Source organism: Klebsiella sp. 141162 (assembly GCF_050600755.1).
In the GTDB taxonomy this organism is placed as follows: domain Bacteria; phylum Pseudomonadota; class Gammaproteobacteria; order Enterobacterales; family Enterobacteriaceae; genus Klebsiella; species Klebsiella aerogenes.
This window is the reverse complement of record NZ_JAQIRI010000007.1, coordinates 115343-205464: the sequence shown is the minus strand read 5'-3', so window position 1 is coordinate 205464 and position 90122 is coordinate 115343. Positions and strand designations below refer to the sequence as shown.

General features: G+C 56.3%; 73 protein-coding genes and 1 pseudogene (1 of these 74 cut by a window edge). 42 read left to right on the top strand and 32 right to left on the bottom strand.

Features of this window, described 5'->3' with window-relative positions; all coding sequences use genetic code 11:
- From PGR23_RS18855 to citS, 3 genes and pseudogenes are all read right to left on the bottom strand, one after another.
- Window positions 1–200: pseudogene (locus PGR23_RS18855) on the bottom strand (sodium-extruding oxaloacetate decarboxylase subunit alpha); the annotation flags it as partial.
- A 15-nt stretch (window positions 201–215) separates the two neighbouring features.
- On the bottom strand, window positions 216–464 hold the full coding sequence (locus PGR23_RS18850; RefSeq protein WP_063413966.1) for an oxaloacetate decarboxylase subunit gamma: 249 nt from the start codon (window positions 462–464) through the stop codon (window positions 216–218).
- 157 nt (window positions 465–621) lie between these two features.
- A complete protein-coding gene (citS, locus tag PGR23_RS18845) occupies window positions 622–1962 on the bottom strand; it encodes a citrate/sodium symporter CitS (RefSeq protein ID WP_045397262.1) in 1341 nt (446 codons plus the stop codon).
- Between the two features lie 255 nt (window positions 1963–2217).
- Here citS and citC point away from each other — a divergent pair, with 255 nt between their 5' ends.
- From citC to PGR23_RS18800, 9 genes are all read left to right on the top strand, one after another.
- Entirely contained in the window at window positions 2218–3246 is a 1029-nt protein-coding gene (citC, locus tag PGR23_RS18840) for a [citrate (pro-3S)-lyase] ligase (RefSeq protein WP_396279929.1), read from the top strand.
- A gap of 30 nt (window positions 3247–3276) precedes the next feature.
- Window positions 3277–3570, top strand: coding sequence for a citrate lyase acyl carrier protein (gene citD / locus PGR23_RS18835; protein WP_045397268.1), 294 nt, complete (start codon window positions 3277–3279; stop codon window positions 3568–3570).
- Window positions 3567–4436 carry a citrate (pro-3S)-lyase subunit beta gene (gene citE / locus PGR23_RS18830; protein WP_015368307.1) on the top strand — a complete coding sequence of 290 codons (870 nt, stop codon included), beginning with the start codon at window positions 3567–3569 and terminating at the stop codon, window positions 4434–4436. Before citD ends, citE begins: the two co-directional genes overlap by 4 nt.
- Window positions 4437–4446: 10 nt before the next feature.
- Complete coding sequence (gene citF, locus PGR23_RS18825) at window positions 4447–5973, top strand: citrate lyase subunit alpha (protein ID WP_045411537.1); 1527 nt, start codon at window positions 4447–4449, stop codon at window positions 5971–5973.
- Window positions 5974–5992: 19 nt separating this feature from the next.
- The gene (citG, locus tag PGR23_RS18820) at window positions 5993–6901 is read left to right on the top strand and encodes a triphosphoribosyl-dephospho-CoA synthase CitG (protein ID WP_396279928.1); all 909 of its coding nucleotides are present in this window, start codon (window positions 5993–5995) and stop codon (window positions 6899–6901) included.
- A 226-nt stretch (window positions 6902–7127) separates the two neighbouring features.
- Window positions 7128–7949: a 4-hydroxy-tetrahydrodipicolinate reductase gene (dapB, locus tag PGR23_RS18815; protein ID WP_396279927.1), complete on the top strand. Its 822-nt coding sequence runs from the start codon at window positions 7128–7130 to the stop codon at window positions 7947–7949.
- Window positions 7950–8404: 455 nt separating this feature from the next.
- Window positions 8405–9553: a glutamine-hydrolyzing carbamoyl-phosphate synthase small subunit gene (carA, locus tag PGR23_RS18810; RefSeq protein WP_015368301.1), complete on the top strand. Its 1149-nt coding sequence runs from the start codon at window positions 8405–8407 to the stop codon at window positions 9551–9553.
- A gap of 17 nt (window positions 9554–9570) precedes the next feature.
- Complete coding sequence (gene carB, locus PGR23_RS18805) at window positions 9571–12795, top strand: carbamoyl-phosphate synthase large subunit (RefSeq protein ID WP_045397278.1); 3225 nt, start codon at window positions 9571–9573, stop codon at window positions 12793–12795.
- Between the two features lie 167 nt (window positions 12796–12962).
- Window positions 12963–13196 carry a YgdI/YgdR family lipoprotein gene (locus PGR23_RS18800; protein WP_015704368.1) on the top strand — a complete coding sequence of 78 codons (234 nt, stop codon included), beginning with the start codon at window positions 12963–12965 and terminating at the stop codon, window positions 13194–13196.
- 50 nt (window positions 13197–13246) lie between these two features.
- Here the strand turns inward: PGR23_RS18800 and PGR23_RS18795 are convergent, their stop codons facing one another.
- Window positions 13247–16135, bottom strand: a complete 2889-nt coding sequence (locus tag PGR23_RS18795; protein ID WP_396279926.1) for an autotransporter outer membrane beta-barrel domain-containing protein — start codon at window positions 16133–16135, stop codon at window positions 13247–13249.
- A gap of 374 nt (window positions 16136–16509) precedes the next feature.
- Between PGR23_RS18795 and kefF the strand changes: the two genes are divergently transcribed.
- The 3 genes from kefF to folA all read left to right on the top strand — a co-directional run bounded on the left by kefF (window position 16510) and on the right by folA (window position 19578).
- Window positions 16510–17043, top strand: a complete 534-nt coding sequence (gene kefF, locus PGR23_RS18790; protein WP_015704370.1) for a glutathione-regulated potassium-efflux system oxidoreductase KefF — start codon at window positions 16510–16512, stop codon at window positions 17041–17043.
- Window positions 17036–18901, top strand: coding sequence for a glutathione-regulated potassium-efflux system protein KefC (kefC, locus tag PGR23_RS18785; protein WP_032715999.1), 1866 nt, complete (start codon window positions 17036–17038; stop codon window positions 18899–18901). Before kefF ends, kefC begins: the two co-directional genes overlap by 8 nt.
- A gap of 197 nt (window positions 18902–19098) precedes the next feature.
- Window positions 19099–19578 (top strand): type 3 dihydrofolate reductase, encoded by a 480-nt coding sequence (folA, locus tag PGR23_RS18780; RefSeq protein ID WP_015368294.1) that lies wholly within the window; start codon window positions 19099–19101, stop codon window positions 19576–19578.
- Between the two features lie 125 nt (window positions 19579–19703).
- On the opposite strand, the gene apaH is transcribed toward folA, so the two are convergent.
- The 6 genes from apaH to lptD form a co-directional block, all read right to left on the bottom strand.
- Window positions 19704–20552 (bottom strand): bis(5'-nucleosyl)-tetraphosphatase (symmetrical) ApaH, encoded by an 849-nt coding sequence (gene apaH, locus PGR23_RS18775; protein ID WP_045397283.1) that lies wholly within the window; start codon window positions 20550–20552, stop codon window positions 19704–19706.
- A 5-nt stretch (window positions 20553–20557) separates the two neighbouring features.
- Window positions 20558–20935, bottom strand: coding sequence for a Co2+/Mg2+ efflux protein ApaG (gene apaG, locus PGR23_RS18770; RefSeq protein ID WP_045397284.1), 378 nt, complete (start codon window positions 20933–20935; stop codon window positions 20558–20560).
- 2 nt (window positions 20936–20937) lie between these two features.
- Window positions 20938–21759: a 16S rRNA (adenine(1518)-N(6)/adenine(1519)-N(6))-dimethyltransferase RsmA gene (gene rsmA, locus PGR23_RS18765; RefSeq protein WP_015368291.1), complete on the bottom strand. Its 822-nt coding sequence runs from the start codon at window positions 21757–21759 to the stop codon at window positions 20938–20940.
- A complete protein-coding gene (pdxA, locus tag PGR23_RS18760; protein ID WP_049061338.1) occupies window positions 21756–22736 on the bottom strand; it encodes a 4-hydroxythreonine-4-phosphate dehydrogenase PdxA in 981 nt (326 codons plus the stop codon). Before pdxA ends, rsmA begins: the two co-directional genes overlap by 4 nt.
- Before the next feature lie 112 nt (window positions 22737–22848).
- Entirely contained in the window at window positions 22849–24135 is a 1287-nt protein-coding gene (gene surA / locus PGR23_RS18755) for a peptidylprolyl isomerase SurA (protein ID WP_045397288.1), read from the bottom strand.
- Window positions 24136–24189: 54 nt separating this feature from the next.
- The gene (lptD, locus tag PGR23_RS18750) at window positions 24190–26535 is read right to left on the bottom strand and encodes an LPS assembly protein LptD (RefSeq protein WP_032713339.1); all 2346 of its coding nucleotides are present in this window, start codon (window positions 26533–26535) and stop codon (window positions 24190–24192) included.
- Between the two features lie 241 nt (window positions 26536–26776).
- Here lptD and djlA point away from each other — a divergent pair, with 241 nt between their 5' ends.
- Window positions 26777–27604, top strand: coding sequence for a co-chaperone DjlA (djlA, locus tag PGR23_RS18745; RefSeq protein ID WP_047047451.1), 828 nt, complete (start codon window positions 26777–26779; stop codon window positions 27602–27604).
- Between the two features lie 32 nt (window positions 27605–27636).
- On the opposite strand, the gene PGR23_RS18740 is transcribed toward djlA, so the two are convergent.
- Together PGR23_RS18740 and PGR23_RS18735 are read right to left on the bottom strand one after the other, a co-directional pair.
- Window positions 27637–28335, bottom strand: coding sequence for a response regulator (locus tag PGR23_RS18740; RefSeq protein ID WP_045397296.1), 699 nt, complete (start codon window positions 28333–28335; stop codon window positions 27637–27639).
- A complete protein-coding gene (locus PGR23_RS18735) occupies window positions 28325–29950 on the bottom strand; it encodes an ATP-binding protein (protein ID WP_045397299.1) in 1626 nt (541 codons plus the stop codon). The genes PGR23_RS18740 and PGR23_RS18735 overlap by 11 nt, the downstream gene beginning before the upstream one ends.
- A 474-nt stretch (window positions 29951–30424) precedes the next feature.
- On the opposite strand from PGR23_RS18735, the gene PGR23_RS18730 reads away from it, so the two are divergent.
- On the top strand, window positions 30425–31789 hold the full coding sequence (locus tag PGR23_RS18730) for a 2-hydroxycarboxylate transporter family protein (RefSeq protein ID WP_430915646.1): 1365 nt from the start codon (window positions 30425–30427) through the stop codon (window positions 31787–31789).
- 169 nt (window positions 31790–31958) lie between these two features.
- Window positions 31959–32498, top strand: coding sequence for a citrate lyase holo-[acyl-carrier protein] synthase (gene citX, locus PGR23_RS18725; RefSeq protein WP_015368283.1), 540 nt, complete (start codon window positions 31959–31961; stop codon window positions 32496–32498).
- Between the two features lie 61 nt (window positions 32499–32559).
- On the opposite strand, the gene rluA is transcribed toward citX, so the two are convergent.
- The 6 genes from rluA to araB form a co-directional block, all read right to left on the bottom strand.
- Window positions 32560–33219, bottom strand: a complete 660-nt coding sequence (gene rluA / locus PGR23_RS18720) for a bifunctional tRNA pseudouridine(32) synthase/23S rRNA pseudouridine(746) synthase RluA (protein WP_063413970.1) — start codon at window positions 33217–33219, stop codon at window positions 32560–32562.
- A 12-nt stretch (window positions 33220–33231) separates the two neighbouring features.
- Entirely contained in the window at window positions 33232–36138 is a 2907-nt protein-coding gene (gene rapA, locus PGR23_RS18715; RefSeq protein ID WP_045376408.1) for an RNA polymerase-associated protein RapA, read from the bottom strand.
- Between the two features lie 131 nt (window positions 36139–36269).
- Entirely contained in the window at window positions 36270–38627 is a 2358-nt protein-coding gene (gene polB / locus PGR23_RS18710; RefSeq protein WP_396279923.1) for a DNA polymerase II, read from the bottom strand.
- A gap of 537 nt (window positions 38628–39164) precedes the next feature.
- Window positions 39165–39860 carry an L-ribulose-5-phosphate 4-epimerase gene (gene araD, locus PGR23_RS18705; protein ID WP_045389962.1) on the bottom strand — a complete coding sequence of 232 codons (696 nt, stop codon included), beginning with the start codon at window positions 39858–39860 and terminating at the stop codon, window positions 39165–39167.
- Between the two features lie 314 nt (window positions 39861–40174).
- On the bottom strand, window positions 40175–41677 hold the full coding sequence (gene araA / locus PGR23_RS18700) for an L-arabinose isomerase (protein ID WP_015368279.1): 1503 nt from the start codon (window positions 41675–41677) through the stop codon (window positions 40175–40177).
- A gap of 10 nt (window positions 41678–41687) precedes the next feature.
- Entirely contained in the window at window positions 41688–43397 is a 1710-nt protein-coding gene (gene araB, locus PGR23_RS18695) for a ribulokinase (protein WP_063447206.1), read from the bottom strand.
- Between the two features lie 336 nt (window positions 43398–43733).
- On the opposite strand from araB, the gene araC reads away from it, so the two are divergent.
- Together araC and PGR23_RS18685 are read left to right on the top strand one after the other, a co-directional pair.
- Window positions 43734–44579 carry an arabinose operon transcriptional regulator AraC gene (gene araC, locus PGR23_RS18690; protein ID WP_045389966.1) on the top strand — a complete coding sequence of 282 codons (846 nt, stop codon included), beginning with the start codon at window positions 43734–43736 and terminating at the stop codon, window positions 44577–44579.
- Between the two features lie 128 nt (window positions 44580–44707).
- The gene (locus PGR23_RS18685; protein WP_047042724.1) at window positions 44708–45475 is read left to right on the top strand and encodes a DedA family protein; all 768 of its coding nucleotides are present in this window, start codon (window positions 44708–44710) and stop codon (window positions 45473–45475) included.
- On the opposite strand, the gene thiQ is transcribed toward PGR23_RS18685, so the two are convergent.
- From thiQ to sgrR, 4 genes are all read right to left on the bottom strand, one after another.
- Window positions 45462–46163, bottom strand: a complete 702-nt coding sequence (gene thiQ / locus PGR23_RS18680; RefSeq protein ID WP_047078145.1) for a thiamine ABC transporter ATP-binding protein ThiQ — start codon at window positions 46161–46163, stop codon at window positions 45462–45464. The genes PGR23_RS18685 and thiQ overlap by 14 nt on opposite strands.
- Window positions 46147–47757, bottom strand: a complete 1611-nt coding sequence (gene thiP / locus PGR23_RS18675; protein WP_396279922.1) for a thiamine/thiamine pyrophosphate ABC transporter permease ThiP — start codon at window positions 47755–47757, stop codon at window positions 46147–46149. Before thiP ends, thiQ begins: the two co-directional genes overlap by 17 nt.
- Window positions 47733–48716 carry a thiamine ABC transporter substrate binding subunit gene (thiB, locus tag PGR23_RS18670; RefSeq protein WP_045389973.1) on the bottom strand — a complete coding sequence of 328 codons (984 nt, stop codon included), beginning with the start codon at window positions 48714–48716 and terminating at the stop codon, window positions 47733–47735. Before thiB ends, thiP begins: the two co-directional genes overlap by 25 nt.
- 288 nt (window positions 48717–49004) lie before the next feature.
- Window positions 49005–50660: an HTH-type transcriptional regulator SgrR gene (sgrR, locus tag PGR23_RS18665; RefSeq protein ID WP_289576187.1), complete on the bottom strand. Its 1656-nt coding sequence runs from the start codon at window positions 50658–50660 to the stop codon at window positions 49005–49007.
- 87 nt (window positions 50661–50747) lie between these two features.
- Here sgrR and sgrT point away from each other — a divergent pair, with 87 nt between their 5' ends.
- Together sgrT and PGR23_RS18655 are read left to right on the top strand one after the other, a co-directional pair.
- Entirely contained in the window at window positions 50748–50900 is a 153-nt protein-coding gene (sgrT, locus tag PGR23_RS18660) for a glucose uptake inhibitor SgrT (protein ID WP_015704385.1), read from the top strand.
- Window positions 50901–51063: 163 nt separating this feature from the next.
- Entirely contained in the window at window positions 51064–52248 is a 1185-nt protein-coding gene (locus tag PGR23_RS18655) for a sugar efflux transporter (RefSeq protein WP_047042711.1), read from the top strand.
- A gap of 45 nt (window positions 52249–52293) precedes the next feature.
- On the opposite strand, the gene PGR23_RS18650 is transcribed toward PGR23_RS18655, so the two are convergent.
- Window positions 52294–53604, bottom strand: a complete 1311-nt coding sequence (locus PGR23_RS18650) for an MFS transporter (RefSeq protein WP_047042710.1) — start codon at window positions 53602–53604, stop codon at window positions 52294–52296.
- Between the two features lie 230 nt (window positions 53605–53834).
- On the opposite strand from PGR23_RS18650, the gene PGR23_RS18645 reads away from it, so the two are divergent.
- Window positions 53835–54731, top strand: coding sequence for a LysR family transcriptional regulator (locus PGR23_RS18645; protein WP_045389984.1), 897 nt, complete (start codon window positions 53835–53837; stop codon window positions 54729–54731).
- A gap of 37 nt (window positions 54732–54768) precedes the next feature.
- Here the strand turns inward: PGR23_RS18645 and aroD are convergent, their stop codons facing one another.
- From aroD to leuL, 9 genes are all read right to left on the bottom strand, one after another.
- The gene (gene aroD, locus PGR23_RS18640) at window positions 54769–55524 is read right to left on the bottom strand and encodes a type I 3-dehydroquinate dehydratase (RefSeq protein ID WP_047042706.1); all 756 of its coding nucleotides are present in this window, start codon (window positions 55522–55524) and stop codon (window positions 54769–54771) included.
- Between the two features lie 30 nt (window positions 55525–55554).
- On the bottom strand, window positions 55555–56769 hold the full coding sequence (locus PGR23_RS18635) for an MFS transporter (RefSeq protein WP_047042703.1): 1215 nt from the start codon (window positions 56767–56769) through the stop codon (window positions 55555–55557).
- 10 nt (window positions 56770–56779) lie between these two features.
- Window positions 56780–57643 carry a shikimate dehydrogenase gene (locus PGR23_RS18630; RefSeq protein ID WP_045376448.1) on the bottom strand — a complete coding sequence of 288 codons (864 nt, stop codon included), beginning with the start codon at window positions 57641–57643 and terminating at the stop codon, window positions 56780–56782.
- Window positions 57644–57654: 11 nt separating this feature from the next.
- Complete coding sequence (locus tag PGR23_RS18625; RefSeq protein ID WP_063413976.1) at window positions 57655–59688, bottom strand: FAD-dependent oxidoreductase; 2034 nt, start codon at window positions 59686–59688, stop codon at window positions 57655–57657.
- Window positions 59689–60057: 369 nt separating this feature from the next.
- Complete coding sequence (gene leuD / locus PGR23_RS18620; protein WP_045389996.1) at window positions 60058–60663, bottom strand: 3-isopropylmalate dehydratase small subunit; 606 nt, start codon at window positions 60661–60663, stop codon at window positions 60058–60060.
- Between the two features lie 10 nt (window positions 60664–60673).
- The gene (gene leuC / locus PGR23_RS18615; RefSeq protein ID WP_047065212.1) at window positions 60674–62074 is read right to left on the bottom strand and encodes a 3-isopropylmalate dehydratase large subunit; all 1401 of its coding nucleotides are present in this window, start codon (window positions 62072–62074) and stop codon (window positions 60674–60676) included.
- Between the two features lie 2 nt (window positions 62075–62076).
- Window positions 62077–63168, bottom strand: coding sequence for a 3-isopropylmalate dehydrogenase (gene leuB / locus PGR23_RS18610; RefSeq protein WP_015368262.1), 1092 nt, complete (start codon window positions 63166–63168; stop codon window positions 62077–62079).
- On the bottom strand, window positions 63168–64739 hold the full coding sequence (gene leuA, locus PGR23_RS18605; protein ID WP_015368261.1) for a 2-isopropylmalate synthase: 1572 nt from the start codon (window positions 64737–64739) through the stop codon (window positions 63168–63170). Before leuA ends, leuB begins: the two co-directional genes overlap by 1 nt.
- A 93-nt stretch (window positions 64740–64832) precedes the next feature.
- The gene (gene leuL / locus PGR23_RS18600) at window positions 64833–64919 is read right to left on the bottom strand and encodes a leu operon leader peptide (RefSeq protein WP_020079614.1); all 87 of its coding nucleotides are present in this window, start codon (window positions 64917–64919) and stop codon (window positions 64833–64835) included.
- A 603-nt stretch (window positions 64920–65522) separates the two neighbouring features.
- Here leuL and leuO point away from each other — a divergent pair.
- From leuO to secA, 22 genes are all read left to right on the top strand, one after another.
- Window positions 65523–66491 carry a transcriptional regulator LeuO gene (leuO, locus tag PGR23_RS18595; protein WP_015368259.1) on the top strand — a complete coding sequence of 323 codons (969 nt, stop codon included), beginning with the start codon at window positions 65523–65525 and terminating at the stop codon, window positions 66489–66491.
- 390 nt (window positions 66492–66881) lie between these two features.
- Entirely contained in the window at window positions 66882–68606 is a 1725-nt protein-coding gene (gene ilvI, locus PGR23_RS18590; protein ID WP_032706640.1) for an acetolactate synthase 3 large subunit, read from the top strand.
- A 2-nt stretch (window positions 68607–68608) separates the two neighbouring features.
- A complete protein-coding gene (gene ilvN, locus PGR23_RS18585; RefSeq protein WP_015368257.1) occupies window positions 68609–69100 on the top strand; it encodes an acetolactate synthase small subunit in 492 nt (163 codons plus the stop codon).
- Between the two features lie 197 nt (window positions 69101–69297).
- The gene (gene cra, locus PGR23_RS18580; protein WP_045390003.1) at window positions 69298–70302 is read left to right on the top strand and encodes a catabolite repressor/activator; all 1005 of its coding nucleotides are present in this window, start codon (window positions 69298–69300) and stop codon (window positions 70300–70302) included.
- 638 nt (window positions 70303–70940) lie between these two features.
- Complete coding sequence (mraZ, locus tag PGR23_RS18575) at window positions 70941–71399, top strand: division/cell wall cluster transcriptional repressor MraZ (RefSeq protein ID WP_015368255.1); 459 nt, start codon at window positions 70941–70943, stop codon at window positions 71397–71399.
- A gap of 1 nt (window position 71400) precedes the next feature.
- Complete coding sequence (gene rsmH / locus PGR23_RS18570; RefSeq protein ID WP_396279921.1) at window positions 71401–72342, top strand: 16S rRNA (cytosine(1402)-N(4))-methyltransferase RsmH; 942 nt, start codon at window positions 71401–71403, stop codon at window positions 72340–72342.
- The gene (ftsL, locus tag PGR23_RS18565; RefSeq protein WP_015704398.1) at window positions 72339–72704 is read left to right on the top strand and encodes a cell division protein FtsL; all 366 of its coding nucleotides are present in this window, start codon (window positions 72339–72341) and stop codon (window positions 72702–72704) included. The genes rsmH and ftsL overlap by 4 nt, the downstream gene beginning before the upstream one ends.
- 15 nt (window positions 72705–72719) lie before the next feature.
- A complete protein-coding gene (locus PGR23_RS18560) occupies window positions 72720–74486 on the top strand; it encodes a peptidoglycan glycosyltransferase FtsI (protein ID WP_045390005.1) in 1767 nt (588 codons plus the stop codon).
- On the top strand, window positions 74473–75960 hold the full coding sequence (gene murE / locus PGR23_RS18555) for a UDP-N-acetylmuramoyl-L-alanyl-D-glutamate--2,6-diaminopimelate ligase (protein WP_396279920.1): 1488 nt from the start codon (window positions 74473–74475) through the stop codon (window positions 75958–75960). Before PGR23_RS18560 ends, murE begins: the two co-directional genes overlap by 14 nt.
- On the top strand, window positions 75957–77315 hold the full coding sequence (murF, locus tag PGR23_RS18550; protein WP_396279919.1) for a UDP-N-acetylmuramoyl-tripeptide--D-alanyl-D-alanine ligase: 1359 nt from the start codon (window positions 75957–75959) through the stop codon (window positions 77313–77315). The genes murE and murF overlap by 4 nt, the downstream gene beginning before the upstream one ends.
- Complete coding sequence (gene mraY, locus PGR23_RS18545; RefSeq protein ID WP_004204335.1) at window positions 77309–78391, top strand: phospho-N-acetylmuramoyl-pentapeptide-transferase; 1083 nt, start codon at window positions 77309–77311, stop codon at window positions 78389–78391. The genes murF and mraY overlap by 7 nt, the downstream gene beginning before the upstream one ends.
- A 2-nt stretch (window positions 78392–78393) precedes the next feature.
- Complete coding sequence (murD, locus tag PGR23_RS18540; protein ID WP_047042687.1) at window positions 78394–79710, top strand: UDP-N-acetylmuramoyl-L-alanine--D-glutamate ligase; 1317 nt, start codon at window positions 78394–78396, stop codon at window positions 79708–79710.
- Complete coding sequence (gene ftsW / locus PGR23_RS18535) at window positions 79710–80984, top strand: cell division protein FtsW (protein ID WP_045390013.1); 1275 nt, start codon at window positions 79710–79712, stop codon at window positions 80982–80984. Before murD ends, ftsW begins: the two co-directional genes overlap by 1 nt.
- Complete coding sequence (gene murG / locus PGR23_RS18530) at window positions 80981–82051, top strand: undecaprenyldiphospho-muramoylpentapeptide beta-N-acetylglucosaminyltransferase (protein ID WP_047065207.1); 1071 nt, start codon at window positions 80981–80983, stop codon at window positions 82049–82051. Before ftsW ends, murG begins: the two co-directional genes overlap by 4 nt.
- Before the next feature lie 47 nt (window positions 82052–82098).
- Window positions 82099–83574 (top strand): UDP-N-acetylmuramate--L-alanine ligase, encoded by a 1476-nt coding sequence (gene murC / locus PGR23_RS18525; protein WP_020079611.1) that lies wholly within the window; start codon window positions 82099–82101, stop codon window positions 83572–83574.
- On the top strand, window positions 83567–84487 hold the full coding sequence (locus PGR23_RS18520) for a D-alanine--D-alanine ligase (protein WP_045390016.1): 921 nt from the start codon (window positions 83567–83569) through the stop codon (window positions 84485–84487). The genes murC and PGR23_RS18520 overlap by 8 nt, the downstream gene beginning before the upstream one ends.
- A 1-nt stretch (window position 84488) precedes the next feature.
- Window positions 84489–85322: a cell division protein FtsQ gene (gene ftsQ, locus PGR23_RS18515; protein WP_015368242.1), complete on the top strand. Its 834-nt coding sequence runs from the start codon at window positions 84489–84491 to the stop codon at window positions 85320–85322.
- Window positions 85319–86581 carry a cell division protein FtsA gene (gene ftsA, locus PGR23_RS18510; RefSeq protein ID WP_002888625.1) on the top strand — a complete coding sequence of 421 codons (1263 nt, stop codon included), beginning with the start codon at window positions 85319–85321 and terminating at the stop codon, window positions 86579–86581. Before ftsQ ends, ftsA begins: the two co-directional genes overlap by 4 nt.
- A 62-nt stretch (window positions 86582–86643) precedes the next feature.
- Complete coding sequence (gene ftsZ, locus PGR23_RS18505; protein WP_004857884.1) at window positions 86644–87795, top strand: cell division protein FtsZ; 1152 nt, start codon at window positions 86644–86646, stop codon at window positions 87793–87795.
- A gap of 100 nt (window positions 87796–87895) precedes the next feature.
- Window positions 87896–88813 (top strand): UDP-3-O-acyl-N-acetylglucosamine deacetylase, encoded by a 918-nt coding sequence (gene lpxC / locus PGR23_RS18500; RefSeq protein ID WP_015368241.1) that lies wholly within the window; start codon window positions 87896–87898, stop codon window positions 88811–88813.
- Window positions 88814–89135: 322 nt separating this feature from the next.
- The gene (gene secM / locus PGR23_RS18495) at window positions 89136–89633 is read left to right on the top strand and encodes a secA translation cis-regulator SecM (RefSeq protein ID WP_396279918.1); all 498 of its coding nucleotides are present in this window, start codon (window positions 89136–89138) and stop codon (window positions 89631–89633) included.
- A 60-nt stretch (window positions 89634–89693) separates the two neighbouring features.
- Window positions 89694–90122, top strand: the start of a protein-coding gene (gene secA, locus PGR23_RS18490) for a preprotein translocase subunit SecA (RefSeq protein ID WP_032709883.1). 2277 nt of this gene lie beyond the right edge of the window; 429 of the gene's 2706 nt are visible here — the first part of the coding sequence; it begins with the start codon at window positions 89694–89696; its stop codon lies off the right edge, out of view.

Below are 90122 nucleotides of genomic sequence, written 5' to 3'. Positions count from 1 at the left end.
TCGCGCAGGCGGACCCACGGGTCCTCGCCGAGGAAGCGGATGCAGGCGTCAAAGGTGGCGCCGCCCCAGCATTCCAGCGAGCGGTAGCCGACGTCGTCGAGCGCGGCCGCAACGGGCAGCATATCGTCGAGACGCAGGCGGGTGGCGAACAGGGACTGGTGGGCGTCGCGCAGGACGACATCGGTAATGGCAACGGTCATGAATTCCTCCGTGAATTAAGAATTAAGGCGGCGATGGTGGTGAATGGCGGCGACAATCGCCGGTTTTAAGCGGGCGAAGTCGTCGGCGGGCGCGACGGCCGCAGGCGCCGCTTTGGGCGCGGCAGGCGGCTCAGGGAACAGACGGGTAACGGCGAGAGACATTCCCCGGATGGCGAAAATGAGCAGCAGCAGAAACGCCAGCACGAAGCCCATGCCAAGAAACATCAGGGTGAAGCCCTCGCCTAACAGCGCAGCATCAGTCATACAAAATCTCGTATAAGGGCACGATGACGCGTTGGTTGGCGAGGTTGTCGACGCTTCCGGCTAAGGAGCAGGGTGGATTTCCCGCAGCCGCCCCCGGCGCTGGTCCCTGACTGGGTCAACTTCTTCGGCCGCTCAACGGCGCCATCGTGCGTGTGGGTTAAATCATCATGCCGAACACGATGCTGGCGATGACCAGCACAATACCGCCGCCCAAACGGGAGGAGATTTGTGCATAAGAGATAAGGCTCATACGGTTACAGGCGGAAAGGACTTCCAGGTCGCCGGAACCGCCGCGGTTAGCCATACACAGGCCTGCGGTGATCGCTGATTCAATCGGGAAGAAGCCCATCATCCAGCCGCCGATCGCCGCGCCGAGCACTGCGCCGATAACGATTACGGCGGCGATAACGACGTTATAGACAGTAATGGCATTGATGATTTCCTGCAGGTCGGTGTAGCAAACGCCGACGCCGACCATCAGTACCCACAGCAGCTGTTTAGAGAAGAAATCAGACAGACGCTTGGCGCCGGCTTTGATTTCCGGTGAGCACAGGCCGGAGGCGTTCAGCGCCGCAACGATCAGTACCATCCATGCGAAGTAGTGAATCGAAACGCCGCCAATGCTTGGCAGGATTTTCTTCGCGACGACGTATGCCAGCAGGAAACAGGTCGTGGAAAGCACCAGACCGACGGCGGTTTCACGATGCGTGATTTGTCCCGCTTTCTCGTCTTCTTCGACTTTGAACGAGGCTTTACGCACCAGTTCGCCTTCGCCGCTCAGCCAGGTGTATTTTTTGCCGATGATATCGAGGACTGCGGCGAAGACGATGGCGAAAATGTTAGCGATGGTCAGAATAGCGATGGCGGTTGAGTAGTACTCATCACGTGAACGACCGGTGACGGAGTGATAAATCTCCGACAGCGGAACCGCGCCCGCGCCGTTGCCGCCGCCCATGATCGGCAGGACGTACAGCATCATGATGCGATCTACCGGAATACCGAACACCAGGCCGATAGCGATGCCGAAAATCGACGCGCCGACAATGCCCATCAGGATGGTTGGAATATAGCCGAGCAGCGATTTCAGCAGCAGACGGCGGTTTACCGACAGAATCGCCCCGGTAATTAATACCGCGATGAATAAGTTAAGGAAGTTACTTTCATCCATAACGTTGCTGATAGCATCGATTTCTTTTTGCGTGAAAATACCGGCATAAACAAAATAAGCGGCGACCAGGAAAATCATTACCGGGGCGCCACCTATATATTTGTTGAATATTGGTAGACGTTTGCCAATTTCGCCGAATATGGCGCCGATAATAAACATGATGGCAAAGCCGCCAACGATGTCGGTGGGTAAAGCGTTATAAAAATGTGAAAGTAATAGCGTAATTAACGCAAACGCGTAAAGGGGGAGCGGCATGCCGAAGATTTTAAATCCCAGCAGGTCGCTAACGCCCTTTTTCTCCGTTGCGGGAGCCTGACTCATGTTGGTCATAAACGTTTTCCTGTTTATTGATGGAGTAGTAATACCGGCGCATAGTAATAAATAGACTTAGTGGTAAGGTGTGATTGCCTTCACTGAATACTCGTGTTTTTTATTAATTTAATTATTTTTATTATTCTGAATTAATTAACAACATAAAAACCATAAAGCTAATTAAGCCACGGGGAAAACTGTGACTTAAATACAAGTATCAATAGTCGAACGCTGGCGAAATACAGTTCGTTTTAGAATAACGAAGCGCTAAAAATGACTCTGATATTAAAACGCGTTCAGCTATTAAAGGATCAACCGCGGCGAGAGGCGATCGATCGGTTTCTTCATCAGCATCAGTTGTCGTTAGAAACCGATTGCGAGATGGCAATCGTTGCGGAGTATCGGCAACGGCTGGTCGGCTGCGGCGCCATTGCCGGTAATGTACTGAAATGCATCGCCGTCGATCCCTCGCTACAGGGGGAGGGGCTGAGCCTTAAATTACTGACCGAACTCCTGACGCTGGCCTATGAACTTGGGCGTAGCGAACTGTTTTTATTTACTAAGCCGAGCAATGCCGCGCTGTTCTCCGGCGCCGGCTTCTGGCCGATAGCCCAGGCGGGCGATCGCGCCGTATTGATGGAAAACAGCCGCGAACGTCTGACTCGTTACTGCCGTCAGCTGGCAATGTACCGTCAACCGGGAAAAAAAATCGGCGCTATTGTGATGAACGCCAATCCCTTCACTCTTGGTCACCGCTGGCTGGTGGAACAGGCGGCACGGCAGTGCGACTGGCTGCATCTGTTTGTGGTCAAGGAAGATGCATCCTGCTTTTCCTATCACGATCGCTTCAAGCTGATCGAACAGGGGATTACCGGCATCGACAAAGTGACGCTGCACCCCGGTTCGGCGTATCTGATTTCGCGGGCGACGTTCCCCGGCTATTTCCTGAAAGAGCAGGGCGTGGTCGATGACTGTCACAGCCAGATTGACCTGCAGCTCTTTCGCGAACGTCTGGCCCCGGCGCTGCAGATTACCCATCGTTTTGTCGGCACCGAGCCGCTATGTCCCCTGACTCGTAATTACAACCAACGCATGAAGTCACTGCTGGAAGCGCCAGGCGAGGCGCCGCCCATTGAAGTGGTTGAGCTGACGCGAATCGAAAAAAATGACGGGCCCGTGTCGGCCTCCCGAGTGCGCGAACTTTATCGGCAGCGCAACTGGCAGGCGGTCGCGGCGTTGGTGCCGCCGGGAACCCTCTCTTTTCTGATGAAACTGGCGGAAAGCGAACATCAAACCGCCTGATTTTTATGCCCTAACTAAGGATTTTCCCCTATGGAAATGAAGATTGACGCCCTGGCCGGCACGCTGGAATCCAGCGATGTAATGGTCAGGATTGGACCGGCGGCGCAGCCGGGCATTCAGCTGGAAATCGACAGCATTGTGAAACAACAGTTTGGCGCCGCGATTGAGCAGGTGGTCAGAGAAACGCTGGCGCAGCTTGGCGTGAACCAGGCCAACGTGGTGGTCGATGATAAAGGCGCGCTGGAATGCGTACTGCGGGCCCGCGTACAGGCCGCAGCGCTGCGGGCGGCGCAACAGTCCCAATTACAATGGAGCCAGCTATGAAACCACGTCGCAGTATGCTGTTCATCCCTGGCGCCAATGCCGCCATGTTAAGCACTTCATTTGTTTACGGCGCCGATGCGGTGATGTTCGACCTTGAAGATGCCGTTTCGCTACGCGAAAAAGATACCGCTCGCCTATTGGTGCATCAGGCGCTGCAGCATCCGCTGTATCAGGATATCGAAACCGTGGTGCGTATTAACCCGTTAAATACGCCATTCGGTCTTGCCGACCTTGAAGCGGTGGTCCGCGCGGGCGTGGATATGGTGCGTCTGCCGAAAACCGACAGTAAAGAAGATATCCATGAGCTGGAAGCGCATGTTGAACGGATTGAGCGCGAATGCGGCCGGGAAGTGGGCAGCACCAAACTAATGGCGGCTATTGAGTCGGCGCTGGGCGTGGTGAATGCGGTAGAGATTGCCCGCGCCAGCCCGCGTCTGGCGGCGATCGCGCTGGCAGCTTTCGACTACGTCATGGATATGGGCACCTCCCGTGGTGACGGTACTGAACTGTTCTATGCCCGCTGCGCCGTGCTGCATGCCGCGCGCGTTGCCGGCATCGCAGCCTATGACGTGGTGTGGTCGGATATCAACAACGAAGAGGGCTTCCTGGCGGAAGCGAATCTGGCCAAAAATCTCGGCTTTAACGGCAAATCGTTGGTTAACCCGCGACAAATTGAACTCCTGCATCAGGTCTATGCCCCGACGCGCAAAGAGGTCGATCACGCGCTGGAGGTGATTGCCGCGGCGGAAGAAGCCGAAACGCGCGGTCTTGGCGTGGTATCGCTGAACGGCAAGATGATCGATGGACCGATTATCGACCATGCTCGCAAAGTGGTGGCGCTCTCGGCTTCCGGTATTCGTGATTAAGGGGAATAAGATGAAAGAGACAGTAACAATGCTTAATCAGCAGTACGTGATGCCGGAAGGGTTAGCGCCTTATGCGGGCGTGACGGCGAAAAGCCCGTGGCTGGCGAGCGAAAGCGAAAAACGTCAGCGTAAAATCTGCGATTCGCTGGAAACGGCGATCCGTCGCTCCGGCTTGCAAAACGGCATGACCATTTCGTTCCACCACGCGTTTCGCGGCGGTGACAAAGTCGTCAATATGGTAGTGGCGAAGCTGGCGGAAATGGGCTTTCGCGATCTGACGCTGGCGTCCAGTTCGCTGATCGATGCCCACTGGCCGCTGATCGAGCATATTAAAAATGGTGTGATCCGCCAGATCTACACCTCCGGCCTGCGCGGCAAGCTGGGCGAGGAGATCTCCGCCGGTTTGATGGAAAACCCGGTACAGATCCACTCCCACGGCGGTCGCGTACAGCTGATTCAAAGCGGCGAGCTGTCGATTGATGTCGCGTTTCTCGGCGTTCCTTGCTGCGATGAGTTTGGCAACGCCAACGGCTTTAGCGGTAAATCACGGTGCGGTTCGCTGGGCTACGCGCGCGTTGATGCGGAACATGCCAAATGCGTAGTGCTGCTGACCGAAGAGTGGGTGGATTATCCTAACTATCCGGCCAGTATCGCCCAGGATCAGGTCGATCTGATAGTCCAGGTGGACGAAGTCGGCGATCCGGAAAAAATCACCGCTGGCGCGATCCGTCTGACCAGCAACCCGCGTGAGCTGCTGATCGCCCGCCAGGCGGCGAAAGTGGTTGAGCATTCCGGGTACTTTAAAGACGGTTTCTCGCTGCAGACCGGTACCGGCGGCGCCTCGCTGGCGGTGAGCCGCTTCCTCGAAGATAAAATGCGCCGTAACGGCATTACCGCCAGCTTCGGCCTTGGCGGCATCACCGGGACCATGGTTGACCTGCACGAAAAAGGGTTGATTAAAACGCTGCTCGATACCCAGTCGTTTGATGGCGACGCGGCGCGTTCATTGGCGCAGAACCCGAATCACGTAGAGATTTCCACCAACCAGTATGCCAGCCCGGGCTCTAAAGGCGCCTCCTGCGAGCGCTTAAACGTGGTGATGCTCAGCGCGCTGGAAATCGATACCGACTTTAACGTTAACGTGATGACCGGCTCTAACGGCGTGCTGCGCGGCGCGTCCGGCGGCCATAGCGATACCGCCGCCGGCGCGGATTTGACCATCATTACCGCGCCATTAGTTCGCGGCCGTATTCCCTGCGTCGTGGAAAAAGTGCTGACCCGCGTCACGCCGGGAGCCAGCGTAGATGTGCTGGTCACCGACCACGGCATAGCGGTAAACCCGGCGCGCCAGGATCTGATCGACAATTTGCGCAACGCGGGCATTCCGCTGATGACTATTGAGGAACTGCAGCAGCGTGCGGAACTGTTAACCGGCAAACCGCAGCCGATCGAGTTTACCGATCGCGTGGTGGCGGTGGTGCGCTATCGTGATGGCTCCGTTCTTGATGTCATTCGTCAGGTGAAAAACAGCGACTAAACGCAGAGGGGGAAGGGCAATGAGCGAAGTGTTAATCAATCCGCCGCGTTCTCTGCGCGTGACATCGCTGAACGCTGAAGAGGTGGTCAGCGCGGTAGAACGCGCGCTTTTAACCGAAGTTCGCCTGACCCCAAAGCCCGGGTTGGTGGACATTCGTAACACAGGCGCCCATCACGATATGGACCTGGCCTCTTTTGAGGCCAGCACCGCGGTCGTGGCGCCGTGGATGGAGAAATTTTTCATCATGGGCCACGATACCGCGGCTATCGTACCGGAACAGGTGTTAATGATGCTGCGTCCTGTGGGAATGGCCTGTGAGAACGATATGTTGGAGGTCACCGGCGGGGTGAATACCCATCGCGGGGCAATCTTCGCTTTCGGTTTGCTGAGCGCGGCGGCGGGAAGGCTGGTATCGAAAGGCGAACCGATTGAACAGCATCGGCTTTGCGATCAGGTGGCGCGATTCTGTCGCGGCATGGTTATGCAAGAACTCTCTTCCGCCAGCGGCGAACAGTTAAGCAAAGGCGAGGCCCATTTTTTACGTTATGGACTCTCCGGCGCCCGCGGCGAGGCCGAGAGCGGCTTTCGTACCGTGCGTACCCAGGCGCTGCCGGTGTTCAACCGCATGATGGAAGAGACTGGCGATAGCAACCTGGCGTTGCTGCAAACCTTGCTGCATCTGATGGCGTGGAATGATGACACCAATCTGGTCTCGCGCGGCGGGCTTGCGGGCCTGAACTATGTGCAGCAGGAGGCGCAGCGGCTGTTGTGGCAGGGCGGCGTCATGGCTGACGGCGGGCTGGAGGCGCTACGCCAACTCGACGACGAGCTGATTGCTCGCCATCTCAGCCCCGGCGGCAGCGCCGATTTACTGGCGGTAACCTGGTTTTTATCCGCTTTCCCCGCAGGTGCGCTTTTCCCCCTTTGATTGAGTACACAACGCCTTAGCCCGCGTCGCGCGGGCGGGGCGCTACCGTGTCCCCTCCCAATTTTCACTACTTAAACGCCGAATCGCGGCACAATCATATAGTTTTTACTGATATCGACCGCCGTTTGTCATAAATTTCTAATTATCGGCGTTTTTGAGTAGCGGCTATGCAATGGGCTGGTTACTCTGAAAACAATTCACGTGAAGTTAACAAAAGAGAATAGCTATGCAAGATGCACAAATCCGCGTGGCCATCGCCGGCGCGGGCGGCCGGATGGGACGCCAGTTAATTCAGGCTGCGCTGCAGATGGAAGGCGTGGCGCTTGGCGCGGCGCTGGAGCGCGAAGGTTCAAGCCTGGTGGGCAGCGATGCGGGCGAGTTGGCAGGCGCAGGCAAATCAGGCGTTACCGTCCAAAGCAGCCTGGCGGCGGTAAGCAATGATTTCGATGTTTTAATCGATTTTACCCGCCCGGAAGGCACGCTTAACCATCTGGCTTTCTGCCGTCAACACGGCAAAGGGATGGTGATCGGCACCACCGGTTTTGATGATGCCGGAAAGCAGGCGATTAGCGATGCCGCACAGGAAATCGCCATCGTCTTTGCCGCTAACTTTAGCGTTGGCGTCAACGTGTTGTTAAAGCTGCTGGAAAAGGCGGCAAAGGTAATGGGCGATTATACCGATATCGAAATCATCGAAGCGCACCATAGGCATAAAGTGGACGCGCCATCAGGTACCGCGTTGGCGATGGGCGAGGCGATCGCCGGGGCATTGAACAAAGATCTGAAGGACTGCGCCGTCTACAGTCGTGAAGGTTATACCGGCGAACGCGTTCCGGGTACCATTGGCTTTGCTACCGTTCGCGCGGGCGACATCGTCGGCGAACATACGGCGATGTTCGCCGATATCGGGGAACGTATCGAAATTACCCATAAGGCTTCCAGTCGGATGACTTTTGCCAATGGCGCCGTTCGTTCTGCTTTATGGTTGAAAGACAAAAAAAGTGGTCTCTTTGACATGAAAGATGTGCTTGATCTGAATGCTTTATAATGATTATTACCCATCGTGATGTGGTTATTGCATTCAATATGTGATTGATTGCAAAGGGCAATATTTTATTGCCCTTTTTTATTTTGACTGCTTTTGTGTTTTTTTCTTCTGAAGGCTTTAAAAAGCTATATCTTCCTGATGTTTTTGGTTATTGAATTGTAAATTTTGACCATCTGGTCCACTTTTTTACCCTCCGCTGGCTGATTTTACAGTTTTCCTCGCCCGCAAGCGTTTTCTCAACCAGGTTAGTTGATCTTTTTACCGTGAAAATAGCCCATTGCGCGCCAGTGACGTAAAATAAGGTTAAAAATATCCGCTTTAAGTTGACTTTTACCTGACATCTCTCCAGAATGCCGCCGTTTGCCAAAATTCTGCGGGCAAAAATTTGCATTGATTCAGATCTATGTCTGAATTAATATGCAAATAAAGTGAGTGAATATTCTCTGGAGGGTGTTTTGATTAAGTCAGCGCTTTTGGTTCTGGAAGACGGAACCCAGTTTCACGGTCGGGCCATCGGGGCAACCGGCACGGCGGTTGGGGAAGTCGTTTTCAATACTTCAATGACCGGTTATCAAGAAATCCTCACTGATCCTTCCTATTCCCGCCAAATCGTCACTCTTACTTATCCCCATATTGGAAATGTCGGCACCAACGCCGCCGATGAAGAATCTTCTCAGGTACATGCACAAGGCCTGGTCATTCGCGACCTGCCGCTGATTGCCAGCAACTTCCGCAATACCGAGGACCTTTCTTCTTACCTGAAGCGCCATAACATTGTGGCCATTGCCGATATCGATACCCGTAAGCTGACGCGTTTACTGCGTGAGAAAGGCGCGCAGAATGGCTGCATCATCGCCGGCGATAATCTTGATGCCCAGCTGGCGCTGGAAAAAGCCCAGGCGTTCCCTGGCCTGAACGGTATGGATCTGGCAAAAGAGGTCACTACTGCAGAAACTTACGCCTGGACGCAGGGGAGCTGGACACTGGCGGGCGACCTGCCGGAAGCGAAGGCGGAAAGCGAGCTGCCGTTCCACGTCGTGGCTTATGACTTCGGCGCCAAGCGCAACATCCTGCGGATGCTGGTCGATCGCGGTTGTCGCCTGACTATCGTACCGGCGCAAACGTCGGCAGAAGATGTGCTTAAGCTGAATCCGGACGGTATTTTCCTCTCCAACGGCCCTGGCGACCCGGCGCCGTGCGATTACGCCATCGCGGCAATAGAAAAATTCCTCACCACCGATATTCCGGTCTTTGGCATCTGTCTTGGCCATCAGCTGCTGGCGCTGGCGAGCGGCGCGAAGACCATTAAGATGAAATTTGGTCACCACGGCGGCAACCACCCGGTTAAAGATATCGATAACAATGTAGTGATGATTACCGCCCAGAACCACGGCTTTGCCGTTGACGAAGCGACGCTGCCTGCCAATCTGCGCGTGACCCACAAGTCACTGTTCGACGGGACCCTGCAGGGGATCCATCGTACCGACAAGCCGGCGTTTAGCTTCCAGGGTCACCCTGAAGCGAGCCCGGGCCCGCACGATGCCGCGCCGCTGTTCGACCACTTTATCGAGTTAATTGAGCAATACCGTCAGTCCGCGAAATAATCAGGAGTAAAAGAGCCATGCCAAAACGTACAGACATAAAAAGTATCCTGATTCTGGGCGCGGGCCCGATTGTTATCGGTCAGGCGTGTGAGTTTGACTACTCGGGCGCCCAGGCCTGTAAAGCCCTACGCGAAGAGGGTTACCGCGTTATTCTGGTGAACTCCAACCCAGCGACTATCATGACCGACCCGGAAATGGCCGATGCGACCTATATCGAGCCGATTCACTGGGAAGTGGTACGTAAAATTATCGAAAAAGAGCGCCCGGACGCGGTACTGCCGACTATGGGCGGCCAGACCGCGCTGAACTGCGCGCTGGAGCTGGAGCGTCAGGGCGTGCTGGCTGAGTTCGGCGTGACTATGATTGGCGCGACCGCCGATGCGATCGATAAAGCGGAAGACCGTCGTCGCTTCGATGTGGCGATGAAGAAAATCGGCCTCGACACCGCGCGTTCCGGCATTGCGCACACCATGGAAGAAGCGCTGGCGGTGGCCGCTGACGTTGGCTTCCCATGCATCATCCGTCCGTCCTTCACCATGGGCGGCACCGGCGGCGGTATCGCCTATAACCGCGAAGAGTTCGAAGAAATCTGCGAACGCGGCCTGGATCTCTCTCCGACCAACGAACTGCTGATTGATGAATCGCTGATCGGCTGGAAAGAGTACGAGATGGAAGTGGTGCGCGATAAGAACGATAACTGCATCATCGTCTGCTCGATTGAAAACTTCGATGCCATGGGGATTCACACCGGCGACTCCATCACCGTCGCCCCGGCGCAGACCCTGACCGACAAAGAATACCAAATCATGCGTAACGCCTCGATGGCGGTGCTGCGTGAAATCGGCGTGGAAACCGGCGGTTCTAACGTACAGTTCTCGGTGAACCCGAAAGATGGTCGCCTTATCGTTATCGAAATGAACCCGCGCGTATCCCGCTCTTCGGCGCTGGCTTCGAAAGCGACCGGCTTCCCGATTGCCAAAGTGGCGGCGAAGCTGGCGGTGGGCTACACCCTTGACGAGCTGATGAACGACATCACCGGCGGCCGTACTCCGGCCTCCTTCGAACCGTCCATCGACTATGTTGTGACCAAAATTCCACGCTTTAACTTTGAAAAATTCGCTGGCGCTAACGACCGTCTGACAACGCAGATGAAATCCGTCGGCGAAGTGATGGCGATTGGCCGCACGCAGCAGGAATCGCTGCAGAAAGCGCTGCGCGGCCTGGAAGTGGGCGCCACCGGCTTCGACCCGAAAGTCAGCCTCGACGATCCGGAAGCGCTGACCAAAATCCGTCGCGAGCTGAAAGACGCGGGCGCCGAGCGTATCTGGTACATCGCTGATGCCTTCCGCGCCGGTCTCTCCGTCGACGGCGTCTTCAACCTGACCAACATCGACCGCTGGTTCCTGGTACAAATCGAAGAGCTGGTGCGCCTGGAAGAGAAAGTGGCGGCAGTGGGCATCAACGGCCTCGACGCTGACTTCCTGCGCCACCTGAAGCGTAAAGGCTTTGCCGATGCGCGTCTGGCTAAGCTGGCGGGCGTGCGCGAAGCGGAAATCCGCAAGCTGCGCGACCAGTACAACCTGCACCCGGTCTACAAGCGCGTGGATACCTGCGCGGCGGAATTCGCCACCGATACCGCCTACATGTACTCCACCTATGAAGACGAGTGCGAATCCAACCCGTCCGTAGACCGCGATAAAATCATGGTTCTCGGCGGCGGCCCGAACCGTATCGGCCAGGGTATCGAGTTTGACTACTGCTGCGTACACGCCTCGCTGGCGCTGCGCGAAGACGGTTACGAAACCATTATGGTTAACTGTAACCCGGAAACCGTTTCGACCGACTACGACACCTCCGACCGTCTGTACTTCGAGCCGGTAACGCTTGAGGACGTACTGGAAATCGTGCGTATCGAGAAGCCAAAAGGCGTTATCGTGCAGTACGGCGGCCAGACCCCGCTGAAGCTGGCGCGTGAACTGGAAGCCGCGGGCGTACCGGTTATCGGCACCAGCCCGGACGCTATCGACCGCGCGGAAGACCGCGAGCGCTTCCAGCATGCGGTTGACCGTCTGAAGCTGAAGCAGCCGGCGAACGCCACCGTGACCGCGCTTGAGCAAGCGGTTGAGAAGGCAAAAGAGATCGGCTATCCGCTGGTGGTACGCCCGTCTTATGTGCTCGGCGGCCGGGCGATGGAAATCGTTTATGACGAAGCTGACCTGCGTCGCTACTTCCAGACCGCGGTGAGCGTTTCTAACGATGCGCCGGTGCTGCTCGATCGCTTCCTCGACGATGCGGTTGAAGTCGATGTTGACGCTATCTGCGACGGCGAAATGGTGCTGATTGGCGGCATCATGGAGCACATCGAACAAGCGGGCGTGCACTCCGGCGACTCCGCCTGTTCTCTGCCTGCCTACACCCTGAGCCAGGAAATTCAGGATGTGATGCGCGAGCAGGTACAGAAGCTGGCCTTCGAGCTGCAGGTTCGCGGCCTGATGAACGTACAGTTCGCGGTGAAGAACAACGAAGTGTACCTGATTGAAGTGAACCCGCGCGCGGCGCGTACCGTACCGTTCGTCTCGAAAGCCACCGGCGTACCGCTGGCGAAAGTGGCGGCGCGCGTAATGGCCGGTAAAACGCTGGCGCAGCAGGGCGTCACTAAAGAAATCATCCCGCCGTACTATTCGGTCAAAGAGGTGGTGCTGCCGTTCAACAAATTCCCGGGCGTTGACCCGCTGTTAGGGCCGGAAATGCGCTCTACCGGGGAAGTGATGGGCGTGGGCCGCACCTTCGCGGAAGCGTTCGCCAAAGCGCAGCTGGGCAGCAACTCCACGATGAAGAAACAGGGGCGCGCGCTGCTCTCCGTTCGCGAAGGCGACAAAGAGCGCGTTGTCGACCTGGCGGCAAAACTGCTGAAACAGGGCTTCGAGCTGGATGCAACCCACGGTACCGCGATTGTACTGGGTGAAGCCGGTATCAACCCGCGTCTGGTGAACAAGGTACATGAAGGTCGTCCGCACATTCAGGACCGTATCAAGAATGGCGAATATACCTACATCATCAATACCACCGCAGGTCGTCAGGCGATTGAGGATTCCAAGCTGATTCGCCGCAGCGCGCTGCAGTACAAGGTGCATTACGACACCACCCTGAACGGCGGTTTCGCCACCGCGATGGCGCTGAATGCCGATGCGACCGAGAAGGTCATTTCGGTGCAGGAAATGCACGCGCAAATCACCAAATAAGCGCACCGGCCGGGCCGGAAAGCGAAACAGAGGGGCTGACGATATCGTCAGCCCTTTTTTTTACGGCAACCATCTTCGGAGAGTTCTGCTTTTATCTGCCTGCCAGGTCAGGCTAACTATAGTTAGCACGATAACGATACCAATTGATGAAAAGACAGGAGGATACAATGCGGAACAAAATTCTGGTGGCATCCGCGCTGGCGGCAACGGCGATGGTATTTGTGGCAGGTTGCTCATCAAATCAGTCGCTCAAAACGACAGATGGCAAAACAATTGTGACCAGCGGTAAGCCGCAGGTTGATGATGATACTGGCCTGGTATCCTACAAAAATGCGGAAACCGGTCGCGTGGAGCAGATTAATCGCGACCAGGTGAAGTCAATGGACGAGCTGGATAACTAAAAAAAAGCAGTGGCTCCGGCCACTGCTTTTTACCTTTCATTGTACGGCGATTACCAGCGGTGATTCAGCAGAATGTGGCCGCCATAAGCGGCGTAGCTGTTTTCACCCCATTCGCCGCTGGCGCGCAGCGAGATTGTGGTCGTCTCGTTCACATTGCCGGTTACGCCCAGCTCTAACTGACCGCGGTCGTCCGGCGTATCGTTGCTGACTTTTTCGCCATTGAACGCCAAATCGTTTTGACCCGCGCCTTTCAGCCAGTTCACCGCGACATACGGCTGCCAGGCTTTAACATCTCGCTGCTCAAAGTAGCTGGTCTTCACGCCGAGACGGCCAAACAGGCTGTTGTTGTCCAGGGTTGATACCCGCACGCCATCCGGGTCGGTATGATTTTCCTGATCGAGATAGCTGTAGATCACCTGCGCCTGAGGTTCGATCTTCCACGTACGCGCGCTTTCTGAAGGGATCACCCACACATGGCCGACTTCAACAGAGGCGGCAAAACCTTTACTGTCATACTTTTCATTATTGCGATTGCTGGTGACGGTGTTGTTATACCAGCTGTAAGAGGCCCAGGTATCGATGTAGCTGCCGAGACGCAATTTCGGATCTTCCTGCCAGGTGGCGTACAGGCCAACGTTGAAACCGTCGACTTTACCCTGCGCGGTACGCACATTGTGTTTTGCATCTGAATCCGTTTTCGCCTGACCTGCGCCAAACATGCCGCCCGCACGCAATATCCCGTTGTCCATTGGCTTGCTGATGACATCACTGCCCACCTGGAGTACGGTGGTGGTGGTGTCGTAGCTGATTTTATCGCCGCCGGCGTCATTCTCATGATAACGGCCCTTTACGTACATCCAGGTGTTCAGGTCGTCTGTATTGCGGAAGGTGAGCTGGTCACGATCGTCACGTTTATGCAGGAACATACTCTGCGCCGCGAGATAGTTACCCAGATAAGCGCCAACTTCCGGGGCCATGACTTCTGGCAGGGGTTGACCGCCATTATCGGTGCCGCTACCGCCATCGGTACCGCTACCGCCATCGGTGCTGCTACCGCCATCGGTGCCGCTGCCGCCATCGGTGCCGCTGCCGCCATCGGTGCCGCTGCCGCCATCGGTACCGCTGCCACCATCGTCAGTATCATCCGACGGATCGTCTGACGGGGTCGCTTTGGATTCCAGATACCAGTTACCGTTGTCGTGTTGATACAGACCATACTCATAAGCCCCGGCGACAACCGGTTTGGATAAAGTTAACTGTGCTTCTGAACTGCCGCCGACGCTGACAACCTCCATACCATTAACGGTTTGCGCGCCCAGCCCGCCGATATTGGCGATGCTGACGCCAGACTGACCGTAGCTGCTGCCGGTGATGGACAGATGGTCGGTCGGCGAGCTGTCTTCGCCAAGTTGGCTGTTCATCACGATTTGGCTGCCGGCGGAGCCGGTATAGTCGCCGTTAATCGTAAAATTGTTGCCAACGCTATTATCGGCGGCGCTGAGTAACAGCGTGCCGCTGTTGCTTACATTGCCATTAATGGTGTCGACGCCGGATGTTCTTAGCGTTGAGTTACCGTCAACCGCATTCCACGCCGCGAGGATACCGCCGCTGAGGACATCAATGTTGTTATTGACTTCGCCTGCGCTGGCAAATTGCGCGCCATTTTCGATGGTGAGGGTGGCGTCGCTGCCGGCGACGCCGAGAGTAGCGCCTTCCGCGACCAGAGTGGTGCCGCTTTTCAGAAGCGTATTGCCGGTATAACTATTGGCGCCGGTTAAGGTCAGGGTATTGGCATCGACTTTTTCCACGTTGCCGCTACCGATGATACCGGTGGCAAAAGTAGAGTCGCTTCCCTGATTGAAGATCAGCGTGCCGTTATTGGTCAGGCTGCCGGTGAGGGTCGCGGTTTTCTGCCCGTTGCCTAACTGTAGCGTGGCCGCTTCCGCTACCAGCGTGTTGCCGCTATTAGCGACAGCGCCCGCCAGCGTCAACTGGCCGCTATTAACCTGGAGGGAATCGCCGCTGCCGATGATGTCGAGGTTGCCGGTGAGCGTCCAGTCTTCACCGTTCATTTTCACGGAGGCAAAACCGTCGCCATCGTTAAGGCCGACAAAGTTGCTGTCTTCCGTACCAGAACCGACCAGCGAGAGTGCGTTACCCGTTGAGCCCGTGGAGATGACATCGCCGATGAGGGAAGAGCCGGTATTGAGTACCAGGCTATTATTTTTGCTGCTGGCAAACATCACGGCCGCATCGCCGCCGCCGAGTAAACCGCTGTTGATGATATCGGCCTTCGCGTCATTAGCGACGTTGATACCGTTTTGGCTACCCTGCACGGTGCCGCTGTTGTTAATTTTGCTGTTGCCGTCGCTTAATGCAACACCATCGCCTGCGGTACCGGTGATGGCGCCGCTGTTATCTAACCCGAGGCCGATTTGCGAACTCAGGCCGTTTTTCCCGCTAATCACGCCGGTATCGGTATTGGTGATACTAATTGCCGATGACTCTTCGCTAACGAAAATACCGTTGTTGGCGCCAGTAATGATTCCGCTATTATTAAAATCACCCGCCATTGATTGCACGTTAACGGCATTATCAGTTGCAGATGAAATAATTGCATTTTCATTATTATTAATTTCTACTGGTTGCGCATCGATATTAATATTCAGACCGATTCCCGAACCGGAAATATTGCCTTCATTGGTAACTTTTTCGACTTTCATCCCGCTAACGGATACTGCTGGGGTGTTATCTGCGGAGGAGACGGTGACGTCTCTATTAATGACGTACTCGGTATCAGCCGAGAAGTCTTGTGGCACGGAGGTTGACTCGGCAATCGTGCCTGCGCTGACAACAATTGGCGTAAACATTAATAAGGCGGGAAATATTCTCGCCAGCGTTTTGGTTGTTCTGTTTAGTTCAAAATGTTTGTTGCTCATATACACGTCCATTTGCGTAAATAGCGCTTCCGGTTAACGCTATATATTAGAGTTTTGTTTTTGATTTAAAATTTTGGGGCTCAAAATGAAGAGCGTAAAATTATTGGTTGTACATTGTGGGGTGTATAGATTTATTTATTAAAGAATGATTTAATCTCGCCTTAAAATATCAAGTGACTGTATCATTTCTAATGATAAATTCGTATGGGGAATTAAATGGGGCGCCAATTGTGCTCTGGGACGCCTGCATTTTTGTTGTGATGGGAGGATTATCATTAGCTGCGATCGACTTTTCCTCAGGCATTCCCCCCTTTCAGTGAGCGAGTTAACTGTCTACACTCACTGCTACAAGAATACAAAAGACAGGCCCATTCATGATTCTGATAATTTACTCGCATCCTTATCCGCATCACTCCCATGCGAATAAGCGGATGCTTGAGCAGGCAGGGACGCTTGATGGCGTAGAGATACGCTCCCTCTACGAGCTATATCCCGACTTCAATATAGATATCGCTGCCGAGCAGGCGGCGCTGGCGCGCGCCGATCTGGTTATCTGGCAGCATCCAATGCAGTGGTACAGCGTGCCACCGCTGTTAAAACTGTGGATGGATAAAGTCCTGTCCCACGGCTGGGCGTACGGCCACAACGGTATTGCGTTACACGGTAAATCGTTAATGTGGGCGGTTACTACCGGCGGCGGCGAAAGCCACTTCGATATTGGTTCATTCCCCGGCTTTGACGTGCTGGCGCAGCCTCTGCAGGCAACGGCGCTGTACTGTGGTATGAAATGGCTGCCGCCGTTTGCCATGCACTGTACCTTTATCTGCGATGACGAAACGCTGCAGGCGCAGGCCCGTCATTATCGTCAACGCTTAATCGAATGGCAGGAGGCGCATAACAATGGATAGCCATACGCTAATACAGGCGCTGATTTACCTCGGTTCCGCTGCGCTTATCGTGCCGATCGCCGTGCGTCTTGGGCTGGGATCGGTGCTCGGATATCTGATTGCCGGCTGCGTTATCGGCCCGTGGGGACTGCGGCTGGTTACTGACGCTGAGGCGATTCTGCATTTTGCCGAAATCGGCGTGGTGCTGATGCTGTTTGTTATAGGTCTTGAGCTGGATCCGCAGCGCCTATGGAAACTGCGCGCCTCGGTATTTGGCGGCGGTGCGCTGCAAATGGTGGTGTGCGGCGCGTTTATCGGCCTGTTCTGCATGCTGCTTGGCTTGCGCTGGCAGGTTGCGGAGCTGATCGGGATGACGCTGGCGCTGTCGTCGACGGCGATTGCGATGCAGGCGATGAACGAACGTAACCTGACGGTGACGCAGCTGGGACGCAGCGCCTTCGCCGTGCTGTTGTTCCAGGATATCGCCGCTATCCCTCTGGTCGCGATGATTCCGCTGCTGGCGGCCAGCGGCGGTTCAACCACGCTGGCCGCGTTTGCGCTGTCGGCGTTAAAAGTGGCCGGCGCGCTGGCGCTGGTGGTGCTGTTAGGGCGCTATTTGACCCGGCCGGTGCTGCGCTTTGTTGCCCGTTCCGGCCTGCGCGAAGTGTTCAGCGCCGTGGCCCTGTTCCTGGTCTTCGGCTTCGGATTGCTGCTGGAGGAAGTCGGGCTGTCGATGGCGATGGGCGCGTTTCTTGCCGGGGTGCTTCTGGCTAGTTCTGAATACCGCCATGCGCTGGAGAGCGATATCGAACCGTTTAAAGGGTTGCTGTTGGGGCTGTTCTTTATCGGCGTCGGTATGTCTATCGACTTTGGGACCCTGGTCACCCATCCGCTACGTATCCTGATCCTGCTGGTGGGTTTCCTGGCGATTAAGGCCTTGATGCTATGGTTGATTGCTAAACCACTGGGTGTACCGCGCGCGCAGCGCCGCTGGTTTGCCGTATTATTGGGGCAGGGGAGTGAGTTCGCTTTCGTGGTCTTCGGCGCCGCGCAGATGGCCGATGTGCTGGATAGCGAGTGGGCGAAGGCGCTGACGCTGGCGGTGGCGCTATCGATGGCGGCAACGCCTATCCTGCTGGTGCTGCTGACGCGAATGGAGAAATCCGCCAGTAACCAGGAGCGCGAAGCGGACGAGATTGATGAAGAGCAGCCGCGGGTAATTATCGCCGGTTTTGGCCGCTATGGGCAGATAGCCGGCCGTGTGCTGCTTTCCAGCGGGGTGAAAATGGTTATCCTCGATCACGATCCGGACCACGTTGATACCCTTCGCAAGTTCGATATGAAGGTGTTTTACGGCGATGCCACGCGGGTGGATCTGCTGGAATCGGCGGGGGCGGCTAAGGCGGAAGTGCTGATTAACGCCATCGACGATCCGCAGGCCAGCCTGCAACTGGTGGAGCTGGCGAAAGAACATTTCCCGCATCTGCAGATCATTTCACGCGCCCGCGATGTCGATCACTACATTCAGCTGCGCCAGGCCGGGGTAGAAGCGCCGGAGCGCGAGACCTTCGAATCGGCGCTGAAAAGCGGCCGCATGACGCTGGAAGCCTTAGGTCTGGGCGCTTATGAGGCCCGCGAGCGCGCCGATCTGTTCCGCCGCTTTAACCAGCAGATGGTGGAAGAGATGGTGGCGATGGCGGAAAATGACGCTGCCTCGCGGGTGGCGGTGTTCAAGCGTACCAGCGATATGCTTACCGGCATCATTAATGAGGACCGTAATCATCTGTCGCTAGTGCAGCGTCACGGCTGGCAAGGTACTGAAGAAGGACGGCACACCGGAGACGTCCGCGATGAGCCGGAGAATAAGCCTTCAACCTAAGGTGGTAAGCAAATGTTGCGTTAACTTTACAGCTAACATTTTGTTTTCAATTTAGTTCCTGATCTGGCGGCTCATGAGGCTTACGTGGGCTCGCCAGCAAATCTAAAAATTTTCTTATTCTTTACTCTTCGTTCAGTCGACGAAGTATTACGCTTTCCGTATAGTGGCGGCAATTTTTTGCATTCGGGATATTTTCAATGATTAGTCTGATTGCGGCGTTAGCTGTAGATCGCGTAATTGGCATGGAGAACGCTATGCCATGGGACTTGCCTGCCGATCTCGCCTGGTTTAAACGTAACACCTTAAACAAGCCGGTGGTAATGGGGCGTTTGACCTGGGAATCCATCGGTCGCCCGTTGCCAGGACGTAAAAATATCGTTATCAGCAGCAAGCCAGGCAGCGACGATCGCGTGCAGTGGGTGAAGTCTGTTGATGAAGCGATTGCCGCCTGCGGCGATGCGGAAGAGATTATGGTGATCGGCGGTGGCCGCGTTTACGAGCAGTTCCTGCCAAAAGCGCACAAACTCTACCTGACCCATATTGATGCGGAAGTGGAAGGAGATACCCATTTCCCGGATTACGATCCGGACGAGTGGGAATCGGTGTTCAGTGAGTTCCACGATGCCGACGCGCAAAACTCCCACAGCTACTGCTTCGAGATCCTCGAGCGTCGTTAAGCTAACATAGCGTGGATTGAAAAACCCCGGTCGCGTCAGGCGTGACCGGGGTTTTATTTTATCAGGAATCTCCCGTACCGGAGGTAGCCCGGATAAGGCGCAGCGCGCCGCCATCCGGGATCGACTCAGGAGGCGACCGCTTCGCCTTCGTCGAGGCTTTTCTGGCGGTTGGAACGCTGGGTGAAATACGTTTTATCTTCCCAGCGCAGGCAGGTCAGGTCGCCGCCCCAGCAGCAGCCGGTATCCAGCGCATAGATACCTTCCGGCGTACCGCGGCCTTCCAGCGACGCCCAGTGGCCAAAGGCGATACTGTACTCGCGAGCGACCGGGCCCGGAATGGCAAACCATGGCTTAAGCGGGGCTGGCGCGTCTTCCGGCGCCTCTTTGCTGTACATATCCAACTGGCCGTTCGGGAAGCAATAGCGCATGCGGGTGAAGGCGTTGGTGATAAAGCGCAGGCGCGCCAGGCCGCTGAGCTCATTGCTCCAGTGGTTCGGCATATCGCCATACATCGCGTCGAGGAAGAACGGATAGGAGTCGCTCGCCAGCACGGCTTCGACATCGCGCGCGCACTGTTTGGCGGTTTCCAGATCCCACTGCGGCGTGATGCCGGCATGCGCCATCACCAGCTTTTTCTCTTCATCGACCTGCATCAGCGGCTGGCGACGCAGCCAGTTGAGGAGCTCATCGGCATCCGGCGCTTCCAGCAGCGGCGTCAGACGGTCTTTGGGCTTGTTGCGGCTAATGCCGGCAAACACCGCCAGCAGATGCAGGTCATGGTTGCCCAGCACGATGCGCACGCTATCGCCGAGCGTTTTCACGAACCGCAGCACTTCCAGAGAGCCGGGGCCGCGCGCGACCAGGTCGCCGGTGAGCCACAGGGTATCCGTATCAGGATTAAACTCCACCTGCTCCAGCAATGCGATCAGTTCATCGTAGCAACCATGAATGTCGCCAATAAGGTATGTAGCCATTGTTTTTAATGTATAAGCGTTGGAACTGCGAGACGGAAGACAGGGATCTCGATAGTGAACGGTGCGCCGTTGCTATCAATCATCTCATAATGACCCTGCATGGTGCCCAGCGGCGTTTCGATAACCGCGCCGCTGGTGTATTGATACTCTTCGCCGGCAGGGATGTGCGGCTGTTCGCCGACCACCCCTTCACCCTGGACTTCCGTCTCGCGACCGTGTCCATTGGTGATGAGCCAGTAGCGGCCGAGAAGCTGAACCTGACTCCGCCCCAGGTTGCGAATAGTGACGGTGTAAGCGAAGACGTAGCGCTCTTCTTCCGGAGAAGATTGCGATTCGATATAGACGCTTTGCACCTGGACGCAAACACGAGGCGAATTAATCATGGTTAGCTCTCCTTCGAAGGCAGATTGTTGGATAACCAGTTGGCCATCTTACAGTACTGCTCTACAGAAATATTCTCCGCACGTACCGCCGGGTCGACGCCCAGCTCCGTCAGCACCTCAACGCTAAACAGATTGCCGAGACTATTACGGATGGTCTTACGGCGCTGGTTGAAGGCTTCAGTGGTGATACGGCTCAGCACGCGGACATCCTTCACCGGGTACGGCATGGTGCGGTGCGGCACCAGGCGCACGACGGCGGAATCCACTTTTGGCGGCGGCGTAAAGGCGGTCGGCGGGACTTCAAGTACCGGGATCACCTGGCAGTAGTACTGCGCCATTACGCTTAATCGACCATACGCTTTACTATTCGGCCCGGCAACCAGACGATTAACCACTTCCTTCTGCAGCATAAAGTGCATATCGGCAATGGCATCAGTATAGCTGAAGAGGTGGAACATCAACGGCGTTGAGATGTTGTACGGCAGGTTGCCGAAGACGCGCAGCGGCTGGCCCATTTTCTCCGACAGTTCTCCGAAGTTCATGGTCATCGCATCCTGCTGGTAAATGGTCAGCTTAGGGCCGAGGAACGGATGCGTCTGCAGGCGGGCCGCCAGATCGCGGTCCAGCTCGATAACGGTTAACTGGTCGAGGCGTTCGCCGACCGGTTCGGTCAGCGCGGCGAGACCCGGGCCGATTTCGACCATCGCCTGGCCTTTCTGAGGATTGATGGCCGAAACAATGCTGTCGATCACGAACTGATCGTTGAGAAAGTTTTGCCCGAAGCGTTTACGGGCTAAATGGCCCTGATGGACTCGATTATTCATTGGGTATTAACAATCATTTTGATGGCGAGATTAAGCGCCGTGATAAAACTGCCGACGTCCGCTTTCCCCTGACCGGCTAATTCCAGCGCGGTCCCGTGGTCAACGGAGGTACGAATAAAAGGTAAACCGAGCGTAATATTCACGCCGCGGCCAAAGCCCTGGTATTTTAGCACGGGCAGGCCCTGATCGTGGTACATCGCGAGTACCGCATCGGCATTATCGAGATATTTTGGCTGAAAAAGGGTATCCGCAGGCAGCGGACCGCTTAAATTCATGCCCTTTGCCCGCATCTCTTCCAGCACGGGAATAATGGTATCGATCTCTTCCGTCCCCATGTGGCCGCCTTCGCCGGCGTGGGGATTCAGGCCGCAAACCAGCACGTGCGGCTGAGCGATACCGAATTTATGCCGCAGATCGGCATCGAGGATGGTAATTACTTCGCGCAGCAGCTCTGGCGTAATTGCCTCGCTTATTGCTTTTAGCGGCAGATGGGTGGTGGCCAGCGCGACCCGCAGCTCTTCGGTCGCCAGCATCATCACCACTTTGCTGGCGTGAGCGCGTTCTTCAAAGAACTCGGTATGGCCGGTGAAGGAGATACCGGCGTCATTGATGTTGCCTTTGTGCACCGGCCCGGTAATCAACGCCGCGAATTCTCCCTTAAGGCAGCCATCGCAGGCGCGCGCCAGGGTTTCCACCACATAGTTGCCGTTAGCGACATTAAGCACGCCCGGCTGTACCGGCGCGTTGAGGGCAACGGGAAGTAGCGTGAGCGTGCCCGCCCGCTGCGGCTGTGGAGGAAGGGTTGGATCGTAAGGGAGGAGCGATAAAGGAAGACCGAGCTGGCGGGCTCGGTCAGTTAACAGTGCGCCATCGGCGCAGATAACCAGTTCAACCGGCCAGTCGCGCTGTGCAAGCTCGGCGACAAGATCGGGACCAATCCCCGCGGGCTCGCCGGGAGTGATAACAACACGTTGCATAGAAACGTTCCTTCGGGCCAGGGGGGCCCGGCTGCGCAGTCGACCCCAGCCGTTGCTGGGGCGACCGGTCTACCCTCCCGCGACGCTTTTAAGGCGTGGAGAGGGGAGAACTTTAGTTGCTCAGAATTTTGACGTAAGCGCTGGCGCGCTGTTCCTGCATCCAGGTTGCCGCTTCTTCAGAGAATTTGCGGTTCATCAGCATGCGGTAAGCACGATCTTTCTGTGCGGCGTCGGTTCTGTCGACGTTGCGGGTATCCATCAGTTGGATCAGGTGCCAGCCGAAGGAGGAGTGAACCGGGCCGCTGGTCTGGCCTTTGTTCAGACGCATCAGCGCATCGCGGAACGCGGGATCGAAGATATCCGGCGTCGCCCAGCCTAAGTCGCCACCCTGATTGGCGGAACCCGGATCCTGGGAAAACTCTTTCGCCGCTTTATCGAATGTGGTCTTACCGCTCTTAATGTCAGCGGCGATCTGTTCCAGTTTCGCCTGCGCCTGCGCGTCGTTCATGATCGGCGACGGCTTCAGCAGGATGTGGCGGGCATGGACTTCGGTGACGGAGATGTTCTGGCTGCCGCCGCGCATATCGTTAACTTTCAGGATATGGAAGCCGACGCCGGAACGAATCGGACCGACAACATCGCCTTTCTTCGCGGTACTCAGCGCCTGAGCGAAGATACCCGGCAGCTCCTGAATACGGCCCCAGCCCATCTGGCCGCCTTTCAGCGCCTGCTGGTCAGCAGAGTAGGTGATAGCCAGTTTGCCGAAGTTAGCGCCGTTACGGGCCTGTTCAACGACGGACTTCGCCTGCTCTTCCGCAGCCGCAACCTGATCGGAGGTTGGGTTTTCCGGCAGCGCGATGAGGATGTGGCTCAGGTTCAGCTCGGTGCTGGCATCGTTCTGATCGCCAATCTGCTTGGCCAGCGCTTCAACTTCCTGCGGCAGCACGGTGATACGGCGGCGCACTTCGTTGTTACGTACTTCCGAAATCAGCATCTCTTTACGGATCTGGTTACGGTAGGTGTTGTAGTTGATGCCTTCATAGGCCAGACGGCTACGCATCTGATCCATCGACATGTTGTTCTGTTTGGCGATGTTGGCGATGGCCTGGTCAAGCTGATCGTCGCTGACTTTCACGCCCATTTTCTGACCCATTTGCAGAACGATCTGGTCCATGATCAATCTTTCGAGGATCTGATGACGCAGGGTCGCGTCATCTGGCAGCTGCTGTCCCGCCTGACCAGCGTTGAGCTTCACCGACTGCATCAGACCATCGACGTCGCTTTCCAGAACAACGCCATTATTGACGACAGCCGCTACTTTATCGACCACCTGCGGGGCGGCGAAACTGGTATTCGCGATCATGGCGATACCGAGAAGCAGCGTTTTCCAGTTCTTCATACTTTTTCCATTTCAATTAACCGCAAATGCGGATTACGTTTTAAACCAGATGCCTTACAGCGAGCTCTGGTACGGCAAAATGTTCGAGCGCAGCATCTGCTGGGTGCCAAGACCGTAGTTGGAGCTCAGACCACGCAGTTCGATGTTGATACCGAAGGTGTTGTCGTATTTGCTCTCACCGCCGTTGTTGTTATCCCAGCCGTTGATCTTACGTTCGTAGCCAAGGCGGATAGCGTAGCAGCAAGAGTTATACTGTACCCCTAACATCTGGTTAGCCGCTTTTTTGGTATTGGTATCGAAGTAGTACGCGCCGACCACTGACCAACGATCGACAATCGGCCAGCTGGCGGTCATACCCACCTGAGAAATACCTTCTTTGTACTGCTGAGCGGTGGAATACGAAGGCAGCGTCGCCTGAATATATTCCGGACTCGCGTAACGGTAGTTCAGTTGCACTAAGCGGTTTTCGTCGCGGCGGTATTCAATGGTTCCGTTGCCGGTTGCGACGTTATCCAGACGCGTATCGTACTGGATCCCCCCGCGTAAACCCCAGTTATCGGTGATACGCCAGTAAGTATCGCCGGCCCAGACCAGTGAACCCGTGGTGTCGTTATTCTCCCAGTTGATGTTGTCCGCACCGGTGCGAGACTCGGTGAAATAGTAGATTTGACCAACGGAAATATTAAAACGTTCAACGGCCGCGTCATCATATACGCGAGATGTGACGCCGGTGGTGACCTGGTTGGCTGACGCGATACGGTCAAGGCCGCTGTAGGAGCGGTCGCGGAACAGGCCGCTATAGTCGGACTGCAGCAGTGTCGAGTCGTAGACGCCAATGTGGCTCTGGTCGCGATACGGGATGTACAGGTACTGCATGCGCGGTTCCAGGGTCTGGGTATACCCTTCCTGCATATCGCGTTCGAAGACCATTTTGCCGTCGATTTTGAATTGCGGCATCACGCGGTTAACCGAATCTTTGTAATCGGTACCGTTAGCGGTGTTGTACTGATCGAGATTACTCTGCTGATAGTGGGTCGCCAGCAGCTTCGCCTCGGTATTGATGCTTCCCCAGCCGTTAGACAGCGGCAGGTTGATCGTCGGCTCCATGTGCAGGCGCGTTGCTTCTGGCATATCGCCGTTGGTGTTGACGAAGTGCACCGCCTGCGCATACAGATGAGTATCGAACGGACCGACGTCATTCTGGTAGGCGTTAATATCGAGCTGAGGCTCAGCAGCGTAGGAGTTGCTTGAGCTACGGTCGAAGACCTGGAACTGCTTGGTCGACACGGTGGCGTCAAAGTTCTGGTTAACGTAACCGGCGCTGAATTTCTGCGTCGCGTAGCCGTCGGTACTGGAACCGTACTTAGAGCTAAAGTCGTTAAAGTAATCCGGGTCGCTGACTTTGGTGTAGTCGGCGTTCAGACGCCACACCTGATCGATAACCGCGTTGTGGTTCCAGTAGAACATCCAGCGGCGGCTATTGCTGTCGTTGGAGTGATCGTCTTCGTACACTTTATCGGAAGGCAGGTAATCGAATTCGAATAAACCTGCGCCCGCCTGGGTCAGATAACGGAATTCGTTTTCCCACATTACGCCGCCGCGTTTATTCATATAGTGCGGCGTAATGGTGGCGTCGAAGTTCGGCGCGATATTCCAGTAATAGGGCAGCGAGAACTCAACGCCATTTTTAGTGCTGTATTTGGCGTTGGGGATCAGGAAGCCGGAGCGGCGCTTATCGCCGACCGGCAGCTGCAGATACGGGCTATAAAAAATAGGGACGGAACCCAGCTTAAAGCGCGCGTTCCAGATTTCGGCAACCTGCTCTTCGCGGTCATGGATAACTTCGCTGCCGACGACGCTCCAGGTATCAGAACCCGGCAGACAGGAGGTAAAGCTGCCGTTTTCCAGAATGGTATAGCGGTTTTCGCCGCGCTGCTTCATCAGGTCGGCGGTACCGCGCCCCTGACGGCCAACCATCTGATAGTCGCCTTTCCAGACGTTAGTATCTTTGGTGTTCAGGTTCGACCACGCCTTCGGCCCCTTCAGAATAACCTGGTTATCGTCATAATGAACGTTGCCAAGCGCATCAACGGTACGCACCGGCTGCGGTTGCCCCGCCGGCTGCTGCTGATGCAACTGCACCTCGTCGGCCTGCAGGCGACTATTCCCCTGATTAATATCAACGTTGCCGGTAAACACGGCATTATCGGGGTAGTTGCCTTTCGCATGATCGGCGTCAATCGTTACCGGTTGATCGTTAGGCTTTCCTTCAACGAGAGGACGATTATAGCTTGGCACGCCAAGCATACATTGCGTGGCGAGATCGGCGGCCATGCCCTGTTGGCTATACAAGGCGCTGGCGATCATGGTGGCCAGGAGGCTGGGGATACGTTTTTTCATACGTTTTATTTGTTGTTCCGTCATCTTGTGGCAGCGGCTTGCAAACGGTCAGAGCCTAACGTACTCATCTTAATCGCGCTAGTCTTAATCCGCTCGTTTCGTTTCTGAGCGTTAGGCACCGTGTAGAATGGCGAGTATGATAAAGCAAATTATAGGCGATGTCCCACATGACCGTGGCGTCAACGCTTGGTAACGTGCGGTCAGATATAGCTTAACTGGTAGCAGAAAGATTGGGGAGTCTATGCAGTATTTGGGTAAAGTGATTGGTGTCGCGGTTGCATTATTGATGGGCGGCGGCTTCTGGGGCGTGGTGCTTGGCTTTTTAGTCGGACATATGTTTGACCGGGCCCGTAGCCGTCGGCTGAATTTATTTGCCAACCAGCAGGAGCGGCAGTCGCTGTTCTTTTCCACCACTTTTGAAGTGATGGGGCATCTGACTAAATCTAAAGGGCGCGTGACGGAAGCCGATATTCATGTGGCGAATGTGCTGATGGATCGTATGAACCTGCACGGCGAGTCGCGCACCGCGGCGCAGCAGGCATTTCGCGCCGGCAAGGCCGATAATTACCCGCTGCGCGAGAAAATGCGTCAACTGCGCAGCGTCTGTTTCGGTCGCTTCGATTTAATTAGGATGTTTCTGGAAATTCAGCTGCAGGCGGCCTTCGCCGACGGCGAATTACATCCCAATGAACGCGAAGTGTTGTTTGTTATCGCCGACGAGCTTGGTATCTCGCGCGCGCAGTTTGAGCAGTTCCTGCGCATGATGCAGGGCGGCGCGCAGTTCGGCGGCGGCTCGCAGCAGCAATCCTATGGTCAGCGCGGCGGCAATGGCGGCTGGCAGCAGGCACAGCGCGGTCCGACGCTTGAAGACGCTTGTAATGTTCTCGGCGTCAAGCCGACCGATGATGCCGCCACCGTCAAACGCGCTTACCGTAAACTAATGAGCGAACATCACCCGGACAAGCTGGTAGCCAAAGGGCTGCCGCCGGAGATGATGGAAATGGCGAAACAGAAAGCGCAGGAAATCCAGAAAGCCTGGGAGCTTATCAAAGAGCAGCGCGGCTTCTGAATCCCGTAAGGCTTCACCTTCATGGAGAAGCCTTAGTTCGCGCCCTGCGCGCGGCGATACATCCGCCGTGGGTGGCCAATCTTTCCGTACAGCATTTCCACTTCCAGAAAACTCACTTCTACGCAATGCTCGAGATAACGACGGGCAGTGGTCTTGCTCAGCCCGGTTTCGCTGACCACTTCGTCAACCGAAAAACAGTGCGTTTCGCGGCCATGAAATAAATTTTGTACCAGCGCCAGGGTCTTTTCTTCGATGCCCTTGCTGCCGTTATCAGCGCGAAAATTTTTAGCCTGCAGCTGATACAGAGAATCAACGTTTTGCTGATCGACGATTTTCCATTCCCGCTGCTGATCGTAAAACTGAATAAAGCGCTCCAGCGACTGGCTCAGCCGTTTCCACGAAACCGGCTTGAGAATGTAGTCGAAGGCGCCGTTGCGTATCGCCTGGCTGCAGGTTTCCATATCGCTGGCGGCGGTGATGAAAATGACCGAGCAATTGGCATTGGCCAGAATCGGGTCGGTCATCAGAGTAACGCCTTTGCCGTCCGGCAGATAATTATCCAGCAGGACCAGCTGCGGCGGTCTGGCGTTGAGCATCTGCCGCGCCTGGGAAAGCGAGGCGGCCATTCCCGCCAGCCGCATGCGCGGGTGTTTCTGTATCAGCTCGGCGTGCAGGCGGGCCAGCTCGTTTTCATCTTCGATGATCAGCACATCGACCAGATCATGATGCATCGTTGGCCTCCGGTTGCGGATGGGCTGGCGGGTCGGCGGGAATAAACAGGGTAAATATCGTTCCGCGCGGCGCGTTATCGGCAACCTCAATCGTGCCGCCAGCCTGAGTCACATAATGTTCAATAAGATACAGACCAATACCGTGATCGCCACGGGTTTTTGTCGTCACCCCGCGCTCAAAAATACGTTCGCGGATATCCGGGCGAATTCCGACGCCGCGATCGGCCACCTCAATCATCAGCTCGCGGGCGTTGAGTTGAATCAGTACCTCGACCGGCTCGTGAGGTAGTTCAGCGCGCTGCGTCGCTTCAATGGCGTTATCCAGCAGGTTGCCGATGATCGAGATAAGTTCCGACTCCATCAGCGACGACAGCGGGCGATCGATACGACAGGCCGGATCAAAGCTCAGTTCAACGCCTTTTTCATAAGCGCGGGTGGCTTTACCCAGCAGCAGGCCGCATAGCGTCGGCGAGCGGAAGCGCGAGGAGATGAAGTCCAGCAGCTCCTGGGCATGTTCCGATTGCGCCTGTATATAGCGAATAGCTTCGTCGTAGTGGCCCATATGCAGCAGGCCGGAGAGCGTGGTCATGCGGTTGAGCTGCTCGTGGCGCATAATGCGCAGGTTATCGACATAGCGTTTCACCTGGCTGAGCTGGGCGGTGAGGGCGTTAATTTCATCGCGGTCGCGGAAGGTGATCACCCAGCCCTGCAGCGAGTTTTCCAGCATGATGCGCACCCGGCTGGCGAGTACCGTCAGCTGGTTGAAGCGACACAGTTCATCGTGCGTATCGTTCGCCAGCATCGCGCCGCTGGCGAAGAACGGCTGCGGCGCGATCACGCTATCAATCGATTTGCCGCGCAGCAGATGCGCGGGCTGCTTAAGCCCCAGCAGGCTGCGGGCGGCGTGGTTAATCACTTCAATCCGTCGCTGGCTGTCGATAACGATAACCCCTTCGAAAATCGATTCCATCATCGCTTTTTGCTGGCGAACCAGCAGGCCAATTTCGCGCGGCTCCAGCGAAAAAATCTGCTTTTTAATACTGCGGGTAAAATACCAGGAGAAGATAAACAGGGCGATCAGCAACAGGATGGCGGCGACAAAAATATTCACTACCTTTTGCACGGTGATGCTGTCGAGATAGCTGGTCAGATAGCCGACGGAGACGATGCCGATCACCCGCCCGTTGTCGTCGACAATGGGCGTTTTACTGCGTAGCGAGATGCCCAAACCGCCTTTACGGATGGTAGTGATAGTTTTGCCTTCCAGCACCGCCTGGTTATCGCCGCCCACTAAGCGGGTGCCGACCCATTCCGGGTGCACGGAATGAAACAGATGTACGCCTTTATCATCGCCGATGACGATAAAGCTGGCATCGCTGTGGGCGGCGATTTGCCTCATGAAGGCGCCGATAGCCTGCGGGTCGTGCAGACTGACCTGCTGGCGTAGATTGGGCATCAGCGCAATCTCTTCGGCCTGAATTTTCGCCCTGGCGCTCATTTCCTGATACAGCTGGCGGCTGGCGTCGAGATAATAATAAACGCCAAGCAGAGCGAATAAGATGGAGAAAAAGGCCACCAGGGAGATGAACAGCTTAAATTGGAATGAAACTTTCATAGTTATGCGCACAGTATTTGAGATGCGGCAACGATATCGTCAGCGGCCAGAAGGACAATTTATCTACTGGTGCCTATTTATAAAGGGTAATTATCCGGTTAATAAAAAAACCATAAAAACCACGTTTAGAAATCAGATATGTATCACGCTGATTAATATACCCGTCATACTTCAAGTTGCATGGGCGTTGGCAATAACTCGGCCCATCCCTGGGCCTCGCCCTTACGGGCGCAGTGAACTGCGTTCAAATTCGTTCCTGACGAATTTGTCCTCACTCACCCCTGTCACTTACTGGAGTAAGCTCCTGGGGATTCCCTGCGTCGCCGCCTTCCTGCAACTCGAATTATTTAGGGTATAGAAACCATAAAAACCATAATGACCATTAAAACTTCTTTTTTAATCTGCCTTTTCTCACATTAACGCCGCGCCAGCCCCTCTACCCTGAACAGGAATAATAACTACAGGGCTGAATTTATGAGCACCACAGACAACGCATTCTCTGCAACCCTTGAACCTATTAACAAACCGAAAGCCTCGTTGAAGCAACGCTGGTGGCACGTGATGGATAGCTGGAAAGTGGGGATTATCCCGCTGCCGCTATTTTTGCTGGCCGGGGGTCTTATCGCGCTGGACTGCCTTGGCGGCAAGCTGCCGAGCGATATCGTGGTGATGGTGGCGACGCTGGCCTTCTTCGGTTTTGCCTGCGGCGAGTTCGGCAAGCGTCTGCCGGTACTCGGTAAGCTTGGCGCGGCGGCGATTTGCGCCACCTTTATTCCTTCGGCGCTGGTCCATTACGGCCTGCTGCCGGATGTGGTGGTTGAATCCACCACCAAATTCTATAAATCGACCAATATTCTTTATCTCTACATCTGCTGCATTATCGTTGGCAGCATTATGAGCATGAACCGCACCACGCTGATTCAGGGGTTCCTGAAGATCTTCCTGCCGATGCTGTGCGGCGAAGTTGTCGGCATGCTGGTGGGCGTCGGCGTGGGTAGCCTGTTGGGAATGGATCCGTTCCAGGTCTTCTTCTTTATCGTGTTGCCGATTATGGCCGGCGGCGTGGGCGAAGGGGCGATCCCGCTGTCGATTGGCTATGCGGCGCTGATGCATATGGATCAGGGAGTTGCGCTGGGACGCGTGCTGCCGATGGTGATGCTGGGCAGCCTGACGGCGATCGTCATTGCCGGCTGTCTGAACCAGCTTGGCAAACGCTTCCCGCATCTGACCGGCGAAGGCCAGCTAATGCCGAACCGCAGTAATGAAACCCGCAGCCTGAGCGAAAGCGAAGGATTTGGCGGTAAAACTGATGTGGCGACGCTGGCCTCCGGCGCGCTGCTGGCGGTGCTGCTGTATATGATGGGCATGCTCGGACATAAATTGATTGGCCTGCCGGCGCCGGTTGGCATGCTGTTCCTCGCGGTGCTGCTGAAGCTGGCGAATGTGGTTTCGCCGCGCCTGCAGGAGGGCTCGCAGGTGGTGTATAAATTCTTCCGCACCGCGGTGACTTATCCGATTCTGTTTGCCGTCGGCGTGGCGATTACCCCGTGGCAGGAGCTGGTAAATGCCTTCACGCTCACCAACCTGCTGGTTATTGTCTGCACCGTCTCGGCGCTGGTGGCCACCGGGTTCTTCGTCGGTAAAAAAATGGGGATGCATCCGGTCGACGTGGCGATTGTCTCCTGTTGCCAGAGTGGGCAGGGCGGTACCGGCGACGTCGCCATCCTGACTTCCGGCAACCGTATGAACCTGATGCCGTTTGCTCAGATAGCTACCCGTATCGGCGGCGCGATTAATGTGTTGTTAGGGCTGCTGTTCTTAAGTCATTTCTTATCGTGATTTAGTTCTGCGCTAACAGCAAAAACTGCCATTTCCCTCCGTAGGACGAAGAAAATTTCTTTGTCCTGCGTCCTAAATTCTGTGCAATTAGCGATACAATAGGCGGCGTTATCCGCGATAGCGACGGCAGCTCCGAGCTGCCTTTTTGATCATTAAAGGAGAGGAAAGAATGTCAGTGCATACTCCCGCCCGGGCGGGCGTCAGCATGGAAAATCTGCTGGCGGCGAAAGAGCAGCGCGCAGCCCGTCAACAAGACTGGCTCAACCATTATCAACAACCGGTCATTTCTCTCACTCTGGTAACGCCAGGGGCGGTAAAAGACAGTATTCGCTATCGCAATATGATGGGTGTTGCGCTGCAGGCCTGTGACCAACTTTTGTGGCAGCAGCGTTGGAAAACGCTCGACCGCCAGGTGTTGTGGCTGCCTACCGGCCCGGAAGCGATGTGGTGCGTTGAGCACTCCGCGGAAGAGATCAAAGCGCTATGCAGCGAACTGGAACAGAATCATCCGCTGGGACGTCTGTGGGATATCGACGTCATTTGTCCGCAAGCGGGGCTGATTAGCCGCCAGGCGCAGGGTGAAGCGATGCGCCGCTGCCTGCTGTGCGATGAGCCGGCCCACGCCTGCGCGCGCAGCCGTCGTCACGACACCGGGCTGGTGGTCGCTCGCGTTGAGCAGATGATCGATGCGTGGTTCGCCCGCGATTAATCGCGTCTGCGTTAGAGATTTCCCCGGCGGCGTAGCGCGACCGGGGCGTCCGGATAACGACTTAAAAGTCGATCGGCGCGCGGAAGGTCATCGCGTTGCCGTAGGCGGGATGGGTGATAGTTAACGTTTCGGCATGCAGCAGCAGGCGCGGGGCCATCGCCAGCGCCTCCGGCGTGGCGTAAAAGCGGTCGCCGAGGATCGGATGCCCTAACGCCAGCATATGCACCCGAAGCTGATGTGAGCGCCCGGTAATCGGCTTCAGGCGCACGCGGGCGGTGTTGTCCTCCGCGTACTCCAGCACCTCATACTCGGTTTGCGCCGCTTTGCCGGTTTCATAACACACCTTCTGCTTTGGCCGGTTCGGCCAGTCGCAAATCAGCGGTAAATCCACCAGACCTTCCGCAGGCTGCGGATGGCCCCAGACGCGGGCGATGTACTGCTTCTTCGGCTCGCGCTCGCGGAACTGACGCTTCAGTTCACGCTCGGCGGCCTTATTCAGCGCCACCACAATCACGCCGCTGGTGGCCATATCCAGGCGATGCACCGATTCGGCCTGCGGGAAATCGCGCTGGATACGCGTCATCACGCTATCCTTATGCTCTTCCAGCCTGCCGGGCACAGACAACAAGCCGCTCGGCTTGTTGACCACCATAATGTGCTCATCCTGATACAGAATCACCAGCCAGGGATCCTGCGGCGGATTGTAGTTTTCCATCGCCATTTTCGCGTTCCGTTACTGGTGAGTGACGACGATCAGACGCAGCGCGTCCAGACGCCATCCGGCCTGCGCCAGCGCATCCATCACCTGCTGGCGGTTGCTTTCGATCGCCGCCAGTTCGTCGTCACGGATGTTCGGGTTCACCGCCTTCAGCGCTTCGAGACGCGACAGTTCCGCCGTCAGTTTATCATCGGCTTCGTTACGCGCCGCGTCGATCAGCGCCTGCGCCGCTTTGGCGATCTGCGCTTCGCCCTGTTGCAGAATCGCGTGAACGTCCTGCTGCACCGCATTGACCAGCTTGCTACCAGTGTGGCGGTTGACCGCGCTCAGCTGGCGGTTGAAGCTTTCGAACTCCACCTGCGCGGCGAGGTTGTTGCCGTTTTTATCCAGCAGCATGCGAACCGGGGTCGCCGGCAGGAAGCGGTTAAGCTGTAATTGCTTCGGCGCCTGCGCTTCGACGACGTAGATAAGCTCCAGCAGCAGCGTGCCGACCGGCAGCGCCTTGTTCTTCAGCAGCGAAATCGTGCTGCTGCCGGTATCGCCGGAGAGGATCAGATCCAGACCGTTGCGAATCAGCGGGTGTTCCCAGGTGATGAACTGCGCGTCTTCACGCGACAGCGCCACGTCACGCTCGAAGGTGATGGTGCAGCCATCTTCCGGCAGGCCCGGGAAATCCGGCACCAGCATATGATCGGACGGGGTCAGGACGATCAGGTTTTCGCCGCGGTCATCCTGGTTGATGCCGACGATATCGAACAGGTTCATCGAGAAGGCGATCAGGCTGGTATCGTCATCCTGCTCTTCGATGCTCTCCGCCAGAGCCTGCGCTTTTTCGCCGCCGTTGGAGTGGATCTCCAGCAGACGGTCGCGGCCCTGTTCCAGCTGCGCTTTCAGCGCTTCATGCTGCTGGCGGCAGGATTTGATCAGATCGTCGAAGCCATCGGTGGATTCCGGCGCGGCAAGGTAGTTAATCAGGTCGTCGTGAACGCTATCGTAGACGGTACGGCCGGTCGGGCAGGTATGTTCGAAGGCGTCGAGCCCTTCGTGATACCAGCGCACCAGCACCGACTGCGCGGTTTTCTCCAGATACGGCACGTGGATCTGGATATCGTGCGCCTGACCGATACGGTCGAGACGGCCAATACGCTGCTCCAGCAGATCCGGGTTAAACGGCAGGTCGAACATCACCAGGTTGCTGGCGAACTGGAAGTTACGCCCTTCGGAGCCGATTTCGGAACACAGCAGCACCTGCGCGCCGGTGTCTTCTTCGGCAAACCACGCTGCGGCGCGGTCGCGTTCGATAATCGACATGCCTTCATGGAATACCGCGGCGCGAATACCTTCGCGCTCGCGCAGTACCTGCTCCAGCTGCAGCGCGGTGGCGGCTTTGGCGCAAATCACTAGCACCTTCTGCGAGCGATGGCTGGTCAGGTAACCCATCAGCCATTCGACGCGCGGGTCGAAGTTCCACCAGGTGCCGGTATCGCCTTCAAATTCCTGATAGATCTGCTCCGGATAGAGCATGTCGCGCGCGCGCTCTTCCGCGGTTTTGCGCGCGCCCATAATACCGGAGACCTTGATAGCCGTCTGGTACTGGGTCGGCAGCGGCAGGCGAATAGTGTGCAGCTCGCGTTTCGGGAAACCTTTCACGCCGTTACGGGTGTTACGGAACAGCACCCGGCTAGTGCCGTGGCGGTCCATCAGCATTGAAACCAGCTCCTGGCGCGCGGCCTGAGCATCTTCACGATCGCTGTTAGCGGCTTGCAGCAGCGGCTCGATGTCTTGTTCGCCGATCAGATCGCCAAGGGTATTGAGTTCATTATCGTTGAGCTTGTTGCCTGCCAGCAGCAGGGCGACGGCGTCGGCGACCGGACGATAGTTTTGCTGTTCTTCAACAAACTGTTCAAAATCGTGGAAGCGGTTTGGATCCAGCAGACGCAGGCGCGCAAAGTGGCTCTCCATGCCCAGCTGTTCCGGCGTCGCGGTCAGCAACAGTATCCCCGGCACGCGTTCGGCGAGCTGTTCAATGGCCTGATATTCACGGCTCGGCGCCTCTTCGCTCCACACCAGGTGGTGCGCTTCATCGACCACCATCAGGTCCCATTCGGCGTCGCACAGGTGCTCCAGGCGCTGCTTGCTGCGGCGCACGAAGTCTAAGGAGCAGATAACCAGCTGTTCGGTTTCGAACGGGTTGTAGGCGTCGTGCTGCGCTTCGGCGTAGCGTTCGTCGTCGAACAGCGAGAAACGCAGGTTGAAGCGGCGCAGCATTTCCACCAGCCACTGGTGCTGGAGGGTTTCCGGGACCACGATCAGCACGCGCTCGGCGGCGCCGGAGAGCAGCTGCTGATGAAGGATCATCCCGGCTTCGATGGTTTTACCTAAGCCCACTTCATCGGCCAGCAGAACGCGCGGCGCGTGACGACGGCCCACGTCGTGGGCGATGTTCAACTGATGCGGGATCAGGCTGGTGCGCTGGCCGCGCAGGCCGCTCCACGGCATGCGGTACTGTTCGCTCTGGAACTTACGCGCGCGGTAGCGCAGGGCAAAGCGGTCCATCCGGTCGATTTGCCCGGCGAACAGGCGGTCCTGCGGCTTGCTGAAGGCCAGCTTGCTGTCGAGCAGGACTTCGCGCAGGGTAACATGTTCTTCTTGCGTATCCAGGCGGGTGCCGGTGTAGGACAGCAGCCCATTCTCTTCATTTACTTCGTCAACGTGGAGCTGCCAGCCTTCGTGGCTGGTAATGGTATCGCCCGGGTTAAACATCACGCGGGTGATCGGGGAATCGTTGCGAGAGTACAGACGGTTTTCGCCGATGGCGGGGAAAAGGAGAGTGACCATGCGCGCATCCAGCGCTACCACTGTCCCTAGTCCTAGTTCGCTCTCTGTATCGCTAATCCAGCGTTGACCAAGTGTAAAAGGCATATGTGTTCGGCTCTTTGTTCTTTAATTGCAGGCAATAGTGCATCCTCAGCATAGTTACGCTGAGGAATCAAAATTGGGTCCAGGAATGGAAAGGGCGCTATGGTACTGGATGCCGCGGTGTTAGTCACCTGTCAAAATAGCCCCAGTTGCCCTGTCACTATTGTAGCAAAGTCGTCGTTGACGAAGGGAAGGATTCCTTCCGCCACCGGCTGCAATTGCTTTGACAGATAGTGATCGTAATCGAGCGGCGACTGCTGGTAATCCACCGGCTCCGGGCCGCCGGTAGTCCAGACGTATTTAATGGTGCCGCGCTGCTGATACTGCTGCGCCCGCCCAAGCTTCGCGTTGTGTTCATCGGCAAGCCTCGCGGCGCGCACGTGCGGCGGCACGTTACGCTGGTACTCCGCCAGCGGTCGGCGCAGGCGCTTGCGATAAACCAGCTGCTCGTCGAGCTCGCCGTTCATTAGTCTTGCGATAGTCTCCCGTACATAATCCTGATACGGCTGATGGCGGAAGATGCGCAGATACAGCTCCTGTTGAAACTGCTGGGCCAGCGGCGTCCAGTCGGTGCGTACCGTCTCCAGCCCCTTGAACACCATGCGCTGGGCATCGCCCTCCTGAATCATTCCGGCATAACGCTTTTTACTGCCGGTATCGGCGCCGCGGATCGTCGGCATTAAAAAGCGGCAAAAGTGGGTTTCATATTCCAGCTCCAGCGCGCTGGTCAGCTGGCTTTTGCCCAGTTCCTGCGCCCACCAGTCGTTAACATAGGCAACAAGTTTGCGGCCGATTTCCGCCGCCTGCGCTTCGCTATGCGGGCGTTTGAGCCAGACGAAGGTGGAGTCGGTATCGCCGTAGATAACGTCATAGCCCTGGGCTTCAATCAGCGCTTTGGTCTGGCGCATGATCGCGTGGCCGCGCATGGTGATCGACGACGCCAGCCGTGGATCGAAAAAGCGGCAGGCGCTGGTCCCCAGCACGCCGTAAAAGGCGTTCATGATGATCTTCAGCGCCTGCGACAGCGGCTTATTATGCTGACGCTTAGCTTCATCGCGGCCGTGCCAGATCTGCCCGACGATGCCTGGCAGGCAGTGCTTTTCGCGCGAGAAGCGGGCGCCGAGAAACCCTTCGGTGCTGTGGCGGTCATCGGGCTGTGCCAGCCCTTCAACCAGGCCGACCGGATCGATTAAAAAGGTGCGGATGATCGACGGATACAGGCTTTTGTAGTCCAGCACCAGCACTGAGTCATACAGGCCGGGGCGGGAGTCCATGACGTAGCCGCCGGGACTGGCCTGCGGGGGAACTTCGCCGAGATTCGGCGCCACGTAGCCCAGCCGGTGCATGCGCGGGAAATAGAGATGGCTGAAGGCGGCGACCGATCCGCCGTGGCGATCGGCGGGCAGACCGTTGACCGTCGCCCGTTCGAGCAGAAACGGCATGATCTCTGTCTTATGAAAGATCCGCGTCACCAGCTCGCAATCCTGTAGGTTATAGGTTGCCAGCGCCGGTTTATCTTCATGGAAACGGCGATCGATTTCGTCCATCCGTTCCCACGGGTTGTCGATAGCTTTACCTTCGCCGAGCAGTTCGCGGGCGACGGCCTCGAGTGAAAATGAGGAGAAGTTCCAGAACGCCGATTTTAGCGCTTCGATGCCGTCGATAATCAGTCGGCCGTTGGCCTGGGCGAAAAAGACGCCGTTCTTAAAACCGTGCTCGCGCCACTCCAGCTCGCTATTGCCGCGGCCGAGCTGCAGCGGGATGCGGTAGCGCTCGGCGTGTTTTTGCAGGACCCGCAGATCGAACTGCACCACGTTCCAGCCGATCAGCACGTCGGGGTCGTGTTCGGCAAACCAGGCGTTGAGCTTTTCCAGCAACAGCGGGCGGCTGGCGACATAGACCAGGCTGAAGCCCACATCCGGCGGCGTAGCGGGCTCGGGGCCTAACATGTAGACCACCCGCTGGCCGCAGCCTTCCAGGCCGATGCAGTAGAGCTCGCCGTGGCGGCTGGTTTCGATATCCAACGAGACCCATTTCAGCGGCGGGCGGTAATCCGGATTAGGTTTCATGCGCGCGTTAACCAACTGCGAACCGCGCGTTTCGCCTTCCACCCAGACCGGGGCGGTGATAAAGCGCTCCATCAGGTAGCGCTCCGGCGGGCGGATATCGCCTTCGTAAACGGTGACGCCGTTTTCACGCAGCTTTTTTTCCAGCCGCATCAGCTGGCGATGGGCGCGGCAGTACAGGCCGAAAACTGGCTGGCGGTGGAAATCTTTTAACGCAAGCGGGGCCAGGCGATAGCCGTTTTCACCTTGCAATAGGCTTTCAGCCTGCCGCCGCTGCGCTTCGGGGATAAACGCGACGGATTCCTGCGGCGGCAGCGTGACCTGCAGCGGGCCGTTATCGGTCGCCAGCCAGAAGGCCAGTTCCGTTCCCTGCGGGGTATCCCGCCAGTGACGGGTGAGTAAAAATCCTGCTTGCGGCTGCGTCACGCGTGCTCTCAACGATAAAAAACCAGGCCTGATTATAGCCTGGTTTCACGATAGGTGCTGGGGTTTTATACAGGCATTCAGCGCCGCGGTTGCCCCGGATTTCTGCTTGCGCCTCATCCGGGCTACGGTTCGTGCCATTGTGAGCTTAAGGTCTCTACCTTGTACCTGTGGCTACTGAAACTGCCGGTGTTGGTGGCCTCAAAATCGCTGAGACGTTCCCGGAAGGCCGGGGCAGCCCGCATGGATGCGGGCTGAGGGCCGTGATTTGCAAGGACGCTGCCTCGGCCCGACCCGAAGCCTGCAGGGATAAGTCGAAGGCACCACGAAGTGGCGATTTTGGTGGCCAGAGCCGGGGAGTACAGAGGGCGGCGGCGACTGGCCGCCCTCTGTGCGCTCCCTGCGCCATGAGAGACATAACGCAGAAAAATTAACCGGGAGCGCAATGTGCTCTGAATTAACACAAAACACACGTTTTTCCCGGACCAAAACAGTTGTAAACCGACAACAGTTTCTACAACATGGCCCAACCAACGGCCGTTACTGGCCGTAGTAGGCTTTGGCCCCGTGTTTACGCAGATAGTGTTTATCGAGCAGCGTCTGCTGCATATCCGGCAGTTGCGGCGCCAGCTGGCGGCAGAAAATTCCCATATAGGCGATCTCCTCCAGCACGATGGCATTATGCACCGCGTCTTCGGCATTTTTTCCCCAGGCGAACGGGCCGTGGGAATGCACCAGCACGCCGGGCATTTGCGCCGGGTCGATGCCCTGCTGACGGAAGGTTTCGACAATCACGTTGCCGGTTTCCCACTCATATTCGCCGTTGATCTCCGCATCGGTCATCAACCGGGTGCAGGGGACCGGGCCATAAAAATAGTCAGCGTGGGTGGTGCCGGTCGCCGGGATAGATTGCCCGGCCTGCGCCCAGATGGTGGCGTGGCGCGAATGGGTATGCACAATCCCGCCAAGCGTCGGGAATGCCTGATACAGCAGGCGATGGGTCGGCGTATCGGAAGAGGGCTTCTTGTTGCCTTCCACCACTTCACCGGTCTCCAGACTGACGACGACCATGTCGTTAGCGGTCATCACTGCGTAATCCACGCCGGAGGGTTTAATAACCAATACCCCTTTGTCACGATCGACGGCGCTGACGTTGCCCCAGGTTAAGGTCACCAGATTATGCTGCGGTAGCGCTAAGTTGGCCTCCAGCACCTGGCGTTTGAGATCTTCTAACATAGTGTGCTCCGAATAGCAGGTGAGTTGGGTTCCCCTCACCCCGACCCTCTCCCAAAGGGAGAGGGAGAAAGATGACACCGCGCCGGTTGGTTCCTTCTCCCCACTCCTCTCCCAAAGGGAGGGGGAAGGTGACACCGCGCCGGGTCGGTTCCTTCTCCCCACTCCTCTCCCAAAGGGGGAGGGGGAAAGGTGACGCCGCGCTCGGTCGGTTCCTTCTCCCCACTCCTCTCTCAAAGGGGAGGGGGAAAGGTGACACCGCGCTCGGTCGGTTCCCTCTCCCCGCTGGGGAGAGGGTTAGGGTGAGGGGCGGCCTCTTAGCGTTTTGAACCGTAATAGACTTCATTCCAGCGCAGCGCGTCTTTGAACGACGGCAGGCGGGTATCGTTGTCGATGACGGTCAGCTCAATATCCTGCAGCTCGGCAAACTGGCGCATATCGTCGAGGGTTAGCGCATGGCTGAAGACGGTATGGTGCGCGCCGCCGGCGATGATCCAGGCTTCCGACGCGGTACGCAGATCCGGCTGTGCCTGCCACAGCGCGTTGGCCACCGGCAGCTTCGGCAGATCGTGCGGCGTCGCGACGGTTTCGATGGTGTTGACCAGCAGGCGGAAGCGATCGCCTAAATCAATCAGGCTGGCGACGATCGCCGGGCCGGTTTGGGTGTTGAAGATCAGACGCGCCGGATCGGCCTTACCGCCAATTCCCAGCGGCTGGACGTCGAGGATCGGTTTCTCGGCGGTAGCGATAGTCGGGCACACTTCCAGCATGTGCGAGCCCAGCACCAGATCGTTGCCGTTGTCGAAGTGATAGGTGTAATCCTCCATAAAAGAGGTGCCGCCCTGCAGACCGGTCGACATCACTTTCATGATGCGTAGCAGAGCGGCGGTTTTCCAATCGCCTTCGCCGGCAAAGCCGTAGCCCTGCTGCATCAGGCGCTGTACGGCGAGACCCGGCAGCTGCTTCAGGCCGTGAAGATCTTCAAAGGTGGTGGTAAAGGCGTGGAAACCGCCTTGCTCAAGGAAGCGCTTCATCCCCAGTTCGATGCGCGCGGCGTCCAGTACGTTCTGGCGTTTATCGCCGTGCACCTGCGCTGCTGGCGTCAGGCGGTAGCTGCTTTCATACTCATCGACCAGCGCGTTGATATCGCCGTCGCTGATGCTATTCACCACCTGCACCAGATCGCCGACCGCCCAGGTGTTGACCGAGAAGCCGAACTTAATCTGCGCCGCCACTTTATCGCCATCGGTTACCGCTACTTCGCGCATGTTATCGCCGAAGCGGCACACTTTCAGATGGCGGGTATCCTGCTTCGAAACCGCCTGGCGCATCCACGCGCCGATGCGCTGGTGCGCTTCTTTATCCTGCCAGTGACCGGTGACGACGCTGTGCTGCTGGCGCATGCGCGCGCCGATAAAGCCAAATTCGCGGCCGCCGTGCGCGGTCTGGTTGAGGTTCATAAAGTCCATATCAATGCTGTCCCACGGCAGAGAGGCGTTGAACTGGGTATGGAATTGCAGCAGCGGCTTGTTGAGGAGCGTCAGGCCGTTAATCCACATTTTCGCCGGTGAGAAGGTATGCAGCCAGACCACTAATCCGGCGCATTTATCATCGTAGTTGGCGTCGCGGCAAATATGCGTGATTTCATCCGGCGTGGTGCCGAGCGGTTTCAGCACCAGCTTGCACGGCAGTTTTGCTTCCGCATTCAGGCTATTCACCACATGTTCGGCATGTTTCGTCACCTGGCGTAGGGTCTCCTGGCCATACAGGTGCTGGCTGCCAATTACGAACCACACTTCATAGTTATCAAAAATCGTCATTTTCGTATCCTTAATGGGTGAGCGCTGCCGGAGATTGCGGGGCGTTTTCCGCCTTTGCAGCCGAAGGGAGATAGTGTTGTTCCGCGCTAGCCGACCACTGCTGGTAGCGCTGATACAGTTGTTCGAAACGTTGCGCCTGCTGCGCGCGCGGCTGCAGGGTGTTTTCCACCTCGCTTGCCATGTTGCGTTGCGCGGCAGGGATATCCGGATAGACGCCCGCGGCGACGGCGGCGAAGATGGCGGCGCCTAACGCGCAGCACTGATCGGAGGCGACAATCTGCAGCGGGCGGTTCAGGACGTCGCAGCAGGCCTGCATGATGACCTGGTTCTTACGCGCAATGCCGCCGAGCGCCATCACGTTATTGACCGGAATGCCCTGATCGGTGAAGCACTCCATAATGGCGCGGGCGCCGAAGGCGGTGGCGGCAATGAGCCCGCCAAACAGCGCCGGGGCGTCGGTGGCCAGATTTAAATCGGTAATAACGCCTTTCAGCCGCTGGTTGGCGTTCGGCGTGCGGCGGCCGTTGAACCAGTCCAGTACCACCGGCAGGTGATCGAGGGACGGATTATTGGCCCAGGCTTCGGTGAGCGCAGGCAGCAGCTGTTTTTGACTGGCTTTGATTGGCTCGCGCAATTCAGGGTGCTGTTGGGCCAGCTGTTCCAGCGGCCAGCCGAGGATACGGCCAAACCAGGCATAGATATCGCCGAAGGCGGACTGACCGGCCTCCATACCGATGAAATCCGGCACCACGCTGCCGTCCACCTGGCCGCAGATACCTTTCACCGTGCGGTTGCCCACGCTCTGTTTATCGGCGATCAGGATGTCGCAGGTGGAGGTGCCGATAACTTTAACCAATGCGTTAGGCTGTGCGCCGGCGCCGACCGCGCCCATATGGCAATCGAAGGCGCCGCCTGAAATCACCACTGTCTCCGGCAGGCCGAGGCGCTGCGCCCATTCGGCGGTCAGGTTGCCGACGGGGAGATCCGCAGTCCAGGTGTCGCGGAATAGCGGCCAGGCAAGGTGGCGGTTGATAATCGGGTCGAGTTCGTCGAAGAAGCTGGCGGGCGGCAGTCCGCCCCAGCTCTCGTGCCACAACGATTTGTGCCCGGCGCTGCAGCGACCGCGGCGGATATCCTGCGGGCGGGTGGTGCCGGAAAGCAGGGCGGGCACCCAGTCACAAAGCTCAATCCACGATGCCGCGGCCTGCGCGACGGCGCTATCTTCGCGAGTGACGTGGAGGATCTTGGCCCAGAACCATTCGCTGGAGTAGATGCCGCCGATATAGCGCGAGTAATCTTCTTTACCCGGCGTGTGGCACAGGCGGGTGATGGCTTCCGCCTCTTCCACCGCGGTATGGTCTTTCCACAGTACGAACATGGCGTTCGGGTTGTCGGCGAACTCTTCGCGCAGCGCCAGCACGTTACCGTCAGCATCAATCGGCGCCGGGGTTGAACCGGTGCTGTCGACGCCGATACCGACCACCATCGCTCGTTGTTCTGCGCTTAATGCCGCCAGGACGCTTTTCAGCGCCGATTCCATCGATTCAATATAATCGCGCGGGTGATGGCGGAAGCGGTTATTCGGCCCATCGCAGAACAGCCCTTCCTGCCAGCGTGGATACCACTCTACGCTCGCGGCCAGCTCCGCGCCGGTAGCGCATTCCACCGCCAGCGCGCGTACTGAGTCACTACCAAAATCGAGGCCAATCGCAATTGCCATCTTGTTACTCCATGCTGAAATCATTCATGCAGCAACAGTAGATATCCCCGGCCAAATCCGTCAGGCCGTATTCGCTAATCTTATGGACTATATTGCTGTCACCTCGCAAAGTGTGACGCCGTGCAAATATTCGATGTGGACTTTCCTGCCGTATTTATAGACACTTTTGTTATGCGCTGGATCAACGCGAAATGCGTGCTGGTAGCGCTTTTTTCGCTCACCGTGCGGGTTTTTGTCTAAATTCCCACCGGTATCGCAGTCGCAACGGCGCGGATGGCGATAAAATGATGAATATGGACAATTGGTGTCAAAAATACCTCGTGGAGAACGACGCTTATGGCCGAAACGCAAAACGATCCGCTGCTTCCGGGCTATTCCTTTAACGCTCATCTGGTCACCGGCCTGACGCCGATTGAGGCGCAGGGTTATCTCGATTTCTTTATCGACCGCCCGCTGGGCATGAAAGGCTATATTCTCAACCTGACGATCCGCGGCGAGGGGGTGATTAACAACCACGGCGAACAGTTCGTTTGTCGCCCCGGCGATATGCTGCTGTTTCCGCCGGGTGAGATTCACCACTATGGCCGCCATCCCGACGCCAGCGAGTGGTATCACCAGTGGGTCTATTTCCGCCCACGCGCCTACTGGCACGAATGGCTTAACTGGCCGACGATCTTCGCTCAGACCGGTTTCTTCCGCCCGGATGAACAGTGGCAGGCGCGGTTTGGCGAGCTGTTCGGGCAGATTGTCGATGCCGGTCAGGGGGCGGGACGTTATTCCGAACTGTTGGCGATTAACCTGCTGGAACAGTTGCTGCTGCGGCGCATGGAGGCGATTAACGAATCGCTGCATCCGCCGCTGGATAACCGGGTTCGCGATGCCTGCCAGTACATCAGCGACCATCTGGCGGACAGCCATTTCGATATCGCCAGCGTCGCCCAGCACGTCTGTCTGTCGCCTTCGCGTCTGTCGCACCTGTTTCGCCAGCAGTTGGGGATAAGCGTACTTGGCTGGCGGGAAGATCAGCGAATTAGCCAGGCCAAACTGCTGTTGAGTACTACCCGGATGCCGATTGCCAGCGTTGGCCGCAACGTTGGCTTCGAAGATCAGCTCTATTTTTCGCGGGTCTTTAAAAAATGCACCGGCGCCAGCCCCAGTGAATTCCGCGCAGGATGTGAATAAAAAGTAAAGAAAGTGAAATGATGACCCGCTTAAATGTCACAGCCAGTAAACTATTAAGACAATTGGTGGCTTGACGGCGACGTGACGGCTCCGGAGAATCCGGGCTTCGTTTTTTAACCGGGTACATTATGCAGGCATTGCTGGAACACTTTATCACCCAATCCACGGTCTACTCATTGATAGCCGTGATGCTGGTGGCATTTCTTGAGTCGCTGGCGCTGGTGGGGCTTATTTTACCCGGCACGGTCATGATGGCTGGCCTGGGGGCGCTCATCGGCAGCGGCGAAGTTAACTTCTGGCAGGCGTGGCTGGCGGGGATTGTCGGCTGCCTGTTGGGAGACTGGATCTCATTCTGGCTCGGCTGGCGCTTTAAAAAGCCGTTACACCGCTGGTCGTTTATGAAAAAAAATCGCGCGCTGCTGGAGAAAACCGAACACGCGCTGCACCAGCACAGCATGGTGACGATTCTGATTGGCCGCTTTGTCGGGCCGACGCGGCCATTGGTGCCAATGGTCGCCGGGATGCTCGACCTGCCGGTGGCGAAGTTCGTGCTGCCGAATATTATTGGCTGCCTGCTCTGGCCACCGCTCTATTTCCTCCCCGGTATTCTGGCGGGGGCGGCGATTGATATTCCTGCCGATGAAAACAGCGCCAGCTTCAAATGGCTGCTGCTGGGCGCGGCGCTGCTGGCGTGGCTGGCGGGCTGGCTGTGCTGGCGGCTGTGGCGGAGCGCGAAAACCTCCGGCGATCGCCTGACCCGTTGGTTACCGCGCGGACGCCTGCTGTGGCTGGCGCCGTTGATGGCGGCGCTGGCGGTAGCGGCGCTAACATTTGTTTTCCGCCATCCCCTGATGCCGGTCTACCTTGAGATCCTGCATAAGGTCATTTCGCGCTAATTCCCAACAGCGCCGAGGCGCTGCTGTTGCCGCTTAACAGATCGTCAGTGGCGCCGTCCCAGGCAATGCGCCCTTCGGCCACCACGATGGAACGAGGCGCAATGCGCGCCGCATCCTCCACGCTGTGCGATACCATTAACAGCGTCAACTGTTGCCGCTGACAGACATCGGCGACCAGCGTCAGCATCTCCTGACGCAGCGCCGGATCGAGCGCCGAGAAGGGTTCATCAAGCAGCAGCACCGGCTGTTGGCGTATCAGACAGCGGGCCAGCGCCGCTCGCTGCCGCTGACCGCCGGAAAGCTCGCCCGGTAGACGATCCAGCAGCGTATCCATTCCCATCTGCCCGGCTATCGCCGTGACCTGCGCGTGCTGCTCGCGGTTCAGCTTCAGGCCGGGGTGGATGCCGAGGCCAATATTCTGCCGGACGGTGAGATGGTTAAACAGGTTGTTCTCCTGAAACAGCATGGAAACCGGACGCTGCGCCGGCGGCGTGGCGTTATGCTTCTCGCCGTCGATCAGCAGGCTGCCGCTGGCCGGCGGCAGAAAACCGGCGATCAGATTCAGCAGCGTGCTTTTGCCGGCGCCGCTGGGACCGAGCACGGCGATGCGTTCTCCGCGCTCGACGCTGAGCGTAAAGCGCATCGGCAAATGCTGATACAGCCAGGTGACATCATTGAGTTTTAGCATCGCGTCCCGGTAGTTTCTCGATCAAAGTAAAAAGGATAAAGCACAGCAACAGTAGCAGGAGCGCGGTGACCGCGCCGTCCTGGCTGCGGTAGGAGCCTATTTGTTGATACAAATAGAAAGGCAGCGTGCGGAAGGATTCATTGCCGAACAGCGCCACCACGCCGAAGTCGCCGATAGACAGCACGCAGGCGAAAGCCAAAGCCTGCGCCAGCGGCCGTTTCAGCGCCCGTAGCTCCACTACCCGCAGCCGGTTAAAACCTTGTAGCCCCAACGACTGACACAAAGCGCCGTAGCGGGCGGCAATATCGCGCATCGGGTTTTCCAGCACCTTCAGGGCATAGGGGATTGCCATCAGCGCGTTGGTAAAGATGACGATGCCGTCGGCGGATTCCGGCAGGCCGACGCTGTTATTGAGCAGCAGGAAAAATCCGGTTGCCAGCACAATCCCCGGCATGGCGAGGATGAGCATGCCGCTGAGTTCCAGCGTCTGCCCGGCCAGCGGCAGATTGCGGGCCCGCAGTTCGCGGCTGCTCCATAGCAGCATCATGGTCAGGATAACGCTAAGCAGACCGGCGGCGAGGGCGATACGCAGCGATGCCCACAGCGCCTGCCATAGCGCGGCTTGGCCGAGCACCTTCGGCAGATTGACGTTGAGGCCATCGACGATTACCGCTAATAGCGGCGGCAGCAACAACAATAGAGCAAGCGCGATCAGCGCGCAATCGCACAGGCGGCTATGCAGACGGTCATCGGGGTCGCGCCAGCCCTGCAGTTGGTTGGCGCCGATCGCCACGGCTTTGCTCAGGCGCTGGCTCAGCAGCACCAGCCCAAGACAGCAGACCATTTGAATAATCGCTAACAGCGCCGCCCGCGCCGGGTCGTAATCAAAGCTTAGCGCCTGATAGATAGCCAGCTCAATGGTGGTGGCCCGCGGCCCGCCGCCAAGTGACAGCACGGTGGCGAAGCTTGCGAAGCACAACATAAAAATCAGCGTAGCCACCGGCAGGATCTGCCGACGCAGCCACGGCCATTCCACAAGGCGGAAGAAGACGAAACCGCGCATGCCGAGCTGTGCGGCGATCTGCCGCTGTTCGCCGGGAATGTTTTCCAGCGCCTGCAGCAGCAGGCGGGTCGCCATCGGCATATTAAAAAACACATGGGCCAACAGGATGCCCTGTAAGCCGTATGGTGAGAAATCCCATTGCCAGCCGAGGGCGTGAAACAGCGCGGCGAGCCACCCCTGGCGGCCATAGACGCTGAGGATGCCGAACACCGCCACCAGAACCGGCAGGATCAACGTCATCGCGCACAGGCGCAGCAGCAGCGTGCGCCCCGGAAAGCGGCGGCGATACAGGGCGCGGGCAAGGAACATCGCCGGCACCACCGAAAATAGCGCCGACAAAAAAGCCTGCCAGAAAGAGAAACGAACGACGTGCCAGAGATAGCTATCGCTGAGGATCGTCTGCCAGGGGGCCTGCGGCGCTTCCAGCCACAGCGCCAGAAACGCCGCCAGCGCCACGATGACCAGTAAGCAGGCCGCCGCGGCGCCGGGGATCAGCCAGCCGAAACTTAGCGGCTGACGGCGCGTTGCCATGAACCGATCCAGTTTTGACGTTCAGCGGCGACCTGCTGCGGGGTGAACTGCAGCGTGGTTTGCGGTTTGGTTAGCTTATTGAAGTCGGCCGGCAGCGCGACCTGAGTTACCGGGTACATCCAGTTGCCGGTGGGGATCGCGTTCTGGAAGCCAGGCGAGACCATAAATTTCAGGAACTTCTCCGCCAGTTCCGGCTGCTTGCTGGCGGCGGTACGCGCGGCGACTTCAACCTGCAGATAGTGGCCTTCGGTAAAGTCCGCCGCCGCATAATTATCTTTTTTCTCTTCGATGAGGTGATAAGCCGGCGAGGTGGTATAGCTCAACACCAGGTCGCTTTCGCCTTTCAGGAACAGGCCGTAGGCTTCGCTCCAGCCCTTGGTGACGGTGACGGTTTTGGCCGCCAGCTTCTGCCAGGCTTCCGGCGCCTTATCGCCATACACCTTTTGCATCCACAGCAGCAGGCCGAGCCCCGGCGTACTGGTGCGCGGGTCTTCATAAATCACGCGCCATTTCTGCGGGCTCTCGACCAGCTCTTTCAGGCTTTTCGGCGGGTTTTTCAGCTTGTTTTTGTCATACACGAAGGCGAAGTAGCCGTAGTCGTAAGGCACGAAGGTGTCGTTATCCCAGCCGCCAGGTACGGTGACCGCGCTGCCCGGAACGCCGCTTTTGGCAAACAGTTTGCTCTGCGCCGCGGCTGCCAGCAGATTGTTATCAAGGCCGAGCACGACATCAGCTTTGCTGTTTTTGCCTTCCATTCGCAACCGGTTAAGCAGCGATACGCCATCTTCGAGGGCGACGTATTTCAGCTCGCAGCCGCAGTCGGCCTCGAAGGCCTTTTTCACCGCCGGGCCAGGACCCCAATCGGCGGAGAACGAATCGTAGGTGTAAACGGTCAGGATCGGTTTAGCAAAGACCGGGGCGGCGACCAGCGCCAGCAGGGGAAGCAGTTTTTTCAACACTTTGCACCTCAGTATATGGGGAGGCAAAGGATTTTGAGTAGGCCTCAAATCCCTTCGCCGGCGTTATCCGGATCAGGTTCGACGGGTATTTTCTCAGCCCATACGCTTCATCCTTCAAGCCGCATCTGCGTTAGCTTCGCGCGTTCACCCCAGTCACATAGTTATCTATGCTCCAGGGGATTCACCCGCTTGCTGCCTTGATGCAACTTGAATGATATTGCGTATGTTTATTAGCACCCCGTTGAGAACGGCGATAGTGTAATGATTTTGTTAGTTGACGCAAAGCATTCAGGGCTCCGGCGGGGCGAACCAGGCCGATTTAAAGTCAAACCAGCCGAGGGTGTTCATGCGCACGCCGCGCATACTGCGCTGGCCCTGAATCATCAGCCAGTGGTGGATCAGCGGGACAATATGCTGCTTCTCCAGCAGTTGCTGGCTCCAGGTCGCCGGGTTGAACTCCCCTGCGCGCCAGCGGTTGGCGTCTGCCTCCCAGTCGATGGGAATGCAGTGATGCATCAGCGGCACTTCATATAAATAGGCGAACAGGGAAAAATCGATCGGCAACGTGAAATTGACGCTGTTGAGCCAGATATCGCTCACCGTTTCGCCGCGATGCCAGTCATCGTACTCCAGCTCCTGAATGTTCAGCTTTACCTGATGTTCCGCCAGCAGCGCCCGCATGATCCCGCCAATGACCCGATGTTCCACATGATCGCGGTAGTAGGTGAGGGTGACTGACTCGAGGCCGGCTGGTTTTTCACAGGCATGGCTGCGGGCGTGGTGCCAGCGCGGCAGCAGACCGTAGGCCGGAAACCAGTTGCCTTGATAGTGTTCACCGGCGTGATACAGCAGGTTGGCGGGCTGGAACAGATAACTTAACCAGCGGCGCACGTCATCATTACCGCCCAGCGGGCTGCGGCTATCAAAGAGCAGGTAATAGCACCCCTCTTCCAGGCGGCTCTCTACGGCTTTTTCGCTTTCGGTATTCCCCTGCAGGGTTAAACCGCCGTTGGGTTCTTCGCTAATTTCCGGTAGCACCCAGACGTTAACCTCATCGATTAGCGCCCGGTAGCCGAAGTATTCTTCGAAGGCATGGATTTTCAACTGATTTTGATTATTGCGCGCGACCGCGTAAGGTCCGGTACCGATGGGCATACTGGAAAAATTATCCATCGTGCGCCATTCCTGCGGCAGCACCATTGCCGGGACCTGCCCTAACAGCCAGGGCAGCCAGCGGTCCGGCTGGCTGAGGTGAATATCCAGCGTCCAGGCGGTCGGCGAGACGATGCGCTCAATATGGGAAAATAGCGGCAGTTCGCTGCTGCGCTGTAGCGAAGAGATAACGTCGGCCATCTCCAGCTCGCGGCCATGATGGAAATGAATGCCGGGACGCAGGAAAAAGCGCCAGTGATTAGGCAAAATTTGTTGCCAGTGGTGGGCAATATCGGCCTCCAGTTCCCCATTTTCCTCATTTACCCGCGTCAAAGCGCTAAAAATTTGCCGCGCGATATGGGTCTCCGAACGGCGCAACGCGCTGCCGGGCAGCAGATTTTTCATCGGCCGATAGTAGAGCACGCGCAGGATGTGGCGCCCCTGGCGGAAGCTGCGTCCCAGATGGGAGATCAACATTTGCCTGACCGCCGTTTTATCACCTACCAGTTGTACCAGCTGATCGATGCGATCCTGCTCCAGCAGATCTTCGGCGCGCTGCTGCTGTAGCGCCAGACCGGTATAAAGGAAGGTCAACCTGGAGCGCTTGCCACGCCCGGCTTCAGATTCCCACGCCAGCCAGCCGCGCGCTTCCATCAGATTGAGCAAGGTGCGCATATGGCGGCGCGAACAGCTGAGCATTTCCGCCAGTTCGTTGAGGGTGGTCTGCTGCGACCTGCCATCGCAGCATTGCCACAGGCGGATGAACTGTTGTTGCAGACGGCTGGAAGGCATAAAAGAGGAACTCCTGACGAAAACTCAGCAATTTATGAGTTCCTATATTAAGCCAATAATGAACCTCGATGAAGTAAGGAGATGAATATGACGAGGTCAACCACTAAGCAGTTCTATCAACGGTACTTTTCTGCGACGCAGGGCGCGTCCTGGCTGGCCCGCCAGTTAGCAGGAAGGCAGCAGAAAATGCTGGAGGAATTGATGCAGTGGGGAGTTACGTCGCCGACCTCCGATCGTTGACTTGCCGACATCATGTGTGACTGAGTATTGGTGTTATACTCGCCGTCTTTCAGGCTGCAAGCGCATTGGCTGCAACTCGAAATCCACAGAGTATAGAATCACCCGCCAGCAGATTGCTTCTGCTGGCTTTTTTCGTTTACTTCGCGTGTGTTAAGGATATTTCATGCTGTGGTTGATGACGATGGGGCGACGGTTAAACGGCGTCTACGCCGCCTTTATGCTGGTGGCTTTTATGATGGGCGTGGCCGGGGCGCTGCAGGCGCCGACGCTCAGTCTATTTCTTAGTCGTGAAGTCGGCGCGCAGCCGTTCTGGGTCGGCCTGTTTTATACGGTGAATGCGATTGCCGGTATCCTGGTGAGCCTGGCGCTGGCCAAACGATCCGATAGCCGCGGCGATCGTCGGCGGTTAATTATGTTCTGCTGCCTGATGGCGGTGGGTAACGCGCTGCTGTTCGCTTTCAACCGCCATTATCTGACGCTTATCACCTGTGGCGTGATGCTGGCGTCGGTCGCCAATGCGGCAATGCCGCAACTGTTTGCTCTTGCCCGCGAATACGCCGATAGCTCTGCTCGCGAAGTGGTGATGTTCAGCTCGGTGATGCGCGCCCAGCTGTCGCTGGCGTGGGTCATTGGCCCGCCGCTGGCTTTTATGCTGGCGTTAAATTATGGCTTTACGACCATGTTTTCCATCGCCGCCGGGATTTTTGTCATCAGCCTGGCGCTGATTGCCTTTAAGCTGCCTTCGGTGGCGCGAGTGACGCAACTGCGGGAAGGCAGCAGCCTGCCGGAACTGGAAGGCGGCTGGCGCGATAAAAACGTCCGCATGCTATTTATCGCCTCAACGCTGATGTGGACCTGCAACACCATGTATATCATCGATATGCCGTTGTGGATCAGTAGCGATCTTGGCCTGCCGGATAGCCTGGCGGGGATACTGATGGGCACGGCCGCCGGTCTTGAAATTCCGGCGATGATCCTGGCCGGCTACTACGTTAAGCGTTGGGGTAAACGCAAAATGATGGTGGCGGCAGTCGCCGCCGGCGTGTTGTTCTATGTGGGGCTGATTATGTTCCATGGCCGCACGGCGCTGCTGGCGCTGCAGCTATTCAACGCCATCTTTATTGGTATCATCGCGGGGATCGGCATGTTGTGGTTCCAGGACCTGATGCCGGGGCGCGCCGGGGCGGCGACCACGCTGTTTACCAACAGTATCTCCACCGGGGTTATTCTGGCCGGGGTGATTCAGGGGGCGCTGTCGCAAAGCTATGGTCACGCCAGCGTCTACTGGACAATCGCGGCGATTTCGCTGCTGACGCTGTTTTTGACCAGCCGGGTGAAAGATATTTAAGTCAATCTCCCGCGCCGGCCATGCTGGCCCGGCGCGGAGAGAGCGTTACTTCAGTACGATTCGCTTGATGTCGCCGATGATAAAGATGTAGGCAATTACCCCGATCAGGGCGGTCACTCCAACGTAAATGAGGGCGTAAAAGAAGTTACCGGTGGCTGATATAATCACGCCAATGATGAGTGGCGCGATAATTGATGCCAGGTTGGCGCAGAAATTAAATATACCGCCGGTCAACCCAGCCATATTATCTGGGGCAATATCAGATATTAACGTCCAGCCCAGACCAACCATTCCCTGACCAAAGAAAGCGATCGACATAATAATAATTACCGTCGAATTCGCGCTCACCCAATTGGCGGCGATAATGCAACTGGAAAGCAATAATCCAGAAATTATTGGAAGTTTTCGGCTTATATTGGCTGAGCCCGTACGCTTAAGTAGCCTATCGGAAAGCCAGCCGCCGAAGATGATGCCAACCGCGGCGGCCAGGAATGGCCAGGTGGCGAAAAAGCCCACGTGAAGCCACGGCAAGTGGCGTTCGTTGGCCAGATAAGTAGGGAACCAGGTAAGGAAAAAGACCAGCGTAGTGTTACCAGCAAACTGCCCCAGACTGGCGCCGATAATTTGCCGACAGCAGAGTAATCGTTTGGCATCACGCCAGTTAAATGGAATGTTTTCACTCTTATTGGCAACCTGGTCGGCGCCAATATAATCCAGTTCTGCTTTATTTGCCGTTTTCGATTCATGCGGCTCATGATAAAAACGCCACCATACGAAAGTGAATAAAATTCCTAGCCCGCCGGTTAGAAAAAATAAGGTGCGCCAGCCATGATGTTCCAGGATTAAAAATAACAATGGCGAGAAGGCGGCTAACCCAATATATTCGCCTACTGTATAGGTAGCGGTGGCTCTGGCCCGTTCATGCTGGGGGAACCATTTGCTGACGATGCGGCTATTGGCCGGAAAGCAGGGTGCCTCGCTGACGCCTAGCCCCAGACGCAGAAGGAGCAATGATTTCAGCCCCAGCGAGAAGCTTTGCAGCAGGGTAAACAGCGACCAAAAGAAGATGGACAGGGCGTAGGTCAATTTATTACCGAAACGGTCTAAAAACATGCCGCCAGGAATTTGCGCCAGCGCATAAGTCCAGGCAAAAGCGGAAAAAACAATGCCCATCATCGCCGGGTCGATATGGATTTCAGTGGTTAATTTTGGAGCAACGATTCCAAGAATGGTACGATCGAGATAATTAATCATCGTACCCAGCGATAAGAGCGATAAAATAAAAATACGCGTTCTGCTTCTTTTTAGCGCGCCGGGCGATGACGCCAGGCTACCCTGAGAGTCAGGTATACACATATAGATTTCCTTTAAAGTTTAAAATATTTTTGCATGTATTAATGCATGCAGAAATACTCTAATGATTCATAGACTGTGTCTATGAATGGCAACGCCTTGTTACGCACAAAAGAAAATATCAAATAATATTTGATGGGAATCTGATATTGGCTCGTTGTAGCGTATTATCCACCTGCCGCATGGTATATTAGGCGCAGTGGTTTTATTCTTATATTATACGGACAAAAATAATGAACCTGAAGCAACTTTATTATTTTAAGCGATTGAGCGAGACGGAACATTACACCGAGGCGGCATCCAGCCTGTTCATCACTCAACCCTCGTTAAGCCACGCCATATCTGAGCTGGAGAAGGAGTTGGGTGTGGCGCTGTTCGCCAGAAAAGGCCGCAACGTCAAAATTACGCAAAGCGGTAAACGTTTTTTACCCTATGTGGAAGATGCGCTCGCTTCTTTAGAGAATGGGCGCCTGACGCTGCAAAACAATGATAGTGAAAAGAAAGAGAATATTCGTATCGCCTTTATTTATACGATGGGTGAATTTGTTGTTCCGCAGTTAATTAATAAATACACTAATTCACCATCCAGTCACAAGGTGACTTTTTCCTTCACGCAAGGCACTTCACTTTCGTTATTACAAGCATTAAAGGCAGGAAAAACCGATCTGGCGATTTGCTCATATATTGCCGATGAACCAGACATCGATTTTATTCCCATCATTCAGCAGGAGCTGGTGGTGGTGACGGCGAAAGATCACCCGCTTGCCCGATTGTATGAAAATGAGGTCGATTTGGTTGAGACGATTCACTATCCCTATATCTACTTCTCAGAAAACAGCGGTCTGCGGCCTTTTATTGATAATGTCTTCATGCAGCAAAAACTGGTGCCGGATATCGCCTGCTACGTCGATGAAGATACCGCGATGGCGGGGTTAGTTAGCATCGATTATGGCATTGCGATTATGCCGAGGATCTCCGCGCTGGCAAATTATAACGTGCACATTCTGAAAATAAAAAATGAGATTCCCCCTCGTTATATCTACCTGGCAACGATGAAGGAAAGGGTACTTTCCTCAGCGATTCAATCATTTAAAAACGTCATTATTAATGATAGCCAGAGAATCAACTGAGTAAGCGCCCGGAGACTGGCTCCGGGCGGCATGGTTATCAGGACAGTATGTCCATCAGCTCACGCAGCTTTGCAATGGCAATCTGGCCCGGCGCGGAGGCCTGGCCGACGGTGCCAAAGGTCATCGCTGAACCGAACAAGCGACCTGTTACCCGGCTCACGCCGCCGGATTTGCCCATCGACATGGTGATCAGCGGGCGCGTCGCATATTTCTCTTTCATGGTCAGCGTGGCGGAAAGCAGAGTGAGTACGTCCTGAGGCGACTGCGGCATCACCGCGATCTTCGGCAGATCGGCACCCAGATCCTGCATTCGACGCAGGCGATAGATAATATCTTCCTGTGCCGGCGTTTTATGGAAATCATGGTTGCTCATGATCACTTTTACGCCGGCCTGATGGGCGTCGTTCACCAGCGCGCGAATTTGCGCTTCATCGTTAAACAGCTCGATGTCGATAACATCGGCGAATCCGCTTAGCGCCGCCTGGCGGTTAAGTTCAAAGTACGCTTCGTCACTGATTTCCGTTTCGCCGCCTTCTTTCTTACTGCGGAAGGTGAACAGCAGCGGCAGAGCTTTCAGCGTATGGCGGATTTCCGCCAGCGCGGCCAGCACCTGGGGGATTTCCCGGACGTGGGTAAAATGGTCAACGCGCCATTCGATAATATCAGCGCCGGCGTCAACCAGGCCCTGAGCATTAGTCAGCAGCTCATCCAGCGTTTTTCCGATCAGCGGTACGCAAACTAAGGTTTCGCCTTCCTTGAAGGTGATGTTCTTTACGGTTACTGCAGTTGTCATGTAGGTATCCATTATTGTTGTCGTTGAACCTCAGGCGGTGACGGTGGTGCGGGACATTCTTTGCGCCGCGCGCGCCTGAAGTTGACGATAGCCGATGTACAGGGCGATCACAAAGCCAATGACGGCGATCAGGAAATCAAACCACATAATGCTGGCAATGCTAATCTGCGAAAGCCTGGCGGTGATAAGCGGGATCGTGAAGCTCGCGATGCTGCCAGCGGTGTAGAAGATCCCCGTCGCCTTGCCCTTGCCATTCGGAAAGCTCATCGCCATGATGGTCGCTCCCAACTGCAGTACCCCGCCGGCAGCGGCAAAGCCGATGACGAAGGCGAAGCCGGTCACCATCACCGGTGTCGGGAACAGGCACACTAACAGCAGCGAGACCATCGACAGACAGGTATAGATGATCATGGCCACCGCTGAGCTGAACACCTCTTTGACAAAGGCGGCGGTCACGAAGACGCAGACCAGCGAACCGACGGTGTAGATGCTCAGCAGCTTGATCGCCGAGGCATAAGGCATGCCGACCACGAACTGACCATATTGCGCCAGCCATTGACTGACCAGGTAAAAGGTTGCCATGCCGATATAGCCGTACAGGGTAAAGACAACCATATCCAGTTTGTTGGCTTGCGGCTTAGCGGAAGCTTCTGTCTGCGCCGTTGGAGTCTCTTCCTTTTTGGCCGCCTGGCTGTCGGGGAACGGCATCTTGAGCAGATAAATTGCACTCAGTACAAACAGTGCCGCCGCGATCACAAACGACCAGCCGAACCACAGATTCGCCCATATCAGCAGGCTGATAATGAATGGCAGCAGGAACTGCCCTGCGGAAACGAAGGCTTTGATGAGTACGTTAGCGCGGCTGGCGGAGTGCGGGAACGACTCCATCAGCGCCGGATAGGTTCCGGAGTCGAGGAAGCTGTTCGCCAGACCGGCCATGATGCCAAACACGTAGGCCAGATAGATATTTTTGGTCAGCAGAATGCCGACGAAAAAGATCAGGTAGCTGAGGATCCCAAGATAGATAAAGGGCTTACGACCAAAGCGATCCGACAAAAAGCCGGTCACGATCGTCGCCAGCTTACCGATACCTAATGAGGAGATAACGATCGATACGCCAGCGGCGTCTGTTCCCCACTGTTCCTGAAGATGGGCCATGTTGAGGGTGATTAAAAGCACCCCCATGCCGTGGATCAGGTAGTTGAGATACAGCCCTGCCGCAGTAGGGATGTATTTGTTTTTCATCTCTTGCCTCTTAGAACAGAATGCTCTTGACGTAGTCAACCGGCATCTCTTTGCCCGTCCAAATTTCGAACGCGCGCGCGCCTTGCCACAGCATCATTCCCAGGCCGTTGAGGGTCCGGCAGCCTTTTTTCTCCGCCACTTCCAGCAGATGGGTTTTACGCGGGTTATAGACGACGTCGGAGACAATCAGGTCCGGGCGCAGGAAGCTGTCGTTTGGCAGCAGCATCTGGCCTTCGAATGGTTTCATACCGACGCCGGTGGCGTTGGTGAGGATCACGCTGCTGTCGATTTCGGCGCGCAGCTTGTCATGATCGTCGAGATCGAAGAGATGGATCTCGCAGTCGGTGTTGTCGCGGATCTTGGCGACGGTCTGCTCGGCATTGGCGAAGAACTTGTCTTTACGGTTGAAGATCGAGATGGCCTTCACGCCGTCGAGCGCGGCCTGTACGCTGATGGCGGTAGCCGCGCCGCCTGCGCCGAGGATGGTCATCTTCTTGCCAATGATATCGATACCGGCTTCTGACAGCGCGCGCATATAGCCGGTGCCGTCGGTAATGTGGCCGGTTAACACGCCATTATCGTTGACGACGGTATTGACCGCGCCGACCAGCTGCGCCGCCGGCGAAAGCTTGTCGAGATACTGGCAAATTTCGGTTTTATTCGGCATCGAGACGTTGTAACCACGCAGTTTTAGCGCGCGGAAACCCTGCACGACATCTTTTAGCTCCTGGTTATCGACCTCGAATGCCAGGTAGGCGTAATCGAGGCCAAGATGGGCAAAGGCTTCGTTGTGCATGGTCGGCGACATGCTGTGACGAATCGGGGTAGCGATTAGGCCAATCAGTTCGGTATGACCGGTAAGACGTTCTGCCATGATAAATATCCTCAATATGTTAAAAATGGAATCTGTTGCGCTTCGCGATTGCCGAGTACGCCCATGTCTTCGAGTATCTCCAGCACGTTGCGGCCTTCGCGCACGCCGTCGATAATTCTCCGGGCCGACAGGCTGTCGCCGATATTCATGATTTTTACGTTGTTGGCGGCGGCCCACTGGGCGATATCGTCGAGACCTGCGCGGTTGGCGCGCATTCCCAGGCATACAAAGCCATAGTCGAAGGGAATGTCGAACGTGCCGTTGACGGTATTAACGGTGAAATGGTCTGGAGCGACGGCGGTTAATCGGGTCTGCATGTGTTGCTCCACCTGGTGTTCTTCCAGCATGGTCAACATCGCGTTTTTGGTAATAATGTCGAGGTCCTGTCCCGGCGCGTCCTGCATTTCAATCAGCACCGTCTCGGCGCCGCGCGCTGAGAAGTATTCAATGACGTCCAGGCCGACGGCGCCGCCGCCAACCACGACGATGCGTTTACCTGCGGCATCGGCAAAGGCGTCAAGGTGTTCAATCATGCCGGTTATTGAAAACAGGCGGCCACCTTCGGCGTCAATGTTCTCGCGCAGGCCTTCGATAGGCGGCAGCAGAGGAACCGAGCCGGTGGCGTTGACGATGAGCTGTGGATGCAGCGCGGCGACTGAAGCGACATCGGCGCGTTTACCGACCTGCAGCATCAGATTACTGAGCCCGGAAAGGCGGTTTTTCATAAACTGCGGGAAATCGGCGATGCGCTTTTTCTCCGGCAGCAGCGCAATGGTGCTGGCCAGTCCGCCGACGTGGCTTTTCTCTTCCAGCAGCCAGGTGTTACAGCCGACTTCCGCGGCGGTGCAGGCGGCTTCCATTCCTGCAGTGCCGGCGCCGATTACCACAACGTTGGTTTCGCGCGAAACACGCTGCTGCTTGTAAGCGTCGCCGTGGATGATGTCCGGGTTGATCGAGCAGCGCAGCGGACGAGAACGGGCGATGCGGTGATCCGCGCAGCCGATATTGCAGGAGATGCATTTACGCATCAGACGCTCATTGCCGCTTTGTACTTTCTGTACCCATTCAGGCTCGGCAATCAAACCACGACCAATGGCGATCAGATCGGCATCGCCGCTGGCGAGGATATCTTCGGCGATTTTTGGCGAACGAATGTTGCCGGCGATGACCGTCGGCTTATGGAATTTATCGCGTACCGCGCGAGAGAGGTAGCGCTTCCAGCCGTCTTCCAGCGACATCTGGTCGATTTGTAAATTCAGGTTATCGTTCTGCGCGGCAGAGACGTTAATAATGTCGACCTTATCCTGGCACAGCTCGAGGATGCGCAGCGAATCTTCCAGCGTGTTGCCGCCCTTTAAGAAATCGTCGGCGCTGATGCGCAGGCTTATCGGGAAACGTGGTCCAACGCAGGCGCGAACCTTATCGATAATCAGGCTTAATATGCGGGTGCGGTTTTCGATACTGCCGCCGAATTCGTCGGTACGTTTATTAAATAGCGGCGACAAAAACTGGCTAATTAAATAGGAATGGCCGCCATGAATTTCTACGCAGTCAAAACCGGCGCGGCGTACGCGCTCAGCGGCGTCGCCAAATTTGTCTACCGCGTGATAAATTTCCTCGTGAGTCATTGGCCGCGGAATATTACCGTGCTTTTTCGACGGCGTGCTGGATGCCGAAAGCGGCGTCTGCCCATTCAGGCGATAAGCATAAGCCGAAGCGCCCGCGTGATTCAGCTGAATCGCTACGCAGGCGCCGTGTTTATGGAGGGTTTCGGTTAATTTAAACAGGCGCGGAATATATTGATCGTTATCGATACGTAACTGCGTCGTGCCATTGGAGGCGAAGGGAAAATCAATGCAGATATTTTCCACGGTAATGAGCCCGGTGCCGCCTTTCGCCCGCAGTTCGTAGTATTCAAGCTGCTCCTGCGAGACTTCGCCATTCAGAGTGGCCATATTGGTACCCATCGGCGGCATGATAATGCGATTTTTTATGGTCATCCCGTTGATGGTTAGCGGGCTGAATAGATGAGGATAGTGGCTCATTTAGGCTCTCCACAAGAACGGCAGGCGGCCCACGATGTGAGGCAGGCGACGTGACGTATCTAAAGTTAATATTTCTCTGTCAGGAAAGATAACGAGCCGGGGAGGGGAAAAATAATGCTTTTTTTTGTGCTGAGCTATAGGGGTTTTCTATGGAGTTAACTGTTAATTCACATATTAGGCGGTTTGTTTTAAATACTTCTGCTGATTATTTACTTGTCATTGTGGATATAAACAAAAATAGCCCGGTTACGCCGGTATAAATGCACGATAAGGGACGGGAAGGATAAATTTATCTATAAATTATACGTAGTCATGTGCGCCAGAGAGGAGCACAAAGAGAAAGCCCGGCTTGCTCGCCGGGCTTAAAGGTTAGTTCATAAAGGCGGGCTGTTGACGCTCGTAGGCGGAAATCGCCTCTTCATGCTGCAGCGTCAGGCCGATGCTATCCAGACCGTTGAGCATGCAGTGGCGGCGGAAGTCGTCGATTTTAAAGCTGTAGGTTTTATCCCCGGCTTTAACCACCTGCGCTTCAAGATCTACTTCAAAGCTGATGCCCGGGCTCGCCTGTACCAGCTTGAACAGCTCGTCCACCTGCTCATCGCTGAGCGTCACCGGCAGCAGTTGGTTATTAAAGCTGTTGCCGTAAAAGATATCGGCAAAGCTTGGCGCAATCACCACTTTGAAACCGTAATCGGTCAACGCCCACGGCGCGTGCTCGCGCGAGGAGCCGCAGCCGAAGTTTTCACGCGCCAGCAGGATAGACGCCCCTTTATATTGCGGGAAGTTCAGCACGAACTCCGGGTTCGGTTGCTGCCCCTGGTCGTCGAGGAAACGCCAGTCGTTAAACAGGTGCGCGCCAAAGCCGGTACGCGTCACTTTCTGCAGGAACTGCTTAGGAATGATCGCATCGGTATCGACGTTTGCGGCATCCAGCGGAACCACCAGGCCAGTATGTTGGGTAAATTTCTCTGCCATGATGGTCTCCTTATTTCAAGTTACGGATATCGGCGAAATGGCCGGTCACCGCTGCCGCCGCGGCCATCGCCGGGCTGACTAAATGGGTGCGTCCACCGCGGCCTTGACGGCCTTCAAAGTTACGGTTGCTGGTAGAGGCGCAACGTTCGCCGGGATTCAGGCGGTCGTTGTTCATCGCCAGGCACATGGAGCAGCCCGGTAAGCGCCATTCAAAACCGGCGTCGATGAAAATCTTATCCAGACCTTCGGCTTCCGCCTGCGCTTTCACCGGGCCGGAACCGGGAACCACCAGCGCCTGTACGCCCGGCGCCACTTTACGCCCTTTGGCGATTTCCGCCGCCGCGCGTAAATCTTCGATTCGCGAGTTAGTGCAGGAACCGATAAAGACTTTATCGATCGCGACCTCGGTCAACGGCACGCCGGATTTCAGCCCCATATAGGCCAGCGCTTTCTCGGCGCTGGCGCGTTCGACCGGATCGCTGAACGATGCCGGATCCGGGATAATATCGGTGACCGAGATGACCTGGCCTGGATTGGTGCCCCAGGTAACCTGCGGCGCAATCTCTTCCGCCTGCAGCGTGACTACGGTATCGAAGGTGGCGTCATCGTCGGTTTTCAGCGTTTTCCAGTATTCCACCGCGTCGGCGAAATCCTGGCCCTTCGGCGCGTGCAGGCGACCCTGCACGTAATTGAAGGTCGTCTCGTCCGGCGCGACCAGACCCGCTTTGGCGCCCATTTCGATTGCCATATTGCACAGGGTCATACGGCCTTCCATGCTCAGGTCGCGAATGGCTTCGCCGCAGAATTCGACCACGTGACCGGTACCGCCGGCGCTACCGGTTTTGCCGATGATCGCCAGTACAATGTCTTTGGCGGTAATGCCCGGCGCCGCTTTGCCACGAACCTCGATTTTCATGGTCTTCGCGCGACCCTGTTTCAGGGTCTGGGTCGCCAATACGTGTTCCACTTCGGATGTGCCGATACCGAACGCCAGCGCGCCGAACGCGCCGTGTGTGGCGGTATGGGAGTCACCGCAAACAATGGTCATCCCCGGCAGGGTGACGCCCTGTTCCGGGCCCATGACGTGTACGATGCCCTGGAACGGGTGATTTAAGTCATACAGCTCAACGCCAAACTCTTTGCAGTTCTTAATCAGCTCCTGCATCTGAATACGGGCCATTTCGCCGGAGGCGTTGATATCTTTGGTCTGCGTTGAGACGTTGTGATCCATGGTGGCGAACGTTTTGCCCGGCTGGCGCACCGGACGACCGTGCGCGCGCAGGCCGTCAAACGCCTGCGGAGAGGTGACTTCGTGCACCAGATGGCGGTCAATATACAGCAGCGGGGTTTCGTTCTGCGCTTCGTATACCACATGCGCATCAAACAATTTTTCGTATAACGTCTTCGCCATGATTACACCCCTTCCGCGACATAGCGGGCAATGATATCGCCCATTTCATCTGTACTGACCGCCGCCGTACCGCGCGCTAAGTCGCCGGTACGAATGCCTTCTTCTAACGCGCGGTTGATAGCGCGTTCAATGGCGCTCGCCGCGTCGCCGGCATCCAGGCTATAGCGCAGCAGCAGCGCCAGCGACAGGATTTGCGCAATCGGGTTGGCGATATTTTTGCCTGCGATGTCCGGCGCCGAGCCGCCCGCTGGTTCATACAGGCCAAAACCTTGCTCGTTGAGGCTGGCGGACGGCAACATGCCCATAGAGCCGGTGATCATCGCGCATTCGTCGGACAGGATGTCGCCAAACAGGTTCGAGCACAGCAGGACGTCGAACTGCGACGGATCTTTGATAAGCTGCATGGTGGCATTATCGATATACATATGCGCCAGCTCGACATCCGGATACTCTTTGCCAATCTCGTTGACGATTTCGCGCCACAAGATAGAAGACTGCAGGACGTTGGCTTTATCAATTGACGTCACTTTATGACGACGCTTGCGCGCTGATTCAAAGGCAATACGCGCGATACGCTCGATTTCAAAGCGGTGGTATACCTCAGTATCGAAAGCTTTTTCATGCTGGCCGCTGCCTTCGCGGCCCTTCGGTTGACCGAAGTAGATGCCGCCGGTCAGTTCGCGCACGCACAGAATGTCGAAGCCGTTGGCGGCGATATCGGCGCGCAGCGGGCAGAACGCTTCCAGCCCCTGATACAGTTTAGCCGGGCGCAGGTTGCTGAATAATTTGAAGTGCTTACGCAGCGGCAGCAGCGCGCCGCGTTCCGGCTGTTCGGCCGGCGGCAGATGTTCCCACTTCGGACCGCCGACGGAACCGAACAGAATCGCGTCTGCCTGCTCGCAGCCATCAACGGTGGCTTGCGGCAGCGGCATGCCCTGACGGTCGATGGCGATGCCGCCAACGTCGTACTGGCTGGTGGTGATACGCATTGAAAAACGGTTACGAACGGCTTCCAGTACTTTCATCGCCTGGTTCATCACTTCCGGGCCAATTCCATCACCCGGCAAAACGGCAATATGATAATTCTTCGACATTACACGGTTTCCTTGTTGTTCTCTTTATTCTGAGCTTGGCGTTGCAATTCTTTTTCGACTTCGGCGGCGCGCCAGATGTTGTTCAGCACGTGTACCATCGCTTTTGCTGACGATTCGACGATATCGGTCGCCAGGCCGACGCCGTGGAAGCGGCGACCGTTGTATTCCACGACGATATCAACCTGACCCAGCGCATCTTTGCCGTGACCTTTGGCGCTTAAGCCATACTTCACTAAGTCGATGTTGTAGTCCGTCACGCGGTTAATAGCCTGGTAGATAGCGTCAACCGGGCCGTTGCCGTTGGCGGCTTCGGTTTTGATGTCATCACCGCAGGCCAGCTTGATAGAGGCGGTAGCGATATCGCTCGAGCCAGACTGGACGCTGAAGTAGTCGAGACGGAAATGCTCTGGCTCTTCCTGCTGCTTATTGATGAACGCCAGCGCTTCCAGGTCGTAGTCGAAGACCTGGCCTTTTTTATCCGCCAGCTTCAGGAACGCGTCATACAGATGATCCAGGTTGTAGTCGCTCTCTTTATAGCCCATCTCTTCCATACGGTGTTTCACCGCCGCGCGACCGGAGCGTGAAGTCAGGTTCAGCTGTACCTGGTTCAGGCCGATGGATTCCGGGGTCATGATTTCGTAGTTTTCGCGGTTCTTCAGCACGCCATCCTGATGAATACCGGAAGAGTGGGCGAAGGCACCGGTGCCGACGATGGCTTTGTTAGCCGGGATAGGCATATTGCAGATTTGGCTGACGGTCTGGCTGGTACGCCAGATTTCGTGGTGATTGATGTTGGTGTGCACGTTCATAATGTCTTTGCGCACTTTGATCGCCATGATCACCTCTTCCAGCGCGCAGTTACCGGCGCGTTCGCCGATACCGTTCATCGCGCCTTCTACCTGACGCGCGCCAGCGTGGACGGCGGCGAGGGCGTTACCGACGGCGATGCCTAAATCATCATGGGTGTGGACTGAAATAATCGCTTTATCAATGTTTGGTACGCGTTCATACAGACCGCTGATGATGTTGGCGTATTCGAACGGCATGGTGTAGCCGACGGTATCCGGGATATTAATGGTCGTGGCGCCGGCGCGGATAGCCGCTTCGACAACGCGAGCCAGATCGTCGATCGGCGTACGGCCTGCGTCTTCACAGGAAAATTCGACGTCATCGGTATAGTTACGTGCGCGTTTCACCATGTAAATTGCGCGCTCAATGACTTCATCCAGCGTACTGCGCAACTTGGTGGCGATGTGCATCGGTGAGGTGGCGATGAAGGTGTGAATACGGAATGCTTCCGCCACTTTTAAGGATTCCGCCGCCACGTCGATATCTTTCTCAACGCAGCGAGCCAGCGCGCACACGCGGCTATTTTTGATGGTGCGAGCGATGGTCTGCACCGATTCAAAATCGCCTGGGGAAGAAACCGGGAAACCGACTTCCATCACATCGACGCCCATACGTTCGAGGGCCATGGCTATCTGCAGCTTCTCTTTCACGCTCAGGCTGGCCTGTAACGCTTGTTCACCATCACGTAAGGTCGTATCGAAAATAATGACTTGCTGGCTCATGGTTTAGATCCTTAATCTGTTGCCTGGCGCCTTGCTTCGAGCATAAAAAAACCCGCGCAATGGCGCGGGTTTAGTGTCTTGCTGGAAGATGACTTAACGCTGAACGTCGCCCAACAGCCTACCGCGCACAATGGATGCGTTTAGTAGTAGTAGGCTGGTGAAACGAGTGGTGCGAATCATGCGTCATACTCCAGTTGAAATCGATATGCTTTTAGAGTTACTGGATAGCGGTTTTGATGTCAACCCCAGGCAAGATAAAAACTGTTTTTCACCAGCCTGGTGAATTAGCTAATTGTGCTGGATTATCCCTTGTTTTACCGACGATCCTATTTGAGACATTCATCTGCCCCTGGAAAAATAAAACAATTAGAAAAATTTTTTATCATAAAGGGGATGAAAAATATGAGAGAGGGTTCCATTGTTATCTTAATGAAAGATAAGAGATTAATGGCATTCTCATCGCTGATTTTGAGGGGTTTAGACAAAAGGAAGGATAACAAAGTGTTAATTAATCGCAGGGATAAACTAGATAGTTAATTGATACTTAAATTGTAATTAACTAATAGTGGTGTTGTTTATTCCTGTGATCTATGGGTACACTTTATATCATCAAGTAAATGATATGTTTTAGGCGGGTTCCGGTGATGTCCTGTGAGGTTTTTCGTCGCTACTCATAACCTTGATATATTCCTAAAATTCCATTTTACCCTTTTGCAGATTTAATATGCATGATAAATGATATTGTCTTAATTAATTACTGCACTTTGGTAAAAGGAATTTAGCGTGACGGTGGAGTTAGATATGTTAATTGAAAATACTGAATATAAATCAGCCCCGGGACAGGAAGTCGTTAAACCACAACTGCGGATGGTGGATCTCAACCTGCTGACCGTGTTTGATGCGGTGATGCAGGAACAAAATATTACCCGTGCGGCCCACACTCTCGGGATGTCCCAACCGGCGGTGAGTAACGCGGTCTCTCGCCTTAAGGTGATGTTTAATGATGAACTGTTTGTTCGCTATGGGCGCGGCATTCAGCCAACAGCGCGGGCCTATCAGCTGTTCGGCTCGGTACGCCAGGCATTGCAACTGGTGCAAAATGAGCTGCCGGGTTCCGGCTTTGAACCGCTGAGCAGCGAGCGCGTATTTAACCTCTGCGTTTGTAGCCCATTGGATAATTACTTAACCTCGCTAATATTTAATAAAGTTGGTGAAATCGCGCCAAATATTCATCTGGTCTTTAAATCAGCGCTACATCAAAACACCGAACATCAGCTGCGTTATCAGGAAATTGAATTTGTTATCGGCTATGAAGAGTTCCGTCGTCCGGAGTTCGCCTGCATACCTTTATTCAAAGATGAAATGGTTCTGGTTGCCAGCCGTAAACATCCGCGTATTTCCGGGCCGTTAACGGAAGCGGATATTTATCAGGAAGAGCACGCGGTCGTCGCATTGGATCGTTATGCTTCATTTAGCCAGCCGTGGTATGACTCCGTGGATAAACAATCCTGCATTGCCTATCAGGGTAATGCCATGGTTAGCGTATTAAACGTGGTTTCGCAAACCCACATGGTGGCGATAGCGCCACGCTGGTTAGCCAATGAATTCGCGGATAAATTAGACCTGCAGATATTACCGCTGCCGCTGAAGGTAAATAGCCGCACCTGCTTCCTTTCATGGCACGAAGCGGCCGGTCGTGATAAAGGCCATCAATGGATGGAAGAGTTACTGGCGAATATCTGCCAGCGCTAATTGTCCTCATCCACAAAGGGGAACGGAAGTTCCAGCTTATCTGAGTAAACATTAAAAAAGCAGAATATTATTCTGTTTATCACCGCGGGTTCTCGCAACCCGACGGTGAAAAATGGATGATTTTCTGCCGTAAGCCATTTTCCCCGAGTATTGGCTGTCTCATTTTTCTATTCCTGAAGCAATCCTCCATATATTTCTCCATATGCTTTCTTTTCTGCTTTTGAGACGCGCTCCAGACGCCGCCAGGCGAATTGCCTGCCTGTTGGCGAGCAGTTATGGTAATGCACAGCAAGTTGTTCACTTCAATGCGCTGCCGATGGCGGCGCATCATACGACGCGCGCGGAAAATGACTTCCGCCGTCGTGAAAACAAAAAGCCTGGAGGCAAACCATGGAGATGTTGTCAGGAGCCGAGATGGTCGTCCAATCGCTTGTCGATCAGGGCGTCAAGCAAGTATTCGGCTATCCCGGAGGCGCGGTCCTCGATATCTACGATGCATTACATACCCTCGGCGGCATAGACCATGTGCTGGTGCGCCATGAGCAGGCGGCGGTGCATATGGCTGACGGGCTGGCGCGCGCGACCGGCGAAGTCGGGGTGGTGTTGGTGACCTCCGGCCCGGGAGCGACTAACGCTATTACCGGTATCGCAACGGCTTACATGGATTCTATTCCGCTGGTTATTCTTTCCGGGCAGGTCGCCACCTCGCTGATTGGCTACGATGCCTTCCAGGAGTGCGATATGGTCGGTATCTCGCGCCCGGTGGTCAAACACAGCTTCCTGGTGAAACAGACTGAAGATATTCCCGGCATTTTAAAGAAAGCGTTCTGGCTGGCGGCTAGCGGCCGACCGGGGCCGGTAGTGGTCGATTTGCCGAAGGATATTCTTAATCCGGCGAAAAAGCTGCCTTACGTTTGGCCGGATGCGGTCAGCATGCGTTCTTACAACCCGACAACCAGCGGGCATAAAGGTCAGATCAAACGTGCGTTGCAAACGCTGGTGGCGGCGAAAAAACCGGTCGTATACGTCGGTGGCGGGGCGATCAATTCGCAGTGCGAAGCACAGCTGCGTACCTTGGTCGAAAAGTTGAAGTTACCGGTTGTCTCTTCATTAATGGGCTTAGGCGCTTTTCCGGCGACTCATCAGCAGGCGCTTGGCATGCTGGGGATGCACGGCACCTATGAAGCCAACATGACCATGCATCATTCCGACGTTATTTTTGCAGTCGGCGTACGCTTTGACGATCGCACCACCAACAATTTGGCTAAGTATTGCCCGAACGCCACGGTGCTGCATATTGATATCGATCCTACGTCGATCTCCAAGACCGTCCCTGCGGATGTGCCGATCGTTGGCGACGCGCGGCAGGTGCTCGACCAGATGTTTGATCTGCTTGAGCAGGAAGAGAGCCAGCAGCCGCTGGATGAGATCCGCGACTGGTGGCAGCAGATCGAACAGTGGCGTTCCCGTCATTGTCTGCAATACGACACGCAAAGCGGCAAGATTAAACCACAGGCGGTAATCGAGGCTATCTGGCGCCTGACCAACGGTGATGCTTACGTGACCTCCGACGTTGGCCAGCATCAAATGTTCGCCGCGCTCTATTATCCATTCGATAAACCAAGACGTTGGATTAATTCCGGCGGCCTCGGCACGATGGGCTTTGGCCTGCCTGCGGCGCTGGGCGTGAAGATGGCGCTACCGCAAGAAACCGTCATCTGCGTGACCGGGGACGGCAGCATCCAGATGAACATTCAGGAGCTTTCCACCGCCCTGCAGTATGAACTACCTGTGCTGGTGTTGAACCTGAATAACCGTTACCTCGGGATGGTGAAGCAGTGGCAGGATATGCTCTATTCCGGCCGCCATTCGCAGTCCTACATGGAATCGCTGCCGGACTTCGTGCGCGTCGCCGAGGCGTATGGCCACGTCGGTATTCGCATCAGCGAGCCGCAAGAGCTGGAAGCTAAACTGGCGGAAGCGCTGGAGCAGGTACGTAATAACCGTCTGGTGTTCGTTGATGTTACGGTTGATGGTAGCGAGCATGTTTACCCCATGCAGATCCGCGGCGGCGGCATGGACGAAATGTGGTTGAGCAAAACGGAGAGAACCTGATTATGCGCCGGATATTATCTGTATTACTGGAGAACGAATCGGGGGCATTATCCCGGGTGATCGGCCTGTTTTCCCAACGCGGCTACAATATTGAAAGCCTGACGGTAGCGCCAACCGACGATCCGACGCTGTCCCGCATGACCATCCAGACGGTGGGCGACGAGAAAGCGATTGAGCAGATCGAAAAGCAGTTACATAAGCTGGTGGATGTGCTGCGGGTCAGCGAACTGGGCCAGGGCTCCCACGTCGAGCGTGAAATCATGCTGGTTAAAGTGCAGGCCAGCGGTTATGGCCGTGAAGAGGTGAAACGCAACACCGAGATATTTCGCGGGCAGATTATTGATGTGACGCCTTCTATCTATACCGTGCAGCTGGCAGGAACCAGCGATAAGCTGGATGCCTTCCTGGCCTCATTGCGCGACGTCGCGCGCATTGTTGAAGTGGCGCGCTCCGGTGTCGTCGGCCTGTCGCGTGGCGATAAAATTATGCGCTAAACGCTGTAAAAATGACGTAAAAATAGCCCGACACAAACTGTCGGGTTATTTTTTTGCGAATTCCGTAGGAACTGTGGACGAAAGCGGTTGCCGCGCTAACTATTCTGCGTTTAGATGTTATAAAAATGGATCTCTATACTCTAATGAGTATATCTATTTAATGGTTGTTTTTTGTACTTCTTACCCAAGGGGCAATTGTGAAACTGGATGAAATCGCCCGGCTGGCCGGTGTTTCAAGAACCACCGCGAGCTATGTGATTAATGGCAAAGCGAAGCAGTATCGCGTCAGCGATAAAACGGTCGAGAAGGTGATGGCGGTGGTGCGCGAGCATAACTACCACCCGAATGCGGTCGCTGCTGGCCTGCGCGCAGGACGCACGCGTTCAATTGGTCTGGTAATCCCGGATCTCGAAAATACCAGTTATACCCGTATTGCGAACTACCTGGAGCGTCAGGCGCGTCAGCGCGGCTACCAGTTGCTGATCGCCTGCTCGGAAGATCAGCCGGACAACGAAATGCGCTGCATTGAGCATCTGCTGCAGCGTCAGGTGGACGCGATTATTGTATCGACTTCGCTGCCACCGGAGCACCCGTTTTATCAGCGCTGGGCGAACGATCCCTTCCCAATTGTCGCGCTTGACCGCGCGCTCGATCGTGAACACTTTACCAGCGTCGTCGGTGCGGACCAGGACGACGCCGAAATGCTCGCTGCCGAGCTGCGCAAATTCCCCGGCGACAATGTGCTGTATCTGGGAGCGCTGCCGGAGCTGTCGGTGAGTTTCCTGCGTGAGCAGGGGTTCCGTTCGGCGTGGAAGGATGATCCGCGGGAAGTGAACTTCCTGTATGCCAACAGCTACGAACGCGAAGCTGCGGCCCATCTTTTCGAGAAATGGCTGGAAACGCATCCGATGCCGCAACTGCTGTTCACCACCTCTTTCCCGCTGCTGCAGGGAGTGATGGACGTCACGCTGCGCCGTGAAGGCAAACTGCCATCCGAACTCGCCATCGCCACCTTCGGCGATAACGAACTGCTCGATTTCCTGCAGTGTCCGGTGCTGGCGGTCGCGCAGCGTCACCGCGACGTTGCCGAGCGTGTTTTAGAGATTGTACTGGCAAGCCTGGATGAACCGCGTAAGCCAAAACCAGGCTTAAGCCGTATTCGTCGTAACCTTTATCATCGCGGAAGTTTGAATCGCCGCTGATCCATTAGCGAAAAAAGGTTAAGATTCTTCGTAGGTTATTCGCCAGATGGATTAGCATCTGGCGATATTCCATACAATTTACGTAGAGATTCGTAAATCTATTCGCTTTCAGACAAATCCCTAAACTTCTTTACGCCTTATTTTGTTTTATTCCTGAGAAAGATTTTTTTGTATCCAAATGGTGCAAGAAAATGCGCAATACCCTTTGTTAGTATTATTTTGTTACATTCATCGGAATAATTGCTGAATTAACAATCGCTTTATCCTACCTTCATCGCATCTGAGAGCGTCAGGCCGCGGCACAAGTGCTTATCCGTCCACAACAGGCACTGTTAACGGACATCAGAATGGCCTAAAATGCCGCTCGCGTCGCAAACTGACACTTTATATTTTCCCGCTGAAGATATTTTGTCGCTTTTAACTGTTACGAGTTTGTTGGTTATTTTCTTACACGTATTCATAACGTTAATTTGCCTCGTTTGTTGGTGATTTATTCATCAGGGCTAATATCGGCTGTAAATAATGGGTTTTTGCGCTCCGTTGGCATTAGTGCTGGCTTGACAAGCTTTTCCTCCGCTCCGTAAACTCCTTTAGGTGGGAATTTGTGGGGTAAAGTGGCGAAAAGGGGTGAGGCTGGCATGTTCCGTGGAGCAACGTTAGTCAATCTCGACAGTAAAGGCCGTTTGGCCGTACCGACGCGCTACCGCGACGGGCTGATCGAGGATGCTTCTGGTCAAATGGTGTGCACCATTGACATTCATCACCCGTGCCTGCTGCTTTATCCTTTGCCTGAATGGGAAATCATTGAGCAAAAATTGTCGCGTTTGTCGAGCATGAATCCCGTTGAGCGGCGCGTACAGCGCCTGCTTTTGGGGCATGCCAGCGAATGTCAGATGGATAGCGCCGGACGATTGCTAATCGCGCCGGTGCTGCGGCAACATGCCGGGCTGACAAAAGAAGTGATGCTGGTCGGACAGTTTAATAAATTTGAACTGTGGGATGAAACGACCTGGTATCAACGGGTCAAGGAAGATATCGACGCTGAGCAGTCCGCTACCGGTGAACTGTCGGAGCGCCTGCAGGATTTGTCTTTATAAAATGATGGAAAATTTTAAACACACTACGGTACTTCTGGATGAAGCCGTTAACGGCCTGAATATTCGTCCAAATGGTATCTACATTGATGGAACCTTTGGCCGCGGTGGTCACTCGCGTCTGATCCTCTCCCAACTGGGGGCGGAAGGGCGCCTGCTGGCAATCGATCGCGACCCGACGGCTATTGCCGTTGCGCAAACCATCGATGACCCACGCTTTTCCATCGTACATGGTCCTTTCTCGCAGCTGGCTGACTACGTCGCCGAGCGCAATCTTACCGGCAAGATCGACGGTATCCTTCTCGATCTTGGTGTTTCTTCACCGCAGCTGGACGACGCGGAACGCGGGTTCTCCTTTATGCGCGATGGTCCGCTGGACATGCGCATGGATCCGACTCGCGGTCAGTCCGCCGCCGAATGGTTACAGACCGCCGAAGAAGCCGACATCGCCTGGGTCATCAAAACCTTTGGCGAGGAGCGTTTCGGTAAACGTATCGCGCGCGCGATCGTTGAGCGTAACCGCATTGAGCCGATGACCCGTACCAAAGAGCTGGCGGAAGTTATCGCGGCGGCAACGCCGGTGAAAGATAAGCACAAACATCCCGCGACCCGTACCTTCCAGGCGGTGCGCATCTGGGTGAACAGTGAACTGGAGGAGATAGAGCAGGCGCTAAAAAGCTCGCTCGGCGTGCTGGCCCCCGGTGGTCGGCTGTCGATTATCAGTTTCCATTCGCTGGAAGACCGCATTGTGAAGCGCTTTATGCGTGAGCAAAGCCGCGGTCCGCAGGTTCCAGCAGGGATCCCGATGACTGAAGAGCAGCTCAGGAAAATGGGCGGCCGTCAGTTGCGAGCACTAGGCAAGTTGATGCCGGGCGAAGAAGAGGTGGCAGAGAATCCACGCGCCCGTAGTTCAGTGCTGCGTATCGCAGAGAGGACGAACGCATGATCGGCAGAGTGACAGTAGCCTTAAGCAAAGTTAAAGGATCGTTAGGAAGCAACGAGCGCCATGCCTTGCCTGGCGTCATCGGGGACGATCTTCTGCGGTTTGGGAAGCTGCCACTCTGCCTGTTCATTTGCATCATCATAACGGCAGTGACCGTGGTGACGACGGCGCACCATACCCGTCTGTTAACCGCGCAGCGTGAACAATTAGTTCTGGAGCGTGACGCTCTGGATATTGAATGGCGCAACCTGATCCTCGAAGAGAACGCCCTTGGCGATCACAGTCGGGTTGAACGGATCGCGACAGAGAAGTTGCAGATGCAACACGTTGATCCATCACAAGAAAATATAGTGGTACAGAAATAAGGATTATTGCGACGCATGAAAGCAGCGCCGAAAACGCCAAAAGCAAAACGTCAGGAAGAACAGGCCAACTTTATCAGTTGGCGTTTTGCGTTGCTGTGCGGATGTATTTTAATCGCTCTCGCCTTCCTGCTTGGCCGCGTCGCGTGGCTGCAGGTTGTCAGCCCGGACATGCTGGTGCGTCAGGGGGATATGCGTTCCCTGCGCGTACAGGAAGTCTCCACCGCGCGCGGGATGATTACCGACCGCTCCGGCCGCCCGCTGGCGGTCAGCGTTCCGGTAAAAGCGATTTGGGCCGACCCGAAAGAGCTGCATGATGCGGGCGGTGTGACGCTCGATAACCGCTGGAAAGCGCTAGCCGATGCGCTGAACATGCCGCTGGATCAGCTGGCATCGCGCATCAACAGCAACCCGCGGATGCGTTTTATCTATCTGGCGCGTCAGGTGAACCCTGACATGGCCGACTACATCAGAAAACTGAAGCTGCCGGGGATCCATCTGCGCGAGGAGTCTCGCCGTTATTATCCGTCAGGCGAAGTAACCGCTCACCTCATTGGCTTCACCAACGTCGATAGCCAGGGGATTGAAGGGGTTGAGAAAAGCTTTGATAAATGGCTGACCGGTCAGCCGGGCGAACGTATCGTGCGTAAAGACCGCTATGGCCGCGTGATTGAAGACATTTCTTCCACCGACAGCCAGGCGGCGCATAACCTCGCGTTGAGCATCGACGAGCGCCTGCAGGCGCTGGTATATCGCGAACTGAATAATGCGGTGGCGTTCAACAAAGCGGAATCAGGCACCGCCGTTTTGGTTGACGTCAACACCGGTGAAGTGCTGGCGATGGCGAATAGCCCGTCGTACAACCCAAATAATTTCGCGGGTACCTCCAAAGATACCATGCGTAACCGCGCCATCACCGACGTATTTGAACCGGGTTCAACGGTGAAGCCGATGGTGGTGATGACGGCGCTGCAGCGCGGCATCGTCAATGAAAATACCGTGCTGAATACCATTCCATATCGAATTAACGGCCACGAAATCAAAGACGTGGCGCGCTACAGCGAATTGACCCTGACCGGGGTGCTACAGAAGTCGAGTAACGTCGGCGTTTCTAAGCTGGCGTTAGCGATGCCGTCCTCAGCGTTAGTAGATACTTACTCACGTTTTGGGCTTGGAAAGGCGACCAATTTGGGGTTGGTCGGAGAACGCAGTGGCTTATATCCTCAAAAACAACGGTGGTCTGACATAGAGAGGGCCACCTTTTCTTTCGGCTACGGGCTAATGGTAACACCGTTACAGTTAGCGCGAGTCTACGCAACGATTGGCAGCTATGGCATCTATCGCCCGCTGTCGATTACCAAAGTTGATCCACCGGTTCCGGGCGAGCGCGTGTTCCCGGACTCGCTCGTTCGTACCGTCGTTCACATGATGGAAAGCGTGGCGCTTCCCGGCGGCGGCGGCGTGAAAGCGGCGATTAAAGGCTATCGCATCGCCATTAAAACCGGTACGGCGAAAAAAGTGGGGCCGGATGGCCGCTACATCAACAAATATATTGCTTACACCGCAGGCGTTGCGCCCGCCAGCCACCCGCGTTTCGCGCTGGTGGTGGTGATCAACGACCCGCAGGCAGGTAAATACTACGGTGGCGCCGTTTCCGCGCCGGTATTCGGTGCCATCATGGGCGGCGTACTGCGCACCATGAACATCGAACCGGATGCGCTGGCAACGGGCGAAAAAAGTGAATTTGTGATTAATCAAGGCGAGGGAACAGGTGGCAGATCGTAATTTGCGCGACCTTCTCGCTCCGTGGGTGCCAAATGCGCCGGAGCGAATTCTGCGAGAGATGACGCTGGACAGCCGCGTGGCGGCGTCCGGCGACCTCTTTGTCGCGGTACAGGGTCATCAGGCGGACGGGCGTCGTTATATCCCGCAGGCGATAGCGCAAGGTGTTGCTGCCATTATTGCTGAGGCGCAGGGCGAGGCCGCAGACGGCGAAGTTCGCGAGATGCACGGCGTGCCGGTCATCTACCTTAGCCAACTGAACGAGCGGTTATCCGCGCTGGCCGGGCGTTTTTATCATCAACCTTCGCAGCAGATGCGCCTGGTGGGCGTCACCGGTACTAACGGTAAAACCACCACGACTCAACTGCTTGCGCAGTGGGCGAAACTGCTCGGCGAAACCAGCGCGGTGATGGGTACCGTCGGTAACGGCCTGCTGGATAAAGTGGTGCCAACCGAAAACACCACCGGCTCTGCGGTTGATGTTCAGCACGTGCTTTCCGGTCTGGTAGGGCAGGGGGCGACTTTCGGCGCGATGGAAGTCTCTTCTCACGGGCTGGTTCAGCACCGCGTGGCGGCGCTGCAGTTTGCCGCCTCGGTGTTTACCAATCTGAGCCGTGACCACCTCGACTACCATGGCGACATGGAACATTACGAAGCGGCGAAATGGCTGCTCTATTCCACCCACCATTGCGGCCAGGCCATCGTCAACGCCGACGATGAAGTGGGGCGTCGCTGGCTGGCGAAACTGCCGGATGCGGTGGCGGTGTCGATGGAAGATCATATCAATCCGAACTGCCACGGCCGCTGGCTGAAGGCGACCGCGGTCAACTATCACGACAGCGGCGCGACCATTCAGTTTGACTCGAGCTGGGGCAAGGGCGAAATCGAAAGCCGCCTGATGGGCGCCTTTAACGTCAGCAACCTGCTGCTGGCGCTGGCGACGCTGCTGGCGCTGGGCTATCCGCTGGCGGACCTGTTGAAAACCTCTTCGCGTTTACAGCCGGTGTGCGGCCGCATGGAAGTGTTCAGCGCGCCGGACAAACCGACCGTGGTGGTCGATTACGCCCATACGCCTGACGCGCTGGAAAAAGCGCTGCAGGCCGCTCGTCTGCACTGTAGCGGCAAGCTGTGGTGCGTCTTCGGCTGCGGCGGCGACCGCGACAAGGGCAAACGCCCGCTGATGGGCGCTATCGCGGAAGAGTTTGCCGATATCGTGGTTGTTACCGACGATAACCCGCGTACCGAAGAGCCGCGGGCGATTATCAACGACATTCTGGCCGGCATGCTTGATGCCGGGCAGGTGAAGGTGATGGAAGGCCGCGCGGAAGCGGTGACCAGCGCGGTGATGCAGGCGAAAGCGAACGACGTTGTGCTGGTCGCGGGCAAAGGCCACGAAGACTATCAGATAGTCGGCAACCGCCGTCTGGATTACTCCGACCGCGTTACCGTCGCGCGTCTGCTGGGAGCGGTAGCATGATTCGCTTTACATTAAGCCAGCTCGCCGATATCACCCGCGGCGAACTGCAGGGTAGCGATATCGCTATCGATGACGTGACGTCCGATACCCGCAAAGTCACGGCGGGTTGCCTGTTTGTGGCGCTGAAAGGCGAGCGTTTCGACGCGCATGATTTTGCCGAACAAGCGAAAGCGGCGGGCGCAGGCGCGCTGCTGGTTAGCCGCCAACTGGCCTGCGATTTACCGCAGGTGGTGGTGAAAGATACCCGTCTGGCTTTTGGCGAGTTAGCGGCCTGGGTGCGTCAGCAGGTGCCGACCCGCGTCGTTGCGCTCACCGGTTCGTCCGGTAAGACCTCGGTCAAAGAGATGACCGCGGCGATCCTCAGCCAGTGCGGAAATACGCTGTATACCGCCGGTAACCTGAATAACGATATCGGGGTACCGATGACGCTGCTGCGTCTGAACAAAGATCACCAGTATGCGGTGATTGAACTTGGCGCCAACCACCAGGGCGAAATCGCCTGGACCGTCAGCCTGACGCGTCCGGAAGCGGCGCTGGTCAACAACCTCGCCGCCGCGCACCTCGAAGGCTTCGGCTCGCTGGCGGGCGTGGCAAAAGCCAAGGGCGAAATCTTCACCGGCCTGCCGCAAAACGGCATCGCGATTTTGAATGCCGACAATAACGACTGGCTGAACTGGCAGAGCGTGATTGGCGATCGCAAAGTGTGGCGCTTCTCGCCGAACGCGGCTAACAGCGACTTCACGGCGACCAATGTTCATATCACCAGTTATGGCACCGAATTTACGCTGCAGACCCCGTTCGGCAACGTCGACGTACTGCTGCCGCTGCCGGGGCGCCATAACATCGCTAACGCGCTGGCGGCAACTTCGCTGGCGATGGCGGTAGGCGCCGATCTGGCCGCGGTGAAAGCTGGACTGGCGCAGCTGCAAGCGGTGCCGGGACGTCTGTTCCCGATCCAACTGGCGGAAAACCAGCTGCTGCTGGATGACTCCTACAACGCCAACGTCGGTTCGATGACCGCCGCGGTACAGGTGCTGGCGGAAATGCCGGGCTTCCGGGCGATGGTGGTCGGCGATATGGCTGAACTCGGCGCGGAAAGCGCGGCCTGTCATCGCGAAGTGGGCGAAGCGGCGAAAGCGGCGGGCCTGGATTGCGTGCTCAGCGTCGGTTCACTGAGCGCGGATATCAGCAGCGCCAGCGGCGTGGGCGAACATTTTAACGATAAAGCCGCCGTGGTAGCTCGCCTGCGCGAGCTGCTGGCAGAGCATAAAATCATGACCATTTTAGTGAAGGGTTCACGTAGTGCCGCTATGGAAGAGGTAGTACGCGCATTACAGGAGATTGCGACATGTTAGTATGGCTGGCCGAACATCTGGTCAAATATTATTCCGGCTTTAACGTCTTTTCCTATCTGACGTTTCGCGCCATCGTCAGCCTGCTGACCGCGCTGTTCATCTCGTTGTGGATGGGCCCGCGTATGATCGCCCGTCTGCAAAAACTGTCCTTCGGTCAGGTCGTTCGTAACGACGGCCCGGAGTCCCACTTCAGCAAACGCGGGACCCCGACCATGGGCGGGATTATGATCCTCACCGCGATTACCGTTTCCGTCCTGCTGTGGGCTTATCCGTCCAATCCATACGTCTGGTGCGTGCTGACGGTATTAATCGGCTACGGCATCATCGGGTTTGTCGATGATTACCGTAAAGTCGTGCGTAAAGACACCAAGGGCCTGATTGCCCGCTGGAAGTATTTCTGGATGTCGGTAATCGCGCTGGGCGTGGCGTTCGCGCTGTATCTGGCGGGGAAAGACACCCCGGCGACCGAGCTGGTAGTGCCGTTCTTTAAAGATGTGATGCCGCAGCTGGGGCTGTTCTACATCCTGCTGGCTTACTTCGTTATCGTCGGTACCGGCAATGCGGTCAATCTCACCGACGGCCTCGACGGCCTGGCGATTATGCCGACCGTCTTCGTCGCCGCCGGCTTTGCGCTGGTAGCGTGGGCCACCGGTAACATGAACTTCGCCAACTACCTGCATATTCCTTATCTGCGTCACGCCGGCGAGCTGGTTATCGTCTGCACGGCGATTGTCGGCGCGGGCTTGGGCTTCTTGTGGTTTAACACCTACCCGGCGCAGGTCTTTATGGGTGACGTCGGTTCGCTGGCGCTCGGCGGCGCGCTGGGCATTATCGCCGTACTGCTGCGTCAGGAGTTCCTGCTGGTGATTATGGGCGGCGTTTTCGTCGTGGAAACCTTGTCGGTTATCCTGCAGGTCGGCTCGTTCAAGCTGCGCGGCCAGCGCATCTTCCGTATGGCGCCGATTCACCACCACTATGAACTGAAAGGCTGGCCGGAACCGCGCGTTATCGTGCGCTTCTGGATTATTTCGCTGATGCTGGTGCTGATTGGCCTGGCGACGCTGAAGGTACGTTAATCATGGCAGATTATCAGGGTAAAAAAGTCGTCATTATTGGGCTGGGCATGACCGGCCTGTCATGCGTGGACTTTTTCATGGCGCGCGGCGTAACCCCGCGCGTGATGGATACCCGCGTCGCCCCTGCCGGGCTTGATAAGCTGCCGGAAGCCGTTGAGCGCCACGTGGGCGGCCTTAACGACGACTGGCTGCTGGCGGCGGATCTGATTGTCGCAAGCCCGGGGATTGCTCTGGCGCACCCTTCACTGAGCGCGGCGGCGGATGCCGGAGTGGAAATCGTCGGCGATATCGAGCTGTTTTGCCGCGAGGCGCAGGCGCCGATTATCGCCATTACCGGCTCTAACGGAAAAAGCACCGTCACTACCCTGGTGGGCGAGATGGCGAAGGCGGCGGGCGTGAACGTCGGCGTTGGCGGCAATATCGGCCTGCCGGCGCTGATGCTGCTGGATCCGGCGCGCGAACTGTACGTGCTTGAACTTTCCAGCTTCCAGCTGGAGACCACCTCCAGCCTGAAAGCCGTCGCGGCAACCATCCTCAACGTGACTGAGGACCATATGGACCGCTATCCGCTGGGGCTGCAGCAGTATCGCGCGGCGAAACTGCGGGTCTATGAAAATGCTAAAACCTGCGTGGTGAATGCCGATGACGCGCTGACCATGCCGGTACGCGGCGCTGACGAACGCTGCGTCAGCTTCGGCGTCGATGTCGGAGACTATCACCTTAACCGCCAGCAGGGCGAAACCTGGCTGCGGGTGAAGGGTGAGAAAGTGCTGAACGTGAAAGAAATGACCATCAGCGGCCAGCACAACTACAGCAATGCCCTGGCGGCGCTGGCGCTGGCGGATGCCGCGGGCTTGCCGCGCGCCAGTAGCCTGAAGGCGCTGACCACCTTCACCGGCCTGGCGCACCGCTTCCAGCTGGCGCTGGAGCATAACGGCGTGCGTTGGATCAATGACTCCAAGGCGACCAACGTCGGCAGTACCGAGGCGGCGCTGAACGGCCTGCATCTCGACGGTACGCTGTATCTGTTGTTGGGCGGCGACGGTAAATCCGCCGACTTCACGCCGCTGAAACGCTATCTTGGCGGCGAGAACGTTCGTCTGTACTGCTTCGGCCGCGACGGCGCTCAACTGGCGGCGCTGCGTCCGGAAATCGCGGTACAAACCGAAACCATGGAACAGGCGATGCGGCAGATCGCTTCGCAGGTTAAAACAGGCGATATGGTCTTACTGTCGCCGGCCTGCGCGAGCCTGGACCAGTTTAAAAACTTTGAACAACGGGGTGATGTCTTTACCCGTCTGGCGAAGGAGTTAGGTTGATGCGTTTCTCTCTCCCACGCCTGAGAATGCCACAGCTGGGCCTGCCCCGGTTGAAGCTGCCGCGACTGCCGGGGATGTTTATTTTCGCCTGGCTGTTCGCCGCGCTGAAAGGTTGGGTGATGGGCTCGCGCCCGAAAGATAACGATAGCCTGGTCATGTATGACCGGATGCTGCTGTGGCTGACCTTCGGCCTGGCGGCTATCGGTTTTATCATGGTGACCTCGGCCTCGATGCCGGTCGGACAGCGCCTGGCGAACGATCCGTTCCTGTTTGCTAAGCGTGATGGTTTGTATATTGTGCTGGCCTTCGCGCTGGCGATGATTACGCTGCGCTTGCCGATGGAGTTCTGGCAGCGCCACAGTACCGCGATGCTGATCGCCTCGATTGTGATGCTGCTGATCGTACTGGTGGTGGGGAGCTCGGTTAACGGCGCCTCGCGTTGGATCGCGCTCGGGCCGCTGCGCATTCAGCCAGCGGAGTTTACCAAGCTATCGCTGTTCTGCTACATCGCCAACTATCTGGTGCGTAAAGCGGATGAGGTGCGTAACAACCTGCGCGGCTTCTTAAAACCGATGGGCGTGATTTTCGTACTGGCGATTTTGCTGCTGGCGCAGCCTGACCTCGGTACGGTAGTCGTACTGTTCGTCACCACGCTGGCGATGTTGTTCCTGGCCGGCGCGAAACTCTGGCAGTTCATCGCCATTATCGGCATGGGGATCTCGGCGGTGGTGCTGCTGATCCTCGCCGAACCGTATCGTATTCGCCGCGTCACCTCCTTCTGGAACCCGTGGGAAGACCCGTTTGGCAGCGGCTATCAGCTGACCCAATCGCTGATGGCCTTTGGCCGCGGCGAGATGTGGGGGCAGGGCCTCGGCAACTCGGTGCAGAAACTGGAGTATTTGCCGGAAGCGCATACCGACTTTATCTTCGCCATTATCGGCGAAGAACTCGGTTATATCGGTGTGGTACTCGCGCTTTTAATGGTATTCTTCGTCGCCTTTCGCGCCATGTCGATTGGCCGCAAAGCGCTGGAGATTGACCACCGCTTCTCCGGCTTTTTGGCCTGTGCTATCGGCGTGTGGTTTAGCTTCCAGGCGTTGGTTAACGTCGGGGCGGCGGCGGGGATGCTGCCGACCAAGGGGTTGACCTTGCCATTGATTAGTTATGGTGGCTCCAGTCTGCTGATTATGTCGACGGCCATTATGTTTTTATTGCGAATAGATTATGAAACGCGCCTCGAGAAAGCGCAGGCGTTTACACGGGGTGTTCGATGAGCGGTCAGGAAAAGCGGTTAATGGTGATGGCGGGCGGCACTGGCGGACATGTGTTCCCGGGGCTGGCGGTCGCGCACCATTTAATGGACCAGGGCTGGCAGGTTCGCTGGCTTGGCACCGCCGATCGTATGGAAGCGGATTTAGTGCCGAAACACGGCATTGATATCGATTTTATTCGCATCTCCGGCCTGCGCGGCAAAGGGATAAAAGCGCAACTGTTAGCGCCGGTGCGGATCTTCAACGCCTGGCGGCAGGCGCGGGCGATCATGAAGCGTTTCCAGCCGGATGTGGTGCTGGGCATGGGCGGTTATGTTTCCGGACCTGGCGGTCTGGCGGCATGGTCGCTCGGGATCCCTGTGGTGCTGCATGAACAAAACGGGATTGCCGGCCTGACCAATAAATGGCTGGCGAAGATTGCGAAGAAAGTGATGCAGGCGTTTCCCGGCGCCTTCCCGCACGCAGATGTCGTGGGCAATCCGGTGCGTACCGACGTTCTCGCGCTACCGCTGCCGGGACAGCGTCTGGTGGGCCGGCAGGGGCCGATTCGCGTGCTGGTGGTCGGCGGCTCTCAGGGCGCGCGCGTGCTGAACCAGACTATGCCGCAGGTGGCCGCGAAGCTCGGCGATGCGGTGACCATCTGGCATCAGAGCGGGAAAGGCGGCATGGATACCGTGCGCCAGGCGTACGCCGCCGCCGGTCAGCCGCAGCATAAAGTGACTGAGTTTATTGATGATATGGCGGCAGCCTATGCGTGGGCCGATGTGGTTGTTTGTCGTTCCGGCGCGCTGACGGTCAGCGAAATCGCTGCCGCAGGTTTACCGGCATTGTTCGTCCCGTTCCAGCACAAAGATCGTCAGCAGTACTGGAATGCGCTGCCGCTGGAAAAAGCCGGCGCGGCGAAAATTCTCGAACAACCCGAGTTCACGGCGGATGCCGTGGCGGCCACTCTGGCCGGTTGGGATCGGGAAACCCTGATGGATATGGCGGAACGAGCGCGTGGCGCTTCGATTCCGGATGCTACCGAGCGGGTAGCGGAAGAGGTCAGCGCCGTAGCTTTGGCGCGCTAATCGCGGTGATTATCACCGCCCGAATAAAGAAGTTGATGGCGTAAAGAATGAATACACAAGATTTGGCAAAACTGCGTTCCATAGTGCCCGAGATGCGTCGCGTCCGGCACATTCACTTTGTCGGCATCGGCGGTGCCGGTATGGGCGGTATTGCCGAAGTGTTGGCGAATGAAGGCTACCAGATTAGCGGCTCCGATCTTGCGCCGAATCCGGTGACTCAGCAGCTGTCGCAGCTTGGCGCCACCATTTATTTCAACCATCGCCCGGAAAACGTGCGCGATGCCAGCGTTGTCGTGGTGTCCAGCGCGATCTCCGCGGATAACCCGGAAATCGTCGCCGCGCACGAAGCGCGCATTCCGGTGATCCGCCGCGCGGAAATGCTGGCGGAACTCATGCGTTTCCGTCACGGAATTGCGATTGCCGGTACTCACGGCAAAACCACCACCACCGCGATGGTATCCAGCATTTACGCCGAGGCCGGCCTCGATCCGACCTTCGTCAACGGCGGGCTGGTGAAGGCGGCGGGCGTGCATGCCCGTCTTGGCCATAGCCGCTATCTGATTGCGGAAGCGGATGAGAGCGATGCGTCGTTCCTGCATCTGCAGCCGATGGTCGCCATTGTGACCAACATTGAAGCTGACCATATGGATACCTATCATGGCGACTTCGAGAACCTGAAGCAGACCTTTATTAACTTCCTGCACAACCTGCCGTTCTACGGGCGCGCCGTGATGTGCGTGGATGACCCGGTGATTCGTGAACTGCTGCCGCGCGTCGGCCGCCAAATCACCACCTATGGTTTTAGCGATGACGCCGACGTACGCATTGAAGAGTATCGTCAGGTCGGCGCGCAGGGCCATTTCCGCCTGGTACGCCAGGACAAAGAGGTCATGCAGGTGACGCTGAACGCACCGGGTCGCCACAATGCGCTTAACGCTGCCGCGGCCGTTGCCGTCGCGACGGAAGAGGGCATTGAAGACGAGGCGATTCTGCGCGCGTTGGAAAGTTTCCAGGGCACCGGCCGCCGCTTCGACTTCCTTGGCGAATATCCGCTGGCGGAAGTCAACGGCAAGAGCGGTAGCGCGATGCTGATCGACGATTACGGTCATCACCCGACGGAAGTCGACGCCACTATCAAAGCGGCGCGTGCCGGCTGGCCGGATAAAAATCTGGTGATGGTATTCCAGCCGCACCGTTATACCCGTACTCGCGATCTGTATGATGATTTCGCCAACGTGCTGACCCAGGTCGATGCGCTGCTGATGCTGGATGTGTATCCGGCGGGTGAAGCGCCGATTCCAGGCGCCGATAGCCGCTCGCTGTGCCGTACGATCCGCGGTCGCGGCAAAGTTGACCCGATTCTGGTTTCCGATCCGGCGCAGGCCGCGGAGATGCTGGCGTCGGTATTGACCGGCGACGATCTGGTGCTGGTGCAGGGCGCCGGCAACATAGGAAAAATCGCACGTCACCTGGCTGAAATCAAACTGGTACCGCAAAAAACGGAGGAGGACCGCCATGGCTGATAAAATCGCGGTTCTCTTCGGCGGAACCTCTGCTGAACGTGAAGTCTCGCTGAATTCAGGCGCGGCGGTGTTGGCCGGGCTGCGTGAAGGCGGGGTGGATGCCCACCCGGTCGATCCGCGCGACGTTGATATCACCCAGCTAAAAAACATGGGCTTTCAGAAAGCGTTTATTGCCCTGCACGGGCGCGGCGGCGAAGATGGCACGCTGCAAGGCCTTCTTGAGCTCATTCAACTGCCGTACACCGGTAGTGGCGTAATGGCTTCCGCCATTTCGATGGATAAACTGCGCAGTAAATTACTGTGGCAGGGGGCGGGATTACCGGTCGCGCCATGGGTTGCATTGACCCGCGCCCAGTTCAACGCAGGACTTTCTGCTGGCGTTAGTGAGCAGATTGCGGCGCTGGGGCTGCCGGTTATCATCAAGCCGAGCCGCGAAGGGTCAAGCGTCGGGATGTCGAAAGTTAGCGAAAGTTGTGCAATGCAGGATGCATTGGCGCTGGCTTTTCAGCATGATGATGAAGTTCTGATTGAGAAATGGCTTAGTGGCCCGGAATTTACCGTCGCTATCGTCGGTGAAGAAATTTTACCGTCAATTCGTATCCAGGCGGCTGGAACCTTCTATGATTATGAGGCGAAGTATCTCTCTGATGAGACGCAATATTTCTGCCCTGGTTTTGAGGAACCTGCCCGCGAGACAGAAATCCAGAGCCTGGTGCTTAAAGCCTGGAATGTTCTGGGTTGCAAAGGATGGGGACGTATTGACGTGATGCTGGACAGCGATGGCCAGTTTTATCTGCTGGAAGCGAACACCTCACCGGGGATGACCAGCCATAGTCTGGTGCCGATGGCGGCCCGCCAGGCGGGGATGAGCTTCTCGCAGCTTGTTGTACGAATTCTGGACCTGGCGGGGTGATATGTCGCAGGCGGCGCTGAATACGCGGAACCAGGAAGAAGAGTCGATTGCTTCTTCGCGTCGGAATAATGGAACCCGGCTGGCAGGTATCGTTTTCCTGCTGGCGGTGTTGTGTACCGTGTTGGTCAGCGGATGGATGGTTCTTGGATGGATGGAAGATGCGCAGCGTCTGCCGTTGTCGAAAATGGTCGTCACCGGCGAACGTCACTACACGCGTAACGATGATATCCGTCAGGCTATTCTGGCGTTGGGCTCGCCGGGCACTTTTATGACTCAGGACGTCAATATCATCCAGAGTCAAATTGAGCGCCTGCCGTGGATTAAACAGGCGAGCGTAAGAAAACAATGGCCCGATGAATTGAAGATTCATCTGGTTGAATATGTGCCGATTGCGCGCTGGAATGATCAACATATGGTAGACGTCGAAGGAAATTCTTTCAGCGTGCCGGCGGATCGTACCAGCAAACAGAACTTACCGATGTTATACGGCCCTGAAGGCAGCGAAAATGAAGTGCTGCAGGGATACCGCGACATGGGGCAGGTGCTGGCAAAGAATAAGTTCACGTTGAAAGTGGCGGCAATGACCGCGCGTCGCTCCTGGCAGTTGACGCTTAATAACGATATTAAGCTCAACCTTGGCCGCGGCGACACCATGAAACGGCTTCAGCGCTTTATGGAACTCTACCCGGTTCTTCAGCAGCAGGCACAGACCGACGGCAAACGGATAAGCTACGTTGATTTGCGCTATGACTCGGGTGCGGCGGTAGGTTGGGTACCTGCTCCCGTAGAGGAAAATAATCAACAACAGAATCAGGCACAGGCAGAACAACGATGATCAAGGCGACGGACAGAAAACTGGTAGTTGGACTGGAGATTGGCACCGCGAAGGTTGCCGCTTTAGTAGGGGAAGTTCTGCCCGACGGTATGATTAATATCATTGGCGTGGGCAGTTGCCCATCGCGCGGCATGGATAAAGGCGGGGTGAATGACCTCGAGTCGGTAGTGAAATGCGTACAGCGCGCTATCGACCAGGCTGAACTGATGGCCGATTGCCAGATCTCATCAGTGTATCTGGCGCTTTCAGGTAAGCATATTAGCTGTCAAAATGAGATTGGCATGGTGCCTATCTCCGAAGAAGAGGTGACGCAGGATGACGTGGAAAACGTCGTTCATACTGCGAAATCGGTACGCGTACGCGACGAGCATCGCGTACTGCACGTCATCCCGCAGGAATACGCCATCGACTACCAGGAAGGTATTAAAAACCCGGTAGGGTTATCCGGCGTGCGTATGCAGGCGAAGGTACATCTGATTACCTGCCATAACGATATGGCGAAAAACATTGTTAAAGCGGTTGAACGTTGTGGTCTGAAAGTTGACCAACTTATTTTCGCCGGTTTAGCGGCCAGTTATTCCGTATTAACGGAAGACGAACGTGAGCTGGGTGTCTGCGTAGTAGACATCGGCGGTGGTACAATGGATATCGCCGTGTATACCGGCGGCGCGCTGCGTCACACCAAAGTGATCCCTTACGCGGGCAACGTGGTGACCAGCGACATCGCCTATGCCTTCGGTACGCCGCCGAGCGACGCCGAAGCCATCAAGGTTCGTCACGGTTGCGCATTAGGTTCAATCGTCGGTAAAGACGAAAACGTGGAAGTACCGAGCGTGGGCGGACGTCCGCCGCGTAGCCTGCAGCGTCAGACGCTGGCAGAGGTGATTGAACCGCGTTATACCGAACTGCTCAATCTGGTTAATGAAGAAATCCTGCAGCTGCAGGAACAGCTCCGTCAGCAAGGGGTCAAACACCATCTGGCGGCGGGGATTGTTTTAACCGGCGGCGCCGCGCAAATCGAAGGCCTGGCGGCCTGCGCGCAGCGCGTGTTCCATACGCAGGTACGCATTGGCGCGCCGCTGAACATTACCGGTTTAACGGATTACGCTCAGGAGCCGTATTATTCGACGGCGGTTGGGCTGCTGCACTACGGAAAAGAGTCACATCTCAGTGGTGAAGCAGAAGTCGAAAAACGCGTGACGGCGTCAGTGGGCTCGTGGATTAAGCGACTCAACAGCTGGCTGCGAAAAGAGTTTTAATTTTTTAAGAGAACGCAGACAATTAGCGTTCTCAGGCGACAGGCACAAGACGGAGAGAAACTATGTTTGAACCTATGGAACTGACCAACGACGCGGTGATTAAAGTCATCGGCGTCGGTGGCGGCGGCGGTAATGCCGTTGAACACATGGTGCGCGAGCGCATTGAGGGTGTTGAATTCTTCGCGGTGAACACCGATGCGCAGGCGCTGCGTAAAACGGCTGTTGGCCAGACTATCCAGATCGGTAGCGGTATTACCAAAGGTCTGGGTGCAGGCGCGAACCCGGAAGTTGGCCGCAATGCGGCTGACGAAGACCGTGAAGCGCTGCGCGCTGCGCTTGATGGCGCGGACATGGTGTTTATCGCGGCGGGTATGGGCGGCGGTACCGGTACCGGTGCGGCGCCAGTGGTCGCGGAAGTGGCGAAGGATCTGGGTATCCTGACCGTTGCGGTCGTCACTAAGCCATTTAATTTCGAAGGCAAGAAGCGCATGGCGTTTGCTGAGCAGGGGATCACCGAGCTGTCCAAGCACGTTGACTCACTGATCACCATCCCGAACGACAAGCTGCTGAAAGTACTGGGTCGCGGTATCTCTCTGCTTGACGCTTTCGGCGCGGCGAACGACGTACTGAAAGGCGCGGTGCAGGGTATTGCCGAACTGATTACCCGTCCGGGTCTGATGAACGTCGACTTCGCGGACGTTCGTACCGTGATGTCGGAAATGGGCTACGCAATGATGGGCTCCGGCGTGGCGAGCGGTGAAGACCGTGCGGAAGAAGCGGCTGAAATGGCTATCTCTTCTCCGCTGCTGGAAGATATCGATCTGTCCGGCGCGCGTGGCGTACTGGTCAACATCACCGCTGGCTTCGACCTGCGTCTGGATGAGTTCGAGACCGTCGGTAACACTATCCGCGCCTTTGCTTCGGATAACGCGACCGTGGTTATCGGTACCTCCCTGGACCCGGATATGAACGATGAACTGCGTGTGACCGTTGTTGCCACCGGTATCGGTATGGACAAGCGTCCGGAAATTACCCTGGTGACCAACAAACAGGTACAGCAGCCGGTAATGGATCGCTACCAGCAGCACGGTATGGCTCCATTAACTCAAGAGCAGAAACCGGTCGCGAAAGTGGTGAACGACAATACGCCGCAAACCGCGAAAGAGCCGGATTATCTGGATATTCCAGCTTTCCTGCGTAAGCAAGCCGATTAAGAATTGGCTGGAAGTTGGGCATCTGCGCTCTTTGTGCTAAACTGCCCTGCCGAATGTATAGTACACTTCGGTTGGATAGGTAACTTGGCGAGATTATACGATGATCAAACAAAGGACTCTTAAACGTATTGTTCAGGCGACTGGTGTCGGTTTGCATACCGGCAAGAAAGTCACGCTGACTTTACGCCCTGCGCCGGCAAATACCGGGGTCATCTATCGTCGCACCGACTTGAATCCACCGGTTGATTTTCCGGCTGATGCCAAATCTGTGCGTGATACCATGCTCTGTACTTGCCTGGTGAACGAGCATGACGTGCGGATTTCTACAGTCGAGCACTTAAATGCCGCACTGGCTGGCCTGGGCATCGACAACATTATTGTTGAAGTCGATGCGCCGGAAATCCCGATTATGGACGGTAGCGCCGCTCCGTTCGTTTATCTGTTGCTGGATGCCGGCATCGATGAACTGAACAGCGCCAAGAAATTTGTGCGTATCAAAGAGACGGTTCGCGTTGAAGATGGCGACAAATGGGCTGAGTTTAAGCCGTACAATGGTTTTTCGTTGGACTTTACCATCGACTTTAACCATCCGGCGATTGACTCAAGCACCCAACGCTATGCGCTGAACTTCTCGGCCGATGCGTTCATGCGTCAGATTAGCCGTGCTCGTACTTTCGGTTTCATGCGTGATATCGAATATCTGCAGTCCCGTGGCCTGTGCCTGGGCGGCAGCTTCGATTGTGCCATCGTTGTTGACGATTATCGCGTACTGAACGAAGACGGTCTGCGCTTTGAAGATGAGTTTGTACGCCACAAAATGCTGGATGCGATCGGTGACCTGTTTATGTGTGGTCACAACATTATCGGCGCATTCACGGCGTTCAAATCCGGTCACGCGTTAAATAACAAACTGCTGCAGGCTGTTCTGGCAAAACAGGAAGCCTGGGAGTATGTGACCTTCGAAGACGACGCAAAACTGCCGCTGGCATTCCGCGCACCGTCAATGGTTCTGGCGTAAGCCTGACCATTCAGTAAATTCGACTGGTAACCTGGTACTCTCTCCGTCCAGGGAACCAGTCGTTTTTCTTTTTAGCCTCCCCAAACCGCTTTTCACTGCGTTTCGCTGGCAATAACCTGTGCGCGTTCGCTGCTTTATTAAGCGTTTTACCGCAGCATTAGCGTTCATTCCTGCTGTCTCGGCGCGGTATTAATGTTAGTATTTGGGCGCAAAATTTTTCTCTGGGTTGCTTTATCCTGTCGATTTCAGGCTGTACTGCGAAGACCGCCAATAAAATGGACCGCCTGAAAGGACGCAGGAATACCAACTAAAGGTAAAGAAAGTGAGTGGATTGCTGACGCGTTGGCGACAGTTTGGCAGACGGTATTTTTGGCCGCATCTCCTGTTGGGGATGGTCGCGGCTAGCCTCGGCCTGCCTGCGCTTAACAACAGCCACGAAACCACTACGCCGGCGAAAGCCACGGCCAGCAACCATAACCCGAATAAAGTTAACTTCTCCCAGCTGGCGCTGCTGGAGGCCAACCGTCGGCCGAATTTTACCGTCGATTACTGGCATCAGCATGCGATTCGCACCGTCATTCGCCATCTGTCGTTCGCGATGGCGCCGCAGGTTTTGCCGGTGGCGGAAGAATCGTCGCCGCTTCAGGCTCAGCATCTGGCCCTGCTCGATACGCTCAGCGCGCTGCTGACCCAGGACAGCAGACCGCCGGTGGTTATCCGCCAGGCAGCTTATATCCCTTCCTCTTATTCTGTCTTCCGCGTCAGCGCCTGGATAAGCCAGGTAGCGGGGATCCGCGCAGGGCCTCAACGTCTCAGCTGAAAATAAACACGGACCATCCTATTTTTTTACTCCGCACTGCGGGGCGTTTGAGATTTTATTATGCTAATTAAAATGTTAACTAAGGTGTTCGGTAGCCGTAACGACCGTACGCTGCGTCGTATGCGCAAAGTCGTCAATATCATCAACGGTATGGAACCGGCGATGGAAAAGCTCTCTGATGATGAGCTCAAAGCCAAAACCGGAGAATTCCGCGCGCGTCTGGAGAAAGGTGAAAGTCTGGAAAGCCTGATCCCGGAAGCTTTTGCCGTGGTGCGCGAAGCGAGTAAACGCGTCTTCGGTATGCGTCACTTCGACGTGCAGCTGCTGGGCGGTATGGTATTGAACGACCGCTGCATCGCGGAAATGCGTACTGGTGAAGGTAAAACCCTGACCGCGACCCTGCCGGCCTACCTTAACGCGCTGACCGGTAAAGGCGTTCACGTCGTTACCGTCAACGACTATCTGGCGCAGCGTGACGCCGAAAACAAC

Bases quoted from the DNA above. Each gene is read 5' to 3' on its own strand.
- PGR23_RS18850 (WP_063413966.1), bottom strand. From the start codon at position 464: ATGACTGATGCTGCGCTGTTAGGCGAGGGCTTCACCCTGATGTTTCTT.
- citS (WP_045397262.1), bottom strand. From the start codon at position 1,962: ATGACCAACATGAGTCAGGCTCCCGCAACGGAGAAAAAGGGCGTTAGC.
- citC (WP_396279929.1), top strand. From the start codon at position 2,218: ATGACTCTGATATTAAAACGCGTTCAGCTATTAAAGGATCAACCGCGG.
- citD (WP_045397268.1), top strand. From the start codon at position 3,277: ATGGAAATGAAGATTGACGCCCTGGCCGGCACGCTGGAATCCAGCGAT.
- citE (WP_015368307.1), top strand. From the start codon at position 3,567: ATGAAACCACGTCGCAGTATGCTGTTCATCCCTGGCGCCAATGCCGCC.
- citF (WP_045411537.1), top strand. From the start codon at position 4,447: ATGAAAGAGACAGTAACAATGCTTAATCAGCAGTACGTGATGCCGGAA.
- citG (WP_396279928.1), top strand. From the start codon at position 5,993: ATGAGCGAAGTGTTAATCAATCCGCCGCGTTCTCTGCGCGTGACATCG.
- dapB (WP_396279927.1), top strand. From the start codon at position 7,128: ATGCAAGATGCACAAATCCGCGTGGCCATCGCCGGCGCGGGCGGCCGG.
- carB (WP_045397278.1), top strand. From the start codon at position 9,571: ATGCCAAAACGTACAGACATAAAAAGTATCCTGATTCTGGGCGCGGGC.
- PGR23_RS18800 (WP_015704368.1), top strand. From the start codon at position 12,963: ATGCGGAACAAAATTCTGGTGGCATCCGCGCTGGCGGCAACGGCGATG.
- PGR23_RS18795 (WP_396279926.1), bottom strand. From the start codon at position 16,135: ATGAGCAACAAACATTTTGAACTAAACAGAACAACCAAAACGCTGGCG.
- kefF (WP_015704370.1), top strand. From the start codon at position 16,510: ATGATTCTGATAATTTACTCGCATCCTTATCCGCATCACTCCCATGCG.
- kefC (WP_032715999.1), top strand. From the start codon at position 17,036: ATGGATAGCCATACGCTAATACAGGCGCTGATTTACCTCGGTTCCGCT.
- folA (WP_015368294.1), top strand. From the start codon at position 19,099: ATGATTAGTCTGATTGCGGCGTTAGCTGTAGATCGCGTAATTGGCATG.
- apaH (WP_045397283.1), bottom strand. From the start codon at position 20,552: ATGGCTACATACCTTATTGGCGACATTCATGGTTGCTACGATGAACTG.
- apaG (WP_045397284.1), bottom strand. From the start codon at position 20,935: ATGATTAATTCGCCTCGTGTTTGCGTCCAGGTGCAAAGCGTCTATATC.
- rsmA (WP_015368291.1), bottom strand. From the start codon at position 21,759: ATGAATAATCGAGTCCATCAGGGCCATTTAGCCCGTAAACGCTTCGGG.
- pdxA (WP_049061338.1), bottom strand. From the start codon at position 22,736: ATGCAACGTGTTGTTATCACTCCCGGCGAGCCCGCGGGGATTGGTCCC.
- surA (WP_045397288.1), bottom strand. From the start codon at position 24,135: ATGAAGAACTGGAAAACGCTGCTTCTCGGTATCGCCATGATCGCGAAT.
- lptD (WP_032713339.1), bottom strand. From the start codon at position 26,535: ATGAAAAAACGTATCCCCAGCCTCCTGGCCACCATGATCGCCAGCGCC.
- djlA (WP_047047451.1), top strand. From the start codon at position 26,777: ATGCAGTATTTGGGTAAAGTGATTGGTGTCGCGGTTGCATTATTGATG.
- PGR23_RS18740 (WP_045397296.1), bottom strand. From the start codon at position 28,335: ATGCATCATGATCTGGTCGATGTGCTGATCATCGAAGATGAAAACGAG.
- PGR23_RS18735 (WP_045397299.1), bottom strand. From the start codon at position 29,950: ATGAAAGTTTCATTCCAATTTAAGCTGTTCATCTCCCTGGTGGCCTTT.
- PGR23_RS18730 (WP_430915646.1), top strand. From the start codon at position 30,425: ATGAGCACCACAGACAACGCATTCTCTGCAACCCTTGAACCTATTAAC.
- citX (WP_015368283.1), top strand. From the start codon at position 31,959: ATGTCAGTGCATACTCCCGCCCGGGCGGGCGTCAGCATGGAAAATCTG.
- rluA (WP_063413970.1), bottom strand. From the start codon at position 33,219: ATGGCGATGGAAAACTACAATCCGCCGCAGGATCCCTGGCTGGTGATT.
- rapA (WP_045376408.1), bottom strand. From the start codon at position 36,138: ATGCCTTTTACACTTGGTCAACGCTGGATTAGCGATACAGAGAGCGAA.
- araD (WP_045389962.1), bottom strand. From the start codon at position 39,860: ATGTTAGAAGATCTCAAACGCCAGGTGCTGGAGGCCAACTTAGCGCTA.
- araA (WP_015368279.1), bottom strand. From the start codon at position 41,677: ATGACGATTTTTGATAACTATGAAGTGTGGTTCGTAATTGGCAGCCAG.
- araB (WP_063447206.1), bottom strand. From the start codon at position 43,397: ATGGCAATTGCGATTGGCCTCGATTTTGGTAGTGACTCAGTACGCGCG.
- araC (WP_045389966.1), top strand. From the start codon at position 43,734: ATGGCCGAAACGCAAAACGATCCGCTGCTTCCGGGCTATTCCTTTAAC.
- PGR23_RS18685 (WP_047042724.1), top strand. From the start codon at position 44,708: ATGCAGGCATTGCTGGAACACTTTATCACCCAATCCACGGTCTACTCA.
- thiQ (WP_047078145.1), bottom strand. From the start codon at position 46,163: ATGCTAAAACTCAATGATGTCACCTGGCTGTATCAGCATTTGCCGATG.
- thiP (WP_396279922.1), bottom strand. From the start codon at position 47,757: ATGGCAACGCGCCGTCAGCCGCTAAGTTTCGGCTGGCTGATCCCCGGC.
- sgrR (WP_289576187.1), bottom strand. From the start codon at position 50,660: ATGCCTTCCAGCCGTCTGCAACAACAGTTCATCCGCCTGTGGCAATGC.
- sgrT (WP_015704385.1), top strand. From the start codon at position 50,748: ATGACGAGGTCAACCACTAAGCAGTTCTATCAACGGTACTTTTCTGCG.
- PGR23_RS18655 (WP_047042711.1), top strand. From the start codon at position 51,064: ATGCTGTGGTTGATGACGATGGGGCGACGGTTAAACGGCGTCTACGCC.
- PGR23_RS18650 (WP_047042710.1), bottom strand. From the start codon at position 53,604: ATGTGTATACCTGACTCTCAGGGTAGCCTGGCGTCATCGCCCGGCGCG.
- PGR23_RS18645 (WP_045389984.1), top strand. From the start codon at position 53,835: ATGAACCTGAAGCAACTTTATTATTTTAAGCGATTGAGCGAGACGGAA.
- aroD (WP_047042706.1), bottom strand. From the start codon at position 55,524: ATGACAACTGCAGTAACCGTAAAGAACATCACCTTCAAGGAAGGCGAA.
- PGR23_RS18635 (WP_047042703.1), bottom strand. From the start codon at position 56,769: ATGAAAAACAAATACATCCCTACTGCGGCAGGGCTGTATCTCAACTAC.
- PGR23_RS18630 (WP_045376448.1), bottom strand. From the start codon at position 57,643: ATGGCAGAACGTCTTACCGGTCATACCGAACTGATTGGCCTAATCGCT.
- PGR23_RS18625 (WP_063413976.1), bottom strand. From the start codon at position 59,688: ATGAGCCACTATCCTCATCTATTCAGCCCGCTAACCATCAACGGGATG.
- leuD (WP_045389996.1), bottom strand. From the start codon at position 60,663: ATGGCAGAGAAATTTACCCAACATACTGGCCTGGTGGTTCCGCTGGAT.
- leuC (WP_047065212.1), bottom strand. From the start codon at position 62,074: ATGGCGAAGACGTTATACGAAAAATTGTTTGATGCGCATGTGGTATAC.
- leuB (WP_015368262.1), bottom strand. From the start codon at position 63,168: ATGTCGAAGAATTATCATATTGCCGTTTTGCCGGGTGATGGAATTGGC.
- leuA (WP_015368261.1), bottom strand. From the start codon at position 64,739: ATGAGCCAGCAAGTCATTATTTTCGATACGACCTTACGTGATGGTGAA.
- leuL (WP_020079614.1), bottom strand. From the start codon at position 64,919: ATGATTCGCACCACTCGTTTCACCAGCCTACTACTACTAAACGCATCC.
- ilvI (WP_032706640.1), top strand. From the start codon at position 66,882: ATGGAGATGTTGTCAGGAGCCGAGATGGTCGTCCAATCGCTTGTCGAT.
- ilvN (WP_015368257.1), top strand. From the start codon at position 68,609: ATGCGCCGGATATTATCTGTATTACTGGAGAACGAATCGGGGGCATTA.
- mraZ (WP_015368255.1), top strand. From the start codon at position 70,941: ATGTTCCGTGGAGCAACGTTAGTCAATCTCGACAGTAAAGGCCGTTTG.
- rsmH (WP_396279921.1), top strand. From the start codon at position 71,401: ATGATGGAAAATTTTAAACACACTACGGTACTTCTGGATGAAGCCGTT.
- ftsL (WP_015704398.1), top strand. From the start codon at position 72,339: ATGATCGGCAGAGTGACAGTAGCCTTAAGCAAAGTTAAAGGATCGTTA.
- PGR23_RS18560 (WP_045390005.1), top strand. From the start codon at position 72,720: ATGAAAGCAGCGCCGAAAACGCCAAAAGCAAAACGTCAGGAAGAACAG.
- murF (WP_396279919.1), top strand. From the start codon at position 75,957: ATGATTCGCTTTACATTAAGCCAGCTCGCCGATATCACCCGCGGCGAA.
- mraY (WP_004204335.1), top strand. From the start codon at position 77,309: ATGTTAGTATGGCTGGCCGAACATCTGGTCAAATATTATTCCGGCTTT.
- murD (WP_047042687.1), top strand. From the start codon at position 78,394: ATGGCAGATTATCAGGGTAAAAAAGTCGTCATTATTGGGCTGGGCATG.
- ftsW (WP_045390013.1), top strand. From the start codon at position 79,710: ATGCGTTTCTCTCTCCCACGCCTGAGAATGCCACAGCTGGGCCTGCCC.
- murG (WP_047065207.1), top strand. From the start codon at position 80,981: ATGAGCGGTCAGGAAAAGCGGTTAATGGTGATGGCGGGCGGCACTGGC.
- murC (WP_020079611.1), top strand. From the start codon at position 82,099: ATGAATACACAAGATTTGGCAAAACTGCGTTCCATAGTGCCCGAGATG.
- PGR23_RS18520 (WP_045390016.1), top strand. From the start codon at position 83,567: ATGGCTGATAAAATCGCGGTTCTCTTCGGCGGAACCTCTGCTGAACGT.
- ftsQ (WP_015368242.1), top strand. From the start codon at position 84,489: ATGTCGCAGGCGGCGCTGAATACGCGGAACCAGGAAGAAGAGTCGATT.
- ftsA (WP_002888625.1), top strand. From the start codon at position 85,319: ATGATCAAGGCGACGGACAGAAAACTGGTAGTTGGACTGGAGATTGGC.
- ftsZ (WP_004857884.1), top strand. From the start codon at position 86,644: ATGTTTGAACCTATGGAACTGACCAACGACGCGGTGATTAAAGTCATC.
- lpxC (WP_015368241.1), top strand. From the start codon at position 87,896: ATGATCAAACAAAGGACTCTTAAACGTATTGTTCAGGCGACTGGTGTC.